The 113,153-nt window shown below is 62.4% G+C and carries 111 protein-coding genes, 4 tRNA genes and 3 pseudogenes (1 of these 118 cut by a window edge); 62 read left to right on the top strand and 56 right to left on the bottom strand.

What is annotated here, in order from left to right; translation table 11 throughout:
- Positions 1–105: 105 nt before the first annotated feature.
- A complete protein-coding gene (locus H0194_RS06110; protein ID WP_185175075.1) occupies positions 106–777 on the top strand; it encodes a lipocalin family protein in 672 nt (223 codons plus the stop codon).
- Here the strand turns inward: H0194_RS06110 and H0194_RS06105 are convergent.
- On the bottom strand, positions 774–1,562 hold the full coding sequence (locus tag H0194_RS06105) for a TSUP family transporter (RefSeq protein WP_185175074.1): 789 nt from the start codon (positions 1,560–1,562) through the stop codon (positions 774–776). The two genes, H0194_RS06110 and H0194_RS06105, sit on opposite strands and share 4 nt — an antisense overlap.
- A 64-nt stretch (positions 1,563–1,626) precedes the next feature.
- Between H0194_RS06105 and H0194_RS06100 the strand changes: the two genes are divergently transcribed.
- Positions 1,627–2,694, top strand: a complete 1,068-nt coding sequence (locus tag H0194_RS06100) for an AbrB family transcriptional regulator (RefSeq protein WP_185175073.1) — start codon at positions 1,627–1,629, stop codon at positions 2,692–2,694.
- A 105-nt stretch (positions 2,695–2,799) separates the two neighbouring features.
- On the opposite strand, the gene H0194_RS06095 is transcribed toward H0194_RS06100, so the two are convergent.
- Positions 2,800–4,461, bottom strand: coding sequence for a DUF885 domain-containing protein (locus H0194_RS06095; RefSeq protein ID WP_185175072.1), 1,662 nt, complete (start codon positions 4,459–4,461; stop codon positions 2,800–2,802).
- A gap of 162 nt (positions 4,462–4,623) precedes the next feature.
- Here H0194_RS06095 and H0194_RS06090 point away from each other — a divergent pair, with 162 nt between their 5' ends.
- Positions 4,624–5,733, top strand: coding sequence for a winged helix-turn-helix domain-containing protein (locus H0194_RS06090; RefSeq protein WP_185175071.1), 1,110 nt, complete (start codon positions 4,624–4,626; stop codon positions 5,731–5,733).
- On the opposite strand, the gene amn is transcribed toward H0194_RS06090, so the two are convergent.
- A complete protein-coding gene (amn, locus tag H0194_RS06085) occupies positions 5,730–7,133 on the bottom strand; it encodes an AMP nucleosidase (RefSeq protein WP_185176918.1) in 1,404 nt (467 codons plus the stop codon). The two genes, H0194_RS06090 and amn, sit on opposite strands and share 4 nt — an antisense overlap.
- Before the next feature lie 170 nt (positions 7,134–7,303).
- Here amn and H0194_RS06080 point away from each other — a divergent pair, with 170 nt between their 5' ends.
- Complete coding sequence (locus H0194_RS06080) at positions 7,304–8,341, top strand: lipase family alpha/beta hydrolase (RefSeq protein WP_185175070.1); 1,038 nt, start codon at positions 7,304–7,306, stop codon at positions 8,339–8,341.
- On the opposite strand, the gene H0194_RS06075 is transcribed toward H0194_RS06080, so the two are convergent.
- Both H0194_RS06075 and H0194_RS06070 read right to left on the bottom strand, forming a co-directional pair.
- The gene (locus H0194_RS06075) at positions 8,338–9,003 is read right to left on the bottom strand and encodes a response regulator (RefSeq protein WP_185175069.1); all 666 of its coding nucleotides are present in this window, start codon (positions 9,001–9,003) and stop codon (positions 8,338–8,340) included. The genes H0194_RS06080 and H0194_RS06075 overlap by 4 nt on opposite strands.
- Positions 9,000–9,785 (bottom strand): sensor histidine kinase, encoded by a 786-nt coding sequence (locus tag H0194_RS06070; protein ID WP_185175068.1) that lies wholly within the window; start codon positions 9,783–9,785, stop codon positions 9,000–9,002. Before H0194_RS06070 ends, H0194_RS06075 begins: the two co-directional genes overlap by 4 nt.
- Before the next feature lie 164 nt (positions 9,786–9,949).
- On the opposite strand from H0194_RS06070, the gene H0194_RS06065 reads away from it, so the two are divergent.
- From H0194_RS06065 to H0194_RS06030, 8 genes are all read left to right on the top strand, one after another.
- Positions 9,950–10,450 (top strand): GNAT family N-acetyltransferase, encoded by a 501-nt coding sequence (locus H0194_RS06065; RefSeq protein WP_185175067.1) that lies wholly within the window; start codon positions 9,950–9,952, stop codon positions 10,448–10,450.
- A 99-nt stretch (positions 10,451–10,549) separates the two neighbouring features.
- Positions 10,550–11,236, top strand: coding sequence for an ABC transporter ATP-binding protein (locus tag H0194_RS06060; RefSeq protein WP_185175066.1), 687 nt, complete (start codon positions 10,550–10,552; stop codon positions 11,234–11,236).
- The gene (locus H0194_RS06055; RefSeq protein ID WP_185175065.1) at positions 11,236–12,666 is read left to right on the top strand and encodes an FtsX-like permease family protein; all 1,431 of its coding nucleotides are present in this window, start codon (positions 11,236–11,238) and stop codon (positions 12,664–12,666) included. The genes H0194_RS06060 and H0194_RS06055 overlap by 1 nt, the downstream gene beginning before the upstream one ends.
- A 30-nt stretch (positions 12,667–12,696) precedes the next feature.
- Positions 12,697–13,716 (top strand): S41 family peptidase, encoded by a 1,020-nt coding sequence (locus H0194_RS06050; RefSeq protein WP_185175064.1) that lies wholly within the window; start codon positions 12,697–12,699, stop codon positions 13,714–13,716.
- Between the two features lie 27 nt (positions 13,717–13,743).
- Positions 13,744–14,301, top strand: coding sequence for a DNA-3-methyladenine glycosylase (locus tag H0194_RS06045; RefSeq protein ID WP_185175063.1), 558 nt, complete (start codon positions 13,744–13,746; stop codon positions 14,299–14,301).
- A 126-nt stretch (positions 14,302–14,427) separates the two neighbouring features.
- Positions 14,428–15,789 carry a M20/M25/M40 family metallo-hydrolase gene (locus H0194_RS06040; RefSeq protein ID WP_185175062.1) on the top strand — a complete coding sequence of 454 codons (1,362 nt, stop codon included), beginning with the start codon at positions 14,428–14,430 and terminating at the stop codon, positions 15,787–15,789.
- Between the two features lie 54 nt (positions 15,790–15,843).
- Positions 15,844–16,425, top strand: coding sequence for a hypothetical protein (locus tag H0194_RS06035; RefSeq protein ID WP_185175061.1), 582 nt, complete (start codon positions 15,844–15,846; stop codon positions 16,423–16,425).
- A gap of 49 nt (positions 16,426–16,474) precedes the next feature.
- Positions 16,475–16,972 carry a ferritin gene (locus H0194_RS06030; RefSeq protein WP_185175060.1) on the top strand — a complete coding sequence of 166 codons (498 nt, stop codon included), beginning with the start codon at positions 16,475–16,477 and terminating at the stop codon, positions 16,970–16,972.
- A 2-nt stretch (positions 16,973–16,974) separates the two neighbouring features.
- Here the strand turns inward: H0194_RS06030 and H0194_RS06025 are convergent, their stop codons facing one another.
- A complete protein-coding gene (locus H0194_RS06025) occupies positions 16,975–17,304 on the bottom strand; it encodes a CHY zinc finger protein (RefSeq protein ID WP_185175059.1) in 330 nt (109 codons plus the stop codon).
- A gap of 91 nt (positions 17,305–17,395) precedes the next feature.
- Between H0194_RS06025 and H0194_RS06020 the strand changes: the two genes are divergently transcribed.
- Positions 17,396–18,358, top strand: coding sequence for a TIGR00730 family Rossman fold protein (locus tag H0194_RS06020; protein ID WP_185175058.1), 963 nt, complete (start codon positions 17,396–17,398; stop codon positions 18,356–18,358).
- Here H0194_RS06020 and H0194_RS06015 read toward each other — a convergent pair whose 3' ends face one another.
- Genes H0194_RS06015 through H0194_RS05995 form a run of 5 tightly spaced genes read right to left on the bottom strand, consistent with a single transcriptional unit; the run spans position 18,359 to position 21,563 of the window.
- Positions 18,359–19,222 (bottom strand): hypothetical protein, encoded by an 864-nt coding sequence (locus tag H0194_RS06015; protein WP_185175057.1) that lies wholly within the window; start codon positions 19,220–19,222, stop codon positions 18,359–18,361.
- A gap of 3 nt (positions 19,223–19,225) precedes the next feature.
- Positions 19,226–19,588: a hypothetical protein gene (locus tag H0194_RS06010; protein ID WP_185175056.1), complete on the bottom strand. Its 363-nt coding sequence runs from the start codon at positions 19,586–19,588 to the stop codon at positions 19,226–19,228.
- Between the two features lie 37 nt (positions 19,589–19,625).
- Entirely contained in the window at positions 19,626–20,219 is a 594-nt protein-coding gene (locus tag H0194_RS06005) for a DUF4126 domain-containing protein (protein ID WP_185175055.1), read from the bottom strand.
- A gap of 12 nt (positions 20,220–20,231) precedes the next feature.
- Positions 20,232–21,065 (bottom strand): PrsW family glutamic-type intramembrane protease, encoded by an 834-nt coding sequence (locus H0194_RS06000; RefSeq protein WP_185175054.1) that lies wholly within the window; start codon positions 21,063–21,065, stop codon positions 20,232–20,234.
- Positions 21,066–21,563 carry a hypothetical protein gene (locus H0194_RS05995; protein ID WP_185175053.1) on the bottom strand — a complete coding sequence of 166 codons (498 nt, stop codon included), beginning with the start codon at positions 21,561–21,563 and terminating at the stop codon, positions 21,066–21,068. It abuts the gene before it with no gap.
- An 87-nt stretch (positions 21,564–21,650) separates the two neighbouring features.
- Here H0194_RS05995 and H0194_RS05990 point away from each other — a divergent pair, with 87 nt between their 5' ends.
- From H0194_RS05990 to H0194_RS05970, 6 genes and pseudogenes are all read left to right on the top strand, one after another.
- Positions 21,651–22,922, top strand: a complete 1,272-nt coding sequence (locus H0194_RS05990) for a sensor histidine kinase (RefSeq protein ID WP_185175052.1) — start codon at positions 21,651–21,653, stop codon at positions 22,920–22,922.
- A complete protein-coding gene (locus H0194_RS05985) occupies positions 22,919–23,617 on the top strand; it encodes a response regulator (protein WP_185175051.1) in 699 nt (232 codons plus the stop codon). Before H0194_RS05990 ends, H0194_RS05985 begins: the two co-directional genes overlap by 4 nt.
- A 119-nt stretch (positions 23,618–23,736) precedes the next feature.
- Positions 23,737–24,345 (top strand): annotated as a pseudogene (locus H0194_RS11185) (ATP-binding cassette domain-containing protein); the annotation flags it as partial.
- Between the two features lie 18 nt (positions 24,346–24,363).
- The gene (locus H0194_RS11180) at positions 24,364–25,293 is read left to right on the top strand and encodes an ATP-binding cassette domain-containing protein (protein ID WP_425486466.1); all 930 of its coding nucleotides are present in this window, start codon (positions 24,364–24,366) and stop codon (positions 25,291–25,293) included.
- A gap of 9 nt (positions 25,294–25,302) precedes the next feature.
- Positions 25,303–25,647 carry a YciI family protein gene (locus H0194_RS05975; protein WP_185175049.1) on the top strand — a complete coding sequence of 115 codons (345 nt, stop codon included), beginning with the start codon at positions 25,303–25,305 and terminating at the stop codon, positions 25,645–25,647.
- 96 nt (positions 25,648–25,743) lie between these two features.
- Positions 25,744–26,640, top strand: coding sequence for a CPBP family intramembrane glutamic endopeptidase (locus H0194_RS05970; RefSeq protein WP_211996043.1), 897 nt, complete (start codon positions 25,744–25,746; stop codon positions 26,638–26,640).
- A gap of 24 nt (positions 26,641–26,664) precedes the next feature.
- On the opposite strand, the gene H0194_RS05965 is transcribed toward H0194_RS05970, so the two are convergent.
- Both H0194_RS05965 and H0194_RS05960 read right to left on the bottom strand, forming a co-directional pair.
- Positions 26,665–26,841 carry a hypothetical protein gene (locus H0194_RS05965; protein WP_185175048.1) on the bottom strand — a complete coding sequence of 59 codons (177 nt, stop codon included), beginning with the start codon at positions 26,839–26,841 and terminating at the stop codon, positions 26,665–26,667.
- Between the two features lie 104 nt (positions 26,842–26,945).
- Positions 26,946–27,842: a CPBP family intramembrane glutamic endopeptidase gene (locus H0194_RS05960; RefSeq protein WP_185175047.1), complete on the bottom strand. Its 897-nt coding sequence runs from the start codon at positions 27,840–27,842 to the stop codon at positions 26,946–26,948.
- 107 nt (positions 27,843–27,949) lie between these two features.
- On the opposite strand from H0194_RS05960, the gene H0194_RS05955 reads away from it, so the two are divergent.
- Together H0194_RS05955 and H0194_RS05950 are read left to right on the top strand one after the other, a co-directional pair.
- Positions 27,950–29,167 carry a sensor histidine kinase gene (locus H0194_RS05955; protein ID WP_185175046.1) on the top strand — a complete coding sequence of 406 codons (1,218 nt, stop codon included), beginning with the start codon at positions 27,950–27,952 and terminating at the stop codon, positions 29,165–29,167.
- Entirely contained in the window at positions 29,160–29,840 is a 681-nt protein-coding gene (locus H0194_RS05950; RefSeq protein ID WP_185175045.1) for a response regulator, read from the top strand. The genes H0194_RS05955 and H0194_RS05950 overlap by 8 nt, the downstream gene beginning before the upstream one ends.
- On the opposite strand, the gene H0194_RS05945 is transcribed toward H0194_RS05950, so the two are convergent.
- Positions 29,837–30,643, bottom strand: coding sequence for a polysaccharide lyase family protein (locus H0194_RS05945; RefSeq protein WP_185175044.1), 807 nt, complete (start codon positions 30,641–30,643; stop codon positions 29,837–29,839). The genes H0194_RS05950 and H0194_RS05945 overlap by 4 nt on opposite strands.
- Positions 30,644–30,646: 3 nt before the next feature.
- Positions 30,647–32,209 carry an alkaline phosphatase D family protein gene (locus tag H0194_RS05940; protein WP_185175043.1) on the bottom strand — a complete coding sequence of 521 codons (1,563 nt, stop codon included), beginning with the start codon at positions 32,207–32,209 and terminating at the stop codon, positions 30,647–30,649.
- Positions 32,210–32,598: 389 nt separating this feature from the next.
- On the opposite strand from H0194_RS05940, the gene H0194_RS05935 reads away from it, so the two are divergent.
- Positions 32,599–33,240 (top strand): C39 family peptidase, encoded by a 642-nt coding sequence (locus tag H0194_RS05935; RefSeq protein ID WP_185175042.1) that lies wholly within the window; start codon positions 32,599–32,601, stop codon positions 33,238–33,240.
- A 129-nt stretch (positions 33,241–33,369) separates the two neighbouring features.
- Here H0194_RS05935 and H0194_RS05930 read toward each other — a convergent pair whose 3' ends face one another.
- The gene (locus tag H0194_RS05930) at positions 33,370–35,019 is read right to left on the bottom strand and encodes a hypothetical protein (protein ID WP_246388806.1); all 1,650 of its coding nucleotides are present in this window, start codon (positions 35,017–35,019) and stop codon (positions 33,370–33,372) included.
- Positions 35,020–35,702: 683 nt separating this feature from the next.
- Between H0194_RS05930 and H0194_RS11175 the strand changes: the two are divergent.
- Positions 35,703–36,323 (top strand): annotated as a pseudogene (locus H0194_RS11175) (PrsW family intramembrane metalloprotease).
- Between the two features lie 34 nt (positions 36,324–36,357).
- Here the strand turns inward: H0194_RS11175 and H0194_RS05915 are convergent.
- Together H0194_RS05915 and H0194_RS05910 are read right to left on the bottom strand one after the other, a co-directional pair.
- The gene (locus tag H0194_RS05915; RefSeq protein ID WP_185175040.1) at positions 36,358–36,864 is read right to left on the bottom strand and encodes a DUF2812 domain-containing protein; all 507 of its coding nucleotides are present in this window, start codon (positions 36,862–36,864) and stop codon (positions 36,358–36,360) included.
- Positions 36,861–37,211, bottom strand: a complete 351-nt coding sequence (locus H0194_RS05910; protein ID WP_246388803.1) for a PadR family transcriptional regulator — start codon at positions 37,209–37,211, stop codon at positions 36,861–36,863. Before H0194_RS05910 ends, H0194_RS05915 begins: the two co-directional genes overlap by 4 nt.
- A 247-nt stretch (positions 37,212–37,458) precedes the next feature.
- On the opposite strand from H0194_RS05910, the pseudogene H0194_RS05905 reads away from it, so the two are divergent.
- Both H0194_RS05905 and H0194_RS05900 read left to right on the top strand, forming a co-directional pair.
- Positions 37,459–37,736, top strand: a pseudogene (locus H0194_RS05905) (IS1249 family transposase); the annotation flags it as partial.
- Between the two features lie 258 nt (positions 37,737–37,994).
- A complete protein-coding gene (locus H0194_RS05900) occupies positions 37,995–39,173 on the top strand; it encodes an IS256-like element IS3507 family transposase (protein WP_185175039.1) in 1,179 nt (392 codons plus the stop codon).
- A 119-nt stretch (positions 39,174–39,292) separates the two neighbouring features.
- On the opposite strand, the gene H0194_RS05895 is transcribed toward H0194_RS05900, so the two are convergent.
- A tRNA-Leu gene (locus H0194_RS05895) sits at positions 39,293–39,377 on the bottom strand.
- Positions 39,378–39,603: 226 nt separating this feature from the next.
- Between H0194_RS05895 and H0194_RS05890 the strand changes: the two genes are divergently transcribed.
- The 8 genes from H0194_RS05890 (at position 39,604) to crgA (ending at position 48,704) form a co-directional block, all read left to right on the top strand.
- Positions 39,604–40,485, top strand: coding sequence for an FHA domain-containing protein (locus tag H0194_RS05890; RefSeq protein ID WP_185175038.1), 882 nt, complete (start codon positions 39,604–39,606; stop codon positions 40,483–40,485).
- Between the two features lie 10 nt (positions 40,486–40,495).
- A complete protein-coding gene (locus tag H0194_RS05885) occupies positions 40,496–40,939 on the top strand; it encodes an FHA domain-containing protein FhaB/FipA (RefSeq protein WP_185175037.1) in 444 nt (147 codons plus the stop codon).
- Positions 40,936–42,273, top strand: a complete 1,338-nt coding sequence (locus tag H0194_RS05880) for a protein phosphatase 2C domain-containing protein (protein WP_185175036.1) — start codon at positions 40,936–40,938, stop codon at positions 42,271–42,273. The genes H0194_RS05885 and H0194_RS05880 overlap by 4 nt, the downstream gene beginning before the upstream one ends.
- Positions 42,270–43,577, top strand: coding sequence for an FtsW/RodA/SpoVE family cell cycle protein (locus H0194_RS05875; RefSeq protein WP_246388801.1), 1,308 nt, complete (start codon positions 42,270–42,272; stop codon positions 43,575–43,577). Before H0194_RS05880 ends, H0194_RS05875 begins: the two co-directional genes overlap by 4 nt.
- The gene (locus tag H0194_RS05870) at positions 43,570–45,003 is read left to right on the top strand and encodes a penicillin-binding transpeptidase domain-containing protein (protein ID WP_185175035.1); all 1,434 of its coding nucleotides are present in this window, start codon (positions 43,570–43,572) and stop codon (positions 45,001–45,003) included. Before H0194_RS05875 ends, H0194_RS05870 begins: the two co-directional genes overlap by 8 nt.
- Positions 45,003–46,457 carry a serine/threonine-protein kinase gene (locus tag H0194_RS05865; protein WP_185175034.1) on the top strand — a complete coding sequence of 485 codons (1,455 nt, stop codon included), beginning with the start codon at positions 45,003–45,005 and terminating at the stop codon, positions 46,455–46,457. Before H0194_RS05870 ends, H0194_RS05865 begins: the two co-directional genes overlap by 1 nt.
- Positions 46,458–48,365 (top strand): Stk1 family PASTA domain-containing Ser/Thr kinase, encoded by a 1,908-nt coding sequence (gene pknB, locus H0194_RS05860; protein ID WP_185175033.1) that lies wholly within the window; start codon positions 46,458–46,460, stop codon positions 48,363–48,365.
- 66 nt (positions 48,366–48,431) lie between these two features.
- Entirely contained in the window at positions 48,432–48,704 is a 273-nt protein-coding gene (gene crgA, locus H0194_RS05855) for a cell division protein CrgA (protein ID WP_185175032.1), read from the top strand.
- A 271-nt stretch (positions 48,705–48,975) separates the two neighbouring features.
- Here crgA and H0194_RS05850 read toward each other — a convergent pair whose 3' ends face one another.
- The 4 genes from H0194_RS05850 to H0194_RS05835 form a co-directional block, all read right to left on the bottom strand.
- A complete protein-coding gene (locus H0194_RS05850) occupies positions 48,976–49,470 on the bottom strand; it encodes a rhomboid family intramembrane serine protease (RefSeq protein WP_185175031.1) in 495 nt (164 codons plus the stop codon).
- 76 nt (positions 49,471–49,546) lie between these two features.
- Positions 49,547–50,068 carry a peptidylprolyl isomerase gene (locus H0194_RS05845; protein WP_185175030.1) on the bottom strand — a complete coding sequence of 174 codons (522 nt, stop codon included), beginning with the start codon at positions 50,066–50,068 and terminating at the stop codon, positions 49,547–49,549.
- Positions 50,058–52,214, bottom strand: coding sequence for a 5-methyltetrahydropteroyltriglutamate--homocysteine S-methyltransferase (metE, locus tag H0194_RS05840; RefSeq protein ID WP_185175029.1), 2,157 nt, complete (start codon positions 52,212–52,214; stop codon positions 50,058–50,060). The genes H0194_RS05845 and metE overlap by 11 nt, the downstream gene beginning before the upstream one ends.
- A 12-nt stretch (positions 52,215–52,226) precedes the next feature.
- Positions 52,227–53,120: a methylenetetrahydrofolate reductase gene (locus tag H0194_RS05835; RefSeq protein ID WP_185175028.1), complete on the bottom strand. Its 894-nt coding sequence runs from the start codon at positions 53,118–53,120 to the stop codon at positions 52,227–52,229.
- Between the two features lie 189 nt (positions 53,121–53,309).
- On the opposite strand from H0194_RS05835, the gene H0194_RS05830 reads away from it, so the two are divergent.
- Positions 53,310–53,849 (top strand): hypothetical protein, encoded by a 540-nt coding sequence (locus tag H0194_RS05830; RefSeq protein WP_185175027.1) that lies wholly within the window; start codon positions 53,310–53,312, stop codon positions 53,847–53,849.
- A 59-nt stretch (positions 53,850–53,908) separates the two neighbouring features.
- A complete protein-coding gene (locus tag H0194_RS05825; RefSeq protein ID WP_185175026.1) occupies positions 53,909–54,112 on the top strand; it encodes a hypothetical protein in 204 nt (67 codons plus the stop codon).
- Here the strand turns inward: H0194_RS05825 and H0194_RS05820 are convergent.
- On the bottom strand, positions 54,109–55,260 hold the full coding sequence (locus H0194_RS05820; RefSeq protein ID WP_185175025.1) for an HNH endonuclease signature motif containing protein: 1,152 nt from the start codon (positions 55,258–55,260) through the stop codon (positions 54,109–54,111). The two genes, H0194_RS05825 and H0194_RS05820, sit on opposite strands and share 4 nt — an antisense overlap.
- A gap of 303 nt (positions 55,261–55,563) precedes the next feature.
- Between H0194_RS05820 and H0194_RS05815 the strand changes: the two genes are divergently transcribed.
- Positions 55,564–56,751 (top strand): IS1249 family transposase, encoded by a 1,188-nt coding sequence (locus tag H0194_RS05815; RefSeq protein WP_185175023.1) that lies wholly within the window; start codon positions 55,564–55,566, stop codon positions 56,749–56,751.
- A gap of 66 nt (positions 56,752–56,817) precedes the next feature.
- On the opposite strand, the gene H0194_RS05810 is transcribed toward H0194_RS05815, so the two are convergent.
- Positions 56,818–56,890: transfer RNA gene (locus H0194_RS05810), tRNA-Ala, on the bottom strand.
- Between the two features lie 98 nt (positions 56,891–56,988).
- On the opposite strand from H0194_RS05810, the gene H0194_RS05805 reads away from it, so the two are divergent.
- Entirely contained in the window at positions 56,989–58,269 is a 1,281-nt protein-coding gene (locus H0194_RS05805; protein WP_185175024.1) for a cytochrome P450, read from the top strand.
- Here the strand turns inward: H0194_RS05805 and H0194_RS11170 are convergent.
- Positions 58,226–58,675, bottom strand: a complete 450-nt coding sequence (locus tag H0194_RS11170) for a GNAT family N-acetyltransferase (protein ID WP_425486464.1) — start codon at positions 58,673–58,675, stop codon at positions 58,226–58,228. The two genes, H0194_RS05805 and H0194_RS11170, sit on opposite strands and share 44 nt — an antisense overlap.
- Before the next feature lie 180 nt (positions 58,676–58,855).
- Between H0194_RS11170 and H0194_RS05795 the strand changes: the two genes are divergently transcribed.
- Positions 58,856–60,043: an IS1249 family transposase gene (locus H0194_RS05795; protein ID WP_185175023.1), complete on the top strand. Its 1,188-nt coding sequence runs from the start codon at positions 58,856–58,858 to the stop codon at positions 60,041–60,043.
- A 142-nt stretch (positions 60,044–60,185) separates the two neighbouring features.
- On the opposite strand, the gene H0194_RS05790 is transcribed toward H0194_RS05795, so the two are convergent.
- The 4 genes from H0194_RS05790 to gyrA all read right to left on the bottom strand — a co-directional run bounded on the left by H0194_RS05790 (position 60,186) and on the right by gyrA (position 63,295).
- Positions 60,186–60,258 (bottom strand) — tRNA-Ala (locus H0194_RS05790).
- Positions 60,259–60,267: 9 nt separating this feature from the next.
- A tRNA-Ile gene (locus H0194_RS05785) sits at positions 60,268–60,344 on the bottom strand.
- A 77-nt stretch (positions 60,345–60,421) separates the two neighbouring features.
- Entirely contained in the window at positions 60,422–60,769 is a 348-nt protein-coding gene (locus tag H0194_RS05780) for a DUF3566 domain-containing protein (RefSeq protein ID WP_185175022.1), read from the bottom strand.
- A 3-nt stretch (positions 60,770–60,772) separates the two neighbouring features.
- Positions 60,773–63,295 (bottom strand): DNA gyrase subunit A, encoded by a 2,523-nt coding sequence (gene gyrA, locus H0194_RS05775; protein WP_185175021.1) that lies wholly within the window; start codon positions 63,293–63,295, stop codon positions 60,773–60,775.
- Between the two features lie 78 nt (positions 63,296–63,373).
- Between gyrA and H0194_RS05770 the strand changes: the two genes are divergently transcribed.
- From H0194_RS05770 to H0194_RS05755, 4 genes are read left to right on the top strand one after another with little or no spacing between them, the layout of a single operon-like run.
- Positions 63,374–63,586, top strand: coding sequence for a CopG family transcriptional regulator (locus tag H0194_RS05770; RefSeq protein ID WP_185175020.1), 213 nt, complete (start codon positions 63,374–63,376; stop codon positions 63,584–63,586).
- Positions 63,583–63,843, top strand: coding sequence for a cell filamentation protein Fic (locus tag H0194_RS05765; RefSeq protein ID WP_185175019.1), 261 nt, complete (start codon positions 63,583–63,585; stop codon positions 63,841–63,843). The genes H0194_RS05770 and H0194_RS05765 overlap by 4 nt, the downstream gene beginning before the upstream one ends.
- Positions 63,844–63,853: 10 nt before the next feature.
- Positions 63,854–64,054: a hypothetical protein gene (locus H0194_RS05760; RefSeq protein WP_185175018.1), complete on the top strand. Its 201-nt coding sequence runs from the start codon at positions 63,854–63,856 to the stop codon at positions 64,052–64,054.
- Positions 64,047–64,484 (top strand): DUF6918 family protein, encoded by a 438-nt coding sequence (locus H0194_RS05755; RefSeq protein ID WP_185175017.1) that lies wholly within the window; start codon positions 64,047–64,049, stop codon positions 64,482–64,484. The genes H0194_RS05760 and H0194_RS05755 overlap by 8 nt, the downstream gene beginning before the upstream one ends.
- Here the strand turns inward: H0194_RS05755 and gyrB are convergent.
- The 5 genes from gyrB to dnaA form a co-directional block, all read right to left on the bottom strand.
- Positions 64,481–66,499 (bottom strand): DNA topoisomerase (ATP-hydrolyzing) subunit B, encoded by a 2,019-nt coding sequence (gyrB, locus tag H0194_RS05750; protein ID WP_185175016.1) that lies wholly within the window; start codon positions 66,497–66,499, stop codon positions 64,481–64,483. The two genes, H0194_RS05755 and gyrB, sit on opposite strands and share 4 nt — an antisense overlap.
- Positions 66,500–66,610: 111 nt before the next feature.
- The gene (locus tag H0194_RS05745; protein WP_185176911.1) at positions 66,611–67,159 is read right to left on the bottom strand and encodes a DciA family protein; all 549 of its coding nucleotides are present in this window, start codon (positions 67,157–67,159) and stop codon (positions 66,611–66,613) included.
- Entirely contained in the window at positions 67,159–68,304 is a 1,146-nt protein-coding gene (gene recF, locus H0194_RS05740) for a DNA replication/repair protein RecF (RefSeq protein WP_185175015.1), read from the bottom strand. Before recF ends, H0194_RS05745 begins: the two co-directional genes overlap by 1 nt.
- A complete protein-coding gene (gene dnaN / locus H0194_RS05735) occupies positions 68,305–69,489 on the bottom strand; it encodes a DNA polymerase III subunit beta (RefSeq protein WP_185175014.1) in 1,185 nt (394 codons plus the stop codon). It lies immediately after the preceding gene.
- A 445-nt stretch (positions 69,490–69,934) separates the two neighbouring features.
- On the bottom strand, positions 69,935–71,353 hold the full coding sequence (gene dnaA / locus H0194_RS05730; protein WP_185175013.1) for a chromosomal replication initiator protein DnaA: 1,419 nt from the start codon (positions 71,351–71,353) through the stop codon (positions 69,935–69,937).
- Positions 71,354–71,910: 557 nt separating this feature from the next.
- Between dnaA and rpmH the strand changes: the two genes are divergently transcribed.
- From rpmH to H0194_RS05695, 7 genes are read left to right on the top strand one after another with little or no spacing between them, the layout of a single operon-like run.
- Positions 71,911–72,054, top strand: coding sequence for a 50S ribosomal protein L34 (gene rpmH, locus H0194_RS05725; protein ID WP_185175012.1), 144 nt, complete (start codon positions 71,911–71,913; stop codon positions 72,052–72,054).
- A 4-nt stretch (positions 72,055–72,058) separates the two neighbouring features.
- A complete protein-coding gene (gene rnpA, locus H0194_RS05720; protein ID WP_185175011.1) occupies positions 72,059–72,406 on the top strand; it encodes a ribonuclease P protein component in 348 nt (115 codons plus the stop codon).
- A 26-nt stretch (positions 72,407–72,432) separates the two neighbouring features.
- A complete protein-coding gene (gene yidD, locus H0194_RS05715; RefSeq protein ID WP_246389145.1) occupies positions 72,433–72,684 on the top strand; it encodes a membrane protein insertion efficiency factor YidD in 252 nt (83 codons plus the stop codon).
- 6 nt (positions 72,685–72,690) lie between these two features.
- Positions 72,691–73,644, top strand: coding sequence for a membrane protein insertase YidC (gene yidC, locus H0194_RS05710; protein WP_185175009.1), 954 nt, complete (start codon positions 72,691–72,693; stop codon positions 73,642–73,644).
- A gap of 3 nt (positions 73,645–73,647) precedes the next feature.
- Entirely contained in the window at positions 73,648–74,235 is a 588-nt protein-coding gene (rsmG, locus tag H0194_RS05705) for a 16S rRNA (guanine(527)-N(7))-methyltransferase RsmG (RefSeq protein WP_185175008.1), read from the top strand.
- A gap of 10 nt (positions 74,236–74,245) precedes the next feature.
- Positions 74,246–75,094, top strand: a complete 849-nt coding sequence (locus H0194_RS05700; protein WP_185175007.1) for a ParA family protein — start codon at positions 74,246–74,248, stop codon at positions 75,092–75,094.
- Between the two features lie 2 nt (positions 75,095–75,096).
- The gene (locus H0194_RS05695; RefSeq protein ID WP_185175006.1) at positions 75,097–76,077 is read left to right on the top strand and encodes a ParB/RepB/Spo0J family partition protein; all 981 of its coding nucleotides are present in this window, start codon (positions 75,097–75,099) and stop codon (positions 76,075–76,077) included.
- On the opposite strand, the gene H0194_RS05690 is transcribed toward H0194_RS05695, so the two are convergent.
- From H0194_RS05690 to H0194_RS05650, 9 genes are all read right to left on the bottom strand, one after another.
- Complete coding sequence (locus tag H0194_RS05690) at positions 76,074–77,255, bottom strand: N-acetylmuramoyl-L-alanine amidase (RefSeq protein ID WP_185175005.1); 1,182 nt, start codon at positions 77,253–77,255, stop codon at positions 76,074–76,076. The two genes, H0194_RS05695 and H0194_RS05690, sit on opposite strands and share 4 nt — an antisense overlap.
- Before the next feature lie 46 nt (positions 77,256–77,301).
- Positions 77,302–77,625 (bottom strand): thioredoxin, encoded by a 324-nt coding sequence (gene trxA, locus H0194_RS05685; protein WP_185175004.1) that lies wholly within the window; start codon positions 77,623–77,625, stop codon positions 77,302–77,304.
- An 8-nt stretch (positions 77,626–77,633) separates the two neighbouring features.
- Positions 77,634–78,560: a thioredoxin-disulfide reductase gene (gene trxB / locus H0194_RS05680; RefSeq protein ID WP_185175003.1), complete on the bottom strand. Its 927-nt coding sequence runs from the start codon at positions 78,558–78,560 to the stop codon at positions 77,634–77,636.
- Between the two features lie 49 nt (positions 78,561–78,609).
- Entirely contained in the window at positions 78,610–79,140 is a 531-nt protein-coding gene (locus H0194_RS05675) for a sigma-70 family RNA polymerase sigma factor (RefSeq protein ID WP_185175002.1), read from the bottom strand.
- Positions 79,141–79,221: 81 nt separating this feature from the next.
- Positions 79,222–81,483, bottom strand: a complete 2,262-nt coding sequence (pepN, locus tag H0194_RS05670; protein WP_185175001.1) for an aminopeptidase N — start codon at positions 81,481–81,483, stop codon at positions 79,222–79,224.
- A gap of 17 nt (positions 81,484–81,500) precedes the next feature.
- Positions 81,501–82,025: a YceI family protein gene (locus H0194_RS05665; protein ID WP_185175000.1), complete on the bottom strand. Its 525-nt coding sequence runs from the start codon at positions 82,023–82,025 to the stop codon at positions 81,501–81,503.
- A 75-nt stretch (positions 82,026–82,100) separates the two neighbouring features.
- The gene (gene murJ, locus H0194_RS05660) at positions 82,101–85,268 is read right to left on the bottom strand and encodes a murein biosynthesis integral membrane protein MurJ (RefSeq protein WP_185174999.1); all 3,168 of its coding nucleotides are present in this window, start codon (positions 85,266–85,268) and stop codon (positions 82,101–82,103) included.
- The gene (locus H0194_RS05655; protein ID WP_185174998.1) at positions 85,268–87,016 is read right to left on the bottom strand and encodes a DUF6049 family protein; all 1,749 of its coding nucleotides are present in this window, start codon (positions 87,014–87,016) and stop codon (positions 85,268–85,270) included. The genes murJ and H0194_RS05655 overlap by 1 nt, the downstream gene beginning before the upstream one ends.
- Positions 87,013–87,573, bottom strand: a complete 561-nt coding sequence (locus H0194_RS05650; RefSeq protein ID WP_185174997.1) for an NUDIX hydrolase — start codon at positions 87,571–87,573, stop codon at positions 87,013–87,015. Before H0194_RS05650 ends, H0194_RS05655 begins: the two co-directional genes overlap by 4 nt.
- A gap of 28 nt (positions 87,574–87,601) precedes the next feature.
- Here H0194_RS05650 and H0194_RS05645 point away from each other — a divergent pair, with 28 nt between their 5' ends.
- From H0194_RS05645 to H0194_RS05635, 3 genes are all read left to right on the top strand, one after another.
- On the top strand, positions 87,602–89,029 hold the full coding sequence (locus H0194_RS05645; protein ID WP_185174996.1) for a CCA tRNA nucleotidyltransferase: 1,428 nt from the start codon (positions 87,602–87,604) through the stop codon (positions 89,027–89,029).
- The gene (locus tag H0194_RS05640; RefSeq protein ID WP_185174995.1) at positions 89,016–89,585 is read left to right on the top strand and encodes a YqgE/AlgH family protein; all 570 of its coding nucleotides are present in this window, start codon (positions 89,016–89,018) and stop codon (positions 89,583–89,585) included. The genes H0194_RS05645 and H0194_RS05640 overlap by 14 nt, the downstream gene beginning before the upstream one ends.
- Positions 89,586–89,661: 76 nt before the next feature.
- Positions 89,662–90,774, top strand: coding sequence for an HNH endonuclease signature motif containing protein (locus H0194_RS05635; RefSeq protein WP_185174994.1), 1,113 nt, complete (start codon positions 89,662–89,664; stop codon positions 90,772–90,774).
- Here H0194_RS05635 and H0194_RS05630 read toward each other — a convergent pair.
- From H0194_RS05630 to H0194_RS05610, 5 genes are read right to left on the bottom strand one after another with little or no spacing between them, the layout of a single operon-like run.
- A complete protein-coding gene (locus H0194_RS05630) occupies positions 90,746–91,045 on the bottom strand; it encodes a hypothetical protein (RefSeq protein WP_185174993.1) in 300 nt (99 codons plus the stop codon). The genes H0194_RS05635 and H0194_RS05630 overlap by 29 nt on opposite strands.
- A gap of 2 nt (positions 91,046–91,047) precedes the next feature.
- The gene (locus H0194_RS05625) at positions 91,048–91,965 is read right to left on the bottom strand and encodes a bile acid:sodium symporter family protein (protein ID WP_185174992.1); all 918 of its coding nucleotides are present in this window, start codon (positions 91,963–91,965) and stop codon (positions 91,048–91,050) included.
- Positions 91,962–92,321: a Rieske (2Fe-2S) protein gene (locus tag H0194_RS05620; protein WP_246388800.1), complete on the bottom strand. Its 360-nt coding sequence runs from the start codon at positions 92,319–92,321 to the stop codon at positions 91,962–91,964. The genes H0194_RS05625 and H0194_RS05620 overlap by 4 nt, the downstream gene beginning before the upstream one ends.
- 37 nt (positions 92,322–92,358) lie before the next feature.
- Entirely contained in the window at positions 92,359–92,862 is a 504-nt protein-coding gene (locus H0194_RS05615; RefSeq protein WP_185174991.1) for a hypothetical protein, read from the bottom strand.
- Positions 92,855–93,244 carry an SdpI family protein gene (locus H0194_RS05610; protein ID WP_185174990.1) on the bottom strand — a complete coding sequence of 130 codons (390 nt, stop codon included), beginning with the start codon at positions 93,242–93,244 and terminating at the stop codon, positions 92,855–92,857. The genes H0194_RS05615 and H0194_RS05610 overlap by 8 nt, the downstream gene beginning before the upstream one ends.
- 44 nt (positions 93,245–93,288) lie before the next feature.
- Here H0194_RS05610 and H0194_RS05605 point away from each other — a divergent pair, with 44 nt between their 5' ends.
- Positions 93,289–94,485: a dicarboxylate/amino acid:cation symporter gene (locus H0194_RS05605; RefSeq protein WP_246388799.1), complete on the top strand. Its 1,197-nt coding sequence runs from the start codon at positions 93,289–93,291 to the stop codon at positions 94,483–94,485.
- On the opposite strand, the gene trpA is transcribed toward H0194_RS05605, so the two are convergent.
- From trpA to H0194_RS05570, 7 genes are all read right to left on the bottom strand, one after another.
- Positions 94,421–95,128, bottom strand: a complete 708-nt coding sequence (gene trpA, locus H0194_RS05600; protein WP_185174989.1) for a tryptophan synthase subunit alpha — start codon at positions 95,126–95,128, stop codon at positions 94,421–94,423. The genes H0194_RS05605 and trpA overlap by 65 nt on opposite strands.
- Positions 95,128–96,264 carry a tryptophan synthase subunit beta gene (gene trpB, locus H0194_RS05595; RefSeq protein WP_185174988.1) on the bottom strand — a complete coding sequence of 379 codons (1,137 nt, stop codon included), beginning with the start codon at positions 96,262–96,264 and terminating at the stop codon, positions 95,128–95,130. The genes trpA and trpB overlap by 1 nt, the downstream gene beginning before the upstream one ends.
- Positions 96,257–97,486 (bottom strand): bifunctional indole-3-glycerol-phosphate synthase TrpC/phosphoribosylanthranilate isomerase TrpF, encoded by a 1,230-nt coding sequence (gene trpCF, locus H0194_RS05590; RefSeq protein ID WP_246388796.1) that lies wholly within the window; start codon positions 97,484–97,486, stop codon positions 96,257–96,259. The genes trpB and trpCF overlap by 8 nt, the downstream gene beginning before the upstream one ends.
- Positions 97,467–98,483, bottom strand: a complete 1,017-nt coding sequence (gene trpD / locus H0194_RS05585) for an anthranilate phosphoribosyltransferase (protein WP_185174986.1) — start codon at positions 98,481–98,483, stop codon at positions 97,467–97,469. Before trpD ends, trpCF begins: the two co-directional genes overlap by 20 nt.
- Entirely contained in the window at positions 98,480–99,760 is a 1,281-nt protein-coding gene (locus tag H0194_RS05580) for a chorismate-binding protein (RefSeq protein WP_246388793.1), read from the bottom strand. Before H0194_RS05580 ends, trpD begins: the two co-directional genes overlap by 4 nt.
- Positions 99,761–99,911: 151 nt before the next feature.
- Positions 99,912–101,666, bottom strand: a complete 1,755-nt coding sequence (locus H0194_RS05575) for an FAD-dependent monooxygenase (RefSeq protein WP_185174984.1) — start codon at positions 101,664–101,666, stop codon at positions 99,912–99,914.
- A 116-nt stretch (positions 101,667–101,782) separates the two neighbouring features.
- Positions 101,783–103,111, bottom strand: a complete 1,329-nt coding sequence (locus H0194_RS05570; RefSeq protein ID WP_185174983.1) for an MFS transporter — start codon at positions 103,109–103,111, stop codon at positions 101,783–101,785.
- Between the two features lie 96 nt (positions 103,112–103,207).
- Between H0194_RS05570 and H0194_RS05565 the strand changes: the two genes are divergently transcribed.
- The 9 genes from H0194_RS05565 to H0194_RS05525 all read left to right on the top strand — a co-directional run.
- Positions 103,208–104,677 (top strand): fumarylacetoacetate hydrolase family protein, encoded by a 1,470-nt coding sequence (locus tag H0194_RS05565; protein ID WP_185174982.1) that lies wholly within the window; start codon positions 103,208–103,210, stop codon positions 104,675–104,677.
- Positions 104,674–105,336, top strand: a complete 663-nt coding sequence (locus tag H0194_RS05560) for a GntR family transcriptional regulator (protein WP_185176908.1) — start codon at positions 104,674–104,676, stop codon at positions 105,334–105,336. The genes H0194_RS05565 and H0194_RS05560 overlap by 4 nt, the downstream gene beginning before the upstream one ends.
- Positions 105,333–106,826, top strand: coding sequence for a 5-carboxymethyl-2-hydroxymuconate semialdehyde dehydrogenase (hpaE, locus tag H0194_RS05555; protein WP_185174981.1), 1,494 nt, complete (start codon positions 105,333–105,335; stop codon positions 106,824–106,826). Before H0194_RS05560 ends, hpaE begins: the two co-directional genes overlap by 4 nt.
- Before the next feature lie 30 nt (positions 106,827–106,856).
- Entirely contained in the window at positions 106,857–107,918 is a 1,062-nt protein-coding gene (hpaD, locus tag H0194_RS05550; protein ID WP_185174980.1) for a 3,4-dihydroxyphenylacetate 2,3-dioxygenase, read from the top strand.
- A 44-nt stretch (positions 107,919–107,962) separates the two neighbouring features.
- A complete protein-coding gene (gene hpaH / locus H0194_RS05545) occupies positions 107,963–108,748 on the top strand; it encodes a 2-oxo-hept-4-ene-1,7-dioate hydratase (protein WP_185174979.1) in 786 nt (261 codons plus the stop codon).
- The gene (locus H0194_RS05540; protein WP_185174978.1) at positions 108,733–109,509 is read left to right on the top strand and encodes an HpcH/HpaI aldolase family protein; all 777 of its coding nucleotides are present in this window, start codon (positions 108,733–108,735) and stop codon (positions 109,507–109,509) included. Before hpaH ends, H0194_RS05540 begins: the two co-directional genes overlap by 16 nt.
- Positions 109,510–109,535: 26 nt before the next feature.
- Positions 109,536–111,005 carry an NAD-dependent succinate-semialdehyde dehydrogenase gene (locus tag H0194_RS05535; protein WP_185174977.1) on the top strand — a complete coding sequence of 490 codons (1,470 nt, stop codon included), beginning with the start codon at positions 109,536–109,538 and terminating at the stop codon, positions 111,003–111,005.
- Between the two features lie 109 nt (positions 111,006–111,114).
- Positions 111,115–112,506, top strand: coding sequence for an aldehyde dehydrogenase family protein (locus H0194_RS05530; protein WP_185176907.1), 1,392 nt, complete (start codon positions 111,115–111,117; stop codon positions 112,504–112,506).
- A gap of 211 nt (positions 112,507–112,717) precedes the next feature.
- Positions 112,718–113,153, top strand: the 5' end (the start) of a protein-coding gene (locus H0194_RS05525; protein WP_185174976.1) for a permease family protein. The gene runs 929 nt beyond the window's last position; 436 of the gene's 1,365 nt are visible here — the first part of the coding sequence; its start codon is at positions 112,718–112,720; its stop codon lies beyond the right edge, outside the window.

The following is a 113,153-nucleotide window of genomic DNA, read 5'->3' as shown; positions in this document are numbered from 1 at the left end:
TAAACGCTCTCATCTCCACCTTAGCGCTGTTAACACTTTTATAATTTTTATTCGTTGCCCTGCGGCGACACCGCCCCTCGTTCCTTACCCCTTGTGGAGGTTCCCATGTCTCGTTCCCGTTTCCTCGGCCGCCTAGCCCGAACTGTTACCGCCGCCGCACTGCTTGTTGCTGTCCCGGGTCTTGCGCCCGCCGCCGGTGCCCACGATGTCTTTGATGGCGGTCGCCTCGCAGGTGGCTCCAGCCAATTCGCGCAGCAGGCTATCGATCTCCCCGGCGCTCCACTGCCGGAAACGTCCCGAACAGTCGAGCTGAATAAGTACGCGGGTACCTGGTACCAGGTAGCGTCGGTGCCGCAGCCTTACACTCTGCAGTGTGTGCGTGACGTTACGGCCCGCTACGCCGTGAAAGACGCCAACACTATTTCGGTGCGCAATTCCTGCGGCACCCTCACCGGTAGCCCCTCCACCATCAAGGGAACGGCGACCGTCAAGTCCCCCGCGTCCCTGCGGGTGAACTTCCCGGGCGTGCCCTTCCAGGACCCCAATGGCCCGACTAACTACCGCATCACCTACCTGGCCAAGGACTACTCGCTGGCCATCGTCGGCGATCCGGACCGCAAGTCCGGCTTTGTTCTGTCGCGTTCTCCACGCTTGTCCGCAAGCGAGTGGGACCAGGTTCGCAACATCGTGACCTGGCGCGGCTGGAACCCCTGCACCTTCCTGACGGTGCCCATGAGCCAGGGGCGCCAGGATATTACGCCGGTCTGCGCGCTCTAGCTGATAACTCCCATTTGTTGGAGGGTGAGGTACACGCTCATCACCACCACGAGCGCGAGCAGGGCGTATCGGATGAGCTTCGCGCCGCCGCCGAGGACGGTGCGCGCGCCCAGCTGGGCGCCGATAATATTCGCCACCGCCAACACTAGGCCGAGGGTCCACCACATGTGCCCACCCGCGATGAACACGGCAAGGGCGCCGAGGTTCGTCGCGGTGTTGACCACCTTGGCCATGGCCGCGGACTGCAGGAAGGTCTGCGAGAAAATCGCGGTGAGCGCCATGATGAGGAACATGCCGGTGCCGGGGCCGAACACGCCGTCGTAGAACGCGATGAGCGCCACCGCGCCGAGCGACGCCCACGTGCGCCAGCCGTCGCGCGACGGTGCGGCGGTATCGGCGGAGGCGCTGCCAAACGACGGCTTGAACACCACGAACAGCCCCACCGCCAGCATGAGCACGATGATGACCGGCCGCATCACGTCCTTATCCAGCAGCGAGACGCACAGCGCGCCCACGCCGGAGCACACCGCCGCCACGAGGCCGAAGCGGACGAGCTCGCCTGTCGGTGGGCGTACCTTGCGCACCAGTGTTACTGCCGCCGACGCGGTGCCGGACACCGCCGCCAGCTTATTGGAGGCCAGCGCGGTGGCCGGCGCGAGTTGCGGGAACACCGCCAGAATCACCGGGATGAGCACGAGCCCGCCGCCGCCAATGACGGCGTCAACCCAGCCCGCCACACCCGCGGCGGCCACCAAAAGCGCCCACGTGGACAACCCAATCGTCATAACAACAGGTTAAGCTATGGGGTCTAGTGACACGAACGAGGCGGAACCGAGGGTGAACGCGGCCATGGGCACACGGAGTTGGGACAAGAAGCTCGCACTGCGCTGGCTGATTGTCGCCCCGGCCTCCGTGGCGCTGGGCTGGCTTTTGAACCACTGGCACGTCCCGGCCGCCTGGATCGTGGCCGCGATTATCGTCTCCGCGGCTATGGCGCTGACCACCGGCGAGGAACTGCCGATCAACCGGGAGTTTTACGCCTGCGCCCGCGGGTTCATCGGCATTCTGGCTGCGCTGCCTATTACGGGCATCGCGCTGGGGACGCTCGCGGGTTTTGTGGTCCCCGGCCTGGTGGTGGCGTTGGTGACCATCATGGTGGGCGTCGTCGGTGGCGTTTTGTTGCACCGCGCGCAGCCGGCGGCGGTGTCGCAGGAGACCGGCATCTTGTCCATGCTGCCCGGCGGGGCGTCGATGATGCCTATGCTCGCCGACGAGCTCGGCGCCGACTACCGCTACGTCGCGCTCACCCAGTACCTGCGTCTGCTCGCGGTGTCCATCACGCTGCCGGTGGTGGCGGGACTGCTCACCTCCCCGCACCACGCCAGCGCCCAGGACGCCACCCATTCCACGTGGTGGCTAGTCCTCGTGGGGGTTCTCGTCGCCGCGTTCGGCGAAAAGCTCGGCAAGCTCATCCACCTGCCCGTGGCCACGGTGCTGGGGCCGATGCTGCTGACGGTGGGCATCTCGCTGTTGCTTCCCGACGATCTCACCATGCAGCCACCCGAAATCTTCCGGGTGATGGCGTTCTTGTCCATCGGCTGGGTGTGCGGCGGCGGCCTGTCCGTCCCGGCGCTCAAGAGCTTTAGCAAGCAGCTACCGGCGACGATTCTGTTCATCGTGGCGGTCATCGGCATCTGCGCGGCCACGGCCTGGCCGCTCACCCTGTGGCTGGACATCACCTACTTTGAGGCCTACTTGGCCACCAGCCCCGGCGCGCTGGAGACGGTGCTCGCGCTGTCCTCGGAGGGCGGCGCGGGGCCGGCGGTCGTCGCGCTGCAAATTATCCGCCTCGTGCTCGTGCTCGCGGTGGCCGGCTACCTGCCGCAGCTCATCCGGCTGTTCCAGCGCCGCCGGTAGGGAGCCACAACGCCAAAAGTCGGGATCAAAAGGTCGGATTTACTGCCTCGGAACGCCAAATCCGACTTTTGGATCCCGACCTTAAGGAGATTCGATCCCGCGCAGTTAGTTCAGCACGCGCTCGCGCAAGATAGACAGCGGGATGGAGCCCAGCGAGAGCGCCTGCGCGTGGAAGTCGCGCTCGCTCATGCCCTGGGACACCGCGTCGTCGCGGGTCTGCTTCCAGAGGCGCTCGCCCAGCGCGTAGGACGGCGCCTGGCCAGCCCAGCCGAGGTAGCGGTTGACCTCGAACTCCAGGTTCGCGTCGTCCATCGCGGAATTCTCGCGCATAAAGGACTTCACGTGAGCCGCGTCCCAGGTGCCGCTCCCCTCCGGCAGCTTCTTCTTCAAGTGCAGGCCGATGTCCGCGACTACGCGGGCGGCGCGTAGGCGCTGGGCGTCGAGAAGCCCCATGCGGAAGCCCTCGTCGTCCATGTAGCCCAGGTCCGCCATGAGCTGCTCCGCGTACAGCGCCCAGCCCTCGCCGTGACCAGAGTTCCAGCAGGCCACACGACGCCACAGGTTGAGATCGCTTTCGGTGAGCGTCTGGCCGATCTGCAGGTGGTGGCCCGGCGCGCCCTCGTGGTGGACGGTGGTGAGCTCCTGCCAGGTGTGGAACGTGGTCTGGCCCGCGGGCACGGACCACCACATGCGGCCTGGGCGGGAGAAGTCCTCGGACGGGGCGGTGTAGAAGATGCCGCCGGTGCCGGCCGGGTCGATGCAGCACTCGATGGTGCGTACGTCGTCGGGGATGTCGAAGGCGGTGCCGTCGAGATCGGAGATGACTCGGTCGGCGATGGACTGCATCCACTCGCGCAGCGCGTCGGTGCCCTCGAGGGTGTAGCGCTCCTCGTGGTTGAGCTTGCGGAAGGCCTCGCGGATGGTGCAGTCGGAGCCGTAGAGCGAGGTGGCGATCTTCTTCTGTTCCGCGGTGATGTCGCGCAGGCGCTCGATGCCCCACTCGTAGGCCTCGTCTAGGTCCACGGAATCGCCGACGAACAGCTTGGAGAAGCGCTGGTAGCGCTCGCGGCCGAACGCGTCCTCCGCGGGGGCCTGGGGTTGCAATTCGGCGGACAGCCAGGCGCCGAACTCGTCAAAGGCGCGCTTGGCGTCCTCCACTTCTGCGGACTCGGGGTCCACGCCGAGGCTCTCGAGCAGCGAGCCGTTGTCGGCCAGGTCGGAGCACTGGGAGACGACCTCACTGATCTGGCGGGTGGCTGCCACGTGGCCGTGGGCGGCCGCATCAGACAGGGACTCGCGGTAGCCGCCGAGCGCCTTGTCCACCTGGGACAGACGGGAGCGGATGGCGTCTACCTGGTCCGGGGTGTCGCTGGGCATGAGCACGAGCGTGTCGCGGATTTCCTGCACGGGCGAGGCAATGTTGTTGAGCGAACGCAGGTCTTCGCCGTGGTGGTGCAGGTCCAACTGCAGGCACAGGCGGTCGCGGAGGACGGCGGCGGTGACAAAGTCCACCTCGTCGAAGTCGTCTTCGTCGTCGGATTCGTCGGTGCAGTCATCGAGCGCGTCGAGGTCCGCGATCATCTCGCGGGTGCGGTCGGCGACGGCGGCGAAGTAGTCCGGGGAGAAGTCTTGGAGTTCACCGTCGTGGCCCTCGATGCCCCAAGCGGTCGCTTCCGTCGGGGATAGGGCTGCAAGGTCGTGGACAAAGTTGTCACAGGAGGCGTCGAGCAGCGAGGGCTCGCGCACGTCCGAATGGTCAGAACTCATGATCTGGCAGTCTAGCCCCTCCCCCGGGCCAATATCCACTGCAACGATGCCGGTTTCACTACAGCTTGATAACGTCGTCATAACCCACGACACAGACCGCATAGTCTAAAAAATTTCGGAGACTACTAGACAATGCAGTCTGCTAAATGTAGGATGACTGTCATGTTAACGCACGGCACCGCATTCTCCAGGCCGCAGACCCCCGCGGCAAAAACCATCCACTTACTGCGCCTTCACGAGACGATGACGCGTGCCGAACTCATGGAATACACCGGCCTTTCCCAGCCCACCATCACCCGCGCCGTCATGGCGCTTCTCGACGCCGGCTTCATCACCGAGCGCCCCGACCTCACCCGCATCCAGGGTCGCGGCCGCCCGACCGTCCCCTTCGAGCTAGCGGAGACCGGGTGGGCGCACGCCGGTATCGTCATCGGCTCGTCTGAATCCTTCGTGGGCTTGTTCACCACCGCCGGCCGCCTTCTTCGCAAGCAGCACCTCGCGCTGTCCGCCGCGGACTTCAGCGAGGCCGACCTCGGCGAGCACCTCGCCGCTGCGCTCCACCGCCTCCTCACCGGGCTACCCTGCCCCCTGGTCAGCATCGGCCTCACTACCTCCGAACTTGTAGAACGCAGCTGGGACACCAACGGCACCGCCACCCGCCTGCGCCACCACTTCGGCGTGCCCACTGCCACCTCATCCGTGGCCACGGCCGTGTTGGGTTCCGAACTGCACTCACTCAAGACCCTCAACAACCCCGCCGCCAAGTCCGTCATGGCATTGCTCGCCGACGAATTCGTCGGCATCGCACTGTCTGATGCCCAGGGCACCCGACAGCTCAGCCCCCTTCCGGCCACTCACTCCGAACTGAGCGAAACCGCCCTGAGCACCGAGCACACGCTGGGCGCACTGCAGCGCCGCGGCATCGACGCCACCCGCATCAGCGACGTCGCCGCCGATCCCGCGGCGCGCGGGATCCTCGATTCCCGCATCCAGCAGCTCGGCGCCATGAGCGCAGAGCTCATCACTCAGTTCCAGCCGAACACCTTCGTCATCGCAGGCACTGCGTTCACCGAGGACCCCGCGGCTCCGAAGCTGTTTGCCGACGCCGTGCGCCAGCACGCGGGCGTCGCCAAGCGCCCGCAGCTGCGCATGATTCCCGGCAGTGCCGATGCCGTGGTGGCCATCGGCCGCGCCGCCGCCCTGGACCCGGTGCTGCGCGAGCCCATCGAGGTATCTAAAAGTTCCAGAAGTAAGGTACTGACCTGCGCCTAGCGGAACGGGACCTCGCCGATCGCGCGGCGTAGCTTGCGGGTGCGCAGGCGCTGCGGGTTCTCCGCCAGCTGCTCCACCGCGCGCACAGCGCACATGACGTGGGCTTCCTTGGAGTTGGAATAGAAGGCCTGCGCCTGGGCCGGCAGCTTGGGCACTGCGTGCAACGGCAGATCGGACACGGACAACAACGTGCCGTATGGGATGCGATAGCGGTAGCCGTTGGCCGCGAGGGCACAGGACTCCATGTCCACCGCCACGGCGGTGGAGCCGCGCAGCCACTCCCACAGCTCGCGCTGCGAGTGCCACTCCCAGTTGCGGTTGTCCGTGGATAAAACGGTGCCGGTGCGCATGAGCGAGTTGTCCTCGCCGTAGACCTCGTTGACGGAGGCCTCCAGCATGCGCTGGACCTCCGGGATGGCCGGGATGGGGATGTCACCGGCGATGTCGTGATCCAGGATGTGGTCTTTACGCTGGTAGGCGTTGCCCAGGATGAGGTCGCCGATGCGCATGCGCCCGTCCAGGCCGGCGCAGTGGCCGATCATGATCCACGCCTCCGGGCGCAGCACCGCCAGGCAGTCGGTGATGGTTTTGGCGTTGGACGGGCCGACGCCGATGTTGATCATCGTGATGCCGTCGCCGTCGGGGGTCACCAGGTCAAAGCGCGGCATCTGGAAGCGGGAGGTGAGCGTGAGCTCTTCGATATCCACGTCCGGGGCCTCGTGCGCGCCGATGTGGTCGCCGTTGGGGAGGATCATGGCCACATAGCGGGAGTCGTCGTCTGCCAGCTGGCGCACGCCGAACTTCACGAACTCGCTGGTGTGCATCGCGTAGTTGGTGAGCAGGATGTATTTTTGCACCGTGTCCACCTCGATGCCGGTGTAGTGCTGGATGCGTGCGCACGCGATGTCGAAGCGCTGCGGGCCGAAGTGGTTTAGCGGCTTTTCTGTGCCGTGAAAGGCTTCCCAAGTGCCGTCGATGGTCTCATCGTCCACGTAGTCCAGTGTGGGGCGCGGGATCATCTCGGCGTCCTTGCCGGCCCGGCGCGCCTCGGAGATTTTGCCGGTGCCCGCGATGTACTCCGGCGGGATGCGCTGCTCCGACGGCCCCACCCACAGCTCGCACGGGTAATTGCTGGTGAGCCGGTTGAGCTGCTCGGCGAGGTAGTCGCGCATGAGGCCGGGCTTGGACATCGTGGCGCTGTAGCGGCCAGACTCGTCCACGTAGCCGAAAGGCTCCTGGCGGTCAATCGGCTTCCACTCGCGGACCTGCACCACGAGCTTGGGGTAGACCACGCCCGCGTAGTCGGCGTAGTTACCAGACTCGAGGACGTCGCGGGCCAGGGCGCAGGACTGCTCGTATAGGCGCACGAGCTCGCTTAAGGCCTCCGCCACCGTGGCCATCTGCCGGAGGTCTGCGTTACCTCCTGCGTTCTTGCTCTCCTCGCCCATTACTGTCCTCATTTCTTCCTCGTCCCGCGACATGTGTGCCGCATCTGGTGTGCTCACCTGCTCATTAGCACCACAGTAGCGCCGAAACTCTCGCCTCGCAGATTTCTATTAGGGTAGGGCTCATGGCTCTCGATCCCTTCGCTGAACTGCGCCAGGTTGTGGCAGATCAGCTGGCCCGGTTCTGGCCCGCCGCCTTGCACGATGACGAGCACGCGCAGCTGCGCGACGAGGTGGCCACCGAGATGGCCATGATGCTGGGGCGCAACCCCGCACGCGAGGTCGCCTTCGAGGACTTCGAGGCGCTCGACGACGACCCCGAGGTACAGGTGGACGCAGCGCGGGCGAACTCCGAGGACACCGAAGATCCCGATCCGCTGGCCAACGAGTCCCTCCCCCTGGGCGCGCGGCTGAAACCCCGCGGCATCTTTGAAGACGACTGGACGGCGCGGCCCACGGCGCAGCGCCCCTGGCCGGTGATTTTGCTGCACGGTACGTGCGATACCAAGGGCATCTGGCAGGAAATGGGCGCCGACCTGCGCGCGGACGGCTGGGCGGTGTTCGCCCCGGATTACGGCACGCGCGCCACCGGCCTCATCCCCACCTCGGCGCGGCAGGTGGGCGCGTACATCGACACGGTGCTCGCGGCCACCGGTTCCTCGCAGGCGATCATCATCGGCCACTCGCAGGGCGGGCTGCTGGCGCGCTACTGGATGCGGGTCTACGGCAACGCGGACAAGGTGCGGCACCTGGTGTGCTTGGCCTCGCCGAACCACGGCACCACCGCCGGCGGCATCATCTCTCCGCTCGTGGCCACCAAGCGCGCGGAGAACGTCATGAATTCCGTCATCAGCTCCTGGTTCGGCTCCGCGGGTTCCCAGCAGATCACGGGCCACCCGCTGTTTCACGAGGTCAACGGCGATGGCGACGTGGAAGAGGGGGTGACCTACACGTGCATCGCCACCCGCTCGGACAGCGTGATCAAGCCGCCGTCGTCCTGCTTCCTCGACGCCGAGGACGCCCCCTCGGGCACCGTGCGCAACATCTACGTCCAAGACTTCGACCGCCTCGCGGTGGTTATGCACGAGGACATGCCTCTGGACCGGCGCGTGCGCGCCATCGTCCGGGCGGTGCTCAAGAACCTGGAGCTGCCCGGGAATTAACTCCAGCCGGGCTGGGCCGACAGGTACTCCAGGATGGCCTTGACCCTGCGGTTTTCCTCGGCGGGATCGAGGCGGAGTTTGGCGAAGATGTTGGAAACATGCTTGGCGACGGCCGCGTTGGACAGCACCAGCTCGCCCGCGATGTCCCGGTTGGACTTGCCGCGGCTCATGAGTTCCAGGACCTCCCGCTCGCGCGGGGTGAGTTCCGCCAGGCCGCTGCGCCCGGCGGACATAAGCGCGCTGGCCACGGTCGGGTCAATGACGGTGCCGCCACCGGCCACCACATCCAGGGACGTGAGGAAGTCCGCGACCTCGGACACGCGGTCCTTGAGGAGGTAGCCGGTGCCGCCGGTCGCGCCGTCGAAAAGCTCCACCGCGTACGCCGGAGCCACGTATTGACTCAAGACCATGACGTGGAGCGTGGGGAACTCGCGACGCAACGACACCGCGGCCTCCAGGCCGTCGGTGCTCATGCCGGGTGGCATGCGCACGTCAGTGATGAGGACGTCCGGCAGCGCACCGGCGCGACCCTGCTCCTGAACCAGTTCCACGAGCGCGGGCGCGTCCTCGGCAACGCCTGTGATCTCGTGCCCGCGGCGCTCCAGCAGCCCGGCCACGCCCTCGCGCAACAGCGCGGAATCATCGGCTATGACGATTTTCATTGTGCTCCTCCCCCACCGTGTGCTTCGTGTGGATACTGCCCCGGCACGCCGGGCTGGCCGCGGTCCAACAGTAGCGGAATGGTGCACCGCACCCGGGTGGGGCCGCCGTCCGGGGAGTGCAGTTCCATGGTGCCGCCGAACGCGGCGAGGCGCTCGCGCATGCCGGCCAGCCCACCGCCGTCAACGATGCGCGCCCCGCCGGGGCCCTCGTCCATGACGGTGATCCGCAGGGATTCGTCCGCGGTGAGCAGCACGGAAACCTTCGCACCCGGCGCGTACTTCGCGGCGTTGGTGAGCATCTCCGCCACGTAGAAATACCCCGCGGCCAGCACGCTGGGGCTCAACGTAGGCAGCGGGTGCGGGGCGTGGACGCTGACGTGCGGCCCGTAAGACGCCGCGGTGTCGTAGACGGCGGCCACCAGGCCACGGTCGTGGAGCACCTGCGGGGAGATCCCGCGCACGGTGGCGCGCAGCGCCTCCAGCCCGGCGTCCACGTCCTTCTTCGCCGCGGCGAGCAGGTCTGCAAGCTGACCTTCGGCGTCGAGCTGCGCCTCGCCCAGCTTGATGGCGGCGGCCACCAGGTACTGCTGCGCGCCATCGTGGAGGTCCCGCTCGATGCGCTGGCGCTCAATCTCGTAAGCGTCCGCCACCGCCCGGCGCGACGCCGTGAGTTCCGCGATGCGCCGGGCCTGTTCCTCCTCGTGGCTGGGTGGGGACTGCGCCCCGCGCTGACTGCGCCCGCGCCGCTGCGCGCTCCAACCTTTAAACCCGCCCCACGCCATCGTCTCTCCTCACTACGCTCACGTCCCGTCAGTCTATCGCGCGGGCTCCCCGCCGCCCGCGGATCCAAAAAGGTAGCCTAGGAATGGTCAAAAGGGTAGCGTAGGGCACGGCAAAAAGGTAGCGTTTACTTGCATTACTAGGTGCGTGATGCTTCGATTCAGTTATGTCTGACTCTTCCGCACACAACGCTGACCTTGTCCTTCGCGCCACCACTGAGGCGGATCGCACGTACGTGGCACGCCTGAATTTCCTCACCGATACCTTCGGCGACGAGCACGGCGAACTGCCAGAGGACTTCGAGACGGACTTCGTGTACTACGTGGAGGGCTGGGAGCCCAACCAGGGCGGCTTCATCGCGTGGCGCGGCGGCGTCCCGGCCGGCGGCGTGTGGCTGCTGTGGGGCACCGAGGACAACCACGGTTATGGCTTCGTGGAGGAATCTATCCCGGAACTCGCCATCGCGGTGGAGGGCAGGTTTAAGGGCGAGGGCATTGGCACCGCTCTTCTCGACGCCGCGACGGAGCTCGCCCGCACCCTCGGCGCGCCCGGCATTTCCTTGTCCGTGGAGCAGTCCAACGAACGCGCCCACCGCCTGTACCAGCACGTGGGCTTCGAACCTGTCGGCGATCGCAGAGGCCACTTCGTCCTCGTCAAGCGCTTCTAGTGCCAGCGGGGTAGTGCCAGCGGGGTAGTGCCAGCACTACCCCAAAGAGTAATGGTGGGACTATTCCAATAAGCGCAGGCAGACGATGAAATTGAAGGTATGACTTACCCAATCGTTTTAGATGACGTCACCAAGGACTTCGGTGGCGCCCCTGTCCTGTCCGGAATCTCTTTGACCATCAACCCCGGTGAGACCGTCGCCGTCATGGGCCCGTCCGGCTCCGGCAAGTCCACCCTCCTGCACTGCATGTCCGGCGTCCTCACGCCCACCCACGGCACCGTGTCCTTTGGCACCGAGCACCTCTCCCACCTTCCCGATAAAAAGCGCTCGCACCTGCGCCTGCACAACTTCGGCTTCGTCTTCCAAGACGGCCAGCTCCTGCCCGAGCTCACCAACCTAGAAAACATCGCGCTGCCCGCCATGCTCAACGGCGTCTCCCGCAGCAAGGCCAACAAGCGTGCCCAGCACCTGCTGGATCAGCTGGGCTTAGGCGAGCTCGCTACTCGACGCCCCGCCCAAGTTTCCGGCGGCCAAGCCCAGCGCGTGGCCATCGCCCGCGCCCTGGCCATCGAACCCGCCATCATCTTCGCCGACGAGCCCACCGGCGCGCTGGATCAGTCCACCGGCCACGAGGTCATGCAGTTGCTCACCTCCCTCGTCTCGCAGTCGGGGTCCACCCTCATCATGGTCACCCACGACGTGCAGGTGGCCAACTGGATGAACCGCCGCGTGGAAATCCGCGACGGCATCATCCACGACGATCGCCAGCTGGGAGGTGCTCGCTAATGGCCGCGCCCAGCCCCGCTGCCGTCCGCACGTCGTCCCTGGTGTGGGACCTGCAGAAGGCCAGCCTGAGCACCCGCGCCGGCACCGGCGTGGTCAGTGTTCTCGCGGTCTTCTCCCTCACCGTCGCCTCGTGCATCGCCTTCCTCGTCGCTGGTGGCACGTGGATGTTCTACCAGCGCATGAAGCATCCCTCCCCGGAGTTGCCGTCCTTCGTCTTTGAGTACCCTGCGGGCGCGGAGAGTTTCCTGTCCGCGTGGTTCGCACTCTCGCTCGTCGCCTGCGCCTTCATCGTGCCAGCCCTGTTCTCCCTGGTCGCGCAGGCAGCCGTGCTCGGCGCCTCCGGACGCGAGCGTCGCCTAGCAGTCCTGCGACTGTTGGGCCTATCCTCCGGCGACGTCACCCGCATGACCGTGCTGGAAACCGGCCTGCAGGCCCTCATCGGCATCGTGCTGGGACTGGCCAGCAGCGTGCTTATCGCCCCGGCGTTCACCACGCTGAAGTTTACTGACCTGCCCATCAAACTGGAGGAAATCCTCCTGCCATGGTGGGGCTACCTGGCCGTCAGCGCGGTCCTCCTGGTCTTGGCGCTGGGCGCCGCGTTCATGGGTATGCAGCGCGTGCGTGTCTCCCCGCTCGGCGTGGCTAAGAAGGAGATGCCCAAGGCCCTGAAGAGCTGGCGGCTCATCCTGTTCGTCGTGATCGCCGTGGGCGGCTATATCGGCCTGAAAACCATCGAGCTCGGTGCGGAAGTCGGCAGCATCCTCGGCCTCGCGGCCTTCCTCTTTATGGTGATTATGGGCCTTGGAATGGCCGTGCCGTTTATCCTCCAGTGGTTCGCCCGCCTGGCGGCCCTGTTCCCCGGCACTGCCCACTTCGTGGCCTGCCGCCGCATCTCCACCAACCCGCGCCAGGCTTGGAAGCGGTCATCGGCCATCGCGTTCTTCGGCTTCCTCACCGGCATCCTGGTCATCTCCCCGCTGGGCAATGACGGCCTCTCGGAGATGTTCAAGCAAGAGCCCGACGCCGCGCTCATCTTCCGCGACATCACCACCGGCGCGCTGCTCACCGTCATCTTCGGCTTCGCCATCACGTGCGTGTCCATCTTCTTAGGCCAGGCCAGCGAGGTCTACGAGTCCGCGGATCTCACCCGCTCGCTCTCCCTGATTGGTGTGAAACGCCGCTTCCACTCCCTCGTGGCCATCATCGAGATTCTGGGGCCCATCTTCCTGGTCAGTATTTTTGGCTTCGCCATGGGCGCGCTCATGGGCTTTGCCATGCTTGGTGCTGCCGGCGACATGAACGTGCCGGCCCGTCTCACCGCCACCCTGGCCCTCCTCGGTTCCGGCTGGGCGCTCACCGCCCTGGCCATCCTCGCCGCCGAGCCGCTGCGCTCCTCGGTGCTGCGCCGCGCGGAACGCAAGAACGACTAACACCAGCACTACTACACAGGAGGTTTCGCAATGACTACCCGTCACTCCTTGCCCAAAAAGATCGGCATCGGTTGCGGCTGCGCGGTATTGGTGCTCGCACTGTCACTGCTCGCCGCCGTCTATGTGTGGGGCCCGTCGTACGGCGCCATGTTTACTGGCAAACCCATATTCATGGGGCATGCCACCCCGCAGCGTTACGCCAAAGCTATTGTCACCACGACAGAAACCATGGGCATGTACGCGGATTCACCCGAGTTCGCAGATGCCAAATCCCGGGTGCTCGAACAGGCCAAAGACGCTCGCAGCACCGAAGAGCTGTACCCCATCCTTGACGAGTTGGTTGCCGCGGCCGGTGGCAAACACTCCACGCTGCATCGTCCCGCGGAGGAGACCTCCGCCCCCAGCGACGGCGACGATGCTGCCTCCGTGCCCGACGTCGGCGTCGAGAAGCGCGGCCCCATCGCTGTTGCGACCGTACCGGGGATTGGTCGCCACGATGATCTGCAGGGCTATGCGGACACGCTAGCGCACGGGCTACACGACGCCGTGTCTGCCGGCGCGTGCGGCGCCGTGGTGGATCTTCGTGGCAACGACGGCGGCGACATGGGTCCAATGGTCGCGGGTCTGTCTCCATTGTTGCCGGACGGCACGGCCTTGGAATTTGTCAGCCGGATAAACACGACGAAGGTGGCTGTCGACGGCAACTCCGTCACAGGCGGCGGCACGTCGGTGACCACCTCCGGCGGCAAGGTCGACGTCCCCGTCGCGGTGCTCGTCGATGGGCACACCGCCTCCTCCGGCGAGGCCACAATGCTCACCTTCCGGGGCCTGGAGAACGCTCGGAGCTTTGGCAGCCCCACCGCAGGTTTCGCTTCTGCCAACATGGTCTTCGACTACCCGGACGGTTCCAGCCTCATGCTGACCATTGGCAAAGACAAAGACCGCACCGGCCAGGAATACGCCGAAGACCCCATCACCCCTGACGAGGAAACCTCCGCCCCCGAAGACGCTGCGCAGGCGTGGCTGCAGCGGCAGGGTTGTACGCGTTAAGACTGCCGGCTCCTATAATCGGTGGCCATGATTGACTTCTCCGCGCCTGCCGACGTCGTCGCGCCCCAGCTGCTCGGGTGCGTGCTGCGGTACGGGCCGGTGGCGGTGCGCCTCACAGAGGTGGAGGCCTACCTCGGGGCGACGGACGCGGCGGCGCACACCTACCGGGGGATGACCCCGCGCAACGCCACGATGTTCGGCCCACCGGGCAGGCTGTACGTCTACATTTCCTACGGCATCCACCGCGCGGCCAACTTGGTCTGTGCCCCGGAGGGCGAGGGCCAGGGTTGCTTGCTGCGTGCGGGCGAGGTCGTCGCCGGCGAGGACGCCGTGCGCACCCGGCGCGGCGACGTCCCGTGTAACCGCCTGGCCTCCGGGCCGGGCAACCTGGGCAAAGCGTTCGGTTTTGATCTCCCGGACAACGGACTCGCCGTCGGCAAGCACCTGCTGCTCACCCCACCGCCCGCACCGGTGGACTACGTGCGCGGCCCCCGCATCGGCATCAGCAAGAACGCCGACGCGCCCCTGCGGTTCTGGTTGCCCGGCCACCCCACGGTGACCACGCCGCGCTCGGCGCCACAATAGAGGACGCAGAAATAGAGGCCCAAGTTATCGCAGGTCAAATGCCCTATCCTACACTTTGTAATGGTTTCATCCTACACTTTGTAGAACTTTCAGCCGACATTTTGTTGGCGCGGTATGTTGTTGTGCATGGCGCTTTACGACGACACCTTGGCCCTGCTCCAGCAACTCATCCGCAATGCGTGCGTCAACGATCTGACGCCGGATTCCGGCGAAGAATACCGCAACGCGGACACCTTGGAGGAGTTCTTCGCGGGCACGGACGTGCAGGTGGAGCGCTTCGAGCCGCACCCCGGCCGCGTGTCCGTCGCGTTCACGGTCCCGGGCACCGATGCGGACGCAGAACCCCTCACCTTCTTGGGCCACATTGACGTCGTGCCCGTCGATAGGCCCAAGTGGAGCGTGGACCCCTTCGGCGCGGACATCATCGACGGCAAGCTGTACGGCCGGGGCGCGGTGGACATGCTGTTTATCACCGCCGCCCAGGCCGCCGTCACCCGCGAGGTGGCCCGCGCCGGTGGGGCGCGCGGCACGCTGACCTTCGTCGCCCTCGCGGACGAGGAAGCCCGCGGCGGCCTGGGCGCCAGGTGGCTGTCCGAGCACCGGCCGGACGCCTTTTCCTGGAAGAACTGCCTGTCCGAGACCGGCGGCGCGCACCTTCCCACCCGTGACGGCAGCGACGCCCTGGCGTTCAACGTCGGCGAGAAGGGCGCCGGGCAACGCCGCCTCCACGTGCACGGCGACGCCGGGCACGGCTCCACGCCGTGGGGCAAGGACTCGGCCGTGGCCACCATCGCGGAGGTCGCGCGCCGCATCGCCGCCATCGAACCGCCGGCGGCCCACGACGACATCTGGGACGGCTTCGTCCGCGCCTTCCACTTCGACGACGCCACGACCGCCCTGCTTGCCGACGCCGCCTCCGCCACCGAGTCTGATTACACCGCGTTCGGGGACCTCGCGGCGTTCGCGCACGCGTTCTCGCACACCACCATCGCGCAGACGGTGCTGCGCGCCGGCGAGGCCATCAACGTGCTGCCCTCGCACGCGTACCTCGACATGGACATCCGCCCGCTGCCCGGGACCACGGACGCCGACATCGACGCCCTACTCACCGAGACCCTCGGCGATCTTGCTGACCGCGTGGAGATCGAGCACCTCATTACCGAACCGGCCACCGTCTCCCCTACTGATACCGCGCTGTGGGCGGCCATCGAAGACACCACGCACGACATCTTCCCCGACGCCGCCGTGGTGCCGGTCTACGCCACCGGCGGCTCGGATCTGCGCTTCGCGCGGCGTCTCGGCGGGGTGGGATACGGCTTCGCCATGCACGCCAAAGCGCGCACGCTGGCCTCCGCCAACGCCCAGCTGCACAGCCACGACGAACACCTCTACCTTGAAGATCTCGCGCTGACCACTCGTGCGTACGCCCTGCTCACGCAACGTTTCCTGGGCGTCGACATGCACGTCACCCCGGACAGCGACCTATAACAATTTCCTGTGCAACTCTTCACGGACTGGGCATTCCATGCAATGATGGTGCGCATGACTGCTACCTCTCGTAAGACTCTGAAGACCTCCATCGTTGCTGGCGCTACCGCGCTCATCGCTTCCGCTTTCACCCCAGCCGCCTCCGCGGATGCCGTGGACGACATGCTGGCCAAGATGCCTTCCGGCCCTATCTCCTGCGAGCAGGCCAACAAGTACTGGACCAGCGAGGCTGACTTCCAGTCCAAGAAGAAGCAGGCCCTGGCCGTGGCTACCTTCCACCCGCGCGGCGGCGAGATCCGCGCGGCTATCGGCCGCATCGACGAGGCCGCCAACCGCTGCGGCCTGCGCGGCACCACCGGCTCCAAGCCTTCCGCTCCGAAGCCAGCCCCGAAGCCTTCTGCCCCGAAGCAGAACACCACCGCCCCGAAGCCTTCCGCTCCGAAGCCAGCTCCGAAGAAGCCGGTGCAGCGCAGCACCAAGCCGGTATATAAGGTTTTCGTCTCCCCGGGCATGCCTACCTTTGACGTTCCCGTCGCCAACGTGGCAACCGTTCGCCTGCCGGACGTCGCTGAGATGGCTCAGGACGCGCTGGCTGGCGGCTCCTCCCTGCCGCAGGGTTCTTCCCTGCCGCGCTAAATAAAACCGGCGTATCGTGGTGTGCACCCAAACAAGAAAGGTGCACACCATGGACGCACAGCTCAAGGAAGTTCTCCTTCACCAGGTCACCTCTGAACACGAGGCGGCGCTGGTATACACCAAGCTCGCCTACGAGATGGACAACCTGTCCTTCCCCGGCATCCGCGACTGGTTCTACGCCCAGGCGGAAGAAGAGCGCACCCACGCGCAGAAGTTCGCCGACCACCTGCTGGATCGCGGTGAGCGCGTGAGCATCGGCACCATGACGGTCCCGGACATCACCGCCGCCTCGCCTCTCGACGCCTTCGAGGCCGCCCTGAAGCACGAGGAAAAGGTCTCCGCCGAGATCCGCACCATCGCCCAGGTGGCCGACGAGGTCAAGGACTTCGAGTCCCGCTCCCTGGTCAACTGGTTCCTCAACGAGCAGATTGAGGAAGAGGCTACCGTCTCCGAGATCATCGACCAGGTCAAGCTCGTGGGCAACGACGGCTCGGGGCTGCTGCGTATCGACGCCCGCTTGGGCGGCCGCACCGAACCCAACGCATAGGCCTAGATATCGAAGTAGATTCCGGCGTGCAGGCTGCACCCGGGGTTAAACAGGTGCCCGCAGGCACAACATGCCGGGGCACCTTCGTCATGTGTGTACCGCGCGTAGTCCATGGTGGTCCCGCACGCCCCGCACAGCACGGCGTCGGCAGCCGCCACATCCATGCGCCCGAAGGGATGGTCCGCCAACTCCTCGTGGCAGGCGTGGCACGCCCAGTATTCCCCGCACGTCGCGCACTTGTTGGCCACCACGTCGCGCACCGATCGGTAGTGCGCGCACCGGCCCATGGCGTCCACCGCCACCCCGCGCACTGTCGCGTTCTTAGCGTCCATGACTCCACAGTGTACGGCGGCAACGGGCGCTACACTGGTATCCGCTAACTTCCCCCGCGGTCCATCAACACCCAAGGAGCATTCCAGACCTATGAGCCAGCCCATCATCACCGTGTCCGCAGTGGTCTTCCGCGATGACGCAGGCAAGGTGTTGACAGTCCGCAAGCGGGGCACGGACAAGTTCATGCTGCCGGGCGGCAAGCCGGAGGCCGGGGAATCCGCTATGGACACCGCCATCCGCGAGGTTGCCGAGGAGATCGGCGCGCACCTGCGCCCAGAAGACCTGACGCTGCTGGGCGAGTTCACCGCACCCGCGGCCAACGAGCCGGATCACCAGCTCATCAGCACCGTTTACACCGCCACCACCCGCATCATCCCGCAGCCCGCCGCGGAAATCGAGGAGACCTCGTGGCGCGATCCGATGCAGCTCACCGACGATCTCGCACCCATGCTGCGGGAGAACGTCTTCCCCGCCCTCGACGTCCAGGCCCGCACCGCGGTCACCGTCTTTACCGGCGCGGCGATCGGCACCAACCCGGACAACCTGCGCCTGGCGCAAGAGCTCGGCCGCGGCCTGGCGGACAACAACATGTCGCTCATTTACGGCGGCGGCAAGGCGGGGCTCATGGGCGCGGTTGCCGACGCCTGCCTGGAAGCCGGCGGCACGGCCATCGGCATTATCCCGGAACACCTTGTCAGCGACGAGATCGCACACGCCGGGCTCACGGAGCTGGAGGTCGTGGGCACCATGTCCGAGCGCAAGCAGCGCATGGGCGAGCTCGGCGACGTCTTCGTGGCGCTGCCTGGCGGCACCGGCACCCTGGACGAGTTGTTCAATGAGTGGACCGCGCTCCAGCTCGGCCTGCACTCCAAGCCGGTGGTGCTCTTCGGCTCCCAGTTCTGGCAGCCGCTCGTTGACATGGTCGATCACATGGTGGAACAGGGCTTCATCCGTGCCACCGACCGCGAGCACCTCATCGTCGCAGACAGCGTCGCCGAACTAGCCACAACCCTGCGCACCTGGACGCCGCCGAAGCCGAAGTGGTCGAAGTAGCTAGTCCTGCCCCGGCTTCTCGACGCCCCGCGCCTCCCACTCCTGCTTGATCCGCTCGGACTTCTTGTGATTGCGCAGGGCAATGATGCCGAAGGCGATGCCGAGGAGGATGGGCACCCAAATTTTGGAGTATTCCAGCAGGAACAGGACCCAGTCGGGGGCCTGGGGAAGCTCGAATTCCGGCACCTGGAGAACGGGCAGAACGATGTCTGGGAAGTCCAGCGTGGGCAGCGTGATCTGCGGCGGCGAGGGCAGATCCGGCATGTCCCAGTCGGGCAGAAAACTCAACAGCCAGTCAATAATGGGCTCCAGAATGCGGCCCAGGATCGGCATGACCACCAGCGCGAACAGCGCCCAGCCACCTTTGCCGAGCCCGGCGAGCATCGGGTAGAGCAGCCGCTTGGTAGCGGACTCCTCCATCGCCTGTTTGCGCTTTTCGCCGCGCGAGCCCGGGGGTGCGTCGAATTCCACGACCGCGTCGCCCTCGCGGTAGTCGATGTCCAGGATGTCGCCGAAGAGGTTCTTGGTCAGTTTCAGGTGTGGCTTGTCCCGACCCACCATTGTGCCGGGGGTCTCCAGCGATTCACCCAGGTGCTTCTGCAGCGGGAGGCGCCCGTTCTGCACGGACTCGTAGCGGCGCACCGGCTCGCCATTGACCTCGATGACCAGTCGCCTCGTTGGGTTATCCGCCCAGGCTTCCAGCCGCTCGCGTAAACCGGCATCCACGCCGGGATCGGTGCCTTCAGTTTTCGCATCTTCGTCAGGCCGCGGCCAGTCGGGGTAGCGTTCCAGGAATTCCGCGTCGAACCCACTGTGCACGGCGATGGTGCCGCGCTCCGGGTGGTGCAGCGTCCAGGTCTCCATGGGTTAGAACCCCTCGCGGACGCGTCGGCTCCCGGGGCGCTTCTCCCCTATCTTCGCCGCGAACCACGTCAGCAGGCCGAAGATGGGCACGTACCACCACGTGCCTTCGTTGTAGTACAGCGCCACCGTCGCCCAGAACACCAGCGCCACCAACAGCGGCAGGGTCAGACTGGCGCGGAAACGATAACCGTCGACCGCGCCCACGACGGCGCAACCCAGGCCCACCAGAATGACGATGAGCCAGCCGGCCAAGGGGGCGTCGACAAGCATGTGTACTGCCACGGGCATCAGAAACAGCCATGCGATGAGCACGCATGGCAAGGTCCAATCTTTGCCCTTGCGCTCGGGTTCCTTTTCCTCTGTCATGGCAACCTACAATACATAAAGGTTTAATTAATAAGTGCTACGCCACGGACGCTTCTCGACGCCTCATCAACTTCCGCACCTTCGTCACAAACCACCAGGCCACACCCAGGAACACCGCGAGGATGATGAACACCAACACGGGGGCAAAGATGGCTGCGCCCGTCAGCGCGGCGGTCACCACGTTCTCCGTCGTGGAGACCACTGGCGCGCCCACGCCCACGGTAGAGGCGTTGATCACCGGGCGCGAGGTGGACTTGAGGAAGTGCATGGCAAAAGAAATCGCGATGCCCACCACGATGAGCACCCACGTCTTGCCGTCGGAGAACACTGAGCCATCCGCCACCATCTGCGTATCCAGCGCGGACGCGAACATCAGCCCGCCGGACGTGGGCCGAATGGCGGTCTGGATGATGTCATTGACCGAGTCCACCGCCGGGATCTTGTCCGCCACGAACTCGATGGCCAGCAGCACGCCGACGATGGTGAGCAGGATCGGATCGCTCAGCCACATCCAGCCCTCGGGCAGGGTGACAAAGTCGGTGAAGCGCGCCAAGAGCCCGTAGACCAGCAGCGGGATATAAGCGTTCAGGCCGGCGGACGTGGCCAAGCCGATAGCGGTGGATAAAGCCATGGAATTAGTTAATCACAGTGAGTGGTTCCGCTCAGCGGGGCGGGCACCGAGCTTACGACTGCGCAAGTAAAGCCATACTGCTAGAACCCACCCCACTATTACCCTGCCAAAGATAATCCACAGGACGCCGTCGTCTGGGGCGATGCCGGCCAGCGTCGAGGCAAGGTTACCCGCCGTGTGCACAGCGAACGCCAGAAACCACCACCCCAGGACGCTGCGGAGCGCACCGGTACGGCACACCAACACCCCTACGCCGAAGGCGGCCAACCCAGTGTAGACCGAATGCCCAAACGGACCAGTGAGAATACGGATCACTGTGGCGCTTACCGCGCCGATAACATCGCTGTCCAGGTCCTTGATGACGCGGTCAGCGATAAAATGCGGGTTTTCACCGGCGGTAAATCCCACGCCCACCGCAATACCGATAGGCACAGCCTCAATGGCGCGGTGAAGCTTAACAAAGCCCGCGCAGATGAGCGCCACACCGACTACTTTGAGCGTCTCCTCGTTCACGGGAGAGTACGCGGCTGCTTCCAGCCAGTACAGGTCCACCTTGTCCAAGATTTTCGACGCGGCCGTGTTAAAAAACACCGCAGGACCCGAGCACGCTAGGCCCCACGCCAGCCCCAACCCAATGGGCACCCAGCGTGATCCCTGAGGCAACGCCGGGTGGCGGCGTAACAACAGCCACGTCAATGCCAGCACGATGACGGCGAGTCCCACTGAAAACGTCATGCCCACCGCGGTACGGGGATCGTTGATAAGGCTTCGGGTTGTCACCACGAGTCCCGCAGCCAACAGTATGACGAATCCCCAACGCAGAAAGGAGACATGTACCTGTCGCATCTACTTGTCCTCCTTCACCACGTTGTCTGCCAGGGCGCGGGAGTGCGGCCCGTCAAAGTGCAGCCCACACACGGTGGCGTTCCCTGCTCCAGCTTTCCGCGCGGCCACGGTCACGCGTTCGCCGTCGTCAAGCACCCACAGTCCCGAGCTGCGTTCTTTGGCCAGCGCAACTGGGAGCTCAGAGTCACCGCGGAAAAACCGATGCTGACGGGCAACGACCATGGCTAGATCGGCGTCTTCTTTCACCGTGCCTGAATTACTCCGCACGGACGTGTCCCCGCACTTCCATTTCGGTGCGTCCGCCGTAAACCCGGGGCCTTCTGAACACTGCTTCCCAGGGATCGACAAGCCTTTGAAATGCACATCACTGCTCCCGCGCTGTTGCGGCGTGCGTTCTGGCATCGCCTCACTCGTGGCGACAACGCCGCCGAGTACCAGTGCGGCGAGAGCGACCAGCGCTGCGGTCTTCTTCTGTATCTGCGTATCTTGAACATCCATGGCACCTAAAACTAGAAAGATCCGTGCCGCGGCTCTTCCTCCCTGGGGAGGATTTCTCACAGACAGGTTCTGGCTAACGTAGAAGGCATGGTTATTCGACGGTGGTGGAAGCGGCATACCCTGCGTGCGGAGATAAACGACCGCCATGGCCACTCCGCCTACAAGCGAGTCTTTCTGCTCACTGCTGCCATTGTGGGCGATAGTGCCGCTTTGATCTACCACTTTGTTGCCGCCGACCGCGCCTCAGTAAACGAGGAATGGACCGATCCCATCCTCACCGCCATCGCGATCATCGTCCTTGCCACCCTGGGAAGCTGGCTGGTGCTCCCGCTGGCGCTGCGGCACGTGCCGCGCGAATACGATCCCGCACAGTCTTACCCCGGCTCGCCCGCCACGCTCATCGCGGCGGTGGCATATCTGGCCACCGCCGGGCTCAACCCCCTGCGACTAAGCCTGGCTATCGTCTTTATTTCCTTAACCTCCCGAGGCAGCCTGAGGTGGTCCTTCACCGGAACTTTGGTGCTCACTACATCCCTCCTGGTGCGCCTTTATGAGCCTTCATTCTTCGACATGCCCGGACCAGCCACCGCGGCATTACTGCTGCTGTGGAGCGTTTTCATTCTTCCCGGGCTCGTCTTCGGACTCGCTCGCGCCAACCGCCGGGAAAGGCAGTCAAAACTCCTCGCGCAGGCACAGCGCGCTCAAGAAGACATCACTCGCCTGCAGGATCAAGCCCGGCAGGAAGAACGGGACAACATCGCCCGCAACATGCACGATTCTCTCTCCCACCGGCTCAGCCTCATCTCCGTCTATGCCGGCGGCCTCAAGTACAACACCACCCTGGACCCAACAACTATCCAGCAGTCCGCGGCCACCATTCAGGAGGAGGCGGAACAAGCGGTGCAGGATCTGCGCTCAGTCCTGCAGACCCTGCGTTTCGACGACCGCGTGGATCCCCGCGCCACCCTCTACGATCTCGTGGACCGCGCCCGCGCATCCGGGGCCCGTGTCGCATTGCGTTTTGACGACCCTGCCACCGCCGACACACTTGACGCCCTGCCCACGATCCTGGTCCACACGTTGGGTTACGCCGTCCAGGAGGGACTCACCAACGCGCGCAAACACGCCCCGGGAACGAAGATCATTATCGACGTCGCCACGCGACCAGGTGGGCTCACCGTCACCATGAGTAACCGCATGCCGGCACAAGACACGGCGTCGCCAAGCGGTGGCTACGGACTCATTGGCTTGGACGAACGCGCCCGCCTCGTCGGCGCAGACTTCACCGTGGATTCCTCCGCCACGGACTTTTCTTGGACGTTGACCCTGCCCACCCACACGATGAAGAAGGAAAAATGACCCCACTGACAGTCGCGCTCGTCGACGACGAAGAAGCCCTGCGTAAAGGTATTAAAATCATCCTGGACGGTACCGACGATGTCACCGTCGTAGCGGAAGCTAGCAATGGCAAAGACGCCGTGGAAGTCATCTCCCGGGCGCGTCCCGATATTGTGCTCATGGATATCCGCATGCCCGTCATGGACGGGATTGCGGCCACCGCGGCCCTGCACACGATTGACAAGGATCTCCCGATCATCATGTTGACGGCTTTTGATACCGACACCTTCATCGTGGACGCGTTGCGCGCCGGCGCGGTGGGTTTCCTCCTCAAGTCCACGGGCCCGGAGGCCCTCGTCTCCGCTATCCGCGCTGCTGCCGCGGGCCAGCAGATGCTCAGCCCCGACGTAGTGTCCAATCTGTTGGCACTCGCCCGGCCTGTGGATCCCGCTAGGCAAGACGCGCCGACCACGCCGGCAACGGACAGAATTCAGCCGGACCAACTCGCCTATTTGAGCCCCCGCGAACGCGAGATCGCCCAGCTCATCGCGCAAGGCCTCGATAACACCGCCATCGCGGAAAGCCTGTTCATCTCCACGACCACCGTCAAAACCCACGTGAAAAACATTCTTCACAAAATCGGCGGCAGCAACCGCGTCCACATCGCCATCGCTGTGCTCGGCGGGGCACGCCACGGCAAAAATCTATTGCTATAACCAGCAAAAACCACTAATATAAAACCAGCATTCCGCTTCAACATCAAGGGGTTACGCCAGTGAAGATCTCCCAATAGTTAGCCGCCACCTTCGCTTTCTATTGCTTTAGGAGATCCCTCTTGCCTAGTTCCTCAGCAAAGCCCTCGTTGACCGTTGCTTCACTGACGTGGGCCTTCCCTGCCGGGCCCAATCTGTTCAATGACTTGAGCTTCACCGTGCCTCCGGGACTGCATGCCCTGGTCGGTGCCAATGGCGCGGGCAAGTCCACGCTCTTCACACTTATCGCGGGCTTGTTGCGCCCCACCGGGGGCACCATCACCGCCGGAGAGGTGGGCTACCTCCCGCAGTTTCCTGCCGCCGTCGCGGCGATAACCATCTCCGATACGCTCGGCATCACCGACATCCGCGACGCCCTTGCCCGCATCGAGGCGGGAATCGGCACTGCTGCTGATTTCGACACGGTCGGCGACAACTGGGACGTCCTCGACACCACCCGCGCCGCGCTCGCGCGGGCGGGTGTGCCTGACGACGTCGATAGGCCCTTGCGCACCTTATCCGGCGGGGAGCGCACCGCCATTGCCGTGCTCGCGCAACTGCGCGCCCGGCCGCAGGTGTTACTGCTGGACGAGCCCACCTCCAACCTGGACCAGTCCGCACGAGCCTGGCTTTTCGACGCCCTGACCAGCTATGCCAGCGGCGGGCGCTGCGTATTTGCCATCAGCCACGACCTCGAGTTCCTCGAACTGATGGATTCGATCTACGAACTCCACCACGGGCACATCCGCCACTTTGGTGGGCCGTACAGTCACTACCGCGACGCCATCGCCGCCGAGCAACACGCGGCGCTCCAAGCCCACGCCACCGCCCGCAATGAGCTGAAGACCCAGAAGGCACAGCGGCAGGCCGCACAGATCGCCGCTGCGCGCAACGCCAAGGCGGGGCAGCGCGATCAGCGCAATAAGAAGTTCCCTCCACTGGTCGCGGGACTGCGCAAGCAATCCGCGGAGACTACAGCCGGCAAGCAACACCGGCTGCATGACGCCGCCGTCGACCAGGCCGCCGCCCAGGTAGCCGCCACCGACTCCGCCATCCGCAAAGACGAACTCCTCCGCCTCGAGCTGCCTGACCCGCACCTGCCCGCCGGACGCGTGGTACTCGATTACGTCGACACCGCACGCCTCCAACTCGTTGGCCCGGAGCGGGTTCGCATCGCCGGGCCGAACGGCTCCGGCAAGTCCACGCTCCTGCGAGCGCTGCGCGATTCCGGTGCCATCTGCGTCCCCTACGCCGCCGTGGAGCAGGACATCGCCTTCCCCAACTCCCACGCCACGGTCATTGAACACATTCGCGACGCCCGCCCGGGTGCCGACCCCTCCGCCGCGCACGCACACGCAGCACGGCTGCTCTTTATTGGCGACGATGCCCAGAAGCCCATCGCAGCGCTCTCCGGTGGTGAGCGTCTACGCTTAGCCCTAGCGCACGCGACGTTCCGCTCCCCGATGCCAAGTCTGCTCATTCTGGACGAGCCGACCAACCACCTCGACATCGATGGCGTGGAGGCCCTGTCCACGGCGCTGCATCACTGGCGCGGGGCGCTGCTCTTTGTCACCCACGATGAAGAGTTGTCCCAACGCCTTCACCCCGGTCGGACCCTTGGTCCCAACCTTCAGCCCTAAGGAGCCCCCATGGCCCAGTACATGCTCAGCGTCTTCCACGATCCCGGCGTCCACGCGACGGGTGCGTACGCGACGGAAGAAGAAATGCAAGAGGCCTTTGCCAAGGTCGACGCGTTTAACCAGATGCTGATGGACAGCGCCGCCTTCGTCTTCGCCGGCGGGCTCAATCCCCCGGAGTCCGCCCGCCGCGCGCACCCGGACGGCACGCTTGCCGACGGCCCCGCCGGCCCCGGCCCCTACCTCGGCGGGTTCTGGGTAGTCACCGCGGACACCGACGCCGCAGCCGCCGAGCTCGCCGCTCAGGCCGCCGCCGCGTGCGGGCAGACCGTTGAGGTCCGCGCGCTGCAGGGCTAAGCACAAGCTTGCACTCCCCGACTTTGACACGTTTGCCCGAATTTCACGCCCGCGGCCGGGCAAATGCGTCAAAGTTGGGGAGGTTAGTCTAGGAGAATGAAAACCTCCTCTCCCCATCACGCCAAACAACACATTGAGTGGTCATCCGTCGCACTCTTTTACGCCATCGCGTTGGGCGGCGCGGCGGTCATCGCGGGGCTCATCGCCCTGGTGCCAGTGAGCGCACGCCCGCTGGCCATGGGCATCGGCGCGATGGTGACGATGTTGATGCCTGCGGTGGCCGGTGTCGTGGTGGAATGGCGTCGCGGGCAGGGATTTCTGGCCGTGGCCAACTGGAAGGCGTTTCGGGTGCGCTGGAAGCGTGGCCTGGGCCAGGTGCTGCTGTGGAGCGTGCTTGTTATGCTCCTTATTACTCTGGCGATGACCGCGATGACGTTCGTCAGCGGCGCGGTGCCGGGCGGCGGGACGGTGCAAGCCGACGTTGACCTCTCCGCGTTCGCGCCCGGCGCGCCGTCGATTCAGTTCTGGGTGTTCCTGGCGGGCACTTTCGTGCAGGCGATGATCGCCGGGCTCACCATCAACGGCGTACTGGCCTTCGGCGAAGAGTACGGCTGGCGCGGAGTCCTGCTTGAGCTGTTGCGGCCGCTCGGCTATGTGCGCGCGAACCTACTCATTGGTGTGCTGTGGGGGCTGTGGCACGCCCCGCTCATCATGCTGGGGCATAACTACGGCCCGAACTGGGCGGTAGGCATCCCGCTGTTCGTGCTGTTCACCACGCCGTTTTCGTTCCTGCTGTCCTGGGTCCGCGAGCGCACCGGCACCGTGGCCGCGGCGGCAATTGTGCACGGCGCGTTCAACGGCCTCGCCGGCGCATTCGTTCTGGGGCTCGCTGACGCCAACAACCTCATCGCCCCACCCGTCGGAGTGCTCGGCGCGGTGGCAATGGGGATCGCCGCCGGGGCGATCTGCTGGCTCCCGGCGCGGAGCAGCTAAAAGCCCGCCCGTCCCCTATCGATGTCACGCTGCACGTCCAAGGCGGCCTGGCGGGGCTTCGGGGTCGGCGTCTTCTGCGCGTTGGGAGATGCGGCGCTGCATGATCCCGGCGGGGATGGCGATGAGCACGATGGCTACGTTGACAACACTGGCAAAGGTGGTCACGGCGATCTCCCGGGTCTCGGTGCCTCTTGTTTTCACCCTACAATGCGTGCTGCCGGGCGCACTGCGATTGATTAAAAATCTACGTTGTGAGCGCAAGTCAGCCTTTTACGGGCCAAAAATCGGCGACTTGCGCTCAGTAACTAAATTCCACGTCCAGACTTTGGCACAGCTGTTGGAGAGCTTGATTCGCTACCAAAGGTCTGCTCGCCTTTAGGGTGTTGGCGCAGCCATCCTAAAACCACAATGCCCGTCACAATGTTGGCGATACCCAACGCGACGATGGCGGTGTTGTTGAGCTCCATGGGAAGGAGGAACCCGAGGAGCGCCATTATCGCATGCATGCCGCCATGGGTGCCGGCGGCCCACCAGAAGCTACCCTTCCACACCACCACCGCACCGCCGACGATTCCCATGCCCAGCGGCAGGATGAGGTAAATGACAAAGTCCATAGCGCTCTCCTGCCCGCCGGCAGAAAGGAGGTGCGGCAGGGTGAACGCGATCGTCGTCCAGCCGACTGTGAACAACGGCCTGTCCGCAGTGGTGGAAAACAACCAGCCGCGAAACAGCAGTTCTTCCGGGATACCTTGAAGGAAATAAGACCGCACCAGCGCAAAAACTACGAATGCGGCCGCCATGCCCGCGGAATCGAAGCCTTCGGCGGCCGCAGCGCCACCGTCGCCCACGCTTCGGGCAATGAGCCAGGCGCAGGTCATGGGGAGGGCAACCACGGCGGTCCCGCCCGCAAGGCCCGGCAGAATCCGCCGCCACCCGGGGAGGCCGACGGCGGTCAAGGGCCTACACTCCACGAACCGTACCCACAGAACGACCAGAACGATCGCGACGAGTGGAGTGACCATGAAGATTCCGGAGGTACTCAAGAGGCCCATGGCGTCCTCGCGCTCGCGGGTTACCACCTGATGCAATGGGACGCGGACAAAGTTGGAGACGAACATGAAGAAGACTGCCACGAAGGCACGGATTACCAGTCCCCACCACGTGATGGGGAGCCGGGGCTGAGATATCGCTGTTTTGTGCATAGCCTCAACCTAGAAACCGTGAGGTCAATGGAACAGTAACTGCAGTCACGACCCGAGAGAAAAAGTCATGACCCACGTCATGGTCCTGCGGTTATAGAGTTGCTCTTGTGAAGCCTTCCTCCCCGACCCCGACCAAGTCCCCCGCCGCGATTGCGTTGCCGTTCCTCGAACATCTAGTGCCGCTCGCCGCGGCCATGATGCTCTTCGGAGGGCCGTACGAACACGCCTTCGCCTGGAACGTCCACCTAGTCACGCTGGCGGTATACCTTCTCAGTTTCTACGTGTGGCGCCAGTGCGTGGCAAAAGGTGAGAAACAGCAGGCAGCGGCCGTCGTAGTTGCCGTCGCAGTACTCGCAGTGTTCGCGACCGCCAACAACCCCTCTTCCTTAGTGGTCGTGTGTTTGGGTGTCGTGATTGTCGGACTAAGCATCTCTTTTCGGGCAAGCATCATCTACGGCGTGATCCCCACCGCCCTCGTCGGAGGCGTCCATATCGCGATTGGTTCCGAGTGGGGACAGGTGGCCACCGAAGTCTTGGCAACCGGGTTCATGGTCGCCGTTGGTATCACGCTCACCAGGATCACGTATACGGCGGCGGAAGACGCGCTGAAGAAACAGGCCCATGCCGAGCAATTGCGTATCACCAATGATCAGCTCCGCCAGGCCTTAGCAAGACAGCGTGAGCTAACCCTCGCGGAGGAACGAGAGCGCATCGCGTCCTCGCTTCACGACGGCCTCGGGCACCGCCTCACCGCAGTCATCCTCAGCCTGGACTATGCCTGCCGAGTGATGGGAAAAGACGTCGACAAGGCACAGTCTGAACTCGCCCAAGCTCGCCGCAACACTGTGGACGCGCTCGATGACATGCGCATGGTCGTGCGCGCCCTGCACCCCATCCAGCTGGAGTCCGAGTCCTTCGTCTCGGCCTTGCAGTCGCTCAGCTCGTCGTTTTCTTCGACCGCGCTCACCGTCAACCTCACCATCGAGGAACCGGAACGGGTAAGCGCCATCCCTTCCACCATGGATCACTTCCTCCTCGCCGCCACGCAGGAGGCGCTGACCAACGTCATCCGTCACGGGCACGGGGTATCGGAAGTAGACATTGATGTGCTTATCGACGACCAGCTTGTCTTACGCATCGCCGACAACGGCCCCGGGGACGACACAGCTACACAAGGTTTTGGTCTGCGTTCACTGAGTCATCGAGCAGCCGTGCTCGGCGGTAGCTTGAAGGTCTCCAGTCATGGTGGCATCGATGACGGATTTGCGCTCACCATTTCCCTGCCCTTGAACTCATCAGCTACCCGGGAGGGAGCTCATGCCTAAACGCATTATCCTCATCGATGACCATGAGATGTTGCTGCGCGGGCTCAGCCTCATCTTTGACACGATTGACACCTGCGATGTGGTGGCCACCACCACGGATGGGGCGCGGATAAGTGCTCTCATCTCAACGCATTCCCCCGACGTGGTTGTCACCGATGCCGTAATGCCGCGGTTCTCTGGCCTGGACGTAGTCAAGACCTGCGCTCAGCATCATCCCGACGTGCCCGTCATCGTGCTGACCACTTTTGACGATGAGTCACTAGTCCGTTCCCTCATGGAGTCGGGAGCTGCCGGGTACGTGCTCAAGGACATCAGCGCGGAAGATCTCGCCGACGCGGTGGCCGCTGTGTCCGCGGGCGGCATCGTGTTAGACCCGCGCATCGCTCGCTTTCTGCACCGTTCGCGTGCACCCCAGTCCGGCGTTACTACGTTGACCCACGCGGAGAAGCAGGTGGCCGAACTTGTTGCCCAGGGCAAGAACAACAAAGACATCGCCGCCGCGCTCTTCCTGGCCGAAGGCACGGTCAAGAACCACGTCTCCACGCTGTTGCGGAAGATGCACGCGCCTGACCGCACGGCACTGGCTCTCGACCTGGCGCGCGCGTTCGGCTACCTCGTCGAGCCTTTCCGCTCCTCGCAGCTGTTGACTAGGTGCCGTGACTCCTTGCGCTAGACCGTGAAGAACCCGACCGCATCCCACGCGAGCCAGGCGCCCTCGGCGAGGGTGGCGGTGAGGGTGTTGTGGCCGGGCGCCAAGGTGCCGTCGGGAAGCGGGATTTCGAAGGCCGCGGGTTTCAGGGCGGTGGCGGTGTGCGCGTCGTCGTTCTTAGAACCGGCAGTGCCGCCTTGAGGAAGCTCAAGTGACGTGGTGAAGTCATTGACCTTCAGCTCCAGCGTCCCGCCCAGCTTGGTCGTGTCGATGACCCACAGCGCCAGCACCGTGTTGGCCCGCGAAATGTCCTTGTCAGCAACATCAAAGTCCCAATGCAGGGTGTAGGACTTCTTACCGCCCCATTTATCCTTCGGACCGGGAAGCAGGTACGGGACGTCCTCGGCGGTGGCGTCGGCGCCAATGCTGATCTCACCGTCGGGATAGGCCTCCGCGATCTTCTTGTAGCCCTGGGGCGCGAACTGGAACTCCGAGGCGCGGAGGTCAAACTCACCCAGCGCCGCGAGCTTCGTCCCGGTGGTTGCCGAGCGTAGCGACGCCGCGCGGACCGGGCGGGAGGGACCTGACGTGTTGCCCGCGGCGTCGACGACGATGACGCGATACTTCCACTTCTCCCCCTGCGGATCGAGGCGGTCGTGCAGGAAAAAGGGGAAGATCGTCTTGCCCAGTAACGTCCAGCCAGAGCCGCTGTGCCCTTCGACGCGGTAGTGATCCAGGGGCGTCGAGAAGCCCAGGGGCTCCCACTCCACGCGGTTGGCCATGAGCTGAGGCTCGGCACTCACTGAAGAAACCTTTGGGGTGCGCATCTCTTAGTTCTCCTTTTCAAGTCGGTGGGAGCCGGCAGGCGTGGTGTAGGCGAAGGCAACCTCGCGGGGTGCGCGATCGTCGGCCTCAACGTAGGGGACCACCACGAACTCGGAATCCAGGCGGTCCGGGGTGACATCAACGCGGATATAACCGCGGCGCTTATCCATGTCCTTGACGTAGTCGTGCGCGAGCCAATCGTCACTCGTGCTGCCAGCCTGGCCGTCGCCGTCGGAGGCTATCGACGTCGCAATGAGCTCGACGCCGAGCGAGGACTCCGGATCGCTCGTGTCATCCCACAACTCCGCGGCGCAGTGCTGATGGATGTCACCGGTGAGCACCACCGGGTTGCTGATCTCGCGGAAGAGGTCAAGGAGGCGGCGTCGAGAAGCCGGGAAGCCGTCCCACATGTCAATCTTGTCGTCGGCGATAGGCGCGACCACGACACTGTTGGTGAGCACATTCCACGTGGCCGGCGACGTCTGGAACCGCTCGGTCATCCAAGCTTCCTGCTCCTCGCCGAGGATGTTGCGATCAGCAGTCTGGGTCTCATCATCCGGAACCGCGGAACGGTATTGGCGGGTATCAACGTTCACGAAGCGCAGGAGGTTGCCCACGTCAAAGGAGTTGTAGATCTGCGAGTTCGGCCCCTCCGGGAAAGCCTCAGGCGCGACTGGGGTGTTTTCATAGAACGCGCGGTAGGCGGCGGCACGCTGATAGGCAAAGTGTTCCGCGGTGGTGCCCTTCTCCGACCACAGACCGGCGTGATTGTTTTCCACCTCGTGGTCATCCCAGATCACGATGAAAGGGTGCGCGGCGTGCGCGGCCTGGAGGTGCTTATCGGACTTAAACAAGGAATACCGCAAGCGGTACTGCTCGAGGGTCTGCACTACGTGCTGGAATTGCTCGGGCACCTGTGCACCGTGGCGCCACAGGTTGTCGCCTTCCAGGATGGCGTACTCGTAGATGTAGTCGCCGACGAAGAACACGAGATCCAGGTCTTCTTCCTCCACCATGTGCTTCCACGCGGTGTAGTGGCCGTGGTACCAGGCCTGGCACGAGGCCACCGTGAAGGTGAAGTTGTCCACGTCCTTGCCCGGCGCGGGCAGGGTGCGGAAATGACCGACGGGGCTCGTAGACCCTTGCGCGTGGAAGCGATAAATATAGTCAGTGCGGGGTTCCAGCCCGGTGACTTGCGGGTGCACCGAGTGTGCGAGGTCAGGCTGCGCCATGGCTTCGCCGTGGGCGACGGGGTGAGCAAAGTCCTTGTCCTCCGCACTGGCTACTTCCCACTTCACCCGGACGTCCTTGAGGGGCATTCCGGCGTGGCCGTCCTCCGCCAGGGGCTCCGGGGCGAGGCGGGTCCACAAAATCATGGAATCCGAGCGCGGGGTGCCGGATGCGACGCCGAGCCCGAACAAATCCTTGCCCCACGTGCGCGAGGAGCTACTCGACGCCGTGGACGATCCCTGCCCGTGCGCGGGCGCAGCGATTCCCGCCGCGATGGTGGCGGTGCTAAGGCCGGCAAGCTTCAACAAACTCCGGCGACTGAGGTGGTGATCAGACAAGGTTGTGGGTCCTTTCTTCGTACCTGTGAGTGCGGAACGCAAGAACAATAACACCGCGGTTATGATTCTGCAGCGCGAAGAATAATCCCACTAAATGAGACGCTTAATTGACGTTTTCCCAGTTGTATGGGCCAAAATTCTTTTTCGTTCAACGCGCAAGTAATTTGTTGGCCGCCACCACCATCACCACAGTCCATCACCCCACCGCATCATGAAGATCTTCCCACTGAGCTATTTGAATCGACAAATGAGATCCCAGGAAGCCGACACCCGCCGTCGCCTAGCACACATAATCTTCGTGTTATACGGTCTGGCTATCCCGCTATCGCGATGCTGCCTATCAGCCAGTGGGGTACCCCAACCAGAGTCCGACCTACCAGGAGATTTCAATGTTTGCTCACTTCAAGCGCACAATCACCGCCGGCGTACTCGTTGCCGCTACTGCAGCCGGCGGATTTGCCCCCGCCCCCGACACCACCCCAACCCCACAGTTCGGTGCTGCCACCGCAAGCGCCGCCACCGCGCATAAGTTCCAGTACATCAACCAGGACCAGGACCAGGGCACCGAATGGATTGACTGCGGGCCCGCGACCATCTTGATGGCACTGCTGCAAAACGGTGGTAACCTCCCCGACAGCTACACCGCCGAGAGCCAAGCCCAGGCCATGACCGACATCCGCGGCAACCTCTCCGGCTACCTCCAGACCCCGGACATGATCAACATCCTCAATGCCCGCGGTGTCTCCGGCACCCAGTACCTGGGCGCCAATGCCACCAACGCCATCCAGGACATCAAGGACGGCAAGAGCGCCATCATCCTCACCACAACCGGCGTCATCGCAAACGAGAAGGCGCGCCCCGGTTTCGGCCACTACGTCTACATCTCGGGCTACAACTCCGAGACCCAGACGTTTACCGTCAACGATCCGCTCAAGGTCGAGGAAGCTTCTTACCAGGCCACCGAGCAGCAGCTGACCAACATCATCACCCAGTCCGCTGAGGGCAACACCCCGTGGGTCTACACCATGTAGCACCGCCCCTCGACATTGAGCTCTGCTCGAGACAACCTTCGACTAGAGAGCAGCCGCACGGGCATTAGTGCCCGCAACCTCGCCAACGGGTTCGTTGCGCTCGTTGCAGCACATGCTTGCCGACGCCCACTACATCGTCGCCGAAGCACAACCGTACGGCGCGCCGGGCATCGCGTAGCGCTCAAGCTGCATGAAGGCAGGCAAATACCCGGATACCGGATGGTAGCCCGCGGCGGTGATCCACGCGGCGGCGTCGTTAAGCGCGCTGGCATCGATGACCTCGCACGTCACCTGGGCGCCGGGAAAGCTCGACGCGACGCTCGCGTGCACCAACCGCTCGAGCTCGCCGCTGCTCTCCCCCGCCACCGCCACCATGATGCGGTGTTCGCCATCCACATCCCGCTCGTGCCGCACGCCGACCCATGACGCACGCGTCTCGCGCACCACTGCACGCACCGCCGCTAAAGCGAGTGCTCGATCCGTCACAGCGAGCTGCCGAGCGCCCAGCGCCCGCGGCCACAGGGCGGGCAACCCTTCCGAGCGCGGGATCGGCTCTGAGACCACCTGCACGGGAAAATCCACCGATGCGCCGACTCCCAAAGCATCGAGGACGTCGCACACGTCGTGCGCCACGGCACCCGCCGGCGCCTGCGGTGACACCTCGATGGCCATTAGTGGCTGGTCTATCGAATCACCCACCCGTGTCACGTTATTGGCCCGCACCGCGTGCACAGCACCAGCGGCCGCCTGCCCCCAGGTAGCCAGCGATTCCCACAACACCTCCTTGGTGGCGTGCGCACCAAGCCCGTGCGGATCCGCCGCCATGCTGTCTTGTTGCATTTCAGCGACAACCGCAGCGGAGTCGAGATAGCCACCCACATGAATCCTCTGATCAACGATGCTCTCCCCCGGAACAAACGCGCGCGCCTGAACACTGTCGCTGTGGGGATCGCGGTGCAGGATCACGTTGTGCTCCTCGCCCACCCACGGCGCCGGCAGCATATCCGCACTCAGCGGGATCCGGTACAGCGAAATCGCAATACCCTCCGCGTCCGGTTCATGCACTGTGGCAGGAAACTCCGTGTGGAGGCTCAGTTCTGGGAATGCTCCGTGGCAATCAACCTCGCTTCCGAACGTATTCGCAAACACCTGCGCCCGTTCAATGAGGTGCTCCACGACGTCGCGGCTAAACAGCGGCTCCCCGGCAAGCGCATGCAGCGTCATCGGCGATGACGAACTCGTCACGCTATATGCGAGGCGCCCACAGCCTAAGACTCCCGCGGCTCGGACGAATTCCCTCGTGCGCTCGCGGACTACAGCTTCCGTGAAATACTCGCGCACGGCCAGCGCAAGCAGCCCCAGCGGCTCTGCCCTGTTCCAGGACGGGATGTGCTCCGCTAACCTAGCGCCTGCTTCCGTGCTGCCATAACGGCGTGCGAGCTCCAGCGACGCCTCCGGGCTGTAGTCTTGCGCGCCCACACGAGCGACGTCGACAACCGCGAAGGTCCCGTCACAATCCTCCGGCGTCGTGATGTTTAACTGCTGGTGGTAGACGTAGTCCAGCGCACCTTCATCGCGAGGCGCGCCGCCAAGCAACCATTGAATGTGCATGTGTTCGCGCTCGATGCCGGTCAATACTTGAGCGTTTCCCCCAGTGGACTGAATGACGATTCGCCCCGGCACCGGCCCCGGCGCCACCACCACCGAACGCCGCGGAATCTCTGCTCCGCACGTCCACGCGGCAATTCCCATCCAGCGCACATAGTCAATAGGGTTCATGATTAAAACCCTACTTCTTGGACACATAACCCACTTTTACATTGCGAGCGCAACTCGTGCTCTCAGACGCCGATTTCTTCCAGCTTGCGCTCGCTACGTAAATTTTCCGCCAGCGCACCCACGTCCCAAGGGGTAAGTAAAAACGAAAAAGCCCCGCCGCAGCGGAGCAATGTTGTGTGATGTTCACGATGGCTGCTCAACACGGATTTTCAAGAAGCCTCTCCCGACCTGTGGATACGAAATCTCCCGAGAATTAATTCCGCCCACACCTTCACCCTTATTGGAACAAATACGGCCCTAGAATCACCACCTCACCGGTCGGCGAGAGCGCATAGCACAAAGGAAGGACATGAAAAATGCCCACCTAGCAAAGGCCAGGTGAGCATTAGAACATACGTTTAAGACTATGTCCCAGGCTTTAAGTCCGCGGCGGGACTTTGGCAAGGTCACGGCCGGTGTCCTCACGAACCATGCGGAGTCGTGCCATTGATTCTTGGCTTGCGGTTTTCCGCTCGAATGACTCTTGGATTGAAAGGTTAGTCGAGGCCACCCACAGGGCGAGCGAGATGTAGAGCATCGGCTCACGCCGAACACCGCGCTTAAAACTCGGGATAGCCTTTATGGTCGGGCCAAGTTGGTCCGGCATTATCGACTAATGGCAGTGGGATGCACTCGGTGCCTCTGTGGGTGGCGCATATCCAGAAGAACTCGCAAAAGCACTCGGACTGTTCCTACTGTTGGTCACATTCCGTGAACTGCACCGCCCATGGCACGGATTCCTCGGCAGCGCCGTAGTTGGCCTCGGCTTCGAAACCGCAGAATACATCTTCTACGGCTTCATGGGTGCTCTTACAGACCCAGTCTCCGACTAGGGCAGACTTTGGAACACCAGGCTCCTGCGTATTGCCGCCGGAACATGCCTCCTCGTAGTATTCACCGGTATCGCTGGCTGGGTACTTGGCTGGGCGCTCTTTGCTGCCGGATGGTCCCGGCCCAAACGAATCGGCTATGCCGGAGGCTTCCTTGGGCTTGCATTTGCTGGACACTTTACATGGAACCTCATGCTCGATACACAGGCATGGTGGGCCTACGTCCCCCTAGCCTCATCAGCCGCTATCGTTTACCCAACATTTTTTGTCCTTGCCCGCCGAGCGCATCAACTTGCCATGACAGATGGTACTCACACAGCTTATGTGCTCAAGCTGCAAAACGATCCAACTTTCCTCCCTGTCCACAAGCAGGAGAACCACAGCCCTGAACTACTGCGCTCCGGTTTCACTCACCGCACTGGCAACCCCCATTGATGTTCAGAATATTCCAGCGCGATCCTTAACCAAGTCACCTGGACAACTTCACCGTATAGGCAATCAACGGCATCACGGCATAGACCAACGGAATGAAGGCCACGAAAAGCAGACCGAACTCAACCCACTCATTCCAATCCACAATGGATGTCAGCACGCCAACAATAACGAAAACCCCGACCGGGACGACAGCATAGCGCGCAAAAAAATTGCGCAAAGCAACCAACTCGTCGCGCTGCGACTCAACCGTGGTATGAACAGGCGGAGTACCCGGCGCAGCTTTGAAGACATGCATATTCCCATGAGAAAGCACAGGGGTCCACCCCGCCTTGTCGAACAGTTCAAAGTATCCGGAGTCTGGTTCAGACTCATAGGCCACATCAAATACTGCCTGCTCAGGTTCTGCATCTTCAAAGCTCCAGCCATGCCCCAGCGCACCAAGACCAACCAACCGTTTTCCTCGAGCAGCCATGCGCGAAAATGTCTCGAGCTCCCTGTCCTGGCTAAAAGCCATCCCGCCACTCAGCTTTACCGTTTTCATACTTCCTCCAAAATTTGATCAGCCATCGCCAGAAGTTGACGCCGACGTTCAATATTGCGCCCTAAAATCTTTTGCCCAGTCTCAGAGAGTTGATACACGCGCCGATTCTGGTCGTTTTCCAACTCTGTAATGAATCCAGCCTCGGACAACTTCTTCAAGGTGCTATACAGCGATGCAGGTCCCAATGAAATTGCCCCATGGCTTTGTTCTTCAAGGAATTGCATCACGGCATAACCATGTCGAGGCCGCACGAGCGCCAACAAAACATGCACTGCAGTATCAGCCAACTCTCCACTTCTAAACCCGGAACTTCGTGCCAACAACACCACCCCGCCAACAAGGATCATTAAATGATATATCCATGATTGATATAGAATCACAAAGTTGCCCTCGCCGCAACATCACACGCAAACCCTCCGGTAGAGGCAGGTGGGTCCACTCCGATTAACATGTGGACAGCCGCTCGCCGTATTGCTCGGACTCAAGAGCCTGCCACAAGCCCGAACTAAGCTGCTCTTCCTATCCCTCGACAACACACGGCCAGCGTTAAAAGTACACCCGCCCCAACCCCGACCTAGCGAGCAAGCTTTAGTCCAACTGAAGCTCTTAGCAAGAATGCACCGAGGGCGAAGCGAAGAACGACAACGCAAAATGCTGGAATGGGGCTCAATGCTAAAACACAACTGCCTAACGACCCACTACAGATCGCCAGGCAGTGCAATTTTGGACTAGATCAACTCGCCAAAGTTACCGATCTAGAACCAGAAGACCTCAACGCCGCCGATAACGAAAACGGACGCCCAGCCCTCTATGACAAGGCTATCGGATGCGAATACCAACACAACATCGACATCAGAAAAGGCCCCCTCTGATAAAAGAAGTGTATCTACCGACGACACGCCGAGAGACACACTTTTGCTACTTAACCCGCAATCCTCGCCCCTCAGTAACCGGGAAACAAAAGAAACGGGTTAAACGACAGAAAGTGTGTCTGGATTCGGTGATTTGTAGTGGTTGACCTCTAGGTTTCAGAGAAGTATATGCTCCGGGAGCATATATCTGGCTCCGGGACGGTAAATCCACGGTGTGGCAGCAGTGATGTGCTACATGCGGCGTGGTGTGGTGTCACAATGTCAAAGAACCAACCACGCTGCCACTGCGGCGGTGAGATGAAACGCAACGACACCACCAGCAAAGGAACTACCAGGTGGCGATGCAAACACTGCGGCGCGTCGCGTGTGAAGCGCCGGATCGACATCACCAATTCCACGGGTTTTACCGCCTTCATTGACCACCTGACCACTGGCGCCAGCCTCGATACCATTGCCAGCCGTGTGGGATGCTCGCCGCGCACACTGCAACGCCGCTTCGAACCCTTCTGGCTCGTTGACGTACCCGATCCAACCATCGGACACATCGGGCGGGTCTACGACCAGGTGTTTCTAGACGGCACATATACCGCCGGCGGCTGTTTGATCATTGCCGCCACTATCGACCATGTCATCGCCTGGCACTGGTGCAAACACGAAACCACGCGCGACTACCAACGACTTCTCGAGCGCATCGAAGCCCCACTTATCGCCGTTATCGATGGCGGCCAGGGAGCGTTTAGCGCGATCAAAAAGTGCTGGCCCACCACGAAAATCCAGCGTTGCCTCGTGCACGCCCAACGCGTGGTACGCCGCTACACCACCTCACGTCCCCGCACTGATGCTGGGCGCACCATCTACCGACTGGCGCTGAAACTGACCCGGATCACCACCCTGGACCAAGCAGCAGCATGGGGTGCGCAACTGCACGAATTCTCCACGATCTACCGTTCCTGGATGGACGAGAAAACCACGGTCAAAGACCCTAAAACAGGTACATGGACCCGCACGTGGACACATCACAACGTGCGCAAGGCCTACAACAGCCTCAACCACCTCTGGCGCTCCGACCTGCTGTTTGTCTACCTCACCCCACCAGAAGGTGTGCTGGAGAAAAACCGGATTAAATCCACCACCAACAGCCTTGAAGGCGGCATCAACTCCCAGATCAAACTACTTGCCAGAACACACCGCGGAAGATCAGGCGAACGACAACGCCGGATGCTGGATTGGTGGCTCTACTTAAAAACCGAACTGCCCGACGATCCAGCACGAATCGCCAGGCAGTCCAACTGGGGCCAGGACCAACTCGCCAAAGTTTCCACCCTGACCCAACACGAGAACCAAGCCGACCACGAAACAGGACGACCAGCCCTCTACGACAACGCTATCGACACCGACTACACCCACTCAATCGGCATCCAGAAAGGCCAAATCTAACCCCCACGCGACACGCCGAGCCAGACACACTTTCTGTCGTTTAAGCCAAAGAAACCGGAGGTAGCATACCCTTTCGAGTTTGTTACTTCCGGTGGTGCAGTTTGTTCAACTGCTCGTTGTGCCCGGGGCGGGACTTGAACCCGCACGTCCTATAAGGACACTGGCACCTGAAGCCAGCGCGTCTGCCAATTCCGCCACCCGGGCTGGGTGTGAAACGAACCCAGGGGGTCCGTGGCAACTCGTTAAAGATAGCGCGAATCGCTTAAAAACACCAAATCGCCAGCTAAAACAGCGTCTTGCCAGGCAACAAATCGGTTGCAATCCGGGGAACCTGCCGGGCGCTGGCTACGTTATAAGGGTAGTGGCCACCTATAATGGACAAGGTTTAACCACAACGCTTCCACATCCCTACAAGAATCGAGGTCCGGCAATGTCAGTGATGGCACGCTTCGCCAAGCTCGACTCCGCCATGCAGCGCGGCCTCGATAACGCCATGGCCTACGTCTTTGGCGGCAAGGTGGTGCCGGAAGAGATCGAGGAACTGCTCAAGCAAGAAATCCAGGACAACCTCGCCGCGGACGAAGAAGGGCTCGTCTTTGTCCCCAACGTCTTCGCGGTCGGAGTGTCCTCCAAGGACCTGGAGAACTTGTCGCAGGACCAAGATTTGCCGTTTAATTTCGCCGATACGTTAGGGCGCTTCATCCGTAACCACGGGTGGGCGCTTGAGGGCCCCGTCGTCGTCCGCATCGCGGAGGAGTCGGGACTGCGTACCGGTCAGCTGCGAGTCAACTCATACGCCGATCCGGAGCCCGAGGATGACACGGGTTTCGAGGCCATCGTGCACGACCCAGAAGACGACGCAGCGCCGGTACAGTCCACGGAACAGGAGAATACCCACATGAATCAGCCATACAACGATGCAGACGCCGCCACCACTGCGTTTGTCCAGCAGAAGCCGGAAGATAAAGCCAGCGTGATGGATCAGGGGGCGTCGGCAAGCGAGGATGCGCGCGGCCCTGTGGTGTCGTTACTCCTGCAAGACGGCTCGTCGCGCACCTACCTGGTGCAGGAGGGCTCTAATATTATTGGCCGCTCCAACGACGCTAACTTCCGCCTGCCAGATACCGGAGTATCGCGCGAACACGCGGAAATTATGTGGAACGGGCACGATGCGGTGCTCGTAGACTTGGAATCCACCAACGGCACCACGGTCAACGAGACGCCGGTGGACAATTGGTTGCTTGCCGACGGCGACGTGATCACCGTCGGTCATTCCAACATCGAGGTCCGCATCAACCAGCCCGAGGGCTAGGAAGGACACCATGGACTCTGTCCTGATGCTTGTGTTGCGCATCGCCCTGCTCGTGGCGCTGTGGCTCTTCATCCTGTTCGCGCTCAACGCCATGCGCAAGGACACGAACAAGGCCGCGGGTACGCAGGCCGCCACCAAGAAGGCCCCGCTGCGCAAAGAAACGCCCAAAACCATCGCGATTGTGGAGGGCCCGCTCAAGGGCTCGCACATGCCATTGGGCGCGTTAGAAGAAATCGTCGTCGGCCGCGCCAATGACTGTGACTTCGTGCTGGGCGACGACTTCGCGTCCTCCCGGCACGCCCGCCTGTTTCGCCGCGGATCCGAATGGTTCGTCGAGGACCTCGAATCCCGTAACGGCACATTTGTCGGTGGAACCCGCATCGATCAGGCCGAGCGCATCACGGCGAACACAGACATTAAGTTCGGCCGTTCCATCGTGAGGCTGGTGCCATGACCGCGCTGCAGCTGAACTTCACCGCCGCGTCCGATACCGGGCTCGTGCGCTCCAATAACGAGGACGCCGCCTACGCCGGCCCGCACCTGCTGGTGCTTGCCGACGGCATGGGCGGCCACGCCGCGGGTGAAGTGGCGTCCCAGATGATGGTGTCCCACCTCGAGCACCTGGACCGGGACCCCGAGGACAATGACATGCTCGCGCTCGTGGGCTCGGCCGCAGACGATGCGAATGCCTCCATCGCTGAGCACGTGAAGACCCACCCGGAAACCGAGGGCATGGGCACCACGTGCATCGCCATGATGTTTGACGGCACGCAGTTCGGTGTGTGCCACGTGGGCGATTCGCGCGGCTACCGGCTGCGCGGCGGCACGCTCGAGCAGTTCACCATCGACGACACCTACGTGCAAAAGCTCGTCGACGAGGGCCAGCTGGACCCGGACGAGGTGTCCTCGCACCCACAAAAATCAATCATCCTCAAGGCCTATGCGGGCCACCCAGTGGATCCGACCCTCTTTCTGCTGGACGCCCAGCCGGGCGATCGCATCCTGCTGTGCTCGGACGGCCTGTCCGATCCGGTGACGGCGTCGACCATCGAAACAACCTTGGCCGAGGGCACGCCCGACACCGCGGCGCGCAAGCTCGTGGAGCTGGCGCTGCGCTCCGGCGGGCCGGACAACGTGACCGTGGTGGTCGCGGACGTCGTCGAGGCGCACAACAACCCGCGCCCCACCACCGCCCCGGTGATGGCGGGCGCGCTCAACGTCAACAAGGACCATCTGGAATCCTCTCGCCCGGACACCGCGGCCAGCCGCGCCGCCGCCCTGCAGAACCGCCCGCAGGTCATCGAGCCCAAGGTCGACGAGGTCGACGACGACGAGGAGCCCAAAAGATTCCGCTGGGTCCCTCTCGTCCTCGCCATCGTCGTTCTCGCCGCACTGACCGGCGGCGGGCTGTGGGCCAAAAACTACCTGGCCAATAACTACTACGTGTCCGTAGAGGCCGAGGATTCCCTGGTCATCCGCCAGGGCGCGGACTTCTCCATCTTCGGCAAGGACCTCAACAAGGTCTACCAAGACTCGTGCCTGACCAAGGAGGGCTCGGTCCAGCTGGTGGAGCCGGAGGCGGACTGCACGTCGTTTACGCTGCAGGACCTACAGCCATCCGTTCGCGAAAGCGCCAAGTCGCTGCCCTCGGGCAGCTACGACGAGATCCAGGCGCAGCTCACGCGCCTCGCCGAGAACGCCCTTCCGGTGTGCGTGAGCGGAGATGACAAGGACAAGAAGAAAGGCGACCTGAAGTCGCCGGGAGTGGATTGTAGGGAGGCAGAGTGAAGAATTTCCGATTCCGCCCGGTAGAATTCGGCTTCCTCCTGCTGGCTACCGCCATCTTCTCCATCATGCTGGTGAGCCTGGAGATGTCCCAGGACAACGCGATCACCGCCGAGATGCTCGGGCTCATTGGCGGCTATATTGGCGTCTTTACCGTCGCCCATCTGGCGCTGAGTGTATTCGCGCCCTATGCCGACCAGATCATCTTGCCCGTCGTCGCCCTGCTCAACGGCATCGGCATCGTCATGCTGGCGCGCATCGACGTCGAGACCGACTGGGGCATGGCGCCCCGCCAGGTGATGTGGACCGTCGTCGGCGTCGTACTCTTCGTCCTGGTCCTGGCGTTCCTCCGCGATCACAAGTCGCTGACCAAGTACTCCTACCTCCTCGGCGCGGTGGGCTTGGTGCTGCTGGCGCTCCCGCTGGTCTGGCCACAGCCACCGGACGCGGAGGCCCGCATCTGGATCTGGCTCGGGCCTTTCAGCGTCCAGCCGGGCGAGTTCTCCAAGATCCTCCTCCTGCTGTTCTTCGCCATGCTGCTTGTGCAGAAGCGCTCCCTGTTCACCGTGGCGGGCTATCGTTTCCTCGGTATCAGCCTGCCGCGCCTGCGCGACCTCGCGCCCATCCTGGTGGTGTGGGGCATCGCGATCGTCGTCATGGCGATCTCCAACGACTTCGGCCCGGCGCTACTGCTGTTTTCTACCGTGCTGGGCATGATGTACATGGCCACCGGCCGCACCTCCTGGCTCATCATTGGCATGATCCTGGTCTTCATCGGCGGCTCGGGCATCTACATGATCTCGTCGAAGATCCAGGCGCGCTTCTCCAACTTCCTGGACCCGCTGGGTAACTATGACAATGGCGGCTACCAGCTCTCCCAGGCGCTGTTCGGCATGAGCTGGGGCGGCGTCTCCGGTACCGGCCTGGGCCACGGCTACCCGCACGTGGTCCCCGTGGCGCACTCGGACTTCATCCTGTCCGCCATCGGCGAGGAGCTGGGCCTTATCGGCCTGGCCGCCGTGCTGGTGCTGTTCGCCATCATCGTCTCCCGCGGCTTCACCACCGCGCTCAAGGTGCGTGACTCCTACGGCAAGCTCGTGGCCGCGGGTCTGTCGCTGACCATTGCGATCCAGATCTTCGTGGTCACCGGCGGCATCTCGGCGCTGCTGCCCATGACCGGCCTGACCACGCCGTTCATGTCGGCGGGTGGCTCTTCGCTCATGGCCAACTACATCCTGATCGCCCTACTGCTGCGCATCTCCAATTCCGCGCGCCGACCACTGAAGGAGGAGGCACTCAATGAATAAGTCGATTCGCTTCACGGCCATCTTTGGCCTGCTGCTGACGCTCATCCTCCTGGTGAACCTGACGAATATCCACGCGTTCTCCGACGACAAATTCGCCAAGAACGAGCTGAACAAGCGCAACTATTTCGAGCTCCAGACCACCCCGCGCGGCCAGATCTCCGCCGGCGGGCAGGTACTCGCCCAGTCGATCGAAAACGCCGACGGCACCTTTACCCGCTCCTACCCCACGGACTCGCCCGCGTTCGGCCCCGTCACCGGCTACCTGTCCGAAATCTACGGCGCCGCCCAGCTGGAACATTCCCAAAACGATCTGCTTAACGGCACCGATCCTTCGCTGCTGACGTCCAACTGGTTGCAGAAGCTGTCCGGCAAGCCCAACGAGGGCGCGAACGTGGAAATCACCTTAGACCCGAACCTCCAGCAGTTCTCCTACGATCAGCTGGTCAACAACGGCTACCAGGGCGCAGCCGCCGCCATCCGCCCGTCTACCGGCGAGGTCCTCGCCCTCGCCTCCACGCCGGGCTATTCCTCTGGGCCGCTCGCGGACAACGCCACCGCCGAGAACGCGTGGCAGGAGATCACCAACGCCCCGGGCAACGCGCTGCTCAACCACGCCACCGCGGAAACCCTTCCCCCGGGCTCGATCTTCAAGATCGTCACCACCGCGGCCGGCATTGAAAACGGCGCCACCCCGGACACCACGTTCACCGGCGCCGCCGAGATCACGCTGCCGAACACCAACACCCAGCTCACCAACTACGACGCCCAGGTGTGCGGCGGCTCCCAGCAGGTCTCCCTGCGCACGGCATTCTCCCTGTCCTGCAACACTGCATTCGTAGAGATGGGCATCGCGGCTGGCAAGGACAAGCTTGTCGACGCCGCGAAGGGCTTCGGCATCAGCGAGCGCTACGACCTCGGCATCGACTCCGCCTCCGGCTCCCTGGGCGATCTGCCTGACGACGCCGCCTTGGGCCAGTCCGCCATCGGACAGCGCGACGTCACCATGTCCGCGCTCCAGGCCGCCGTCATGGCCGGAACTGTGGCGAACAACGGCACCCGCATGACCCCGTACCTCGTGTCCAAGGTGACCAACTCCGAGCTCAAGACGCTCAAGGAGACTAAGCCGAAGGTTGCGTCCAAGGAGATCGGCGAAGACACCGCCGCCACCCTGGCGTCGCTCATGCGATCCTCGGAGGAAAACACCGCCGGCTTCGACGGCAACGGCTTCTATTCCAAGACCGGCACGGCCGAGCACGGCGACGGCCTTCCCCCGCACACGTGGTACGTGGCCTATGATCCAAACAAAGACGTCGCGGTCGCCGTCGTCGTGAAAGACGGCGGCAGCTTGGGCCAGTCCGCCACCGGCGGCAAGGTCTCGGCACCGATTGGGCGCGCCATGCTACGACAGGCAACGGGAGGTAACTAATGGCTTCAACTGACAACAAGGCCTACCTCCAGAACCTGATCGGTGAGGACTATGAGCTGCAGTGGATCATCGGCCACGGCGGCATGTCCACGGTCTGGCTTGCCGACGATCACGCCAACAACCGCGAGGTCGCCATCAAGGTCCTGCGACCCGAGTTCAGCGATAACACCGAATTCTTGGGCCGCTTCCGCAACGAGGCCAAGTCCGCCGAGTCCATCGACTCCGACAACGTCGTGCGCACCTACGACTATCGCGAGCTCACCGATCCCTCCGGCCACACTTTCTGCTTCATGGCCATGGAGTATGTCCGGGGCGAATCGCTGGCAGATCTCCTGTCGCGCGAAGGCAAGCTGCCCGAGGCCCTCGCCCTCGACGTCCTCGAGCAGGCCGCCCACGGCCTGTCGATCATCCACCGCATGGATCTAGTCCACCGCGACATCAAGCCGGGCAACCTGCTCATCACGCAGAACGGTCAGGTTAAAATCACTGACTTCGGCATCGCCAAAGCCGCCGCCGCCGTCCCCCTCACCCGCACCGGCATGGTCGTGGGCACGGCCCAGTACGTATCCCCGGAACAGGCGCAGGGCCATGACGTCACCGCGGCGTCCGACGTCTACTCCCTCGGCGTCGTCGGTTACGAGATGCTCGCCGGCGAGCGTCCGTTCACCGGCGACAGCTCCATCTCCGTAGCGCTTGCACACATCAACCAGGCGCCAGAGGCCCTGGCGACCACGATCTCAGCCCCTACCCGCGAGTTGATCGGCATCACGCTGCGTAAGGATCCCACCACCCGCTTCGCCGACGGCAACGAGCTCACCCACGCCGTCGCCGCCGTCCGCGACGGGCAGCGCCCGCCGCAGCCCAAGTCCGCAGCACTAGCCACCCGCGCCCCGGAGCCCTCGCCCAACGAGGCCACGGAGATGCTGGGAAAGACCACCCAGCCCACAACCACCAAGCCCGCGTCGCCCGCCAAGAGCTTCGGTAACGGCGTCCTTATCGCGCTGCTGCTTGCTGGCCTGGCAGGCGGCGGCATCTGGCTGTTCGCCAAGAACTCCGACGAGCCCGCGCCCGCCGAACCGAGCATTATCACCGAGGTCATCACCGAGACTGAGACCGCGTCCTCCGGGCCCACCACCAAGCGCAAGGAACCCACGAGCGTCGAGAAGCAAGAGCCTACTGAACCCGCGAAGACCACCGTGACCAGCGTCGAAGAGACACCAGAAGAGGAAACGTCGGAGAAGCCTAAGAAGAAGACCACCACCCCGAAGCCTTCGCCGACCAAGGAAAAGACCACCACGCCCGACACCCCCACGCCCACGCCGGACACCCCCACTCAAGAAGCACCCGAAACCCCCACGCCCGTCGAGGAGGAAGTCACGGTGCCCGAATCTGAGGCCGCCATCGACATCCCCACGGACTTAGAGTACTACTACCCCGAGTTGGGAGGGGTCTAAATGACGACCCTGGCTGGACGCTACGAACTCGCCGAGGTCATCGGCAACGGCGGCATGTCCGAGGTCTTCGCCGCGCAGGACACCCTGCTCGGCCGCACCGTCGCCGTGAAGATGCTGCGCCAGGAAATGGCGCGGGACGTCAGCTTCCGCGAACGCTTCCGCAAGGAGGCCCAGAACTCCGGGCGCCTGAACCACCCCAACATCGTGGCCGTGTACGACACCGGCGAAGACACCATCGACGGCATCGCCATCCCGTACATCGTCATGGAGCGCGTTTTCGGCCGCACCTTGCGCGACATCGTCCGCGAGGACGGCCCACTCGCCCCCGACGCCGCCGCTGAACTGCTGGAACCGGTGTGCCAGGCCCTGCAGTCCTCGCACGAGGCAGGTATCATCCACCGCGACATCAAGCCGGCAAACATCATGATCACCAACACCGGCCAGGTGAAGGTCATGGACTTCGGCATCGCCCGCGCGCTCGATGACTCCACCTCCGCAATGACGCAGACCTCCGCAGTCATTGGTACCGCACAGTACCTCTCCCCGGAGCAGGCCCGCGGCAACGCCGCCGATGCTCGCTCCGACGTCTATGCCTTGGGCTGCGTGCTCTACGAGGCGGTCACCGGCCGCACCCCCTTCCAGGGCGAGACCCCGTTTGCCGTCGCCTACCAGCACGTCCAGGAGGAGCCGACCCCGCCGTCGCACCATATCTCCGCGCCGCTGAGCAATACCGAAAAGATCAACATCGACGCCGTCGTGCTCACTGCCATGGCCAAGCATCCGGCCGATCGCTACCAGGCCGCGTTCGAAATGGGCGACGATCTCAAGCGCCTCGCCTCCGGCAACATCACCAATGCCGCCGCCGTTCACGTCGACGAAACGCCGCCGCCACCACCACAAAAGCAAGAAGACCAAGCCTCCTCCGGCACCACCACGCTGGCGGTGCTCCTCTCTCTCGCGCTGTTGGGAACCGTCGGCTACTTCGCGTGGGACTTCTTCCAGAACGACGGGACCGCAACCAGCGCCTCTAACTCCGCGCCGGATTCCCCTGACGCCAAAACCAAGCAGACTTCCAACATGGTGGAGATCCCCGACGTCAAGGACCGCGAAAAGGACGAGGTCATCGCCGATCTTCGCAAGCTTGGGCTTAAGGTAACCACAAAAGAAAGCCCGAGCCCCTCCATCGAGGAGGGCCGCGCGATCTCCATCTCCCCCGCCGCTGGGTCGAAGGTGCAGAAGGATTCTTCGGTCACCGTCACCATCTCTACCGGTGAAGAAACCACCGAGGTTCCGGATCTCAGCGGTATGAATACCCAGGAGGCCTCGGAGGCACTTCGCGAGGTGGGGCTCAAGCTCAACCAGAACGTCTCCCGCACGTATTCCGACTCAGCACCACGGGGCACCGTCATCAAACAATCCCCCGAGGCTGGGGAGGAATCTGCCAAGGGTTCCCAGGTCACCATCACTATCTCGCGCGGGGAGGAAAAAGTCACCGTCCCCTCGGTCTCCGGTATGGGTTGGACCGACGCCAAGCAGGCGCTCGAAGAGGCCGGCCTCGAGGCCACCAAGGTGGCCACCGATTCCACCAAGCCTGAGGACCAAGTCCTCAGCGCTTCTCAGGAAGGGTCGGAGGTTCCGAAGGGCACCGAAATCACCGTTGAGGTTTCCAACAACATGCTCATGCAGATGCCCGATCTCGTCCGCTCCACCACGGAATCTGCGGAAAGCAAGCTCAAGGCCGAGGGGTGGTCAGGCTCCCTCCAGTCCGGCAAACCCGTGGGCACGGGCGCGCTTATCGACGAAGGCCTCATCGCCGTCACCAGTCCCGATTCCGGTGAAACGATCCGCAAGGACGCGGACATCACCGTGCGCTACTGGAAGTTCGACCTCGATAAGTTGGTTCCCTAACAGCTGATGAGAGCTGCTAAAGTGATGACATCATTGCGACACAATCGATTAAGTTAAGAGGACACCATGCCAAAGGCACAAATTAACGAATCCTCCTCTTCCCCCATCTCCGGCGGAAGCAGTAGTAACCGGACCCCAGTCAAGATCAACGCCGAGGGCACCCCGAAGTGGTACCTCGTGGTGATGTTCGCTCTCATGTTGCTGGGCCTGTTGTACCTTGTGGTCAACTACCTTGCTGGCGAACAGATTTCGTTCATGCAGGAGCTCGGCCCCTGGAACTACGGCATCGGCTTCGGGTTGTTCATCATCGGCCTACTGATGACGATGGGCTGGAAGTAGCCACCACGCCCCACATCCCCTTGTGAGTTTTCACAAGGGGATTTTTACATGCTGGGAGAAAAGTTATCCACAGGGTGTGGAAACTTCTGTGAAATCACGCGTTGTCCACAGACACTGAATGAACCGCTCCACCATTCCACAAGACCCGAAAAACGTTCTATAGATACTGTTTTACCTGGAAAGACATCCGTTCTTTCAAACACTCATCCGGGAAACTACACAGATGTAGTTATCCACACTGTGGATAACTTTTGTGGATAACTAGGGCCCTTTAGGCCCGTGGATAACACGCCGAGGTTTTCCCCAAACCGCAGGCCAACAGAACAATCCCCCATAGCAAACCTCCGAGGTGTCCCCAGAGCGACACGCCGTCACCCACGAAGGTGTACACCAGATTCGCCCCCAATAACGCCAACGGCGCCCGCGGCTCCCCGTGCACGCGCAACAGCAGCACCATCAACGCGAATAGCGCCCCCGACGCCCCCACCGTCGGCGACGAGTCCATCACCGCCACCACCCCGGCAGAGCCCACTAACCCCACCAGGTAGGCCACCGCAAACCTCAGGTGACCGAGGCGGCGCTCCAGGAAAGGCCCGATGAGCGCCAACATGATCATGTTGACCGAGAGGTGCGACAAGTTAAGATGCACGAACCCGCTCGTCAGCAGAGTCCACCAGTGAAAATGTCCACCCCACACCTGGAGGTGCTGCACCGTCCACGATCGATGGACGTCGCCAAGCACAGTGCCGGCCTGGAAGGCCGACACCCCAAAAATTACAACGCAGGAGAAAATAATCCCCGCGCACACAAAAAAATCCCGCACCCGAAGGTGCGGGAGATTACTACGCAATGTCGATGGACTCGATCACTACGTCCTTATGCGGGCGGTCCATGCGGTCCGTGTCCACCGTGGCGATCTTGTCCACAACCTTCTTGGACTCCTCGTCGGTGACCTCACCAAAGATGGTGTGCGCATTGTTCAGGTGCGGGGTCGGAGCCACAGTGATGAAGAACTGGGAACCGTTGGTGCCCGGACCCGCGTTAGCCATGGCCAGCAGGTAAGGGCGATCGAACTGCAGCTCCGGGTGGAACTCGTCCGCGAACTGGTAGCCCGGGCCACCACGGCCGGTGCCAGTCGGGTCACCGCCCTGAATCATGAAGCCCTCGATGATGCGGTGGAAGATCGCGCCATCGTAGAACGGGCCGGTCTGCTCACCCTTAGCGTTCTGGGTGGAGTACTCCTTCTCGCCCTTCGCCAGGCCGACGAAGTTCTCCACAGTCACGGGCGCGTGGTTGCCGAACAGGTCAATGACAATGTCACCCAAGTTGGTGTGCATCGTTGCAGTTGCAGTCTTAATGCTCATGTCCCCGAGTATACAAAACCTCGTCGCGCGCGAGCACCAGGTTGCGCAGCGCGGCCTCGGTTTCCGCGTAACCGCGCGTCTTCAACCCGCAGTCCGGGTTGATCCACAGGCGCTCTTCATCCACGGACCTTAAGGCCGCATTGATGAGTTCCACCAGCTCCGCCACGCCGGGAACCCGTGGTGAATGAATATCGTAGATACCCGGGCCGATGTCAGAAACGAAGGTGTCATTGAGGTCTTCCAACAGCTCCATCCGGGATCGTGCCGCCTCAATCGACGTCACATCCGCGTCCAGCGCTGCCACCGCGTCGATGATCTCTCCGAACTCCGAATAGCACAGGTGCGTGTGGATTTGCGTGGTCGGTCGTGCCTGGGCGTGCACCGACCGAAACGCGTTCAAGGCCCATTCGAGGTAGGCAGCTCTCTCGTTCTTTCGCAGCGGCAGCAGCTCCCGCAGCGCCGGTTCGTCGACCTGAATGATCTGGATGCCCGCGTCCTCCAAGTCCTTGACCTCCTCCGCGAGCGCCGCTCCGATCTGCTCGGCCGATACCGCCAACGGCACGTCCGCGCGCGGAAAACTCCAGGCAAGAATAGTCACCGGGCCCGTCAGCATGCCTTTGACGTGCTTGTCCGTCAGCGACTGCGCGTACTGGGCCCACTTGACTGTCATCGGCGCCGGCCGCGAGACATCCCCCACCACGATGGGCGGCCGCGTGCACCGAGATCCATACGACTGCACCCAACCGTTTTGCGTCACGACGAACCCGTCCAATTGCTCCGCGAAGTACTGCACCATGTCGTTGCGCTCCGCCTCGCCGTGCACCAAGACGTCCAACCCGAGGCGCTCCTGCAACGTGATGACTCCAGCGATTTCTTCTCGCAGCCGCTGCTCGTACTGGGCGTCATCCAACTCGCCATTTCTATGCGCCGCCCGCGCCGCCCTAATCTCGCCGGTTTGGGGGAAAGAACCAATGGTCGTCGTGGGAAGTAACGGCAGATCAAGCTCCTTCTGGGCTTCCTTGCGTTCCGGAAAAGCCGGAGTCCGCGCCGACGCGATCCGCACCTCCACGTCCTTCTTTTTCACCGCCACCCGGTCCGCCTGCGCGTAGGCCTCCGGCGCCTCTAACGGCCCCTTCTGCAACGCCACCAGCTCCGCGATCTTCTCGTCGGCAAAGGCCAGCTTGTTCACCACGTCCGCGGGAATGTCCTCACCTTCCACCGAATGCGGTACGTGCAGTAGGCTCACCGTCGTGCTGACCGAGGCATTGCCCAATCCTTCCAGCACCTCTCGGCGCGCCCGCAGGTCCGCGGCCCACACATTGCGTCCATCGATGAGTCCGGCGACCAGACGCGTCTTATCGGTCCAGATTTCCTTGACCCGCGCGGCCTCACCGGCGTCCGTGAGATCAACACCAATCGCACCGACGCCTGCCTCGAGCAGAGCCTCCAGGCCAGCCCCGGCTTTTCCGTACGGCAACGACACAAATAGTCGAGAAGCATCCAATTCCCCGTACGCCTTCCGCGTCGCCGCCACAAGCTCCTCTTCACTCACATGCGCGAAGTCGGCGACCAGTGCAGGTTCTGCGAACTGGAACCATTCGGCATCGACCGCATTCAGGATCTCCCGGTACGCCGCCACGACGTCGTCAAGCCTGCTCAGCGGGTCCTCACCCTTCGACAGCGCCAACAGCGTCACGGGCCCCACGAGGTACGGCCGCACTTTCACATCCGTCTCGTTGAGGATCTTTTGCACCCGCTCCGGGCGCGGCACAATCTCACCGCCCACCTCCGGGACGATGTAGTGATAGTTGGTATCAAACCACTTTGTCATCTCCAAGGGTGCGCGCTCGTCATTCCCTCGGGCAAGGACAAATTCCTCCTCCAACGAATCCGCTGTGTGAATACCCACCGTCAGCGCCGTTTCCAAAACATGGTCGTAGAGCGCGACGTCGGCCGGGATGGCGCAGTCCTCGTCCAAGCCCAAGTCCACGAGACGTCGATAAGTATCCTGACGCAAAGCCCGCACCGCCGCGCCGAATTCCTCCTCCGACACCTCGCCCTTCCAGTACTTCTCCAGCGCTCGCTTCAACTCGCGATTGCGCCCGATGCGCGGATAACCCTCAATTGTGACCTGTGGAAAACCCATTTTTCTTCCTTTCTAGATGTCTACCCGCTGCAGCACGTCCTGGACGACCTGCGGATTGTTAAATGTGTAAAGGTGAATGCCAGTGACCCCGGAGCGGACCAGCCTGCGCACCAGCTGCGCTGTCAGCTCCAGGCCGACGTCGTACTCGCGCGCGGTGCCTTCCACGGCCTCCATTCGCTTTCCGACGTCCCGTGGAACCGCCAGGCCCGTCAACTCACTCATTCGCTGGAGCCGGCGAAGACTTGTTATCGGCATGACCCCGGGCACCAGCGGAATACGAATGCCAAAAAGATCCGCGCGGGCACGGAACCGTAGGAAGTCCTCGGCCTCAAAGAAGAGTTGGCTCAGCGCGAGGTCGGCCCCCAGCCGCTGTTTGGCCAGCAGGACCTCGAAGTCCTCTGACGGGGTCTTTGATTCCTCGTGGCCATTGGGGTAACACGCCACCGCAACCGCAAGCCTGCCCGCCGCCAGCCGCGACACCTGCTCGCCCTCCACCTGCCTAATCAGCCGTACTAACGCGTCCGCATGCTGTAAGTACCCCGGCTGCGGCACCAAGTCTCCCCGCAGCGCCAAGAAGCCGCGGACACCAGCATCGATAAGCCGCTCAGTCCAATGCCGGAGTTCCGCCTCGGAACCCGCCGAACAGGCAAGGTGCGCGAGCGGCCGCATGGACGACGACGCCGAAATCTCACTGATGAAGTTGGCCGTTCCCTCCAACCAACCGGAACGCCGCGACGAGGTCACCGCCACGTAGTCAGGGCCGTATGACTCCAATACCGACAACAGCTCGTCCGGGTGGTCTTGTCGCGGCGGCATGACTTCAAACGACAGTCCGACGCGTTGCTGTTGTGGCGCGGGCTGTGGCAACTCGTCCAAAGGTGCCGAAGCGCTTATCCGTGGGGCCATGGTTCCTCCAATCAACCTGCGGAGAACCATACCAAGCGGTCTAGTTTTGTCCAGGGCTGTGAGCGCGAGAAATGCTGTGTGCTGCGAAATCTTCACGAATAAAATAGACCGAGCAGTTCATGATTCGTGCTTCACGCCTTGGCCGTTTTCACTAGGCTGGAGGCACCCGACACTAAGGAGTAACCGACAATGAATCCGACAACGCTCAAGGCAACGTACAATGTCGCGGCTTCCCTCTGGAACCGCTTCAACGAATACCGCGCGGAGAAGGCACAGGAGGCTTACTCCGCCCTGGCAGGAGCAGTTGAAACAGTCGACGACGATATGTTCCCAGCCACCCGTCGCGAGGCAGGCGCACTCACCCGCGCCGCCCACGCCCGCCTGGAAAAGCAGAAAGAAGAGCTGCCGCCAAAAAAGAAGAAGAATTACTGGCTCCCCGCACTTCTCATCGCCGCGGGTGCCGCTATCGGAGGCGCTTTCTACTTCTTCAAGAAGCGCGAAGAGCCCCTAGAGGAGCCGCCACGCACCGACGATTTCGAAGGCTCCACCCTCGTCTACACCTCCACCACTGAAGACGATCTCCTTGAGCGTCAGGCAGCATCCGATCCCGAGTACCCGGACATGGTCGAGGAACCCGTCACCGAACGCGACGAGGAACTTCTCGGTTCCATCGACGAACAGCTGGAGGCACACCGCAAGGGCCCGAAACACGCACTCGACGAGGATTAGGGACGATTAGGCTCCTGTAATACCATGGAGAAAAACACTTTTCTTGAGGAGTGACCTGCATGGAATTCGAGGGCCTGACAGTCAAGCTCACCAACGGCACGACCCTTTACTTCCGAGCCGGCGCCGATGTGGGCGACAACCGAAACCGGATCGACCTTTTGCGCGAAGCCATTGACACCGCCAGTGTTTTTCGCAGCACTGATATCAACGGCACCGAGCACGCCATCGATCCCGCCGATATTGAGCACTACTTCCTCGGCTAAAACGGTATGTCTTGGAGCTCGCCCTTCGGGGCGGGCTCCTTTTTTGCTACCTCATTTCTCTGGTTAATCTTCGCCGCCACGGTCTGCACCCACCGCTTATTCTTCGGGGCCATGGGGCCGGTGGGCTCGGTGGCCGCCCAGGTGCCGTCTTCAAAGAGCCACACGACGTCGCCAGTCACGGGATCCGCAAGGTAGTGCGCCCGCCCATCGGTTTTGATGTTGTGGTGGTGTTGGCAGAGGCTGAAGAGATTGTCTGGGTGAGTAGCACCTCCGTCCGCGTAATTGATTCGATGGTCCTTCTGGCAACGGTGTGCGGGACGCTCGCACCCCGGCCAGCGACAGGTGCCGTCGCGGCCCTCGATGAACGCCTCCATGACGGGTGGGGTGCGGTAACCGCGGGCAACTGGGAAGGTATCCAACTTTCGGGTATGCGTGAACGCCATCTCGTCGGCAACGCCGAATCCCGGGATGACGGTGGGCGCGCCCTCGACGTCGACAGCCTTGAAGGTGTGGAGCACAACCCGGGCCGGAGGCTTCGCATTGCCCGTAAGTAGCTGAATCATCGCTTCCGCGCGGGAGAGCTTGTTGGCGTTAGCCGTGTCCTCAATGTGCTTATCTACGAGCGCCGCGGTAGCAACATCCAACTCAAGGGACAGTGTTGCGGAGTTTCCCCACACGTCGCAGAAGTAACGAGGTTTCGGTGCCTCCTCAGGTTCAATGTGGCCACGGAGCAGCTCTTTGAGCTTGTTACGGATCATCGCCCGCGAAGGCAGAATTTGGTTGGGCTTGGTCGGGGTCAGGAAGGAGACGAGCTGCCTATCCATCTGATCCAAAAGCTCCTTTTTTGGCGTTCCCAACTTCGCCAGCGTTTGGTCGATGGTGATAAGCCGGTCAAGGTCTAGAAGCAAAAAGTCTTGGAACTCGGCCAACTGCGGCAACTGCCGCAGACGAAACAGCGCCATGATGATAGCGCTAACCTTGCGTGGGGAATGGCCTGTTGCCACCGCCAACGTCGTGCAGCACACATCAAAATCGTCTTCTGGATGTGGCAGGTTGTCCATCCAGAACTGAAACTCCGCTCTGCGCAGCTCCGCATAGGCAACGGTTACGGGGTTTAGTGGATTGTTGGGGGCATAATAATTGATCATGTCCAGGTCTCTCACTCGAGGATATGGTCAGTACAAAACAGACTCGAACGCCTGTTTGCCCAACACCCTATAACACCCCCTAGACATCAACGCTGACCTGCGCAAACATGCAAAAAGAGGCAGCTACTTAACGTAGCCGCCGGGTTAAGTAGCAAAAAGTGTGTCCAGTAAACCGTGATACATGCTGGTAAGAGTAGATAAATCAGGGTGGAATAACGTCTGCGGCGTTATTCCACCTCCGTTTTCGTTCAATACCGGGATCTGACGAGCTGGTGTGGTAAGCGGATCTTGTTTGCTAGTTCGGTGACTACAAACAGACCACGATGTCCCGGTTGTGCAGGGGCGATGAAGAAAAACGGCACAACAAAAGCAGGCAAAACCCGCTGGCGCTGCACCGCACCCAGCTGCGGACAATCCCTGACACGTTCCAGGACGGATAAGCGCCACACCCAAGATTTCCTCGATTTCCACGCCTACGTCACCGCGCATAAAACGCTTAGCGCCATCGCTCAGGAACGTGGGCTAAGCAGGTGGAGTATGGATCGACGCTTCCGGCCGTTGTGGCTTATCGACATCCCCAACACGGTCGACCCGGAACGCATCTTTGACCAGGTCTTTATCGACGGCACCTACACCGCCGCAGGATGCCTGCTTATCGCCGCTACCCGCACCCATGTCATCACCTGGCACTGGGCGAAAGCCGAATCAACACAGGCCTACCTAGAACTGCTCAGCCAACTAGCGCCGCCGCTATGCGTTGTCATGGACGGCGGACGCGGCGCATATAGCGCGATTAAAAAGCTGTGGCCCAACACCAAAATTCAACGCTGCCTCGTCCACGCACAACGCGTCGTACGCCGCTACACCACCAGCCGGCCACGCACCCCTGCAGGACAAGCCATCTACCAACTAGCACTACAGCTCACCGCTGTTTCTACAGCGGAACAAGCAGCGCAATGGACAGTCCACCTACACGAATACGGGCAGGTCTACCACGACTTCCTCAACGAAAAGACACCACTGCCCAAAGACCGACGCACCGCCACAAAAACCTGGGAATACACCCACCCACGCGTGCGCCAGGCCTACATGTCGTTGCTGAACCTATCGAAGAAAGGATTCTTGTTTACCTACATCGAACCCGACCCGAAATCCATCAACCCACAATGGGCATCGACGACAAACAGCCTGGAAGGAGCAATCAACTCCCAACTCAAGCTCTTAGCCCGAATACACAGAGGGCGTTCAGGAGAGCGACAACGGCGCATGCTCGAGTGGTGGCTGCACAGCAAAACGCAACTGCCTGACGACCCATTACAAATCGCCAGGCAGTGCAACTTCGGACTAGATCAACTCGCCAAAGTCAACGACCTAGAACCTGAAGACCACAACGCAGCCGACCAAGAAACCGGACGCCCAGCCTTCTACGACAACACTATCCCAGACACCTACGACCCCGACATCAGAATCCGGAAAGGCCCACTACGCTAACCCCCGATGCCGACGACACGCCGGCAGACACACTTTTTGCTACTTAACCCTAGCCGCCCCTTACTGTGGAGCATAGGAGAATCGAACTCCTGACCTTCTGCTTGCAAAGCAGATGCTCTACCAATTGAGCTAATGCCCCAGTGCCGTATAACTCTAGTCCTGCCCGCTCAATCTTCCAAAACCCCAGTACAGAGCGCTGCCAGACATAATGTCGCAACCTTTGGTAACAATGGGCATATGCCTAACCTCACCACTTTCAAGACACCAGACAAAGTAATCGACTTCCTCAATGACGGCTACCTCTTCGCAGGCAAGCTTCGTCGCCGTGCAGGTCTCTCCCCTGATTCCGAGACCCCCATTACCGTGTCTATGCTGGGTAAAAAGACGACCATTCTCCGCGGCGAGGAAGGAGTGCGCGCCTTCTACGACTCCGCACAGTTCGTCCGCAAAAACGCCATGCCTTCATTTGTGTCCGGACCGCTGTTCGGCAAGGGCGCCATCCACGGCCTCGACGGCGAAGCACACCGCGTGCGCAAGGAACAGATGATCGCGCAGGCATACGATGATTCCCGCGTCGCTGAGATTAAGCCCTTGCTCGCGGAAGAAGTAGAAAAGATGCTCCAGGAGTGGGAGACCAACGAGGGCAACGTCTACGACGACGCCGCTCGCGCATTCGGCCGTGCTGCATTTCGTTGGGCTGGGCTGCCTATGGACGAGGACGAGATGAACAAGCGCGCCGCGCAATACAGCCGCCTGCTCGACACATTCGGGCGTCCGGTGACCAATCCCGTTGCCTGGGTCGAGCGCAAGCGCCTCGATAGCTGGGCAGAGGGCGTCATCGAACAGATCCGTGCGGGCATCATGGAGGTTCCTGAGGGTTCCGTCGCCGCTAACGTCGCGGGCTTTGTGGACGAAAACGGTGAGCTTCTCGACGCCAAAACGGCCGGCATTGAGCTTCAAAACCTCACCCGCCCCACCGTTGCGGTGTCCCGCTTTGCGGCCTTCGCCGCAGCCGCGTTGGTGGAGAACCAGGCGTGGATCGAGCGGATTCGAAGCGCTGCCGGTGGGCAGCTTATCGACGTCCCTGAGGCCGTAGCGTTCGCACAAGAGGTTCGCCGTACCAAACCCTTCGTGCCCATGCTGCCCGCCATTGCCAAGGACGATACGGAAGTCTCTGGCTGTCCTATCCATAAGGGCCAGCGGGTGCTCATCGATATTCTCAACACGAACACCGGGCCCAAGTCGTGGCATGCCGCGGGCACCTTCGACCCGGAACGCTTCCTGGGCGTTGACGACTACGAGAGCATCGTCGGTTTCCTTCCCCAAGGCGGCATGGACGTGAAGACTGGACACCGCTGCCCCGGCGAGAAGATTGCCATCGCGGCGCTGTCCATCACCGTTGCCGCGCTTTGCCAACCCGAGATCAAGATTGCAGACGACCAGGAGGACCTCACCTTCGACTGGAAGCGCATACTCACGCGCCCGGAAACTGGTGTCCGCGTGAAGGTGCAGCGCTAAGGTCAAGCGAATATTTTGCGGTGTTGACCCCTTCGCGGCACTGGCGCTCAGAATCAAGGCCTTCGAAGGAGAAGCCGGCCTTCTCCGCCACGCGTCTCGATGCAGCGTTGTCAACGTCAGCCCACAAGTACAGGTTGTGGAATCTCCGTTCCCGCGCGATCTCAACGACTTGTTGTAGGGCCGCAGTTTGTAGCCCACTCCCCCGCGCCCACGGTGAGGTGCTGTAGCCGACGTCAGCAGTAGTGGCGTCGATAGCCCGAAGTTCAATGTTGCCGCAGTAGCGATCCCCAAACTCTGGTGTGGTGATGGCCCAGCGAGAGTCAGTGACTTCGCTTGCGAACTGTGTCGCCATCTCGCGCGTGTAGTTCGCAGGGATTGTCGTGAACCGCTGCGTATCGGCATCGATGCACGTGAGGTAAATATCGGGTTAAGTAGCAAAAAGTGTGTCCAGTAAACCGTGATACATGCTGGTAAGAGTAGATAAATCAGGGTGGAATAACGTCTGCGGCGTTATTCCACCTCCGTTTTCGTTCAATACCGGGATCTGACGAGCTGGTGTGGTAAGCGGATCTTGTTTGCTAGTTCGGTGACTACAAACAGACCACGATGTCCCGGTTGTGCAGGGGCGATGAAGAAAAACGGCACAACAAAAGCAGGCAAAACCCGCTGGCGCTGCACCGCACCCAGCTGCGGACAATCCCTGACACGTTCCAGGACGGATAAGCGCCACACCCAAGATTTCCTCGATTTCCACGCCTACGTCACCGCGCATAAAACGCTTAGCGCCATCGCTCAGGAACGTGGGCTAAGCAGGTGGAGTATGGATCGACGCTTCCGGCCGTTGTGGCTTATCGACATCCCCAACACGGTCGACCCGGAACGCATCTTTGACCAGGTCTTTATCGACGGCACCTACACCGCCGCAGGATGCCTGCTTATCGCCGCTACCCGCACCCATGTCATCACCTGGCACTGGGCGAAAGCCGAATCAACACAGGCCTACCTAGAACTGCTCAGCCAACTAGCGCCGCCGCTATGCGTTGTCATGGACGGCGGACGCGGCGCATATAGCGCGATTAAAAAGCTGTGGCCCAACACCAAAATTCAACGCTGCCTCGTCCACGCACAACGCGTCGTACGCCGCTACACCACCAGCCGGCCACGCACCCCTGCAGGACAAGCCATCTACCAACTAGCACTACAGCTCACCGCTGTTTCTACAGCGGAACAAGCAGCGCAATGGACAGTCCACCTACACGAATACGGGCAGGTCTACCACGACTTCCTCAACGAAAAGACACCACTGCCCAAAGACCGACGCACCGCCACAAAAACCTGGGAATACACCCACCCACGCGTGCGCCAGGCCTACATGTCGTTGCTGAACCTATCGAAGAAAGGATTCTTGTTTACCTACATCGAACCCGACCCGAAATCCATCAACCCACAATGGGCATCGACGACAAACAGCCTGGAAGGAGCAATCAACTCCCAACTCAAGCTCTTAGCCCGAATACACAGAGGGCGTTCAGGAGAGCGACAACGGCGCATGCTCGAGTGGTGGCTGCACAGCAAAACGCAACTGCCTGACGACCCATTACAAATCGCCAGGCAGTGCAACTTCGGACTAGATCAACTCGCCAAAGTCAACGACCTAGAACCTGAAGACCACAACGCAGCCGACCAAGAAACCGGACGCCCAGCCTTCTACGACAACACTATCCCAGACACCTACGACCCCGACATCAGAATCCGGAAAGGCCCACTACGCTAACCCCCGATGCCGACGACACGCCGGCAGACACACTTTTTGCTACTTAACCCTAAATATCCTCTGCATCATGAATAGTGATTGCACGTAGCTTCATAGTCTGAAAATACAAGAAACCTCGGACCATTGTCCGAGGTTTTACCTGTGGAGCATAGGAGAATCGAACTCCTGACCTTCTGCTTGCAAAGCAGATGCTCTACCAATTGAGCTAATGCCCCATTCGTTCCTGGTGGGCCTAGCTGGAATCGAACCAGCGACCTCATCGTTATCAGCGATGCGCTCTAACCGACTGAGCTATAGGCCCGCGCTTGGAACGAATATGAACTTTACATACCCATCGGCCACTATTACAAATCGCCTGGTCAGTAGCTATATTTAGGGCTACTGGTGAAGCTCTTCCTCCCACTCAATTTCCAGACCGCCGAAGAGGGCAACGACGGCGTTGTAAATGAGGGCGAGCAGGGGCGCCAGGATGGTCGTGGACACAGCACACACGGCGCCTAAGAGGGCGGCGGCAGAGAGCACGATGCCGTACGACAATGCGGAGGTGCCGCCGACCTCAGTGACGAGGCCGTTGATGGAGTCCCAGATGCCCGCCTGGTCCATGCCGAAGTACAGGATGGACACCGCGAGAAGCCAGGCAATGAGCCCCACGACGGAGAACGCGAGCCCAACGCGGAACGCGGAAAGCGGGCTAATCCGCGTGATGGTGAATTCTCGTCGCGCCATGGATTATTCGCCTTCCTTCAGGTCCTCGAGGGTCATCTCGCCCTTGGCAATGGCCTGGGCATTTTCCTCACCATCTTCCTCCACGTTGCGGTCAATCGCAAGGAGTTCGACGTCCTCAGAGAGGTTAACCAGACGCACGCCCATGGTGGCGCGGGACGACGGGCGGATTTGGTTGACTTCGGTTCGGATGACGCCGCCCACGGAGGTGATAGCGAAGATCTCGTCGTCCTCATCCACAGCGATGGCGCCGATGAGCTTTCCACGCTTCGGCGTGTACTTGAAAGTCATCACGCCCAGGCCGCCGCGGCCTTGCGTGGTGTACTCCTCGATGGCCGTGCGCTTGCCGTAGCCGCCGGAGGTGGCCACGAGAAGGAACTGGCCATCGCGGACCACAGACATGGACAGTAGCTGGTCGTCGCCGCGGAAACGCATGCCCTTCACGCCCGCGGTAGCGCGGCCCATCGGACGCAACTGGTCGTCGTCAGCGGTGAAACGGATGGCCTGGCCCTGCTCGGAGGTGAGCAGGATGTCGTCACCCTCGTCGACGAGTGAGGCGCCGATCAGCGCGTCACCCTCGTTGAGGTTGATGGCGATGAGGCCAGCGGATCGTGCGGACTCGTAGTCGGTGAGGCGGGACTTCTTCACGCGTCCCTGCTTGGTGGCGAGGACGAGGTAAGGAGCGTCCTCATAGGACTGAATCTGAATGACCTGTGCGATCTTCTCTTCCGGCTGGAACTCCAGCAGGTTAGCCACGTGCTGGCCACGTGCGGTGCGGCCCGCCTCGGGAAGCTCGTAGGCCTTGAGGCGGTAGACGCGACCGAAGTTGGTGAAGAACAAGATCCAGTCGTGCGTGGAGCAGACGAAGAAGTTCTTGACGATGTCGTCCTGCTTGAGCTCCGCGCCGCGCACGCCCTTGCCGCCGCGCTTTTGCGCCTTGTAGGAGTCCACCTTGGTGCGCTTGGCGTAGCCGGTCGCGGTGATAGTGACCACCACGTTCTCGCGGGCGATGAGGTCCTCGTCCGTGACGTCGCCGGAGGCGGCAACGATCTCGGTACGACGCTCGTCGCCGTACTTGTCGACAATTTCGGACAGCTCGTCCTTGACGATCTCACGCTGGCGCTCCTCGCGGGCGAGGATATCCTTGAGGTCGGCGATTTCGCGTTCGATTTCTTCCAACTCGTCAACGATCTTCTGGCGCTCCAGGGCGGCCAGGCGGCGCAGCTGCATCGCCAGGATGGCATCGGCCTGCTCGTTATCGACGTCGAGAAGCTCCTTCAAGCCCTCACGTGCCTCGTCCACGGTGGGCGAACGACGGATCAGAGCAATGACCTCGTCCAGCATATCCAGGGCCTTGACCAGGCCGCGGAGGATGTGGGCGCGCTTTTCGGCCTCGTCGAGGCGGTACTGGGTACGGCGCACGATGACCTCGATCTGGTGCGCGACGTAGAAGCGCAGCATCTGATCCAAGCGCAGGGTGCGCGGCACGCCATCGACGATGGACAGCATGTTCGCGCCGAAGGAGGTCTGGAGCTGGCTGTGCTTGTACAGGTTGTTGAGCACCACGCGGGCCACGGCGTCGCGCTTGAGGGTGACCACGATGCGCATGCCGACGCGGTCGGAGGACTCGTCCTCGATCTTGGAGATACCAGCAATCTTGCCGTTGGCCACGTGCTCCGCGATGGAGGCGACGAGGTTGTCCGGGTTGACCTGGTACGGCAGCTCCGTAATAACGATGGTCTGGCGGGAGCCGGACTCCTCGATGGAGGTCACGCCGCGCATGCGGATGGAGCCGCGGCCGGTGGTGTAGGCGTCGCGGATGCCGTTGTCGCCCACGATCTGGCCGGCGGTCGGGAAATCGGGACCCTTCACGAACTTCATGGCGGCCTCAAGGGTCTCCTCTTCGGAGGCCTCGGGGTTCTCGAGCATCCAGTAGATGGCGTCGGCAAGCTCGCCCAGGTTGTGCGGCGGGATGTTGGTGGCCATGCCGACGGCGATGCCGCCGGAACCGTTCATGAGCAGGTTCGGAACGCGCGAAGGCAGGACGTCAGGCTCCTGGGCCTTGCCGTCGTAGTTGGGCGAGAAGTCCACGACGTTTTCGCGGATATCGCGCACCATTTCCATAGCGAGCGGGGTCAGCTTGGACTCGGTATAACGCATGGCCGCAGGGCCGTCGTTGCCTGGGGAGCCGAAGTTACCCTGGCCGTCGACAAGCGGGTAACGCATTGCCCACGGCTGCGCCATACGCACCAAGGTGTCGTAGATCGCGGAGTCGCCGTGTGGGTGGTAGTTACCCATGGTGTCGGCGACCGGCTTGGCGGACTTCACGTAGGAACGCTCGGGGCGGTAGCCGTTGTCGTACATCGCGTAGAGGATGCGGCGGTGCACCGGCTTGAGGCCGTCGCGCACGTCCGGCAGGGCGCGGCCGACGATCACGGACATCGCGTAATCGATGTAGCTCTTTTCCATCTCATCGTTGATGTCGATGGGTTGAATTTGGTCGAACAGACCCTCGTTATTCTCGCTCATAACCGGCCATTTTACGCTATTCGGGCGTCTGCGGCGCTGTTAGACATGGAAGTGGTATCACAGTGGTATCATGCGGCTATGGCAATGACCCTTCGACTCACTGCGCAACAAGATCACGCGCTGACGGTGTTGGCGTCGGCGCTCGGCACCTCCAAACACGAGGCGGCGGTGCGCGCTATCGTGTCCACGGCCGCGCGAACGCTCAGTGATTCCCAGGTCCAGGAGCTCGCCAGAGAGCTTCTCGACGGCCGCGCCCACCTCGAGGCCGAAATCCGCCGGGCACGATCATGACGGCGGAGCAGTTGCTGCTGATTGCGCGCGAGTTTTGCGCGCGGCGGAACGTGGTAATCGTGGACTTTTCCGCGCTCGTCGCAGCTGCCGCCGTGGTGAATGCGAAGATCGATGGGATCGCGGTTCATGGAACGGCTGCCGAGCAGGTGCAGGCGCTGGAGAAGGTGATCGTAGCGCTGCGGCCGTTGAGTGACGGCAACGAAAAGTTTGCCCAATTGTGTTCTGCTGTGCTCACGCGGCATTGGGCGTCCAGGTAAATTGAGTCCTATGACTAAGAGAAAAAGGCTTGCAGCAGCACTGGTAGCAGTATCGTTAATCGGCGCTCCGACGGCGCATGCGTCGAGTGGATCGTCGCTCACGGGTTCTTCGCCTCTCGACATCGCGTTGATCGTCGGCGTGCCTGCGGCTGTGCTCTCTCAGGTCCCCACCCTATTGAAGCTCTACGGAATCGAGGTTTCCCGTGTCTAATCTTTCTCAGCTGCTCGAAGGCACCCGCCGCGCGCAGACCGTGAATGCACTCACCGAGTTTGTGGAGACCACCGTGTCCGAGCAGTCCGGACTCAGCGGCATGGCCATCAAGGGCGCCGTGGGCGCCGCGACGAAAGTTGACGCCGACATCGTGCCGAAGGGCGTCAACAAGGTTCTCCCCGGCCTGCTCGGCGATCTGGAGCCGTTGTGGCAGGAGTACCAGGGCGCGGGCGCCGCGGACTTTGGCACCTTTGTGGAGCCGCGCTCGGCGGAGGTAGCGAATTCGATCGTGGATACCGCCGACAAACTCGCAGAAAAGGCCCCGGGAAGCCTGGCAAAGGCCTACGGTTCCCTGCGGAACAAGGCTGCCAAGATTCTCGAGGCCAAGGTTCCCGATATCGCTCGGGTCATCGAAGCCCAGATGGGCTAGATGTCCAGGAAGCGGACGTCCTTCGCGCGGCGGGTGATGAACGAGCGTCGCGCGGCGACGTCGTCGCCCATGAGGATGGAGAACAGCTCGTCCGCGCGCTGGGCATCCTCGAGGTCGACGCGGCGCAGGATGCGCGTGGTCGGATCGAGCGTGGTCTCCCACAGCTCGTTCGGGTTCATCTCACCCAGACCCTTGTAGCGCTGAATGCCGTCGTCCTTGTTGATCTTGCGGCCGGCGTTCAGGCCCTCCTCGAGCTGCTGGTCGCGCTCGGCGTCGGAGAAGGCGTAGCCCGGCTCGCCCTTGCCCCACTTGAGCTTGTAGAGCGGCGGATTAGCCAGGTAGACGTGGCCTTCCTCAACGAGCTGGGGCATGAAACGGAACAGCAGCGTCAGCAGCAGCGTCGCGATGTGCTGGCCGTCGACGTCGGCGTCGGCCATCAGCACGATCTTGTGGTAGCGCAGCTTGGTGATGTCGAATTCCTCGTGGATGCCGGTGCCCAGCGCGGTGATGATGGCGCCGACCTCGTTGTTCTTGAGGATCTTGTCCATGCGCGCCTTCTCCACGTTGAGGATCTTGCCGCGCAGCGGCAGGATGGCCTGGAACATGGAGTCACGGCCCTGCTTCGCGGAGCCACCTGCGGAGTCACCCTCCACGATGAACAGCTCGGACTTCACGGGGTCCTTGGAGCGGCAGTCCGCAAGCTTGCCGGGCAGGCCGCCGAGATCGTTGGCGGACTTGCGGCGCACCATCTCGCGCGCCTTACGTGCGGCGATGCGGGCCTGGGACGATGCGACAGCCTTGTTGACGATAGCCTTGGCCTCCGCCGGGTTAGCGTCGAACCAGTCGGCCACGTTCTCGTTGACCGCGCGCTGCACGAAGCCCTTGATCTCGGAATTGCCCAGCTTGGTCTTAGTCTGACCCTCGAACTGCGGGTCACTCACCTTCACGGACACGACGGCAGCCAGGCCCTCGCGGCAGTCCTCGCCGGAGAGGTTGCCATCCTTTTCTTTGATGAGCTTATGGTCGCGGGCGTAGCGATTCATGATCGTCGTCAGTGCCGCGCGGAAGCCCTCTTCGTGGGTGCCGCCCTCGTGGGTGTTAATCGTGTTGGCAAAGGTGTGGACGGACTCCTTGTAGCCCTGGTTCCATTGCAACGCGATCTCCACTTCGTGGTCCTCGCCTTTCGCCTCGAAGGAGACGATGGTTGGGTGGATCGAGGTCTTGGACTTGTTGAGGTAGTTGACGTAGTCCACCAAACCCTCTGGGTAGTGGTAGGTCACTTCCTTCTTGGCGTCCTTGTCGGAGATGTTTTCATCGTCGAAGGAATCCACAGACTCGGCGGTCTCGCCCTCGTCGGCGATGGCCTCGAGCTTGACCTGCTCGGCAGTCACGCGCTCGTCGATAAGCGTGATGGTCAGGCCCTTGTTGAGGAAGGCCATTTCCTGCAGGCGGCGAGCAATGGTGTCGTAATCAAAGCTGGTGGTCTCAAAGATTTCGGCGTCCGGCCAGAAGCGGATGGTGGTGCCGGTGCCGCGGGCGTTGCCGCCTTCGATGAGGTCGTCGGGGATCGCGTTGTTGAAGTTTTGCGTCCAGTGCTTGCCGTCGCGCTTGATTTCGGCCTCGACGCGGGTGGACAGGGCGTTCACCACGGAGATGCCGACGCCGTGCAGGCCACCGGACACTGCGTAAGAATCGGAGTCGAACTTGCCGCCGGCGTGCAGCTGGGTCATAACCACCTGGACGGTGGGCATACCGGAGGCGTGCATGGACACGGGGATGCCACGGCCGTCGTCGATGACCTCGACGCCGCCGTCCTCCAGCAGACGCACGGTCACCTTGGAGGCGTAACCTGCCATGGCCTCGTCGACGGAGTTGTCAACAACCTCCCAGATGAGGTGGTGCAAACCACGGGATCCGGTCGAGCCGATGTACATACCCGGGCGCTTCCGGACCGCCTCAAGACCTTCCAGGATTGTGATCGATGAAGCGTCGTAATTTGGTTGAGTATCAGCCACGGAACTCGTGTACTCCTTCAATAATTTTCATTCTAAGACTCCCGCTATTCTACACCGTGGGGACCTACTTGAGCGCATTTCACACACCTTAGAGCGCCGTAGAATGCGCTTTTAGCCGTAGGTGTCTCGTGGGCCGCGACCCTTTACATGGAGCTTGCCCTTGCGCCAGGACGGAATATTAGGCACAAATAGCTTCAATTGAGTGAAGTTATCGGGACCCACCTTGTCTGCGATTTTGTGCAGGATCTGTCGCTGCATATAACCAAGGTTGGTCTTCCACGCCGTGGAGTCGCACTCAATATAAATGACCGTGTTGTCAATGCGGTCCACGCGGGTGTGCTGCGCAATCTTCTCGCCCACGATATCCGGCCACTGCTCCAGGATGATCCCCTGCGCCAGGCCTTCTTCCCAATGCTCGGTGCGGATGGTTTTCTTGAGAGCCGAGCCCAGCGACGGCACGGTGTGCGGCCGACGCCGCGGACGGCCATCCGGCCCAGTAGGAATACCGCGGGTGCGCAGTGGCATCGGCTCCTCGAGCCCCGGGATGATGACTCGCGCCCTGGTAAGCTGCAACTGCTTGCGCGACGGCCGGTTCAGGTGCGGCGGGTTCGGAATCCGCTTGCGCACGGTCTCAAACGCTGCGGTGATGAGATCCTCCATCACTCGATCACCGATACCCTGCCGGAATCCGTGTCTTTCACGCCAATATCGAAGCGGGTGCTGTCCGGGAGGTTATCCGGGAGATCCTCGTTGACGGCTGCGGTGATGAGCACCTGCTCGACGTCGTGGGTCATGGCGGCAAGCTTCTGACGACGCCGTGCGTCCAACTCGGCGAAAACATCGTCGAGGATGAGGATCGGCTGCGATCCTTCAGATAACACGTGGAATTCTGCCAATCGCAGCGCGATGGCGTAGGACCAGGTCTCACCGTGGCTGGCGAAGCCTTTGGCCGGCTGGGTCCCCAGGTGCAGGAGTAGGTCGTCGCGATGCGGCCCGACCAGCGAGGTTCCGCGATCGATCTCCTTGCTTCTCGCCTGTCCGAGTTCCGCGAGCAACAAAGCCTCGAGGACCTCCCGGTCGTCGGTAGCGATGGTGGACTTGTATTCCACCGTCGCGGGACGCGACTCAGGCGCGAGACCGTGATAGGCCTGGGGCACTAATTCCACGAGGTCGTCGACAAGCTCCAGGCGGTGCTTCACCACTTGTGCCCCCAGGTGCGCGAGCTGCGCGTCCCACACGTCCAAGGTGGCGAGTGCCGCGGAGCCCTCGACGTCCGAGTACCCGCGGCGCAAGCTTGCCGACGCCGACTTCAGTAACGCATTGCGCTGCTTCAGCACGCGATCGTAGTCCGCCTTGATGCCCGCCTGACGCGGGAAGCGCGAGGCGATGATGTGATCGAGGTAGCGGCGGCGCTGCGCGGGTTCGCCGCGCACGAGGGCGAGATCCTCCGGGGAAAAGAGCACGGTTTTTACTACTCCGAGGAGTTCCCGTTGCGTGGAGAGTCGCGTGCGGTTGATTTGTGCCTGGTTGCCGGCGTGCGGCTTGATGAGCAGATGGCCGGTGAGTTCCCTCCCCTCGTTGACCGCGGTGAGGGAAATTCGGGCGTTGTCTGCGCCTTGACGGACCAACGGCGCGTCGTGGTTGACGCGATGTGACGCCAGGTGCGCCATGTAGCCCACGGCTTCGACGATATTGGTCTTGCCGTAACCGTTCCTGCCCACGAACAACGTGACTCCCGGCTTGAGCTCTAAGCGCAGCTCAGGCCACGAACGGAAGTCACGTAAATCGAGCGAGCGAATAAACATTTAGCCTGGCAGGCGCACCGGCATCAGCAGGTAGGTGAAATCTACCTCGGGCGACGGGAAGTTGCCGTCCTCGTCGGCCTCCGGCAGATCCTCCGGCTCCGGGATCATGATCGCGGGTCGTGAGGGCTCGGTGAAGCCGAACACGACGCGGTCAGTGTGGACGACGCCCAGGCCGTCACGCAGGTAGGTGGGGTTGAAAGCGATGATGAGCTCGTCGCGGCCAGTGAAGGCGCACGGCAGTGCTTCCTCGGCGTTACCGGAATCCGAGCTTCCCGCGGAAAGGACGACTTGGCCTTCGGTGAAGTGCATGCGAATTTGCGCATTGCGGTCCGTCAGCAAAGACACGCGGCGGATAGCTTCCTGCAGCGGAGCGATCTCCACGGATGCGATCGAGGTGTGGCTCTTCGGCAGCAGCGGCGCGATGTTCGGGAAGTCGGCGTCGAGCATGCGCGCGGTGGTCTGGCGAGAGCGGGCATGGAGACCAAACAGGCCGTCGCCACCGAGGTTGTCACCGGTGCCGACCGCGATCTCGATGGGATCATTGAGCGAGGTGTCCAAGGAATTCGCGGCGTCCTGAAGAGTTTTCGCGGGGACCAGCAGCTTGGCGGAGACGTCGCCTGCGGTGGGCTCCCACTCGACGTTGCGGATGGCCAGGCGGAAACGGTCAGTCGCGGTGAAGCGCAAGGACTGACCGTCGATTTCCATGTGGATGCCCGTGAGCATCGGCAGCGTGTCATCGCGGCCGGCGGCGGAGGCCACCTGCTTGATGGCTTCCTGGAACAGCGCCGGGTTGATCGTGCCGGTGACCTCCGGGAGCTCCGGGAGCTGCGGGTAATCATCGAGCGGGATGAGAGGGAGCTCGAAGCGGGAAGAACCACAAGTCACCAGCGCGATCTTCTCGTCGACCTCGAAGTCCACTGGCTTATTAGGCAAGGAGTTGACGATTTCGGAGATGAGTTTGCCGGCGACTGCGAAGCGTCCCGGCTGGGCGATCTCGGCGGCGAGGCGCTCTTTGGTGGAGACCTCGTAGTCGAAGCCCGCGAACTCCAGGCCCTCATCGTCGGCGGTAATCACCATCGCGCGAAGAACAGGTTGCGTGACCTTGGTGGGCAGAGAACGTGCAACCCAGCCGACTGCAGCAGCCAGATCATCCTTGGCTACGCGAAATGAGACGTTTGAGTTCATGTAAGTTCTTCCGCTCCTTGTTCGCCTGATTCTTACTCTTACAACTTACAACATTGGCCAGACATGAGATCGCGGGCGGTTCTTTCACACATCCCATTTCTCCCAAGAAAACCAAGTTTGATCAGTAGTAACAGTAATAAGTGGTGTGGAAGCTGTGGGATCTTCGATCTTGGTGCAGGTAGTGGTGGCTTTTGTGGGTGTTGGTTGTCCTGTGATCAAAATGTGTAATTCTGCCTCGCGGTGTGGATAACAAAGTCGGGTGTCGAGTTCTCCACAGGTGTGCCGGATTTGTTCACTGATTGATCACAGCGCTCCCCACAGGGAATCAGTGCATGTGAAAAGCCCTTTTGTGGGCAAGCTCATGAATTACATCGGCGTAATTACACAGGTGTGGACAACCCTGTGGATAAAAAAAGACCTTCCCAACACGGGGAAGGTCAGCGGGCTATTGGCCCCTAGTTTTTATCATCTGCGTGAGCGTTTGAATCTCATCGTAGGTGTTGCGGTTTTCTGTCATTTCCTTGCGGATCTTGCGCTCCGCGTAAATGACCGTGGTGTGGTCCTTACCGCCGAACTCCTCGCCAATCTTGGGCAGGGAAAGTTCGGTGAGTTCACGGCACAGATACATCGCGAGCTGGCGGGCGTGCGAGATGGCCCGCTTCTTGCCGGTGCCGGTGAGGGTGGAGACGTCGAGGTTGAAGAACTCCGCGGTCGTCTCGATGATTGCTCCGGCCGTGATGTTGAAGGCCCCGGACTCCGGTGCGAGATCCCGCAGGGCAATTTCTGCCATTTCCATGCTGATGGGTTCGTTGACCAAGGAGGAGTAGGCGGATACGCGGATTAGCGCGCCTTCGAGTTCGCGGATGGAGGTCTCGAAGCGAGAAGCGATGAGCTCCAGGACCGAGCGATCAATGCGAGTGCCGTCCGCGGCAGCTTTCTTCATGAGGATGGCGATGCGGGTTTCCAGGTCCGGCGGCTGGATGTCTGTGATCAATCCACCTTCGAATCGGGTTCGCAGGCGATCCTCAAGCGTGGTCAGCTGCTTGGTGGGGCGATCGGAGGACAAAATGATCTGCTTGTTCGCCTGGTGCAGCGCGTTGAAGGTGTGGAAGAACTCCTCCTGGGTGGATTCTTTGCCTTCGAGGAACTGGACGTCGTCGACCATGAGGATGTCTAGGTTGCGGTAGCGCCGCTTGAAAGACTCCTGGCGGTCATCGCGCATGGAGTTGATGAAGTCGTTCGTGAATTCTTCACTGGAGACGTACTTGACACGCAGGTTCGGCTGTAGCACCTGGGCGTAATTGCCGGCGGCGTGCAGGAGGTGGGTTTTGCCCAGGCCGGAACCGCCCCAGATGAACAGCGGGTTATAGGCACGGGCGGGTTGCTCGGCGACGGCGACCGCCGCGCCGTGCGCGAAACGGTTGGAGGAGCCGATCACGAAGTTTTCAAACGTGTGCTTCGGGTTGAGCGACTTTTCCCGGTTGGAATCGTGTGCCGGAACCTCACGCGGCAAGCGGGCCGGCGGTGGAGTGTCCACAGGCTCCCACCCCTGTTCTGGGCCCGGATCGGGCTCGGAAGGTGTCTCCAGGGTAAATGCGACGGAGCACGGCCGCCCCATGTGATCACTGAGTGCCTTGGTGATGTGGACGGCCAGGCTGTCCTCGAGTACTTTCTTGGCGTCGGCGCTTTGGGTAGCGAGCAACGCGTAGCCGTCTGCTAGCAGGATTGGGCGCGTGAGCTGGAGATATGCGCGCTGAGTATGCGTGAAAGTAGGTACGGCGGAATCGGGGCGATCTGCTTGGTGAAGGAGATCCTCCACCACGGTTCGCCACGTGTGATCGAGAGTTGCAGCGCTGTCTGACACTATTGCTTCAGGCCTCGTTTTCCGGTCCGTAACGTGAAATTCACTGCTTCCTCCACACCCAAATTTACGGCGTTACCTTGTGCTCCACAGGGTTATCCACAGGTGTGAAAAAGCCATTTATCCACAGCCTAGTATGGGTGTTGTGGATAAACGAAATTGCGGGAAATTATTGGGTTATGCAGCGACAATGCGAAAACTCTCAACTGACAATTGAGGGTTATCCACAGATCGCTGGTACTAATTAGACATTGTTACCCGCGGAAGGCTCGCGATGTCTAACAATTGAAAACTCGGGTTTTATCCCGGATTCTTTACCCCATCCTTAACCGCAGGATGGATCCGGAAACACCCCGGTAACCTGCGCAAAAACACAGGCTTGTAATTCTGGGTGTACCCGAGTGTCGATTTGTTGGATGGGCCTACCCTCGCGTAATCTGTGATGGTCTATTGCAGCGCCAACGCTGTAGTGAAGTTCCGCCGCGCGCAACCGCGCAGGCAGCACATTATTCGCAGTGAGCAGCGCTCACTTTTAATTTGAGATTTCAAGGAGATTTACCGTGGCAAAGGGTAAACGGACTTTCCAGCCGAACAACCGTCGTCGCGCACGTAAGCACGGTTTCCGCACCCGCATGCGCACCCGCGCAGGCCGTGCGATTGTCGCTGCACGTCGCAAAAAGGGTCGTTCTAAGCTGACCGCTTAGTTTCGTGCTCGCACACCAACACAAGCTGTCCTCACCCGCGGAATTTTCCCGAGTGATGAAGGGCGGCACCAAGGCGGGTTCCCGCACAGTGGTGGTGCACGTCAGCCACAATCCGGCCGTGGATGCGTCCGGGCCGCGTTGTGGCCTTATTGTTTCGAAGGCCGTCGGGAATGCCGTGATTCGTCACCGCACCTCCCGGCGGCTTCGGCATGTTTTCATGAGCCTTACCCCGGGGTATCCGCCGACGCTTGACGTGGTCATTCGCGCGCTTGGTCCGGCGGGATCGGCGTCCAGTGAGGAGTTGCGTCGCGACGTCGAGAAGGCGCTGTCCAAGGCGGTCAAAAAGTCGTGACCTACCGCAACAGTGCCGGGGAAGAAATTCCGGAGGCCCGCGGCGTCGCCACGCTGGCGGTCAAGGTGCTGCGCGGCTACCAAAGGTATCTCTCACCCCTTAAGATGGTGTCGACGTGTCGTTTCGAACCGACGTGCAGCGCCTACGCGCTGGAAGCATATAGTCGCAATGGTGTTCTTCGCGGTACCGCACTGTCGGTAGCGCGGCTAGCCAAGTGCGGTCCATGGCACCCGGGTGGGTTCGATCCGGTTGCTGAAGTAATCAAGACAGAGGAATAACTCACAGTGCTTAATATCATCTATTGGCCTATCTCGGCCCTTTTGTGGTTCTGGCGCGAGGTGTTGAGCTTCGTGATGGACGAGAACTCCGGTTTCACCTGGATCCTCGCCATCGTTCTCATGACCTGGACCCTGAAGGCCCTGCTGGTCAAGCCGACCATCAACCAGATGCGCTCCTCCCGCAAGATGCAGGAGATCCAGCCGAAGATCCAGGCGGTGCGCGACCGCTACAAGAACGATCGCACCAAAGCTGCCGAGGAGATGCAGCGCATCTATAAGGAAGAGAACTTCCGCCCCATGGCCGGCTGTCTGCCGCTTATCGCGCAGATGCCGATGTTCATTGGTCTGTTCCACGTCGTTCGTTCTTTCGACCGCACGGGCGAGCGCACCGGCAACATGTCCGTCGAGGCCAACCGTGAGACTGCGAACTACATCTTTAAGCCGGAAGACGTGCAGTCCTTCCTGGACGCACGTGTCGGCGGAGTGCCGCTCTCCGCGACTTTGCGCGGAAACACCAAGCTCTTGGAAAACGTGGACACCACCCAGGTGGCCATGATCATTATCCCGCTGGTTTTGGTGATTGCGGTGCTCACCCACGTGAACGCGCGCATGATGCAGTCGCGCCAGCAGGCGCGCAAGGCTGCCGGTAAGGTGTCGCAGCCCACCGGTGAAAATGCACAGATGATGCAGCAACAGATGGAAATGATGAACAAGATGATGCTCTGGTTCATGCCCATCATGGTCATCTCGGGTGCGTTCATCTGGTCCATTGGTTTGCTGTTCTACATGTTCGCCAACACCGTGTGGACCACGGTGCAGTCTCGTGTGGTTTACGCGATAATGGACCGCGAGGAAGAGGCTGAGGAGCAGGCGAAGATCGAGGCCAAGCGTACAACCGCGCCGAAGCCCGGCGCCCGGAAGGCCGATAAGCGTTCCAAGAAGCAGCGTAAGCAGGGATAACACATGATGCCTGAGGAAGTATTCGGGGAACGCTTCTCCCTGGCGCAGGCTTACCATCAGTCTTTGGCTGAGGTGGGTTCCGTGCGCGGATTCATTGGCCCGCGCGAGGTTCCCCGCCTGTGGGAGCGCCACCTGGTCAACTGCGCCGTCATCAATTCGCTCATGCCGGAAGGCGCGCGCATTGCCGACGTCGGTTCGGGTGCCGGCCTGCCGGGTATCCCGCTCGCCATTGCGCGTCCGGACCTGGACATCACGCTCATCGAACCACTGCTGAAGCGCTCGACCTACCTCGGGGAGGTTAAGGAGCAGCTGGGTCTGGACAACGTGACCGTGGTCCGCGGCCGCGCCGAGGAGGTTCCGGCCAAGGGCTTTGACATCGTGACCTCTCGCGCCGTCGCCCCGCTGGGCAAGCTGGCCAGGTGGTCCTTGCCGCTCGTGCGCAAGGGCGGCGAGATGATCGCCATGAAGGGTGAGTCTGTGCACGAGGAACTGGCGCGCGATGCCAAGGACATCCAGAAGGCCGGCGGCGGAAAAGCCACGGTAGAAGTGGTGGACGGAACCACGGTTATCCGTGTCCCCCGCGTGAACTAGAGTGGTGGGCATGACTTCACCACGATTGATCACGATCGCCAACCAAAAGGGCGGTGTTGGCAAGACCACGTCTGCGGTTAACCTCGCGGCCGCCATGGCTGCGGCAGGCAAGAAGGTCCTTGTGATCGATGTGGACCCCCAGGGCAATGCTTCCACCGCGGTGGGCGCCGAACACCGTACCGGCACCCCGTCCTCCTATGAGGTACTCCTGGGCGATAAGACCGCCGAGGAGGCCATGCAGAAGTCCGCCTTTACGGACAATCTCTACTGCATTCCGGCGACCATTGATTTGGCCGGTGCGGAGATCGAAATGGTGTCCTTGGTGCGTCGTGAGTTCCGGCTTTACGACGCCCTGCATAACGGCTTCATGGACACTCACGGTTTCGAGTACGTCTTCATCGACTGCCCGCCGTCGCTGGGCCTGCTTACCATCAACGCCATGACGTGCGTGGAGGAAGTGATCATCCCGATTCAGTGCGAGTACTACGCACTGGAGGGCGTGGGTCAGCTGCTTAATAACATCACGATGATTCGGGAGCACATCAACGAGGACCTGCACATTTCGGCGGTGCTGCTGACCATGTATGACGCGCGCACCAGACTCTCCGAGCAGGTGGCGGACGAGGTCCGGAACCAATTTGGAGCCGTGGTGTTGGGTAATGTGATCCCTCGTTCCGTACGGGTATCGGAGGCCCCGGGCTACGGCAAGTCTGTGATCGAGTTCGATCCCTCATCCTCGGGCGCACGGGCCTATGTGGCCGCGGCCCGGGAGCTGGATTCCCGCGGTGACTACGTGCCGCACCACACCACGGGACCAATTGGCGTGAGCCCCGAGATTTTTGCTGAGCTGGAAGGATAAACATGGCTGATAAGAAACAAGGTGGGCTGGGTAAAGGCCTGGCCGCGCTCATCCCTTCGGGCCCGGACGCCCCGCAGCGCAAGCCGGGGATCGGCAACGACGCTTCCGACGTCATTTTCGGCAAGGGCAAAGCAGTCCCGGGTGCGCCGACCATCGCCACTGGTGGCAAGAAGAAAGCCGCGATGCCGCGCGCCATTGGCGCGACCTACCGCGAAGTAGCGATCGGGGACATCTCCCCTAACCCGAAGCAGCCGCGCACCGTCTTCGATGAGGACGACCTCGCGGAGCTCGTGCACTCGATCAAGGAGTTCGGCCTCCTGCAGCCGATCGTGGTGCGTCCGGCGAAGCAGGGCTTCGAGCTCATCATGGGCGAGCGTCGTTGGCGCGCTGCCTCCAAGGCGGGTCTGTCCACCATCCCGGCCATCGTGCGGGATACGGGCGATGACGATCTGCTGCGCGACGCCTTGCTGGAAAACATCCACCGCGTCCAGCTCAACCCCCTAGAAGAGGCGCATGCCTACCAGCAGTTGCTGGAAGAATTCGGCGCTACCCAGGAGGAACTCGCGGATCGTCTGGGTCGCTCCCGCCCCCAGGTGACCAATACTTTGCGCCTGCTGCGCCTGCCCGTGGATGTGCAGCGCCGCGTGGCCGCGGGCGTACTGTCTTCCGGTCACGCTCGTGCCCTGTTGGGCCTGGAGGATCAGGAGGACATGAAGCTCATCGCTGATCGCGTTGTCGCTGAGGGCCTGTCAGTCCGCGCCACCGAGGAGGCAGTCACCTTACTCAAGCGCGGCGAGAAGCCGAAGACGAAGGCAGCCCCGGTGCCGCAGCCGGAGTACTTCACGCACACGGCGGAGCGCCTGGCCGATAAGTGGGACACGAAGGTCACGGTCACCATGGGCAAGCGCAAGGGCAAGATGGTCGTCGAATTTGGCAACCAGGAAGACTTTGAGCGCATCATGGCGCTCATCGAAGGCAACTAGGCGCGTTCCGCCTTCAGCAGGTCCGCGAAGGCGTACGTGCCGGTGGCAAAGTCATCCTGATCCAGCAGGTAGAGGCGCTTGACGGCCACCACCACGGACTCCGCGATTTCATCGCGGACCGATGGGGTGGTTAGCGCCGCGACGTCACCGGGGTTGCTGAGATAGCCGGCAAACAGCTGGACCACCGGCATCTTGGTCAGACGCAGGATTTCCCAGGTGCGGCCGTGGTTGCGACAGTTGCCCAGGTTGGTGCGGGCGACGATTTCGCGCTGGATGAAGCCCGAGAGGGTCTCGCCGATCATGGATGAGGCGCCGTGCTCGGAGCCAAAGTAGAAGCTGGCCACGCCATTGGCTTTGTCGTTCGGGTAGTGGTCGCAGGCCAGCGACAGCATGAGATCCGCGCCGAAAGCGTTGGCAATTTCCGCGCGCTCCTTCATGGAAGGATCATCCATCCGCGGGCGGGAGAAGATAGTCTCCATCCCGGCGGCGATCATGCGGCCCTCGATGCGGGTAGCCAGATCCCAGAGGATTTCCTCCTCGGTGATGTCACCGAAGCGGCCGCGGACGATCCGGCCCTTGTTGGAGCCTCCGAGGCCCGGGTCCAAGACCACGCGCTTACCCGCCAGCATCGGGCCCGCGGAACGTACGCGTTCACGCTCATGAATGGCCTGGGCGGAACCGCCCGTGATGCGGCGGCCGAGCAGCGACAGGCCACGGATGGTGTTCGGGCCGCAGACGCCGTCGGACTTCAGACCCGCGTTGAGCTGGTAGGCCTGGAGTGCGGCGCGGGTGTGCTGCCCGAAGCGACCATCGATCCGGTTGGGGTAAAAGCCCAGCTCCTGGAGCTGCTGCTGCAGTTGGGAGACGTCGTCGCCCACCAGCTCGTTGTTGGGCTGGAAGGACAGCACGCGCGCGCCCAGGGTATAGGACGCGTGCCGCAACTCGCGCAGGGTGAGATCGTCGATGTCGCCGGAGGGCACGATGCCCCGGGACTGCTGGAAGGCCTTCAGAGCGTCAGCGAGCGACTGGTCGAAGTACTTGTCTTCTTCGCTGAACTTCTGGGTCTTCCAATCGGTGACCTCGCCCTGGTAGTCAGAAAGACGACCGATGCGCGCGAGGGTCGCTCGTGCTTCAGCGACGCGCGCACTGGAGTCACCTACGCTAAGGTTGCGGCTCACTTGTCCCCTTCCCTTTCTACTGTTTAACGTGTTCCCAGATTAGCAGCTATTTGTGTTTTTCAATGGCCGCCACGATGCTGGCCTTGGGGCGAAGTCCCGTGAATTCGGAGACCTTTTCTCCATCCTTGAAGATGAGCACCGTGGGGATGGACATGATCTGGAACATGGCGCCCAGGTTGCGCTCTTCGTCCACGTTGACCTTGGCGATCTGAACGTCATCGCCCATCTCGTCGGAGATCTCTTCGAGCAGTGGGGACAGCTTCTTGCACGGTCCGCACCACGGTGCCCAGAAATCCACAACGGTCAGTTTGTCTGAATCCACGACTGAGGAGCGGAAGGTCTCGGTGGTGACATCAATAATGTTGCTCATGATTATTCCTATCGGTTCGCAGCGAGGAAATGTTCCGCGTCAATGGCCGCGCGGCAGCCGGAACCCGCAGCGGTGATGGCCTGCTGGTAGTAGTCGTCTACGAGGTCACCGCAGGCAAACACGCCCGGCAACGAGGTAGCGGTGCTTGGGTGGTTGACGGTGACATAGCCGGCGTCGTTAAGCTCCACCTGACCGTTGAGGAATCCGGAACGCGGATCGTGGCCGATGGCCACAAACATGGCGGTGGCGTCCAGCGTGGAGGTCTCCCCCGTCACTACGTTCTTGACCTCCAGCCCGGAGACCTTGCCGTCGGCCTCGATGACGCGCTCGACGGTGGTGTTGGTCAGCCACTTGATCTTGTCGTTGTCTTGGGCGCGCTCCAGCATGATCTTGGAGGCGCGGAAGTTTTCGGAGCGGTGGATAATGGTCACGCTCTCAGCGAACTTGGTGAGGAACGTGGCCTCCTCCATCGCGGAGTCGCCGCCGCCGACGACGGCGATGTGGTGATCCTTGAAGAAGAATCCGTCGCAGGTTGCGCAGGTGGACACGCCACGGCCGGTCAGCTCCTGCTCACCCGGGATGCCCAGGTGGCGCGGGGCGGCGCCGGTGGCCAGGATAACGGTGCGGGCCTCAATGACCTCGTCGCCCACGTGTAGGCGCTTGACGTCGCCCTCGAGCTCGATGGAGTCCACCTCCTCCATGCGCAGATCCGCGCCGAAGCGAATCGCCTGCGCGCGCATCTCCTCCATGAGCTCCGGGCCCATAATGCCCTTCTGGAAGCCGGGGTAATTTTCCACCTCGGTGGTGTTCATCAATTCACCGCCGTACTCAAAACCCTCGAAGACGATGGGGTTGAGTTCGGCACGTGCAGCGTACAGCGCCGCGGTGTATCCGGCGGGGCCGGAACCGACGATGGCTACGTCGTGAATGGTCACAAGAACTCCTCTTTAGTCGATGCGTTAACGCCCAAAGTCTACCCCTGTGTCAAGAAATGGCCGATTTTAACGCTTCCTTGGCGCGTGCCCGCCGTGATTTGATGGTGCCTGGTGCGACGCCGAGGATGCTGGCGGCATCGAGGGCGGAATATCCTGCGACCTCTGTCAGCAGCAGGGCGTCGCGCTGCGGTTCGGAGAGCGAATGGAGGGCCTCAGCCACCTCGAGGCTGACCTCGATGCGTGAGGTGGGGTCGAAAGAAAAGGTGGGGTCGCGCTCTTCGTCGATGGCGTCGAAGCCCACGAGGTCCCGCTTCTTGTCCTTTTGCACGAAGTCGTAGCCCGTATTCATCACGATGCGGTGCAGCCAGGTGCTCAGCTTGGCGTCTCGACGGAAGGTATCCATGCTGCGGGCGGCCTTGAAAAAGGCTTCTTGCACGATGTCTTGGGCGTCGGTCTCGTTGCGGGTGTATCGCCGCGCGACTTTGGTGAGGCGCCCCCGATGCTTGTCGACGATCGCGCTAAACGCCTTTGAGTCCCCGTTTAAGAATTGATCCACTAATTGCGCATCTTCAATGCTCACGAATTTTCCCCCCGGAAAAGTTGTTGCTTGAGTTCTATTTCAACCCAAGCGGGACAACTTTTCTAGGCGGAATTGCACACTCTATTTGGCAGCGGCGCGAATTTTCTGAGTTCGGCGCACGTGATCCTGTTCTTCCAGCAGGATGCGGCGCAGCGCGCCCTCGGCGTCGACGCTGCGATCGTCATCCGGGTACAGCCCGCGAATGAAGCGGTTGGCCATCTCGATGGGGTGCTGCTCCCAGATGGTGGGAAGCGCCGTGAAGAAGCGCTCTGTTAGCTGCGCCCGTAGTTCTTGTGAGCCGGGCGCATTGTATGCCTGCACCAGCGAGTCCACCTCCGCGTTCGAGTATTTGCCTGGGGTGGTGATCTCGGTGAAGATCTTGTCCTTGTTCTCCATGGTGGGCGCGGTCAGGGTGGCGCCGAGGTACTCGGCCTTGCCGGTGAGCGTGTTGTCGCGCTCCAGCTCGGCGGCGGCGTCCACCTCCTCGCCGTGCGCGGCCAGACGGCGCAGGATAGCCCAGCGCAGCTCGGTGTCCTCGGTCTCGTAGGCCTTGAGCCTGTCGACGCCGCCCGCGGCAATCGCCGCGCGGAGCAGGACGAGGTGCTCGTCGGTGCCGGGCTCCGCGGCGTCGACAAGCGCCCAGACACGCTCCGCGAAATCGGGGACGTCAACGTAGTGGGACACCGCGAACTGCGCATTGGCCAGCACCTGGGTGGCGATGGTGATGTTTTCCCCGCGCACGTGGCGCAAGACGATGTCGATGTAGGTGCGCGGATCGAGCTCCGCGTCGCGGACCTGGTTCCATAGGCCGGTCCAGATGACCGCGCGGGTGATGTCCGGAAGCGCGGAGAGCCGCTCGCGGATGGTGTCGAGGGACCGCTCGTCGAAGACGACCTTGGCGTAGGTGTGGTCGTTGTCGTTGGGAACCACGAGCTCGCCGGCGGGGACCGCCGCCGGCACGTCCACGTCCACGGTGGTGGGTTGCAGGTCGGCGTCGAATACCGTGACGTCGATGCGGTGCGGCAGGCGCGTGGGCAGGATCTGGCTGTCCACCACTTGCAGCGTGTCCGGACCGGTGGTCTTGAGCCACTGGTTCGCCCATCCGTGCACATCGCGATCCGTATGGGCGGACAGGCAGTCCAACAGGTCCGCGAAGGTGGCGGATCCGAACTGGTGTGCCTTGAAATAGTCGCGGGCGCCGGCGTAGAAGTTCTCCCGTCCGACGAAGTGGACAAGCTGCTTGAGCACGGCCGCGCCCTTGGCGTAGGTAATGCCGTCAAAGTTTTGGCGTGCGGCGTCCACGTCGGGGATCTCCGCCTTAATGGGGTGCGTGGTGGGCAGCTGGTCCTGCATGTACGCCCAGTTCTTGCGGTTGCCCGCGAAGTTGACCCAGGCTTCGGTGTAGCGGGTCGCGTGCGCGGAGGCGTCGGCGCCCATGAACTCGGCGAAAGACTCCTTGAGCCACAGGTCGTCCCACCACTGCGGGGTAACCAAGTCGCCGAACCACATGTGGCTCATCTCGTGCAGGATGGTGTTGGCGCGTGCGGCGTGCTGGGCGCGGGTGGCCTGTGAGCGGAACAGGTACTTTTCGGTGAAGGTCACCAGCCCTGGGTTCTCCATTGCGCCGAGGTTGTATTCGGGCACGAAGATGGAGTCGTACTTGCCCCACGGGTAGGGGAAATCGTAGGCCTCGTGGAAGAATTCCAGGCCTTGCTTGGTGATCTCCAGGATCTCGTCGTCCACGTACTCCGCCATGGACTTGCGCGCCCAGGCGCCGAGCTCGATGTCGTTCCAGGAGTCCTTCTTGCACACGTAGGGCCCCGCCGCCAGGGCGGTGAGGTAGGTGGACATTGGCTTGTCGGTGCCGTTGGTCAGCGCCACCCAGCCCTCGGGGACGTCGAGGGAAATGCCGAACGAGGCCTTGAGGTCCGGCTGGTCAAAGCAGGGGTACACGCGCCGGGCGTCCGAGGGCTCGAAGTGGGAGTAGAGATAGGTTTCCCCGTCCGCGGTATCGGTAAAACGGTGCAGGCCCTGGCCGGTGCGCGAGTAGAACGAGGAGGACTCGACGGTGACGGTCACGGGCGCGTTCGTCGGGAGATCCGTGAGGTGGATGCGGCCGTTGTTAAACGGGGCGTCGACACGCTCGCCGTTGACCTGGACGCTGTGGACCTCTTTGCCCAGGTAATCCAGGAACGTCTGCGGTGCCGTGGTGGTCAATTCCACCGTCGTGCGCACGGGAAACGTCTCAGCGGTTCGCGCTTGCGTGAGATCGACGTGGATGTGATACGAAGAAAGCGACAACGAGTTCGTCCTCGTCGTCGCTTCGGTGTGGGTCAAATTCATGACCCTTAGATTAGCGCTTAAGCCTGCTTGATCGCAGAGCCTTCGATCTCAATCTTGATTTCTTCGGACACCAGCATGCCGCCGGTCTTGAGCGGAGCGTTGAAGTCGATGCCGAAGTCCGGGCGATTAATCTTGGTCGTGGCCTCGAAGCCCAGGCGGGTGTTGCCGAACGGGTCCTCGGCCACGCCCTCGGTTTCTACGTCCAGGGTGACGGGCTTGGTGGTGCCCTTGATGGTCAGATCGCCGGTGACGGTGCCGTTGCCGTTCTCGTCCACGTCGAAAGAGGTGGAGGTGAAGGTCATCTCCGGGAACTTCTCTACGTCGAAGAAATCCTCGCCCTTGACGTGGCCGTCGCGGTCAGCGTTGCCGGTGTCGATGGAAGCGGTCTTAATGGTGGCGGTGGCGTTAGAGTTCTCGCCGTCGACGACGACGGTTGAATCGAAGTCCGCGAAGTTGCCGCGCACCTTGGTCACCATGGCGTGGCGGGCTACGAAGCCGATGATGGTGTGTGCGTGGTCCAGGGTGAAAGTACCGTTGATCATGATTAGTTCTCCTCTAAGTTCTGCGCGCCGATTGTTGACACGTCACCAATCATTATACTCTGCTTCTTTCACCTGTCAACGGGGTAGACCAGTGAGCTCGATTTCTGAGATCATCACGTCCCGCTTCGACGGCAAATCCGTGAACCGCACCACGACGCCGTCGTAGACCTTCGCCGACTCCTCCAGCGTGATGTTGTTGGCCGCCTTGTGCAGCGTGGCCTCGCCCAACGTTTCTCCCGGCGTGGCGCCCTTGAGCCCCAGAATCTCCACCTTCGCGCCGCCAACATTCGAGGTAATCAGCACGTGGCGCAGCTGCGTCGGGTTCTCCACCCGCACGGCGATCTCGTTGTTCGAGCTATCGATCTCCTGCATTGTCGCGGGCTCGTCATCAATGACATCGGTGGCCGCAGCGCCCGAGGGCAGAACGCGAGCGTCGGAACGCTGCAGCATTACTGGCGGCACCTCCGCAACCTGTTCCTGCGAACCCTGAATAGATTCCGGAGTAATCGGTTTCTGTTCGGATTGTGAACCGAACATGGAGATAAGCCACGCCGTAATCGCCGCGACGAGAACGACGAAAACAATCGCCGTCGCGCCGATAGCTGCCACGCCGGAACCGGAGTAGCCGCGGTTGCCGAAACCACTGGTCTGCTCCTCCACCTCGATCTCGGCCTCTTCCTCCACGGCCAGGGCCTCGTCATCGGGCGCGAACTCGCGCAGCTGCTCGGCAATCTCCGGCAGCGGAGCGTCGCTCTCCGCGATGTCACGCAGCATGGTGGGGGTGGGGCTGGTCGATGTGACCAACAAGGTAATCGCCGAACCCACGGCCTCACGATCCGATTCCTCGTCTGCATCCGTGAACACGGCCGGGAACGCCAGCACTGCCTTACCGGCGGTAGAAATGCGGATCCGGTCGGCGTTGTCCAGGCCCATGGCGAGATCATTCTCGTGCGCCGCGTGGGTATCCTCCACCAGCGGCTGCAGAGCATGGGCGACGGCGTGCGGGTCCAGGTTGTCGGACTCGCCGACCTGGCGTAGCGACGTCCCCTCGACCCAGTCCGCCACCACCAAGCAGCCGGAGCGGTACGACAGAATCTCGATGTTGTCGGCCACCGACGACAGGCCCAGCTGGCCGAGCTTGCGGGTGCGGCGGGAAATCTCCGCAGAGCGGCGAGCGGCCACCGCCGGAGTGGCAGGAGCCATCGGGGCCTGCGAGGTGGTGGTGACAAACGTCAGTCCCACTTCCCTACCCGTGGACTGCTCGCGGGCTTGCCAGAACTGCGCGCCCGGCACCGAACCATGTTCGCGCAAGAGGCGGAAGCGACCGTCGGAGACCGGCGCGCCGGGGACGAGCCGCGGACCGCGCACCACACCGGCGGACATCGGCGGCGGAACCGGCGAAGCATTGAAGGTGTCCTGAGCCATCATCTGCGCACTGATCTCGCGCGCATCTGGCTCTTCCACCTGGATGGCGGAATCCTCGTTCGGGTGGATGAAGCGGCCCACGCCCGGGATGCGCGCCATCGCGCGGCCCAAGTTTTGGACCTCCGGCAGCTTGGAGAAGCTCAACACGATGCCGGTGACAATCACAAAGACAACGCCGCACACGATGACCTGGATCAGGATGAGCAGCGATGGCTGGGGCTCCGGGACCAACAGGTCGATGAGGAAGCGCACCACCAGGGCCACGGCCAAACCGACGATGCCCGCCGCGGTGGCCCACAGGGACGTGTGCATGACCAGGCGGCCGCCCAAATTGCCGAGTTTGCGGCGGAGAAGGAAGCTGCCGATGACCGCGCCGGAGATGAAGCTGAAACCGTTGGCTGCACCCAGCAGCGTCACGACGGCCTCGTTCGAGCTGGCGATGAACGGAGAAAGAAGTGACAGCAGGATCTTCGTCGCGGTGATGCCGGCGACGATGAAGGTCGGGGTCCACGCCTCCTCGCGGGCGTAGAACACGCGCAGGTGCAGGAGCACAATGGCATAAGGGATGAGCGTGAACGCAGAAAAGCTCACTGTGTAACCCAGCACTGAGGCGACCTCGCGGTCATATTCTGCGTACTGGAACAGGCCAATGCCCAGATACTGGCCGAAGCCCGTCATGAAAATGACGATCGGGATGAGCGCAATGAGCGTGAGCTTAGTGGCCAATTGCAAGTCGTGGATGACCGCGCGGTCGTCACCGGCCGCCGCGTTGCGTGACAGGCGCGGCATGATGGCGGTGAGCAAGGCGACGCCGATGATGCCGTACGGCATCTGCAACAACTGCCACGCCTGCTGGTAGATGCCCGGGGCGTCCGCGGACGACGACGCCGCCACACGGGTAGTCACGATATAACCCAACTGGGAAATAGCCACGTAGGCCACGATGGCGAGAGCCATCCCGCCGAACTGCTTCAGGCGGTCGTCTAGGCCCCACTGTGGGCGAAGATCGATCCCCGCCTTCTTGATGAACGGCAGCAAGATCGCGAATTGCAACACCACGCCGAGCGTCGTGCCCAAGCCAAGCAGCAGGACGTGGCGGTCGGTCACCGGAGCCGGGGCCACGGGATTCAACGAGCCTGGCAGCGTCCAATACAGCAGCAACGTGGCGATGGAAATGACGTTATTGACCACCGGCGCCCACGCCGCAGGCTTGAAGATGGACTTCGTGTTGAGCACCGCCTGGAACAAGGCGAACAAGCCGTAGAAGAAAATCTGCGGGAGCAGCAGAATCGCAAACGACGTCGACAGCGTGGTGTTGACTTCGCCATCGCTGGTCAGCATCATCCTGGTCAGTAGTGGTGCGGCAACGACCGAGGACACCGTGATGATGGCTAGCAGCGTAAACGCCAACGTAAACAGGCGTCTGACGAACATCGCGCCGTTATCCGGATCCTCTCTTTCCGCGCGCACCAACACCGGCACCACCAGGGAGGTGAGCACGGCGCCCAACACGATCTCGGTAATGAGGTTCGGCAGCTGGTTCGCGGTGTTAAACGCTGATGTGATCGCGCCGCCCAACGTCGCACTGATCAACACCGTGCGCAAAAAGCCCGTGATACGAGAAATCAACGTCGCGATAGCCATCGAGCCGGTAGAACGAATCACCGACTCGTTGGACTCGTTCTCCGGCGTTGCGTTGGCACCCGTGAGCGCAGACTTATCCTCGACCGGCTCGGGCGGAGACGGCACCACGCGGGGCGCCACGACGGGCGCTGGGGGCGAAGGCTCAACAATTCTGCTGCGAGTGGAATGGCTCATTATTTCTGTCTTTTTCTTCTAACGATGACTGCGATGACAACGGCAAGACCACACAACGCGATAAACGTGGAAACCCCCACGATACCGGCGCGTGTCTGCACAGTGATTCTGACAGGCTCCGAAATCGGCACTCCCGCGGGCGAGGCCAGCCACAGGTCCAGATCACTACGATCGTGGCCGTCAGGCATCTGGGTGGTGAGCGACACGGTGATTGATCCCCGTGCCGGAATCCGGACTGACTTCGTTTCCGACAGCGTCGTTCCCGAATGCCCGATAGTCGCGTTCACGGGCAGCGGGAGCCCGTTCTTGGCCACGACCAGCAGCGGCGAGGACTGAGAAATCCGAGTCACGATGTTACCGGGAGGAATCAACGCCACCGAATCCTGCAAGTCTGTGACCACCTGATCCGTGACGGTTAGGCGGTCCATGTCGCCATTCATGGCGTAGAGGAGGTCGCGCCGCAGAGGCGCGGTGAACCCATAGCGACTCATGGCGATATTCGGGTCATTGTCCATGACGTTCATCAGCTCGTCGATGTCCGCGGCGTGGCGCGCGATCCGCTCCCGGGCCGGGAAATCCTCCGCCGTCAGGGTAGTGCTGCCGGAGGGCAACGGGATCGTCGGCAAGCTTCCGGCCACCTTGAGCGCCGCTGGCGTGTCGACGACCGCGACCGTCTTACCCTTGGCCGTCCCTAACGCCGCGGGGTAACGCTGCAGCAACCGGGTCAGGGCGGGATCCTCGCCAATGTCGGAGACGCCGTGGATATAGTCCGAGTTCTTTCCCAACACGCGCGAGAGTGTATCCGTGCCGCGGGTCGTCGCCTCGCGCAGCAGCCAGCGGTTGCCCACCGCCTTGACCTTCTGCGCATCAACCTGCGCCCACGTGGTGGGCACCACGCAGTCCGCCGCGGACAGCTGATCCAAAAAGGCCGCCGCATCGTGGGCGCCCTTGCCGGGGACCACGTCGGCTTCTTCCTCATCCTGGAACCAGGAATCGCGCAGGCGCCGTGGCTTCTCGACGACCGGGGGACGTTTCGGCCCCACGTCGTATCCGTGCTGCATGTGGTTCGCGGCGTCGACAAGCGCAGGGTCCACCGCGATGCAGCCCTCGATATCGGCGGCGAAGTAGTTGTCTAACAAGGTATTGACGCGCCCGCCGTCGGCGAAGCTCTCGGCCAAGGAATCATCGACGAGCTGGAACGGCTCTCCCCCGGTAGCGCCCGGAGTGACGTTGACGTCTTCTACCACCGGGTAAATGATCGAGACTTTCGGCTTGGCTTTATCGCCGACCCACAGCACGGAGTTGGTCTGCGCCAAGCTCACCGGTTGGCCCTCTTGGGTGCCCGTGAGGGTAAACAACAGCGGGTACGTGCCGGGGTCCGCGATGGCCAGCGACGCCTTGTCCTTCGGATCGAGGGGGACCTCCATCGTGACGGTCCGGGACTGCCCTGGTTGGAGCGGATCCAAGAATTCCTGCTTGCCGTAATACGGAAACGCACCGGTGACCAGGTACTCCTCCAAGGCCGCGGGAGAGGTGGCGGCGTCACCGCGCCGGGAGGTTATCTGCAGGTTTTCGATGGGGGTATTCCCCTCGTTACGCACGTCAAACTCCACGGTCCAGGGCTGATTTTCAGCGACGCGGTACTCGGGCTCCCCGACGATCTCCAGGCCTACCTCTCCCCCGGGTTGTGCGTGTGCCACCGGGAGACTCGTCGCCAGGATCAGGGCTGCCAGGATCGCACGTTTCACCGGGGCGTAGCCCTTCCCGCCTCAGCCTCCTTCAGCGCGAGCTTGGGCAAGACGTCGTGCGCCGTGCGCGCCAGCTTCCGCTCGTCGGCATAAGCCAGGTGCTCGATGAGCTCGGAAACCGGAATCCACGAGACTTCGGTAACCTCCGGGTCCTCGTCGTTGAGCTGGCCGTCGACAAAGCGGAGCAAGAAGTGGTGGACGGTCTTGTGGATCCGCACGCCGTCGGAAACGAACCAGTAGTCAATGACGCCGAGCTCGGAAAACACCTCGCCATAAATGCCGGTTTCCTCCCAGACCTCGCGCTCAGCGGTCCTGTCCTTGGCCTCATTGTTTTCCACGTGGCCCTTGGGCATGGACCACAGGATGCGCCCGCGGCGATCGAGCCGCCCGATGAGCGCGACGTACATACGGGAGAGATCCACCTCTCCGTCTACGACCGACTCGGCCAAGCCGGAGACGACAAGGCCACCCGCCGAGGTCTCGTCGCGGGTCTCCATACGCTGCGTCTCCCGGGAGCGACGTCGCCGGCGTCGACGCTTGGAATCGTTATTAGTCATCGCAGGTAATCGTAGTAGACTTAGGCCGATGAATTCCGGAGACACTCAAGCAGTCGCACCTTTGGCGCGGGCGGAGCAGGTCATTTCCTCCCTCGCGCAACTACTTGAAGGCCTCACACAGCGTTTCGACGACGCAGGCCACCCCCTGTATCTCGTGGGCGGATCGGTGCGCGATCTGGTACTCGGACGGCTCGGTAACGACCTCGACTTCACCACCCCCGCTCGCCCCGACGTGGTCTCCCGCATCCTGGAAGACTGGGCTGAGAAGGTCTGGGATACCGGCATTGATTTCGGCACCGTCTCCGCCGTGTACAAGGGCCAACAGATCGAAATCACCACCTTCCGCGCGGACTCCTACGATGGAGAGTCCCGCAACCCCGAAGTTAGCTACGGCGACACGCTGGACGGGGACTTGGTGCGCCGTGACTTCAAGGTCAACGCCATGGCCATCGACATGGCCACCCGGGAGTTTCACGATCCCATGGGCGGACTCAGCGATCTTTCCGCCGGCCTCATCGATACCCCGGATAGCCCGGAACGCTCGTTCCACGACGACCCGCTGCGTATGTTGCGAGCCGCTCGTTTCGTCTCCCAACTCGATTTCGCGGTAGCGGATCGCGTCAAGGCAGCGATGACGGACCTGGCTGCGGAGATCGACCGCATCACCGTCGAACGCGTCCAGGTGGAGCTGGATAAGCTCATACTCGGCGTCAACCCGGAGGCCGGCATCCGCCTGCTCACCGACACCGGACTGCTCGCCCGCATCATGCCCGAAATCCCCGCTCTCGCCATGGCGGAGGACGAGCATCGCCAGCACAAGGACGTTTTCGCGCACTCACTTCAGGTCCTTCGCCAGGCAATCGACCAGGAGGAGGAGCCGGACCTGGTGCTGCGCTGGGCGGCGCTGCTTCACGACGTCGGAAAGCCCGACACCAAGGACACCACCGACGGACGCGTGACTTTCCACCACCATGAGGTCGTGGGAGCGAAGCTGGTGCGCAAGCGTCTGCGCAAGCTGAAATACCCCAAGGCGACGACGGAGGCCATCGCAAACCTCGTCTTTTTGCACATGCGTTTCCATGGCTTCGGGGAGAATCAATGGACCGACTCCGCGGTGCGGCGCTACGTCAACGACGCCGGGGATCTGCTCCCGCGCTTGCATAAACTTGTCCGTGCGGATTGCACGACCAGAAATAAGCGTAAGGCGCAGCGTTTGCAGCGTACCTACGATCACCTCGAGGAACGCATCGCGGACATCGCGGCGAAAGAGGACCTCGCTCGCGTGCGGCCCGATCTAGACGGCAACGAGATCATGGAGATCCTCGACCTGTCCCCCGGGCCGGACGTCGGTAAGGCGTGGGCGTACCTGAAGGAAGTGCGCCTAGAGAACGGGCCGATGGAGCGCGAGGAAGCTATCGCGGAGCTCAAGAGGTGGTGGGCAGATGTACGCGGATAGGCTTTTCAACGCGCTGGAGAAGCGGGAACCTGCGCCGGGAACGGTGCTCCTCAGCGCCCCTGGTGCGCAACGGACCGCCACGCTCATCATTGGCCAGAATGGACATTACACTCTGGGTGTTGACCTCACGGTACGCAGCGAGGTACCGGTTTTTAACCTGCTCCCCGAGTGGCACGAGGTCGCTTTCAAACCTCAAGCGTTCTTTGTGGGTGGTCCCCATGAAAACAACGCGGTTTTTGCTATCGCCGTGCTTGGCGACGCCGCTGCCCCAACCGACCTCTTCCAACCTTTCGGGCCCCAGCTCGCCCAGGTGGCGATGGGGGCGGACCCGAACATTATCAAACAGTACGCGAAGGGTGTGCGGTTTTTCTCCGGCCATCAGCGCTGGGAGACGCACGTTGTGCAGGAAGAAGTTGCCGCCGGGGAATGGTATGTGGCGCCGGCGTTGGCACATGATGTCATGAGCTCGGGTGACGTCTGGGGCGAAATAATGCACCGCCAGGAAATGCCGTTGCCCCTCTACGCGACCTTTCCTTCGAACTTATTTTTGAATTAGGTCTTGTGCAGGGGGCGGGGCTGGGCTATGGTGGGTGGCGTCCAGAGTTTCGAACTAATTAGCGAACCGAGGGGCCATGGATGCCTTTTATGCCCATTGTTCAACGACAGACGACTTAGCCCGCCAATCCCACCAACTCCGCCGCCAAGAATACGAGATGTACCGGCGGTATTTACCTTCCGAATCAGACGACGTAGAGATTGCCGCCGCGCGCGTTGCGCGGGCCACCGGCACCTCTGATACCCGAGTAACCAACATCTTTCTTAGCCTTTACCGACTCGACGAGCTACCGCACCTGCGCGCACTCCACGAGCGCATGTTCCACCTTGATTTGCACCGCATTCTCGCCATCGATCGGGCACTCGTGGCCGTTGATGATGAGGAGGTACTCGCAACCGTCGATGCAGTCCTCGTGGACTTCTTGACCCCGTCCCGCCCCAACCAAATCATGCCGTCCGCGGCACGGATTAGGTCCAAGATCATGGACGTCATACGCACGGAAGAAGACTCCGCGCCTTCAGAGGACTCTGTTACCTTCAATTACATCGACGACACAAAGGGGGCGTTCAATGCCCTACTCCAGCCCGCCCAGATGCGCGCGGTCGAAGAACGAATCCGCACAGTGGCGAAACAGGAAAAGCTGACCCTGCCCGAGGCCTTCGTCCGCGCCGTTCTGGGTACTAAAAAGACCCACATTGTGGTGCACACCTACAAGGCGCTCGACATTCCCGACGCCCCGCAGTGGGTCAGTGGAGTTGGCTGGCTGTCGGGACACCTTGAAGGTAAGTTCACAGACATTGATGCTGCGGCTCAGCAGGTGACCACCAACTACACCCCTACCGAGCCCATGAAGCGGTTTGTCGAAGGGCGCGACGGAACCTGCCGCTGGCCGGGTTGCGGAGTGCCCGCGCACCGTGCGCAGAAGGACCATCGCATCGAATGGGCTGAGGGCGGGCCCACCGCGCCATGGAACCTGGTGAGCCTGTGCCAACACCACCACAACATCAAGACCGACCGTCGGGCAAGATACATCATGGACCCCGTCACGGCCGAGATAGTTTGGCTCATGGAGGATGGCACCTGGGTGATGGATAAGCCGACTGGACCGCTGGCCCCCAACCAGCGACGTTGGCTACAAACGTTTGCGCAAAGGAGGAAGTCTAGGCGAGGCCGGGCCACTCGAGTTTAGCCCTCTCCCAGAGAGCTTCGAATTCGGCTTCAACGATGTGCTCGGCGGAAATGTCCGGAAAATCCCCGTAGGTGTCCGGGTGTGGAACCTTGCGACTCGGCATGTCAATGCTCCCTACTCGGGTGTCTTTGGTGGCTGCACCCGCGATCCCTTGCGGCGCCAAGGCTACGATGCGCACCATTTCGCATTCCGAGGAAGTAACTTCGCGCAGTTCGGCGACGTGGGTAGCGGATGCGCCTGGGATCGTGAGCGTGGTCTTAACGTAGAGCATGCCTAGGAGCTTACCTTCGCCGCATACCAGGAACACATTAAGAGCTGGACCTGGTGATAGATCATGAGCGGGAGGATAAACACGCCCACTCCCCCGCCGAAGATGACCGCCGCCATTGGTAGCCCCGTGGCAAGCGACTTCTTTGAGCCACAAAACTGAATCGCACGCGTATCGGAAAGTGCGAATCCAAGCCGGCGCCCGGTCTCCTTAGTGAGCCACAGCATGAAAGCAACTAATACGATCGCACATGCCACAAGGAAGACAAGGTGAGTAAGTTTCACCGACGACCAGACCCCGTTAATCATTCCCTCGGAGAAGGCGGTGTAAACCACCAGGGCGATGGAGCCGCGGTCGACAATCTTGGTCACCTTTGACTGTGCGATGGGTGCGGTCCACTTTCGGGTGAGCTGGCCCAAGAGGAACGGCGCAAGTAGAAGTGTGGAGATCTCGACGAATACGCTCGCATCGATTGCCGCCGCGCGGTTCATCAACGCCATGACCAGGACCGGGGTTGCCAGAACGCCGACGAGGTTGCTTAACGACGCCGAGACAATCGCTCCGGCGACGTTGCCCTTCGCGATGGACGTAAACGCCACCGAGGATTGAACTGTCGAGGGTACGAGGCAGAGGTAGAGGATCCCGAGGTAGATGTCTTCACCAACCCAGGCCGAAATGGGCCTTAACGCGATTCCGATGATCGGGTACAAGCCGAACGTAAATGCCAAGATTGTTGCATGCAGTTTCCAATGCTTGAGGCCTTGGAGCGCCTCCGTCGTGGATAAGCGTGCGCCGTACAAGTAGAACAGCAAGGCGATGCCGAGGTTGGTGATGATGCCGAAGAATTGGGCGTCGGACGGGAATGCGATGGCGAGGCCGACCGCCGCGAGGATGCAGACGATAAGCGGATCTAGGCGCTTCATACTTCGACGTTGTCACCGGCGTCGCGAAGCTCGAAGGTCTCTAGCGGTTTCGTACCGGGGCCTTCGATGACCGAGCCGTCGGAAAGCTTGTAGGAAGTGTAGTGCGAGGTGCACGTAGCTACATCGCCCTCGATTTCGGTAATGAGGCTCCCTTGGTGCGGGCAGGTTTGGGAGTAGGCCTTGAATTCGCCTTCGGTGGGTTGAGCGAAAATGATTTTGTCAATGATGACGGCGGAGCCCACCGGAATTTCAGTTTTTGCAATCGAAGCCGAAGCTTCCTTACCGCACGCGGCGAGATAGGCACCCGCAAGTGTGGTGGCGGACCCAAGTAGGAACATTCTTCTGGAACATGTCATGCTCCTGATTCTAGCGTTTCACGTGAAACATTATGCGTCACTGTAACGTTTTAGCGAAGCCTGTCAGTGTGGACTGCCAAACGTCCTTGACGTTTTGTCGGGCGTCATGATCTGGGAGCTTTGAATGTTGAACTCCGATTTTTGATTTCCCGCCACCGTCGCTGACGTTGATGGTGATTTTGGTTCCGTCGGTGACATCCGCTCGCCAGTAGCGCCACTTCTCGGTGGCGGAGGTTGTCGGCTCCTCGATATCGAAGGGGCACTTCGTCGCCAAGAACTCAGCAAGAGCGTCAAAGACTTCGGTCCAGACTCCAGGAACTGTTTTGCTCGTGGAGGCGTTGATATCTCCGGTGCATGACTCCCCTACTTTTCGTCGCCCAATACGACGTTCGATCTCCACAGCGATTCCTTGCGCCCACCATGGGGTAGCCCCAGCTTCAACGGCAGCTTGTGCCATCTCTTTGTGCGACAGCTCAGCGGGAATGAGGCGCATCCACTCTTCCAGAGATTTGCCCGTGGCCCGGGAGAATTTATCAGCCATTGTCGGCGGTCTTTGCTGCCTGACGGAGTGCGCCGAGGTCTACCTTCGGCTTGTCGTCGAAAAGATAAGCCGCGCGTGCTCCCAAGTTCGAACCCACTGAAACGACCAATACTGCCACGACGACCGAAATGACCGGAATCGCCCACATCCAGCCCTCAGCTACCAGCGCCACGAGGCCGCCAAAGACCAGCGAGATGCCCGCGAGCGCCCAGAAAGGTCCGGCGACCGCGTGCGCGTGATCCCACGCTTTTTTGGACTTGCGAAGCTCCACGAGGCGGAGTCCGATGTAAGCGTTGCCGGGGAGACGTCGGAAAGCGGCGAGGCCACCCACCACGAGGAGAACGGTGGCAAAGATGAGGAGGACGATCCCGATAGCTAGCATGGATACCATCCTATTCCCCACCCTTTAGAAAAGGAAGACGACCCTTGTTCAAGAATCCGTCGCTGCTCACCAAGATCATCATCGCGGTTATCGCGGGAGCACTGTGCAGTCAGTTTTTCCCCGAGTGGTTGGGCCGAGTCTTCGCAACGATTAATGGGCTGTTTTCCGGGTTCCTGAACTTCTTTGTTCCAGTGCTCATATTTGCGTTGATTGCTCCCGCGATTGCGAAGCTGGGCAAGGGGGCGGGGAGGCTGCTTGGGCTGACAGTTGGGCTGTCGTACGGCTCCACCATCATCGCAGGCTTACTCGCGTATGCCCTATCTGTGTGGCTGTACCCCATGCTTCTCGACGGCGCGACCATGGCCGGCAGCATTGCGGACATCGAGGAAGGCGCTTTGTCACCGTATTTCTCGGTGGAGATGGCTCCTCCCTTTGAAGTGATGACGGCGTTGTTGCTGTCGTTCTGTATCGGCATGGCTATGACCGTGGTCAAAACGGATGTGCTGTACCGCGGGGCGGTGGAACTGGAACAGGTGGTCATCAAGATCATCTGGAGCTTCGTGGTTCCGCTGCTGCCGATCTATATCTTCGGAATGTTCGTGACACTGGGCATGAATGGCAATATCGGCTCGGTGCTGTCGTCGTTTACCAAGGTCCTTACACTCGCGGTCGTTTCCACGCTGGTCTATCTGTTTGTCCAGTACCTTGTTGCTGGGGCTGTGGCCGGCGTCAATCCATTCAAGGCCCTGCGTACCATGTCGCCGGCGTACTTCACCGCGCTGGGTACCTCGTCGTCCGCCGCGTCCATTCCCATTTCCCGCGAAGCGGCGCTGAAGAATGGGGTGTCTGAGGAAGTAGCCGGCTTTGTGATCCCGCTGTGCGCGACCATTCACCTGTCGGGGTCGATGATTAAGCTCATGCTCTACGCCTTCGCCCTGACCTTTATGACTGGCATGGACGTGCCCACCTCAAAGGCATTGGGTTTCATGTTCCTGCTCGCCATTACCATGATCGCGGCACCGGGCGTGCCGGGTGGCGCGGTCATGGTAGCCACCGGCCTGCTGTCGGAGATGATGGGCTTCGACGACTCCATGGTTGCGCTGATGATCGCCGCCTATATCGCCATTGACTCCGTGGGCACCGCCGCCAACGTCACTGGCGACGGCGCCATCGCACTCATCGTGGATAAGTTTGCGCCTTCATTGCGGAAACAAACTGCGCCAGCTCACCCCGCTGAGTAGCCTCAATCACTGCGGAACCGCAGATCACGCCATCGGCGCCCGCGTCCAGCGCGGCGCGGACGTCGTCAGGCGTGGAGATGCCGAAGCCCACGAGTACCGGAATGTCGAACTGCGGCACCCGGGCGGTGGGCTTTTTGTCTGTCCCGGTGACGCCATCTCGGGACACAGCGTAGACGTAGCCGCGCGCGACGCGCGCGATGTTGGCGAGAGTATTCTCATCTGCATTGGCCGGTGCGATAAAGATGGGGTCGATGTTTTGTGCCCGCTCGAGGATGATGGCGGATTCTCGGACGGGGATGTCGGGTATCAAAATTGAGTCGGCGCCCGCCTCCGCGAAGTCCTCGTAGAGGGTGTCGCGCGCGAACATGATGTTGCCGTAGATGAGCATGCCGATGGGGGTGTCCGGAAATTCCGCTCGGATCTGGCGAACGATGTCCAGGCAGTCGTTGACGGTCGTTCCCGCGGCGCGCAGGCTGGCCGCCTGGATGACGGGGCCGTCTGCCACCGGGTCGGAGAACGGGACGCCGAGCTCGAGAGCGTCGGCACCCGCGTTAATGGCTGTGCGGGCGTGGGCGACAGTATCACCGTCTCCGCACATGAGGAACGGAACGAAGGCGCGGTGTAGGAACTTGTTGCGGGTCATTACTTCTCCAAGCTTCGGATGTAGTCGATGTCTTTGTCGCCGCGCCCGGACAGGCATACTAGGAAGGTCTTGTCTTCGTCTTTGTGGGCGAGCGCGTAGGCCAGGGCGTGGGAGGATTCTAGGGCGGGGATGATTCCCTCTTCCCGAGCGAGGTGCTTAAAGGCGGCGAGAGCCTCGTCGTCGGTGACCGGCACGTACGTCGCGCGCCCGGTCTGCGCCAGGTGGGAGTGCTGGGGCCCGACGCCCGGGTAGTCCAGGCCGGCGGAGATCGAGTGGCTCTCGTTGATCTGGCCCTCCGCGCTGCGCATGAGGTAGGACTTGGAGCCGTGGAGGATCCCGATCGTGCCATTGTTGATGGTGGCGCCGTGCTTGATGCCGTCGCCGCCGGGTTCGCAGCCCACCAGCTCCACGTCTTCGTCGATGAACTCCGCGAACATTCCGATGGCGTTGGACCCTCCGCCCACGGCGGCTACGACGACGTCGGGAAGTTCGGTCATTTGCGCTTTCGCCTCCTTGGAGATGACGCGGTGGAACTCCCGGACGATGGTCGGGAATGGGTGGGGGCCTGCCGCCGTGCCCAGGAGGTAGTGGCTGGTGTGGAAGGTCGCGGTCCAGTCGCGTAGCGCCTCGTTGACGGCGTCCTTGAGCGAGGCGGAGCCAGAGTCAACGGCGATGACCTTGGCACCCATGAGTTCCATGCGGTACACGTTGGGCTGCTGCCTGGCGACGTCCTTGGCGCCCATGTAGATGACGCATTCCAGGTCTAGCAATGCGCAGGCGAGCGCCGTGGCGGTGCCGTGCTGGCCCGCGCCAGTCTCCGCGATGATGCGCGTTTTGCCCATGCGCTTCGCTAGGAGCGCCTGGCCCAAGACCTGGTTGGTCTTGTGCGCGCCGCCGTGGACGAGGTCTTCTCGTTTGAGGAAGATGCGGGCCTTGCCGCCGGAGTTGATTTCAGTGATCGGCGTGGGGCGGCCCAGGTAGTTCTTGAGGGGCCCGTTGAGTTCCTCGTTGAAGGCGGGGTCGTTCTGGGCGTCGACGAACGCGGCCTCCAGCTCGTCGAGCGCCGGGATCAGCGCTTCGGGAACGAACTGTCCGCCGAATTCGCCGAAGTATGCGGGGAGGAGTGTCTCAGACATATTTGTGGTTCCTTATTGTGTGAAATGCTTGGGCGAGTTTGTGTGGGTCTTTGACCCCGTTGGTTTCGAAGCCGGAGTTGAGGTCCAGGCCCCGCGTGCCGACGTCCAGAGCCGCGGCGAGGTTGTCGTTGTTGAGACCCCCGGCGAGGAGGACGTGCGGAGCAAGGTCTTTCGGGATGGTGGACCAGTCGAAGGTCTTACCGGACCCTCCCCCGTTGTCGAGGACGTCGGTGCCCACGTGCCAGTTGGTGATGCCGGGGACTGCCTTCGCGTCGTCGTGAAGCTGGACGGCGTGGAGGCCGGAGAGTTCCGGGATGGTGGTGCGGGTGACCGCCACCCAGTCGAGGCCGGGTTCGCTGGCCATGATGCTTTCGGCTGTTTCACGTGAAACATAGCGGGGACTGTTGGGGTCGAAGATGAGCCCGCCGTAGAGTGCCCCAGCAGCCCGCGCCGCTTGCGCGGCGTCCGGTGTGGTGAGGCCGCAGACTTTATTCTCCCCGTAGACCAGGGCGCGGCATGCGCGATCGATATCTGTCTGAGAGGTCAGCTGGGCACCGACGAGGAAAGCGTTCGCGGGTGAGCGCCGGACGTCGTGGTGCGTGGCGATGCCAGACTCAGAGACCACAACGCGGTCGGCGGGGATGAGCGGGAAGAGCCGCTCGGTGCGCGTCAAGTCCACGGTGAGATCGTGGAGATTTCGGTTGTTAATCCCAATGATGGGCGCGCCGAGGCGCACCGCGCGCTTAATCTCCTCCTCGTTGATCACTTCCGTGAGGATGTCCAGGTTGAGCTCGTGGGCGACGTCGGCAAGCCGGTTGTACTCCCGGTCGTCCAGGACGGAGAGCATGAGCAAAATCGCGTCGGCGCCGTAGTAACGCGCCGCGCGCACCTGGCTTTCCTCAGTGATGAAGTCCTTGCACAGCACCGGCAGGTGCGTCGACAGCGCAACCGTCTGCAAGTGGGCGTAGGAACCGTGGAAATAGTCCGGCTCGCACAGCACGGAGATCGCGGCGGCGTAGCGTGAGTAGACGCGTGCGATGTCCCCGGGCCGGTAGTCCTCGCGCATCACGCCCTTCGACGGCGACGCGGCCTTGCACTCCATGATGAAGCGGTTGGTGCCTCGGAGGGCGTCGGCCAGGGAGCGTGTGGAGGGCGCGGCGGGGCCGTACTCGATGTGGTGCGTGCGGCGGTTGGCCACAATCTCATGAAGAATGGTCGCCATAGTTGGCCTCCTCGTGTCGAGTGATCCATGACAGCACGGTGCCGTCATCGAGCAAGTCGGCTGCGGCATCGGTTCCGGTGGAGAAATCCGCGGCCCTTCCGGTGAGATAGAACAGTGCGCCCGCGGTGGCGGCGAGGGAGTCGCGGTGCGCGGGGGCGCCCTCCCCGCGAAAGACGGCACGAATGAGGTCCGCATTCGCCGCGCCATCTCCGCCGCGCAGCTCCTCCAGGGCGTGCGTGGCGACGCCCAGATCGGCGGGCGTGAGCTGGTAGTGCGCGATGGCCCCGTCCTTGAGCTCCCAGACGTCGGTGGACCCATGCACCGCGATCTCGTCAGTGCCGGCGCCGTGGACCACGAGGGCACGGTCCCGGCCTAGGTCGCGGAAGACTTCCGCGATGAGTCGGCCGTGGGCGGGATTGGCGATACCCATGAGCTGGAACTGTGGCCGCGCCGGGGACAGGATGGGCCCCAGGGTATTGAAAATGGTGGGCATCTTGAGTGCACGGCGCACCGGCATGACGTGGGCGACGGCAGGGTGATAGGCCGGCGCGAAGAGGAACGTGAAGTTCGCGGCGTTGAACTGCGCGACCGCGCGGTCGATGTCCAGATCGAGGGGGATGCCCAAAGCTTCGAGCACGTCCGCCGAGCCGGACTTCGAGGAGACGCTGCGGTTGCCGCACTTGACCACCGGCACTCCCCCGGCGGCGGCGATAAGGGACCCTCCGGTGGAGATATTAATGGTGTTCGCGCCGTCACCCCCGGTGCCCGCCGTGTCGACGATGCCGTCGCCCGTGATGGGGAATGCACGAGAGGCGTCGATGAAGGCGTGGGCCGCCCCGGCGATGTCTGCGAAGGTCTCCCCGCGGGTGCGGATGGCGGCAAGCAGCGCGGCGATGTGCACGTCGTCGTATTCACCGTTGGTCAGCGGGTAGAACACCTCGTAGACCTCGTCGACGGTCGGTGCGGGGTTGTCCATGAAGTCGAGAAAAGTTTTCATCGCACGACCTCCAACTCCGGGGCGATAGCGTGCAGGACCGCGGAGGCCTTGTGGAAGGTCTCATCCGCCTCGCCCTGCGGGGTGGAGTCGGCCACTACGCCGGCCCCCGCCGCGACGTGTGCGACGTCGTCCTTGATGAATGCGCTGCGGATGATGATCGCGGTGTCCATCGTGCCGTCGGGCTCGAAGTAGCCCACTGCCCCGCCGAAGGAGCCGCGGCGGTGCTTCTCGACGTCCCGAATCAGTTGCGCGGCGCGCGGCTTGGGCGCCCCGGTGAGGGTGCCCATGGTCATGCAGGCGCGGTAGGCGTCGAAGGCGTCGAGGCCGGGGCGCAGCGTGCCCGTCACTGCGGAGACGAGGTGCATGACGCGCGAGTAGCGGTCCACGTTAAGGACGCGAGGAACGCGGAGATCGTCGGCGATCGCGCCGAGGTCCTCGCGCGCGAGGTCGATGAGCATGACGTGCTCGGCGAGTTCCTTCGCGTTAGTGCGCAGGTCGCGCTCGTTGAGGTAGTCCTCGTCCGGGGTCGCGCCACGAGGACGAGTGCCGGCGATCGGACTGATCCGAATTTCGCGGTTGTCTGCGTTGAAGCGGAGGTTTGATTCCGGCGAGGAGCCGATGAGGTCGTAGTCCTCGCCGCGAAGATAGAACAGATAAGGGCTCGGATTGGACTCCTTGAGGCGCCGGTACGCGGCGAGCGCATCGGGGCACTCGACGGAGAAATAGCGGGACGGGACCACTTGGTCAATTTCTTTCGCCGCGATGTGCTCCTGGAGCTTTTCGACGTCCCTGCGGAACTCGGCGTCGGCTTTGCTCGCGGTGGCGGTGCGCGGGACGTCGGGCGCGGCGACCGGCTGTGGCCGGGGGTTCGGCAGGGTGGAGTGGGTGGTGATGGTGGCGGTCTTCTTCGCATGGTCGACGCGAAGCAGGATTTCGGGCACGAAGAACTCGTAGTCCGGGAAGGTATCGTGAGCCGCGGGCAGGGGCTCCGCCTCAAAGTCATAGGCGAAGGCGCCGACGAGGAGGTGGCCCATGTCGCGGATCTCGCGTAGAACGTCAATCGATGTTTCACGTGAAACATGGGCTTTGATGTCCCTACCCGTCTCGGTGAAGGCAGTGAGCGTCACCTCGTTCCCATCGCAGCGCACGCGGAGTGCCGCCTTGAGCACGGCGAGGCTACGCGACTCCACGTCCGCTGTCTCCAGCAGGATGGAATTGTGCGGATCGGCGAAGCGGGCGAACTGCGACGCGACGTCGGGGGTGTACGGGATGTCCATTGTTATTCCTTTCACTGCGGGCACAGAGTCAGGAAAACGACAAAAGGCCCGCATAATTAGCGAGCCTTGGGTACAACTAAGAGCCCGCCGTTAAGCGAGCCACCACCAGTTGTTCTGAATACCCATGGTTTGGATAGTATTCCTTGCCGTTCTACTTTCGCAAGACTTTCGCGAAAAATTGCTGGATTTCATTCGTGGAGTTGAGCGGGAAGACGCCGCCGACGTACTGGTCAGGGCGGACGACCACCACCGCGCCGTCGCGGGAGATGCCGCGAGCGTCAAAGATGTCCTCGCCCTCGATAGCGGCCCAGACCTGCTCCCACGCGGGGATGTTCAGCTTGCCGACCTTGGGGCGGAAGAGCTCCGGCGCATCCAGCACCTCGAAGGAGCGATAGGGCTGCTGGTAGATGACGCGGGCGTCGACAAGCTCGGGATCGACGTGCATGTTTTCTGCCCATGCCTGGAGCGCCTCGGTGCTCTCATCGGCGAACACATACACGCGCCAGCGACCGTCCGCCGTGTGTTCGTGTCCTAGGTGCAGCGTGCGGGCGTCGCAACGGCGCATCGCGCGGTAGGACTTAAAGCGGCGACCCACCGGGAATCCCGTGGCCAGGTCTTGGTGGTCGCGGTGGCCCGTGACGAGGTTCTCCGAGTATTCGGTCATCATGCCCGCGGCGAACTCCTCCGCGGTGACGTAGTAGCGCTCCACCTCGCTGGGATCCGCCTGCGGGTCGGCCATGAGCGAGGACCACTCGCGGTCGAAGCTGATGAGGTTCGCGGCCGCTGGCTGACGCTCGTCGTGGTAGGTACGGAGCAGTTCCTCGGGGGCGCGGCCATCCAACACGTGCCCCAGCTTCCAGCCGATGTTGAAGCCATCCTGCATGGACACGTTCATGCCCTGCCCGGCCTTGGCGGAGTGGGTGTGGCAGGCGTCGCCGGTGAGGAAGACGCGGGGGTCTTCCTGCTCGTCGGTGAAACCGTCGACGAGGCGGTGACCGACCTCGTAGATGGAGTGCCACGCCACCTCTTTGACGTCAATCGAATACGGCGCGTAGATCTCGTTGGCCTTCTCGATGACGCGCTCCAACGGGGTGTCGCGGACGCCTTCGTAGGACTCCCCCAGGTCCACGTAAATGCGGCACAGGAAACCGCCCTCACGCGGAATGTGCAGGATGGAACCCGCTGCGGAATGGATCGCGCATTTGGTGCGCCAGTCCGGGAAATCAGTGTCCACCAGTGCGTCCATAACGCCCCAGGCGTGGTTGGCAGACTTGCCCTCCAGCTTGCGGCCAATAGACTTGCGCACCTTGGAACGCGCGCCATCGCAACCCACGACGTACTTGGCTTTGACGGTGCGTTCCGTTGTTCCATCTGTCACCGTGACGTGCACAGGGTATTCCTCTCCCCTGTTGACCTCGAGGGTGACGAATTCCCAGCCGTAGTCCGGCTCCATTCGCGAAGGCGAACGCTTCATGAACCGTGCGAAGTAATCGAGGACCCGGGCCTGGTTGACGATGAGGTGTGGGAACTCGGAGATCCCCTGTTCGTCGTCAAGCGGGCGGGGGCCGCGGACGATCGTGCCGTTGTCATTGGCCCAGAAGGACATCTCGGTGATCTCGAAGGCCTCGTCAATGATTTCATTGGCAAAGCCGAAAGCCTGGAAGGTTTCCACTGAACGGGACTGGATGCCATCGGCTTGTCCCAGGGGGAGGCGGCCTTCGCGCTTCTCGATGATGCGCGTGTGCACCGAGGGGAACATGGATAGCTGCGCTGCGGCGATCATGCCCGCGGGTCCGGAGCCCACGATGAGGACGTCCATGGTGTCGGGGAGCTCGGCGGGACGCGTGCCCTCGGCAGGCAGGACGCGCGGGTCTTCGGAAACGTAGCCGTTGTGGTGGAACAACATTAAGGGGGTCCCTCCTGGGTCAAAATATAATGATGGCAGTCACTGACAGCAATGCATGTGATCTATGACGCAATACTCGGAATCATATATGATGGCTCGGTCTGCGACAAGGGAAACTAGCTAAAAATAAATGGGCGGCGGGGCGCAGCGTCCGGGCTGAGGTCGGCCCCCTTCGTCTCGCGCAGGAGAAACGCGCAGGCAAAGCCGATGATGGAGGCGGTCACGAGGTAGCCACTGACCGCGAACGTGGAGCCCGTGGCGTCGACAAGCGCTGCGGCGATCATCGGGGCAAAGGCGCCACCCAGGATGGACCCCAGGGCGTAAGAAATGGAGACCCCCGAGGTGCGGATGGCGGCTGGGAACAGTTCCGCGTACATCGCTGATTGTGCGCCGTAGGTCATACCGAGGCCGAAGGTCAGCGGGAGGAGGGCGGCGTAGACCATCGCCAAGGAGCCGGTATTGACCAGGGGGAACAGCATAGCCGCGGAGATCGCCTGGGCGACGAAGCCAATGAGGTAGGTCCAGCGGCGGCCGATGAAGTCTGAGACGAAGCCCGCGAACAACGTAAACAGCATCCAGGTGGCGGCGGAGACCGTCACGGCGGTGAGGATATCGCCGCGATCAAAGGCGAGGCCCTCTGGGTTCGTGGTGTAGTTCTGGATGTAGCCACCGGTGGTCATGTAACCCACGGTGCCGTTACCGGCGAAGACCAGTGCCGCCGTGAGAACGAGGCCCCAGTGGCGCTTGAACAACACCGCCATCGGGTGAGGTGCTTCCTCGCGGTGCTCCAGCTCGGCAAACACGGGCGATTCGTCCACGCCCATACGGATGAAATAGCCCACCAACACCAGGACGATGGAAAACAGGAACGGGATCCGCCAGCCCCACTCCATGAAGGCGTCGCCAGGCGCGATTTTATCCATGATGGCGAGCACTCCCGACGACAGCAGCAGACCTGCGGGAACGCCCACCTGGGGGCCGGCGCCGAAGAGTCCGCGCTTATTGTTGGGAGCGTGTTCCACGGCCATCAAGACGGCGCCGCCCCACTCTCCGCCGGCGGAAATGCCCTGGATAATGCGCAGAACGATGAGCAGGATGGGAGCCCAGATGCCTGCGGTGTCATAGGTGGGCAAGAGGCCAATGAGGGTGGTCGCGCCACCCATGGCGAACAGGGTGACCATCAAGATGACGCGACGGCCGTACTTATCGCCACAATGTCCGGCCAAAAAAGCGCCGAGAGGGCGGAATAGGAAGGATAAGCCCACCGAGAGGAAGGAGACGACCGTGGCGAGACCGGCGTCGAGCGGGCCGAACATCAGCTTGTTAAACACCAGGCCGGCGACTGCGGCGTACAGGAAGTAGTCGTACCACTCGATGGCGGTACCGATGGTCGTCGCGGCGACTACGCGGCGACGTTCCTTCATGGTGACGGGGGCAGTGGACATGAGATCCTCTCTCCGGGGTTAAAGCGAGTGGCCTGCAACAGCATGGCGCACATTTGTGAACTGAACCACTTGCGGGTCTGAGGGGAATCATATACGATGTGGTCAAGATTTTCCGTCATTCTGCAAGGAGAACCCGTAGTGAGTCCCCTTCCCCAGCAACCAGGCAAGATCATCGCGGTGCACGTGGCCTTCGAGTCGCGCGCAGCGCAACGTGGCCGTCGGCCCAAGCTACCGTCCTACTTCATGAAGGCCACCAGCTCCCTCGCCGGGAGTGGACAGGTGGTTCGTCCGGCGGGTACCGAGCTGCTCGCCTTCGAGGGCGAGATCGCACTCGTCATCGGAAAGGAGGCCAAGAACGTCTCCCTCGCGGACGCGTGGGACTACGTCTCTCACGTCACCGCCTCCAACGATCTCGGGCTCTATGACTACCGTGCTCAGGACAAGGGCAGTAACACCCGTTCAAAGTCACGTGACGGTTATACCCCGGTGGGCCCGGAGCTTCTCGACGCCCGCGAGATCGATCCCCGCGGCCTTCGGCTGCGCACGTGGGTCAACGGCGAACTCGTCCAGGAGGGCACCACGTCGGATGAGGATCTGATTTTCCCGCTCGCACAATTCGTTGCCGACCTCTCCCAGCACATGACCCTCGAGCCTGGCGACCTCATTCTTACGGGTACCCCGGCCGGTTCCACGGTCGTGGAACCCGGCGACATGGTCGAGGTGGAGGTCGACGTGCCCGGCGGGCTGTCGACAGGCAAGCTTCGCACCGAGGTTGTGGAGGGGCCCGGGGATTTTGACGGGGCCGTCGGCATGCTCCCCAAGGTGGACGACAAACAGCGTGAGGACGCCTACGGCTACTCCACCAATAATGGACTTGACCCACAGTTGCTCGAGGATCTCAAGAAGGCGCCTACCGCAGGACTCAGTGCGCAGCTGATGAAGCGCGGTATCAAGCAGTGCGTCATCGAAGGCGTATACCCCCAGACCCCCGGCACGAAGCTCGTGGGGACCGCGCGGACGCTGCGCTTCCTTCCCCTGCGCGAGGATCTGTTCAAGACCCACGGCGGCGGCTTCAACGCCCAGAAGAAGGTCTTCGACTCCGTGGCGGAGGGCGAGGTCATCGTGATCGAGGCGCGCGGTGAACGCAACGCGGGCACGCTCGGCGACATCCTTGCGTTGCGGGCTAAGACCCGGGGCGCGGCCGGCGTGGTGACCGACGGCGCGGTGCGCGACTACGAGGCCGTCAAGGAGATCGGCCTGCCCGTGTTCACCCAGGGCCCGCACCCGTGCGTGCTCGGCCGCAAGAACGTGCCATGGGAGTCCGACGTCGCGGTGGCCTGCGGTAACGCCGCCGTCATCCCGGGCGACGTCATCGTCGGCGACGACGACGGCGTGGTCGTTATCCCCCGCGACATCGTCGCGGACGTCGTGGCGGACACTCTGGCAAAAGAACATGAGGACGAGTGGGTGGCCGAGCAGGTGGCCAATGGCGCCAGCCTCGACGGCATGTTCCCGCCCACCGGCGCGAACCGGGAGGCGTATGAACGCACGAAGGGAGGTGAATAGCCATCACAGCGTCTAAAGCGCAGCAGGCCTACGAATGGGCCCGGGAACGCATCCGGACCCGCGAGTACGAGCCCGGGCACCGCCTGGTCCTTGGGCACATCGCCGAGGAGCTGGGAATGTCCGTGGTTCCCGTCCGCGAGGCCATCCGGCAACTCGAGGCCGAGGGGCTCGTCACCTTTGAGCGCAACGTCGGCGCCCGGGTGACCGAGCACAACCGCCACGCGTACTTCGAAGCGATGGAGACCGTGGCGCTGCTCGAGGGCCGGGCCACGGCGCTGTCCGCCCCCTTGCTGCAACACGACGACCTCGAGACAGCGCGAACTATCAATAGCGAGATGGCCGGCCTGCTCGAGGACTTTGACCCCGTCCGATTCACCGAACTGAATAAGCAATTTCACAACACGTTGTTCGGCCAGTGCCCCAACGAACGCCTCACAGAGCTGCTGCTCGTGGAGTGGGAGCAACTGGAATACCACCGCGTCTCCACGTTCCGCTACGTCCCCGGACGGGCCGTGGAATCGGTGGCTGAACACCAACAACTCATCGACCTCATTGCCGCGCGCGCCGACGTCGACTACATCGAGACCATGGCACGCCGACACCGACTCACGACGTCGGAAAGCTACCGCGAACAACTCAACGAAGGAGAAACCTCATGAAGCCGCACGACCTGCCAGAAAAGATCCTGCACTACATCAACGGCGAGTTCGTCCCGTCCGAGGACGGCGAGTTCTTCGATGTCCTGGATCCCACCACCAACGAGACCTACATCCAGGCCGCCTCCGGTAAGCCCGCGGACATCGACAAGGCCGTGGCCGCCGCCAAGGACGCCTTCGAGAACGGCCCCTGGTCCACTATGCTGCCGCGGGAACGCGCCCGTGTGCTCAACAAGATTGCCGACACCGTGGAGTCGCGTCACGACGTCCTGGCGCAGTGGGAGTCCTTCGACTCCGGCCTCCCTATCACGCAGGCGAAAGGCCAGGCCAAGCGCGCCGCGGAGAATTTCCGTTTCTTCGCCGACCTCATCGTCGCGCAGACCGACGACGCCTTCAAGGTTCCGGGCCGCCAGATCAACTACGTGAACCGCAAGCCGATCGGCGTCGCTGGCCTCATCACCCCGTGGAACACCCCGTTCATGCTGGAGTCGTGGAAGCTGGCTCCCGCCATTGCCACCGGCAACTCCGTGGTGCTCAAGCCCGCTGAGTTCACCCCGCTGACCGCGCAGCTGTGGGCCGGTATTTTCGAGGAAGCCGGTCTGCCGAAGGGCGTGTTCAACCTGGTCAACGGCTTTGGCGAGGAGGGCTTCGCAGGCGATCCGCTGGTCAAGCACCCGGACGTGCCGCTGATTTCGTTTACCGGTGAGTCCCGCACCGGCCAGATCATCTTCGCTAACGCCGCGCCGCACCTCAAGGGCCTGTCCATGGAGCTCGGTGGCAAGTCCCCGGCTATCGTGTTCGACGACGCTGATCTGGAGACCGCCATCGACGCCTGCATCTTCGGCGTCTTCTCGCTCAACGGCGAGCGCTGCACCGCCGGCTCCCGTATCTTGGTCCAGCGTGGCATCTACGACGAGTTCGTGGAGCGCTACGCCGCGCAGGCCAAGCGCGTGAAGGTTGGTCTGCCTTCCGATGAGACCACCGAGGTCGGTGCCCTGGTGCACCCGGATCACTACGAGAAGGTGACCTCCTACATCGAGATTGGTAAGCAGGAGGCCACCCTGGCTGCCGGCGGCGAGCGCCCCGAGGGCTTCCCCGAGGGCAACTTCGTCCAGCCCACCGTCTTCGTGGACGTGAAGCCGGACGCGCGCATCTTCCAGGAAGAGATCTTCGGCCCCGTCGTGGCCATCACCCCGTTTGACACCGAGGAAGAGGCCCTGGAGCTGGCCAACAACACTAAGTACGGCCTGGCCGCCTACGTGTGGACCTCCAACCTGCAGCGCGCCCACAACTTCGCGCAGAACGTGGAGGCCGGCATGGTGTGGCTCAATTCCAATAACGTGCGTGACTTGCGCACCCCGTTCGGCGGAGTGAAGGCCTCCGGCCTCGGACACGAGGGTGGCTACCGCTCCATCGATTTCTACACCGACCAGCAGGCTGTGCACATCAACCTGGGCAAGGTCCACAACCCGGTCTTTGGCAAGCAGTCCTAATTCCCCTTCTCATACACAAGGAGTCTCCTCATGACTACCCCTGACATCCTGCGCTGCGCGTACATGGAGATCATCGTGACCGATCTGGCCACGTCCCGCGAGTTCTACGTGGACACCCTCGGCCTCGTGGTGACCGCCGAGGACGATGAAGCGATTTACCTGCGCACCTACGAAGAGTTCATCCACCACAACCTGGTGCTGCGCAAGGGCGAGACCCCGGCGGTGGCGGCGTTCGCTTTCCGCGTGCGATCCCCTGAGGACCTGGACGTGGCCGAGGAGTTCTACAAGGCCCGTGGCTGCGAGGTGCGCCGCAATAAGGAGGGCTTCGTGAAGGGCATTGGCGACTCCGTGCGCGTCATGGACCCGCTGGGCTTTCCGTACGAATTCTTCTACGAGGTGGAGCACCAACCCCGCTTGGCGTGGTCGTACGACGCGCACATCCCGGGCGCCCTGGTCCGCTTGGATCACTTCAACCAGATCACCCCGGACGTGCCGACGGCCGTCGGCTACATGGAGGACCTGGGCTTCCGCGTCACCGAGGACATCCGCGACGAGGAAGGCACCGTGTACGCGGCCTGGATGCGTCGAAAGCCCACCGTGCACGACACCGCGATGACTGGCGGTGACGGCCCGCGTATGCACCACATCGCCTTCGCTACGCACGAGAAGCACAACATCATCGCCATCTGTGACAAGCTTGGTGCGCTGCGCCAGTCCGACGCCATCGAGCGTGGCCCAGGCCGCCACGGCGTGTCCAACGCCTACTACCTGTACCTGCGGGACCCGGACGGCCACCGCGTGGAGATCTACACCCAGGACTACTACACCGGCGACCCGGACAACCCGACCGTCACCTGGGACGTGCACGACAACCAGCGACGCGACTGGTGGGGCACCCCGGTCGTGCCGAGCTGGTACACCGATGGCTCCCGCGTGCTCGACCTGGACGGCAACCTGGTACCACTGGTCAGCCGCACTGACGCCTCCGAGATGGAGCAGACCATCGGCGCAGACGGCTTCTCCTACACCGTGGAGGGCGAGGAGATGCCAGACTGGAAGAAGGGCGAATACAAGCTGGGACACCAGCTCTAAACCCCATGTTTCACGTGAAACATCGAAAGAACTAGGAGCACCCCGTGTTGGACAACGAGCAACGCACCGCTATCGCTGACGAACTCGCGCGCGCCGAGGAGGAGCGGACCATGATCCCGCGCCTCACAGCGCGGTTCCCGGACATGACCGTCGAGGATTCTTACGCCGTGCAGGCCGAATGGGTCAAGCGTGGAGTCGAGGCTGGCCGACGCCTCGTCGGCCGCAAGATCGGCCTGACCTCCAAGGTGATGCAGGAGGCTACCGGAATCACCGAGCCGGATTACGGCGCCATCTTCGCGGACCAGGTCTACGAGAACGGTTCCGTCATCGACAGTTCGCTATTCTCCAACGTCCGCATTGAAGTTGAGCTTGCCTTCGTGCTGAAGGATGAGCTCGCGGGTCCCAACGTTTCCATCTTTGACGTGCTTAACGCCACCGACTACGTGGTCCCGGCGCTGGAGATCCTCTCCTCCCGGGTGGAGATGGAAGGCCGCACCATCGTGGACACCATCGCTGACAACGCCGCGCTGGGCGCCATGATCTACGGTGGCAACCCCGTCAAGCCCGACGCGGTGGACCTGCGCTGGGTGTCTGCTTTGCTCTACCGCAACGAGACCATCGAGGACACCGGCGTAGCCGCGGCCGTTCTCAACCATCCCGCTATGGGCGTGGCCTGGTTGGCCAACAAGCTGCACGCTCACGGCGACGCCCTCTCCCCCGGCGACATCATCCTCGCTGGTTCGTTCACCAAGCCGATGTGGGTCCACCCCGGCGACACCGTCCACGCCGATTACGGCGACCTAGGAGCCATCACATGCCGTTTCCGCTAAGCCTTCCCCAGACCTTTACCGAACGCCTGCGCGCCGACAACCCGGCCATCGGCATGTGGGTGAGCTCCGGATCCCCGGTGGCCGCGGAGATCGCGGCGTCGGCAGGCTTCCACTGGGTGCTTATCGACGCCGAGCACTCCCCCTACAGTCTGGAGACCGTGACCGCACTACTTCGTGCCACGGACGCCTACGACGCCACCCGTGTAGTTCGGCTCCCGGTCAACGACACGGTGCTCATCAAGCAGTACCTCGACCTGGGCGCTCAAAACTTGATGATCCCCATGGTCGACTCCGCCGAGGAAGCCGAGCAAGCCGTGCGCGCCATGCACTATCCCCCGCGCGGCGTGCGCGGCGTCGGCAGCGCCCTGGCGCGCTCCTCGCGCTGGAACGGGGTGCCCGACTACCTCACCACTGCCGCAGAGACCGTCAATCTCATCGTTCAAATCGAATCGGCGCAGGCAGTGGAGAACGCCCGTGACATCGTATCCGTCGACGGCGTGGACGCGGTGTTCATCGGTCCGTCGGACCTGGCAGCGTCGATGGGGTTCATCGGGCAGCAGACCCACCCGGACGTCCTCGCGGCCGTCGACAAGGCCATGCGCGCCGCCATCGACGCCGGCGTACCCGTGGGTGTCAACGCGTTCAACCAGGACCAGGCGCGCGCCTACCTGGACCAGGGCGCAGAGTTTGTCCTGGTGGGCGCCGACGTGCAGCTTCTCGCCTCCGGGGCGCGTAGTCTGGCGGATACATTCCTCAACTAAAGCACTTCATTTAAGGAGCACACGCGATGACCGCGAATATCACTGACGTCCTAGCGAAGGTGCCTACCGGCCTGCTCATCGGCAACGACTGGGTAGACACGGACGAGACCTTCGACGTGGAGAACCCGGCGACCGGGGAAACCCTTGCCACTCTCTCCTCCGGCGGGGAGAAGGAGGCGCTGGCCGCTCTCGACGCCGCTTGCGCGGTCCAAGACGAGTGGGCGCGGACGTCGCCACGCGAGCGCTCCAACATCCTGCGCCGCGCCTTCGAGCTGGTGCACGAGCGCGCTGAGGACTTTGCCACGCTCATGACCCTGGAGATGGGCAAGCCCCTGGCTGAGGCCCGCGGCGAGGTCACCTACGGCGCGGAGTACCTGCGTTGGTTCAGCGAGGAAGCCGTGCGCGACTACGGCCGCTCCGCCACCGTCCCGGAGGGCACGCTGCGCATGGTCACCCGCCGCAAGCCGGTGGGCCCCTGCTTGCTCATCACCCCGTGGAACTTCCCGCTGGCCATGGCCACCCGCAAGGTCGCCCCGGCCGTCGCGGCGGGCTGCACGATGGTGCTCAAGCCCGCGAAGCTGACTCCCCTGACGGCCCAGTACTTTGCGCAGACCATGCTGGACGCCGGGCTGCCCAAGGGCGTGCTCAACGTGGTATCCGGTACCTCGGCCTCGGCCATCTCCTCGCCACTCATGGCGGACTCTCGCCTGCGCAAGGTGTCCTTTACCGGTTCCACCCCGGTGGGCAAGACCCTCCTCAAGGCGGCTGCGGAGAACGTTCTGCGCACCTCCATGGAACTGGGCGGCAACGCGCCGTTCATCGTGTTTGAGGACGCCGACCTGGACCAGGCCGTCACTGGCGCGATGGGCGCGAAGATGCGCAACATCGGCGAGGCCTGCACGGCCGCGAACCGCTTTATCGTCCACGAGTCCGTGGCCGAGGAGTTCGCGCAGAAATTCGCGCAGAAGATCGGCGAACTCAAGCTGGGCAACGGCATGGATGAGACCGTGACCTGCGGCCCGCTGGTCGAAAAGTCCGCACAGGACAATGTGGCCGCGCTTGTCGACGACGCCGTGTCCAAGGGCGCTACCGCCATCATTGGCGGCGCCAAGGGTGACGGTGCGGGCTACTTCTACCAGCCCACCGTGCTGACCGGTGTGCCTCGCGACGCCCGCGTGGCTCAAGAGGAGATCTTCGGCCCCGTGGCCCCCATCCTCACCTTCTCCACGGAGGAAGAAGCACTGGAGATCGCTAACGACACCGAGTACGGTCTGGCCTCCTACGTGTTCACGGAGAACTCCGATCGTCTCTACCGCCTGGCCGACGGCCTGGAGTTCGGTCTCATGGGCTTCAACGCCGGCGTCATCTCCAACGCCGCCGCCCCCTTCGGCGGCGTCAAGCAGTCCGGCCTCGGCCGCGAAGGCGGCGCCGAAGGCCTGGACGAGTACACCACCGTCCAGTACATCGGCGTGCGGGATCCTTACGCAGAAAACTAGAGACAGCTGTGGCGTGTGCCACGCACTATGATGTATAGTGGCTCACTAAGTCACTATTGTGTTATCTGAACCACTCTAGATAAAAGGAGTCCGCGTGTCTTACGCAAACATGGAAGAACTGCTGTCCGCCATCACTACTGGTGAGGGCCAGGAAATTCTGAACCCGGCCACTGGTGAGCAGGTGGGCTTCGCGCCCCTCAAGTCCGTTGAGGACCTCAATGAGGCTGTGCGCGTGGCGCGCGAGAAGCAGCCGGAGTGGGAGGCGCGCGGCGAGGCCGAGCGCAATGACCTACTGCTCAAGGCCGCTGACGCCGTGGAAGCCTCCGCAGAGGCGCTCGCGGTACTGCTGTCCTCCGAGCAGGGCAAGCCGCTCAACGGCCCGAACGCCCGCTTCGAGGTGGGCGCCTGCGCCGCGTGGCTGCGCGCTACCGTTACCTTCGAATCCCCGGACTACGAGGTCACCGGCGAGGACATCAACGCGAAGGTCGTCTACCGCCCGCTGGGCGTCGTGGGCGCCATCGGCCCGTGGAACTGGCCGATGATGATCACCGTGTGGCAGATTGCGCCGGCACTGCGCATGGGTAACACGGTCGTCGTGAAGCCTTCTGAGTACACTCCGCTGTCCGTACTGGCACTCATCAAGGTGCTCAACGACGTCCTGCCCGAGGGCGTCCTGCAGGTCATCCCGGGTGACGGCGCGGTGGGCGCGGCTCTGTCTGGACATGAGGACGTGGACAAGGTGATGTTCACCGGTTCCATCGCTACGGGTAAGAAGATCGTGGAGTCCTCTGCGGCGACGCTGAAGCGCCTGACCCTGGAGCTGGGTGGCAACGATGCGGGCATCGTGCTGGACGACGTCGACCCGAAGGCCATCGCCCAGGACTTGTTCTGGGGCGCGTTCATTAACACCGGGCAGACCTGCGCGGCAATGAAGCGCATGTACGTCCCGGCCAGCATCTACGACGAGGTGTGCGAGGCGCTGGTCGAGGTCGCTCAGGCGTCTCCGATGGGCGTGGGCCTGGACGAGAACAACGTGCTCGGACCGCTGCAGAACAAGGCGCAGTTCGACATCGTGGATCGCCTGGTCAAGGCAGCGAAGGATGCCGGCGCTACCGTGCTGCTGGGCGGTGAGCCGGACTACGACGCGCCGGGCTACTTCTACCCCGCTACGCTCGTGGCCAACATCGACAACGACAACCCACTCGTTGCCGAGGAGCAGTTCGGCCCTGCCCTGCCGATCATCAAGTACGAGAACCTGGACGAGGCTATCGAGATGGCCAACGCCCTCGAGGTAGGCCTTGGTTCGTCGGTGTGGTCCGCGGACAAGGACCGCGCCCGCGAGGTAGCAGCTCGCCTGCGCGCTGGCACGACCTGGATTAATGCTCACGGCGCCGTGGATCCCCGCGTCCCGTTCGGTGGCATCAAGGACTCCGGCTACGGCGTGGAGTTCGGCACCGAGGGGCTAAAGGGCCTGGCGTACCCGCACGCCATTAACGGCTAAGCACACCTCACAAAGACCCCGCGATAGCGCGGGGTCTTTGTGCTTTTCCAGGGACTTTTCTGTTCAATTTTTCTGCATTAGTGATTAACGGCACAATAGAGCGTCGGCTTTTTGTGCCGACCGAAATTCATCGACCGACATCTGCATAAGCGATGTGGAAAGCAATGTAAAAGAACACTTCAACAACACGTTCAAAGGAGAACACTCTCTCATGGAACTGAAAGCTGACGAGGCGGCCCACGGCCCGCCGTCCCCGCACTGGAAGGCTGGCCCTTTCAACATCCGGCTGCCCTTCGTGCACTACAAAATCGAATGGCCCGACTACATTCAGGGCCTGCTGGTGTGCGTGGTGGACCTGGGCGCCATCCCCTTGATGGTGGATGCGTTGGGCATGCCGTTCGAAGTAGCCCTGGCCGTCGTGATGCTCAACGGCCTGCTGTACCTCACCCACCACATGCTGGGTGATCCGGTGGTCCCCGGCTGGATCACCCCCGCTGTCCCCTTGCTCATCGTGTACGTGGGCAGCTTCCCCGAGGAAGAAAGAGTCTGGGCGCTCATCAGCTTCCAGTTCGTACTCGGCATATTCTCCATATTCATGGGTGCCACGGGCCTGGCCAAGAAAGTCGCCCGATTCATCCCCTCCGCCC

The sequence above is a fragment of the Corynebacterium incognita genome, from assembly GCF_014217255.1.
GTDB classification, from domain to species: domain Bacteria; phylum Actinomycetota; class Actinomycetes; order Mycobacteriales; family Mycobacteriaceae; genus Corynebacterium; species Corynebacterium incognitum.
This window is presented reverse-complemented; position numbering and strand designations above follow the sequence as displayed.

What these genes read in the sequence shown, in the direction of transcription:
- trpD (WP_185174986.1), bottom strand. Translation starts at nt 98,483, where the DNA reads ATGAAAACTTTTCTCGACTTCATGGACAACCCCGCACCGACCGTCGAC.
- H0194_RS05625 (WP_185174992.1), bottom strand. Translation starts at nt 91,965, where the DNA reads ATGAAGCGCCTAGATCCGCTTATCGTCTGCATCCTCGCGGCGGTCGGC.
- H0194_RS06015 (WP_185175057.1), bottom strand. Translation starts at nt 19,222, where the DNA reads ATGGAGACCTGGACGCTGCACCACCCGGAGCGCGGCACCATCGCCGTG.
- recF (WP_185175015.1), bottom strand. Translation starts at nt 68,304, where the DNA reads ATGTTTATTCGCTCGCTCGATTTACGTGACTTCCGTTCGTGGCCTGAG.
- H0194_RS06055 (WP_185175065.1), top strand. Translation starts at nt 11,236, where the DNA reads ATGGCCGCGCCCAGCCCCGCTGCCGTCCGCACGTCGTCCCTGGTGTGG.
- H0194_RS05950 (WP_185175045.1), top strand. Translation starts at nt 29,160, where the DNA reads ATGCCTAAACGCATTATCCTCATCGATGACCATGAGATGTTGCTGCGC.
- H0194_RS06005 (WP_185175055.1), bottom strand. Translation starts at nt 20,219, where the DNA reads ATGGCTTTATCCACCGCTATCGGCTTGGCCACGTCCGCCGGCCTGAAC.
- trpA (WP_185174989.1), bottom strand. Translation starts at nt 95,128, where the DNA reads ATGACCCGCAACAAGTTCCTACACCGCGCCTTCGTTCCGTTCCTCATG.
- H0194_RS05880 (WP_185175036.1), top strand. Translation starts at nt 40,936, where the DNA reads ATGACCGCGCTGCAGCTGAACTTCACCGCCGCGTCCGATACCGGGCTC.
- H0194_RS06065 (WP_185175067.1), top strand. Translation starts at nt 9,950, where the DNA reads ATGTCTGACTCTTCCGCACACAACGCTGACCTTGTCCTTCGCGCCACC.
- H0194_RS05745 (WP_185176911.1), bottom strand. Translation starts at nt 67,159, where the DNA reads ATGGAGGATCTCATCACCGCAGCGTTTGAGACCGTGCGCAAGCGGATT.
- H0194_RS06070 (WP_185175068.1), bottom strand. Translation starts at nt 9,785, where the DNA reads ATGGCGTGGGGCGGGTTTAAAGGTTGGAGCGCGCAGCGGCGCGGGCGC.
- dnaN (WP_185175014.1), bottom strand. Translation starts at nt 69,489, where the DNA reads ATGAACTCAAACGTCTCATTTCGCGTAGCCAAGGATGATCTGGCTGCT.
- H0194_RS05530 (WP_185176907.1), top strand. Translation starts at nt 111,115, where the DNA reads ATGGAAGAACTGCTGTCCGCCATCACTACTGGTGAGGGCCAGGAAATT.
- H0194_RS05870 (WP_185175035.1), top strand. Translation starts at nt 43,570, where the DNA reads ATGAATAAGTCGATTCGCTTCACGGCCATCTTTGGCCTGCTGCTGACG.
- H0194_RS05765 (WP_185175019.1), top strand. Translation starts at nt 63,583, where the DNA reads ATGACGGCGGAGCAGTTGCTGCTGATTGCGCGCGAGTTTTGCGCGCGG.
- trpCF (WP_246388796.1), bottom strand. Translation starts at nt 97,486, where the DNA reads ATGGCGACCATTCTTCATGAGATTGTGGCCAACCGCCGCACGCACCAC.
- H0194_RS05835 (WP_185175028.1), bottom strand. Translation starts at nt 53,120, where the DNA reads ATGGCCCCACGGATAAGCGCTTCGGCACCTTTGGACGAGTTGCCACAG.
- crgA (WP_185175032.1), top strand. Translation starts at nt 48,432, where the DNA reads ATGCCAAAGGCACAAATTAACGAATCCTCCTCTTCCCCCATCTCCGGC.
- H0194_RS05805 (WP_185175024.1), top strand. Translation starts at nt 56,989, where the DNA reads ATGCCTAACCTCACCACTTTCAAGACACCAGACAAAGTAATCGACTTC.
- pknB (WP_185175033.1), top strand. Translation starts at nt 46,458, where the DNA reads ATGACGACCCTGGCTGGACGCTACGAACTCGCCGAGGTCATCGGCAAC.
- H0194_RS05645 (WP_185174996.1), top strand. Translation starts at nt 87,602, where the DNA reads ATGAATTCCGGAGACACTCAAGCAGTCGCACCTTTGGCGCGGGCGGAG.
- H0194_RS05865 (WP_185175034.1), top strand. Translation starts at nt 45,003, where the DNA reads ATGGCTTCAACTGACAACAAGGCCTACCTCCAGAACCTGATCGGTGAG.
- H0194_RS05820 (WP_185175025.1), bottom strand. Translation starts at nt 55,260, where the DNA reads ATGATCAATTATTATGCCCCCAACAATCCACTAAACCCCGTAACCGTT.
- amn (WP_185176918.1), bottom strand. Translation starts at nt 7,133, where the DNA reads ATGGCCACGGTGGCGGAGGCCTTAAGCGAGCTCGTGCGCCTATACGAG.
- H0194_RS06100 (WP_185175073.1), top strand. Translation starts at nt 1,627, where the DNA reads ATGGGCACACGGAGTTGGGACAAGAAGCTCGCACTGCGCTGGCTGATT.
- H0194_RS06040 (WP_185175062.1), top strand. Translation starts at nt 14,428, where the DNA reads ATGGCGCTTTACGACGACACCTTGGCCCTGCTCCAGCAACTCATCCGC.
- H0194_RS05540 (WP_185174978.1), top strand. Translation starts at nt 108,733, where the DNA reads ATGCCGTTTCCGCTAAGCCTTCCCCAGACCTTTACCGAACGCCTGCGC.
- H0194_RS06110 (WP_185175075.1), top strand. Translation starts at nt 106, where the DNA reads ATGTCTCGTTCCCGTTTCCTCGGCCGCCTAGCCCGAACTGTTACCGCC.
- metE (WP_185175029.1), bottom strand. Translation starts at nt 52,214, where the DNA reads ATGGGTTTTCCACAGGTCACAATTGAGGGTTATCCGCGCATCGGGCGC.
- H0194_RS05640 (WP_185174995.1), top strand. Translation starts at nt 89,016, where the DNA reads ATGTACGCGGATAGGCTTTTCAACGCGCTGGAGAAGCGGGAACCTGCG.
- H0194_RS05960 (WP_185175047.1), bottom strand. Translation starts at nt 27,842, where the DNA reads ATGCACAAAACAGCGATATCTCAGCCCCGGCTCCCCATCACGTGGTGG.
- H0194_RS06035 (WP_185175061.1), top strand. Translation starts at nt 15,844, where the DNA reads ATGACTGCTACCTCTCGTAAGACTCTGAAGACCTCCATCGTTGCTGGC.
- H0194_RS06095 (WP_185175072.1), bottom strand. Translation starts at nt 4,461, where the DNA reads ATGAGTTCTGACCATTCGGACGTGCGCGAGCCCTCGCTGCTCGACGCC.
- H0194_RS05535 (WP_185174977.1), top strand. Translation starts at nt 109,536, where the DNA reads ATGACCGCGAATATCACTGACGTCCTAGCGAAGGTGCCTACCGGCCTG.
- H0194_RS05995 (WP_185175053.1), bottom strand. Translation starts at nt 21,563, where the DNA reads ATGGATGTTCAAGATACGCAGATACAGAAGAAGACCGCAGCGCTGGTC.
- trpB (WP_185174988.1), bottom strand. Translation starts at nt 96,264, where the DNA reads ATGTCTGAGACACTCCTCCCCGCATACTTCGGCGAATTCGGCGGACAG.
- H0194_RS05565 (WP_185174982.1), top strand. Translation starts at nt 103,208, where the DNA reads ATGTGGTCAAGATTTTCCGTCATTCTGCAAGGAGAACCCGTAGTGAGT.
- H0194_RS05570 (WP_185174983.1), bottom strand. Translation starts at nt 103,111, where the DNA reads ATGTCCACTGCCCCCGTCACCATGAAGGAACGTCGCCGCGTAGTCGCC.
- H0194_RS05780 (WP_185175022.1), bottom strand. Translation starts at nt 60,769, where the DNA reads ATGGCGCGACGAGAATTCACCATCACGCGGATTAGCCCGCTTTCCGCG.
- H0194_RS06030 (WP_185175060.1), top strand. Translation starts at nt 16,475, where the DNA reads ATGGACGCACAGCTCAAGGAAGTTCTCCTTCACCAGGTCACCTCTGAA.
- H0194_RS05695 (WP_185175006.1), top strand. Translation starts at nt 75,097, where the DNA reads ATGGCTGATAAGAAACAAGGTGGGCTGGGTAAAGGCCTGGCCGCGCTC.
- H0194_RS05990 (WP_185175052.1), top strand. Translation starts at nt 21,651, where the DNA reads ATGGTTATTCGACGGTGGTGGAAGCGGCATACCCTGCGTGCGGAGATA.
- H0194_RS05885 (WP_185175037.1), top strand. Translation starts at nt 40,496, where the DNA reads ATGGACTCTGTCCTGATGCTTGTGTTGCGCATCGCCCTGCTCGTGGCG.
- H0194_RS05770 (WP_185175020.1), top strand. Translation starts at nt 63,374, where the DNA reads ATGGCAATGACCCTTCGACTCACTGCGCAACAAGATCACGCGCTGACG.
- rsmG (WP_185175008.1), top strand. Translation starts at nt 73,648, where the DNA reads ATGATGCCTGAGGAAGTATTCGGGGAACGCTTCTCCCTGGCGCAGGCT.
- H0194_RS05825 (WP_185175026.1), top strand. Translation starts at nt 53,909, where the DNA reads ATGGAATTCGAGGGCCTGACAGTCAAGCTCACCAACGGCACGACCCTT.
- H0194_RS05620 (WP_246388800.1), bottom strand. Translation starts at nt 92,321, where the DNA reads ATGACATGTTCCAGAAGAATGTTCCTACTTGGGTCCGCCACCACACTT.
- H0194_RS06010 (WP_185175056.1), bottom strand. Translation starts at nt 19,588, where the DNA reads ATGACAGAGGAAAAGGAACCCGAGCGCAAGGGCAAAGATTGGACCTTG.
- H0194_RS06075 (WP_185175069.1), bottom strand. Translation starts at nt 9,003, where the DNA reads ATGAAAATCGTCATAGCCGATGATTCCGCGCTGTTGCGCGAGGGCGTG.
- H0194_RS05930 (WP_246388806.1), bottom strand. Translation starts at nt 35,019, where the DNA reads ATGAACCCTATTGACTATGTGCGCTGGATGGGAATTGCCGCGTGGACG.
- H0194_RS05575 (WP_185174984.1), bottom strand. Translation starts at nt 101,666, where the DNA reads ATGTTGTTCCACCACAACGGCTACGTTTCCGAAGACCCGCGCGTCCTG.
- H0194_RS06090 (WP_185175071.1), top strand. Translation starts at nt 4,624, where the DNA reads ATGTTAACGCACGGCACCGCATTCTCCAGGCCGCAGACCCCCGCGGCA.
- H0194_RS06105 (WP_185175074.1), bottom strand. Translation starts at nt 1,562, where the DNA reads ATGACGATTGGGTTGTCCACGTGGGCGCTTTTGGTGGCCGCCGCGGGT.
- H0194_RS11180 (WP_425486466.1), top strand. Translation starts at nt 24,364, where the DNA reads ATGGATTCGATCTACGAACTCCACCACGGGCACATCCGCCACTTTGGT.
- H0194_RS05610 (WP_185174990.1), bottom strand. Translation starts at nt 93,244, where the DNA reads ATGCTAGCTATCGGGATCGTCCTCCTCATCTTTGCCACCGTTCTCCTC.
- H0194_RS06080 (WP_185175070.1), top strand. Translation starts at nt 7,304, where the DNA reads ATGGCTCTCGATCCCTTCGCTGAACTGCGCCAGGTTGTGGCAGATCAG.
- H0194_RS05935 (WP_185175042.1), top strand. Translation starts at nt 32,599, where the DNA reads ATGTTTGCTCACTTCAAGCGCACAATCACCGCCGGCGTACTCGTTGCC.
- H0194_RS05665 (WP_185175000.1), bottom strand. Translation starts at nt 82,025, where the DNA reads ATGATCAACGGTACTTTCACCCTGGACCACGCACACACCATCATCGGC.
- hpaE (WP_185174981.1), top strand. Translation starts at nt 105,333, where the DNA reads ATGAAGCCGCACGACCTGCCAGAAAAGATCCTGCACTACATCAACGGC.
- gyrA (WP_185175021.1), bottom strand. Translation starts at nt 63,295, where the DNA reads ATGAGCGAGAATAACGAGGGTCTGTTCGACCAAATTCAACCCATCGAC.
- H0194_RS05630 (WP_185174993.1), bottom strand. Translation starts at nt 91,045, where the DNA reads ATGCTCTACGTTAAGACCACGCTCACGATCCCAGGCGCATCCGCTACC.
- H0194_RS05975 (WP_185175049.1), top strand. Translation starts at nt 25,303, where the DNA reads ATGGCCCAGTACATGCTCAGCGTCTTCCACGATCCCGGCGTCCACGCG.
- H0194_RS05915 (WP_185175040.1), bottom strand. Translation starts at nt 36,864, where the DNA reads ATGAAAACGGTAAAGCTGAGTGGCGGGATGGCTTTTAGCCAGGACAGG.
- H0194_RS05830 (WP_185175027.1), top strand. Translation starts at nt 53,310, where the DNA reads ATGAATCCGACAACGCTCAAGGCAACGTACAATGTCGCGGCTTCCCTC.
- H0194_RS05580 (WP_246388793.1), bottom strand. Translation starts at nt 99,760, where the DNA reads ATGGACATCCCGTACACCCCCGACGTCGCGTCGCAGTTCGCCCGCTTC.
- H0194_RS05760 (WP_185175018.1), top strand. Translation starts at nt 63,854, where the DNA reads ATGACTAAGAGAAAAAGGCTTGCAGCAGCACTGGTAGCAGTATCGTTA.
- H0194_RS05650 (WP_185174997.1), bottom strand. Translation starts at nt 87,573, where the DNA reads ATGACTAATAACGATTCCAAGCGTCGACGCCGGCGACGTCGCTCCCGG.
- trxA (WP_185175004.1), bottom strand. Translation starts at nt 77,625, where the DNA reads ATGAGCAACATTATTGATGTCACCACCGAGACCTTCCGCTCCTCAGTC.
- H0194_RS05890 (WP_185175038.1), top strand. Translation starts at nt 39,604, where the DNA reads ATGTCAGTGATGGCACGCTTCGCCAAGCTCGACTCCGCCATGCAGCGC.
- H0194_RS06000 (WP_185175054.1), bottom strand. Translation starts at nt 21,065, where the DNA reads ATGCGACAGGTACATGTCTCCTTTCTGCGTTGGGGATTCGTCATACTG.
- H0194_RS06045 (WP_185175063.1), top strand. Translation starts at nt 13,744, where the DNA reads ATGATTGACTTCTCCGCGCCTGCCGACGTCGTCGCGCCCCAGCTGCTC.
- H0194_RS05845 (WP_185175030.1), bottom strand. Translation starts at nt 50,068, where the DNA reads ATGAGCATTAAGACTGCAACTGCAACGATGCACACCAACTTGGGTGAC.
- H0194_RS06050 (WP_185175064.1), top strand. Translation starts at nt 12,697, where the DNA reads ATGACTACCCGTCACTCCTTGCCCAAAAAGATCGGCATCGGTTGCGGC.
- H0194_RS06020 (WP_185175058.1), top strand. Translation starts at nt 17,396, where the DNA reads ATGAGCCAGCCCATCATCACCGTGTCCGCAGTGGTCTTCCGCGATGAC.
- H0194_RS05615 (WP_185174991.1), bottom strand. Translation starts at nt 92,862, where the DNA reads ATGGCTGATAAATTCTCCCGGGCCACGGGCAAATCTCTGGAAGAGTGG.
- hpaD (WP_185174980.1), top strand. Translation starts at nt 106,857, where the DNA reads ATGACTACCCCTGACATCCTGCGCTGCGCGTACATGGAGATCATCGTG.
- murJ (WP_185174999.1), bottom strand. Translation starts at nt 85,268, where the DNA reads ATGAGCCATTCCACTCGCAGCAGAATTGTTGAGCCTTCGCCCCCAGCG.
- H0194_RS05700 (WP_185175007.1), top strand. Translation starts at nt 74,246, where the DNA reads ATGACTTCACCACGATTGATCACGATCGCCAACCAAAAGGGCGGTGTT.
- H0194_RS05945 (WP_185175044.1), bottom strand. Translation starts at nt 30,643, where the DNA reads ATGCGCACCCCAAAGGTTTCTTCAGTGAGTGCCGAGCCTCAGCTCATG.
- H0194_RS05900 (WP_185175039.1), top strand. Translation starts at nt 37,995, where the DNA reads ATGTCAAAGAACCAACCACGCTGCCACTGCGGCGGTGAGATGAAACGC.
- H0194_RS05635 (WP_185174994.1), top strand. Translation starts at nt 89,662, where the DNA reads ATGGATGCCTTTTATGCCCATTGTTCAACGACAGACGACTTAGCCCGC.
- H0194_RS05910 (WP_246388803.1), bottom strand. Translation starts at nt 37,211, where the DNA reads ATGATCCTTGTTGGCGGGGTGGTGTTGTTGGCACGAAGTTCCGGGTTT.
- H0194_RS06060 (WP_185175066.1), top strand. Translation starts at nt 10,550, where the DNA reads ATGACTTACCCAATCGTTTTAGATGACGTCACCAAGGACTTCGGTGGC.
- H0194_RS06025 (WP_185175059.1), bottom strand. Translation starts at nt 17,304, where the DNA reads ATGGACGCTAAGAACGCGACAGTGCGCGGGGTGGCGGTGGACGCCATG.
- H0194_RS05970 (WP_211996043.1), top strand. Translation starts at nt 25,744, where the DNA reads ATGAAAACCTCCTCTCCCCATCACGCCAAACAACACATTGAGTGGTCA.
- H0194_RS05985 (WP_185175051.1), top strand. Translation starts at nt 22,919, where the DNA reads ATGACCCCACTGACAGTCGCGCTCGTCGACGACGAAGAAGCCCTGCGT.
- pepN (WP_185175001.1), bottom strand. Translation starts at nt 81,483, where the DNA reads ATGAATTTGACCCACACCGAAGCGACGACGAGGACGAACTCGTTGTCG.